This is a genomic window from Rathayibacter sp. KR2-224 (genome assembly GCF_049446075.1).
Lineage (GTDB): Bacteria > Actinomycetota > Actinomycetes > Actinomycetales > Microbacteriaceae > Humibacter.
Map to the genome: position 1 here is coordinate 2,615,699 of NZ_JBMSEB010000001.1, position 85,312 is coordinate 2,701,010.

Genomic DNA, 85,312 nt, shown 5'->3' on the forward strand with positions numbered 1-85,312 from the left:
GGGAACCACACGGCCGGGTACGTGCCGAGCAGGCCCAGATCGTTCACCGTGAGGTAGAGCGAGACCAGCGAGATCACGCCGGGGATGAAGAGCGTTGCGAGCACTGCGACGAACACGACCCTGCCGTACTTCGGCTTCAGCACGGCGAGGCCGTATCCGCCCGTCGTCGCGACGATGAGGGCCAGGATGGTCGAGCCGCCAACGGTCCACAGGGTGTTGAGGAAGTACGTTCCGAAGTTCACCTTCGCCCACGCCTGGCTGAAGTTCTCCCAGTGCAGCCCGGTCGGCCACAGCGAGAACGGATTGGCGAGGATCTCGTTCGACGTGGAGGTGGCCGCCTTGAACAGCCAGACGAGCGGCCCGACGCACGCGATCGTGACGGCGACGAGCAGCACGACGGTCAGCACCAGGATGACGATGCGCGGAGCTCGCCGCTTCTTGTCCAGCGCCGAGACGATGCTCCGTTCGCCGGTCTCGAACGCCTGACGGCGACGGATGCGGGGTTGGTCGATGACGCGGCTCATGAGTTGCTCCAGCGGCGGGTCAGGCGCAGGTAGACGAAGGAGAGGATGCCGAGACCGATCGCCAGCAGCACGCTCAGCGCGGTCGCCGTGCCGTAGTTCCCGGAGACGAATGCGTAGCGGAAGATCAGCATCAGGATCGTCAGGGTGTGGTTCTCGGGGCCGCCGCCGGTCATGACGTACGGCTCGGTGAACACCTGGAAGGTGCCGATCAGCTGGAGAAGCAGCAGCACGAGGATGACGCCGCGCAGCTGCGGGAGGGTCACGTGCCAGATCCGCTTCCAGATGCCGGAGCCATCCACTTCGGCCGCGTCGTACAGCTCCGTCTGCACGCCCATGATGGTGGCCAGGTACACGATGGTCGCGGTGCCGAACGAGGCCCACGTCGCCTGCAGCACGATCGAGGGCATCGCGAGACCCGCACTGTTCAGCCACGGCAGCGGGCCAACCCCGAACCAGCTGAGCAGGGTGTTGAACACGCCGTGCGGACCTGGGTCGTAGAACGTCTGCCACAGCAGCACCGCCGCAACGGGCGGAAGGATGACGGGCAGATAGACGAACGCGGCCGCCAGCTGCCGGGATCGCCTCAACTCCCCGATGGCCACGCCCAGCACGAGCGGAACGGGAAAGCCGATCACGAGCGCGAGCAGAGTGAACCAGGTGGTGTTCAGCACGGCGGTGGGTAGGAGCGGATCGCTCAGCACCTTTCCGAAGTTGTCGAACCAGATCCACTGCGTGGAGATGAAGTTGGTCTGCTCCATGCTCAGCGGCAGCGACCTGAGGATCGGCCACCAGCTGAACAGGGCGAACACGATGATCGTCGGCAGGAAGAAGACGAGCGTGGAGAGGCCGCCTGCGCGCACCCAGCGACGCACACGACCGCCTGATCTTCTCGCGGTCGAGGTGCGGACATCCGATGACGCGGGCCGGGAGATGCTCGTTCGGACTGCTGAGGCATCGGTTGCCTGGCGTCGTACGGTGGCGATCGTGCGAGCCGGCGGAGTTATTCGAGTCATCGGGTGAAACTCCCTGTAGATGGTGGATGGCCCGCCCCCGGAGCATCCGAGGGCGGGCCGAGTGGGATCAGCCTCCGGCGACCGCAGACTGCGCCTGGGTCTGCGTGTTCTGCAGCAGCGAGTCGATGTTGGTGTCCTTGTTGGTGAGCACCGCCTGCACGACGTTGTCGAGGATGCCGTACACCTGTTGCGCCTGAGTCATCGGCTCGGGAACGAGGGGCAGCGTCGTGGTGGACGCCAGGTAGGCCTTGTAGTTCGCGCGCGGCACATTGATCTCGTCCTTGACCCAGCCGAGGTACCTGTCGTTCGTCGCGTTGTCGAACAGCTGAAGGCCGGGTGCCCCGACGGCGCTGCCGTCGGCGACGGACGCCTTGGCGGTCGAGACGGCCGTGGACTTGTCGAAGTACTGGCGGTAGTAGATCCAGTCGACGTACTTCAGTCCGGCGGTGATCTCCGCCTTCGTCGCCTTGGGCTTGAAGATCGCGATCGAGCCACCGCCGAGCGTGCCGAGGCCGCCCTTCTCCTGCGGCAGCGGCGCAAGGCCGAAGTCGTCCTTGTTCATCCCGTCGTTGGTGACCGCGAAGTTGTAGCCGTCGGAGCCGTTGACCATCATTCCCATGTTGCCTGCGGCCATCTGCTTGAAGACGTCGTCTTGGTTCAGCAGGAAGTTCGAGCCGAACGAGTTGTCGTCCCAGCGCATCTGCTGGTACAGCTCGAGAGCCTTCTTGGTAGCCGGGTTGTCGACCGTCGCCTTCTTGCCGTCGGCCGATTCGATGGTGTGGCCGAAGGCGTAGCTCAACGCGGTGAGTGACCAGCCGCCAGTGTTCTTCGTCGTCATGGCCGCGTAGCCCTGCACGCCGGTCTTCTCGGTGATGGCCTTGGCGTCTGCGCGCACCTCATCCCAGGTTGTGGGCGGCTTGTCCGGGTCCAGCCCCGCCTTGGTGAACAGGGCGCGGTTGTAGATCAACGCCATCGTGTAAGCGCCGATCGCAGCACCGTACGTCTTGCCGCCGGCCTGCGCCACCTTCGCCACGGTCGGGTTGACCTTGGATGCCTGGGGGTCGGCCTTGATCTCGCTCGTGATGTCGGCGACCTGGCCGCGCGCGATCAGCGACTGGATGTCGGTGAACGGAACGGAGATGACGTCGGGCATCTTGCCTGAGGCGACGAGTGCCTGGAAGGTCTGCGCGTCGTACTGCGTGGTGGTTGAGTTCACCTTGATGTTCGGGTTGGCCTTCTCGAAGTCGGCCACCTGCTTCTTGTAGACCTTGAGCGCAGCAGTCTGATCGCTGGTCGGCTCGTTCCCGACCGTGATGGTGATCTTGCCGCCGTCGCCGGCGTTGTTGCTGCTGCACCCTGCCAGACCGGCTCCGGCCATGGCGATGAGGGCAAGCGGGGCGATGGTTCGCCACAGCTTCTTCTTCATGATTCCTCACTTCGTTGTGGTGATTGCTTGGGTGGTGCTGATGTCTGTGCCGTCGGTGGGTTGCCGCCGGCACGTGGGTTCAGGGGGCGATCAGGCCGCCGTCCAGACCCCGGACCTTTGCCGCCCAGGCGTCGTGCCCGGACAGTTCGGGAGGGAACAGGGATGCCTCGCGCTCGTCGAGGTCGATCCCCCACCCCGGTGCGTCGTTGGGTCGAAGCCAGCCGTCTTCGATCCGCAGCGTTCCGGGGAAGACCGAGTGCACGGCATCCGGATAGTCATGGCCCTCTTGGATGCCGAACGCCGGGCTGGTGACGTCGAGCGCCACGTTCGCTGCGGCGCCGATCGGCGACGTGTCGCCCGGGGCGTGCCACGCCGTGCGAACGCCGACGAGCTCCGCGGCCGCGGCGATCTTGCGTGCGGGGGTGAGGCCGCCGAGATCCGAGACGTGTGATCGGATGTAGTCGACCCCGCCGCCCAGCACGAGCCGGGCCGCGTCGGTGACGGACGTCGTCAACTCGCCCACTGCGATGGGAACGGGCGAGTGCTCTCGCACCTCGGGCAGGCGATCCCAATGCTCGGGCGGCAGCACGTCTTCGAGGAAGAACAGTCGGTAGGGCTCGAGCGAACGGGCCAGCACGACGGCCTGCTTGGGGCTGAGGCGCGAATGCACGTCGTGCAGCAGCTCGACGCCGTCGCCCATCCTGCTGCGTGCCGCCTCGAAAAGCCGTGGCACGGTGTACAGGTACTCGGACGCGCTCCAGCCGCCAGGGTACGGCGCCCGCGGGTCGTTGATCTCGCGCGTCGGGCGGGCACCGTAGTGGCCGCCGCCCGGCTGACCGACCTGGATGCGCACGTGCCGCAGTCCGCGTTCGCGAAGCTCTTCGGCGTGGTCGATGGCCTCGTCGATGGAGCCGCCGTCGGCGTGAAGGTAGGTGTCGGCTGCGGCACGCACCCGGCCCCCGAGCAGTTCGTATACCGGCAGACCGGCCCGCTTGCCTGCGATGTCCCACAGCGCCTGGTCGAGACCCGAGATCGCGTTGTTCCCCACCGGGCCCTCGCGCCAGTACGACGAGAACCTGGCAAGGCGCACGAGGTCTTCGATGTCGGCGGGATGCCGTCCGATCACGAGACGTGCGAGGTGATCCTCCACGTAGCTGACGACCGCGCGCCAGCGCTGGGTGAAGGTGGCGCAGCCGAGCCCGTAGAGCCCGTCGTCACTGGTCGTCACCTTGACGATGACCAGCGGGATGCCCTCCGGCGCGGTCGCGATGGCCCGCACGCCGGTGATGCGCAGGTCGTCCCGTGACGGCCACGGTGCCGCGAAGGGCGAGGCGGGGATCTCGTTCACTGTGCGACCTCGGAGACGATCGCGGAGGCATCCAGCTCGTGCTTCGGCGCCCAGCCCAGGAGCTCGCGCGCCTTGCTCGTGTCGATGAGGCTCTCGCGGCCCGTGAAGTGCTTGCGACGCTCGACCCCGGGCGCGTAGCGGTCGAGCAGCGCCTCGGTGTCGTACGGAAGCCGGGTGTTGTCGGCAGCGAGAAGCATGGTGTGCGCCCCGCGCAGCTCGGCCGTCAGGCCCAGCACGATCGCGTCGACGGCGTCGTCGAGCACGAGATAGGACCATCCCTCGCGACCCAGCCGCGCGATCTCCTTCTCGTCGTCGAGCAGCTGCCGATTCGACTCAAGGATGGTCTCGCGGTCTTTGACGAGCGGAAAACGGAAGGCCACGATGCCCATGCCCCACCGGCTGCTCGCCCAGCGCGCCGTGTGCTCGTCGACCCACTTGGCCAGGGAGTACGCGTCGTCGTGCGCGATGGGGGAGTCCTCGTCGAGCGGGAAATACGCGGGCAGAATCGGATGCCGGTTCATCGGCACCCCGAACGCGTTGATGGAGCCGGCGATCACGGCCCGCGTCACGCCCGCTGCCCCGGCCCTGTCGAGCACCGTGAACGTGGCGGAGGTGTTGCGAACGAACAGCTCGCGGGCCGGCGCGAGGCTCGGGTGCGCGATGGCGGCCAAGTGGGCGACGGCATCCACGTCGTGCATCGCGTCGGCTACGGCGGCTTCGTCTGCGGCGTCGGCCGTGATCACACGCTCAGCGGGACTCGGGGCGTCGAATTCGAGGCCGAGCGCCGTGACGCGAACGCCCTCCGCCAGCAGATGCTCGACGAGAGCCCCGCCGATCATGCCGTCGGCGCCCGTGACAAGCACATGGCGCGGCAGCGGTCGGTGGGTCGGCGTGCTCTCGAGGGCCAACTGATCTCCTGTGATCGAAATCTGCGAAACTGCTTTCACAAGCAGATGCCGCAAACATAATCACACCGAGAATCGGTCTGTCAACTCAATTCCCGCACCGGTGGAAAGTCGGCGGGCGATGGAGCTCAGTGGCGGCTGGATCCGCCGAGCACGAGCGTGGGCGTCGAGTAGTGCTCGCCGGGAACCCGCTCGGTGAGCATGCTTGCCGCGCCGAGGCGGCCGAGCTCCATGAGCTCGAGATCGACGGAGGTCAACTGACGTGAGCCCTCCTGATCCACGACGGTGCCCTCCCAGTTGTCGACGCCGACCAGCGCGACGTCGTCTGGCACGCGCATGCCGGCGGCGGCGCAGGCATCCAGCGCGGCAAGCGCGATGTGGTCGTTTCCGCAGAAGATGGCGTCGAATTCGATCCCAGACGCCAGCAGCTCGGTCATCGACTCCTCGCCTTGCGGCCGGGTCCAATCGCCGTACAGCACGGGGGCGGTGAGCTCGAGGCCGGCGTCGGCCAGCGCGTCGCGCATGCCCTGTTCGCGCCGCTGGGCGGCGATGCTCGAGCGCGGGCCTGTGATGTGCGCAATGCGTGAGCATCCGCCGCTGACCAGGTGTTCCGTCGCGATGCGGCCCGCCAGGCGGTTGTCGGGCAGATACATCACGTCGTTCTCGTCGCTCGAGGCGGTGAAGACGTAGGTGACGGGGACCTCGAAGTGGTGCGTGAGCGATGGGGACGCGTGCTCGTGGCCGTCGCCGATCACGAGCAGGCCGTCGATCCGGCGCGCCTGCAACTCGCGGATGCTGTTGGCCATGGCCCGGCTCTCGGTCACGTCGCCGTCGTAGACCAGCGCAGCCTGGTTCTGGTCACCGAGCTGGAGCACGGCGCCGATTGTGACGGGCCGGGCGAAAGTGTTCTTCGCCCTGTGGGTGAGCACCCCGATGGTTCCGCTACGGCCGGAGGCGAACGACCGCGCGAGCGCGTTCGGCCTGAAGTCCAGCCGGTCGGCGGCGGCCTGAACGCGGTCGCGAGTGGCCTGCGAGATGCGAGTGCTCCCGTTCAGCGCCTTGGATGCCGTCGCGAGCGACACCCCCGCGACCGCTGCCACATCGCTGAGGCGCACACTTCTCCCGGTCTGCACGGTCACGAGCATATCGCCGAAGGGATACAACGACGTCGACTGACATGGCGGCCCTTCGCCGAAGCTGTGAAAGCGCTTTACCGGACGAGGCCGTGCAATTCCGAGGACCGCCGGTTCCTCGCAGCGCTGGGAGCGCATCCGCGTCGCCCCGCCCACCGCCCCACACCGTCGCCCAGAAGGCGCACCACCCCGCTCCGCCCACCCCCACCATCCCGCTCCGCCCACCCCCCCACCCCCAGAAGGTGCGCCACCCCGCTCCGCTGTCACAAAACGCGGGTGGTCGGGGGCGGCACCCGCAATTTGTGACAGCGGAAGGCCCGCGTGAGCGGGGGTCGCGCCTGGAGGTCTGAGCCCGTGTTCGGCGTCCCGCGGCGCCAAATCGCTTCCGCTGTCACAAAACGCGGGTGGTCGGGGGCGGCACCCGCAATTTGTGACAGCGGAAGGCCCGCGTGAGGAAGGGTGGTGGCGGCTCGCGGGCGGAACAGGGCTCGCCCCGGCGGCGGGCAGGGGCTCAGGCGAACGGGAGGCGGCGCGCGAACGCGCCGTTGTCGTTCAGCCACTCGACCGCTTCGCGCGTCGCCTGCAGGGACGAGTACGCGGGGGTGTAGCCGAGCATCCGGCCGGCTTTCTCGATGCTCATGGCGTGGCTTCTCGCGACGTGCTCGACCGTGGTCTGCGCGTGCTCCTCGCCCACCGCCGAGGCGTATTCCGAAAGCGGTATATAGCCAAGTCGGGCCTCGCTGCCGAACCAGCCGGCCGCCGTCTCCGCGAAACCGCGAAGGGTGAGGGCCTGCGGCGAGACGGCGAAGAACGCGTTGCCTGCAGCAAGCTCGGGATGCTCGATCGCAAGCTGGAACAGCTGCGCGACATCGTCTGCGTGCACGTGGTGCAGCATGCCGAGACCCGAGTCCGGCAGGATCACCTGCTCGCCGAACGCGAGCCGCTCCCAGACCGAGAGGTCGAGGTTGCCTGCGGGATTGATCACGTGCCAGCCGGGACCCGAGATGTGTCCCGGGTCGATGACGACGGCGGGCACACCAGCGGGCGTCCTTGATTGCCCAAGGAGGTAAGCCTCCAGTTGCGCCTTGCCTGTGCCGTACGTGCCCCAGCCGTTCAAGGGCGCGTCTTCGGTCGCCGGCACTTCCGTGAGGATGCCGCGCGACCAGATGGATCCGCAGCTGACGAGGATCCGCACGCGACCGCGCAGCGCGTCGACGAGCTGTTCGGCCGAGGCTCGCGTGAAGCAGATCATGTCGACCACGACGTCTGGGCGGAGCTCGGCGATGTGCTGCCCGAACGTGCCCGCCGCATCCTCCGCCTCGCGGTCCATATCGATGCGCTGCACGGATGCCCACGCCTCGTCGGCGCGATACGGCTCGCGTTGGCCGCGGCTCACGGCCACCACCTCATGCCCCGCGCGCACGAGCCGGGGAACGAGGTATCCGCCGACGTGCCCCGTTGCGCCGATGACGACGATTCTCATGGGCGTGCCTCCAGTCGTTCGTCCAGCCAGTCGAACATGCGCTGGTCCGTCAGAGAGCGGGCGAGCGGCTGGCAATGGAAGTCAGCACCCTCGGCGGCGGTGAACGGAACGAGCGTCGACACCGACTTGGTGAGCTCCGCGAGCCGCTCGGATTGTCCCGGCCAGAACTGCTCCCGCTCGGGGGAAGTGATCAGGAGCGGCGTCGTGATCTGGCCGGCGACGTCCCCGACGTTGTACTTGCGTACCTCCTGAAGGGTCTCCGCATAGCCCAGGTGCCCGTACGGCCGTGCGCGGAATGCCCACTGGCTGGCGGCATCCTTCTGGAATTCGAGCCCGAACTTCATGTCGCGCTCGAGCTTCTGCGTCTCGCCCTTGTCCAAGAGCTCGACGAGGCTCTTCGGCAGGTGATCGGTCCACGAGGTCGACACGTCGACGACGCCTGGGTCGACGATCGCCGCGGCGAACCGGTGCTCGAACGCGAGCGCTCGCGGCACCCAATAGCCGGCCTGGCTGATGCCGTACGCGGCGACCCGCGCGGCATCCACGCCCTCGAGTCCGAGCGCGAAGTCGAGCACCGGGGTGAGCACCGCCTCCCAGTCCGGGCGGAACGCGGTGTTCTGCTCGAACAGCATCGACTGCTGGCCAGGACCGTCGTACACGAGCACGGCGTAGCCGCGCCGAAGGGCACCGAACGCGCACGTCGCCCACATCGATGAGAGCGCCCCGTCGCTTCCGTTCGTGCCGATCAGCAACGGAACGCTTGCGGATGCCCCGCGTGGCCTGAACAGGTATCCAGGCAGCGTGCGCCCCTCGTACGGTATGGCCACTCGCTGCGCATCGGCCTCAGCCGTGGTGTCGACGAACCGGTCCCAGGCGGCGCGGTGCTTGCGGAAGACGGCGAGAAGGTCGTCCGCGGCGTTCAACCCGGACGCGGCGTTCACCGCGACGGCGTAGTAGGTGGATGCCCGCAGGTACGCCGACGACGCGCTGACGGTGTGTGCGTGCTGGGCGGAGGCATCCGCCTGAGCCGCGATGCGATCTCCGAGTGCGAGCCAGGCGTCGAACCAGTCACGGGCGTTCTTAGGGCCGACGTCGTCCACGGCGGCGAGCACTTCGCCGACATCGGCCGCACCCGAGTATGCGCTGCCGAGCACGGTGCGCAGCTCGAAGTCGAAGTCGTCGTTGGCTGAGAACCCCCGACTGAATGTGTGTCTCGCGGCCGCCATTGGTCTCTCCTTCGCCGCCGGCCTCCCCTGATAGCCGATGCGCGTCATTCCAGTATTGCGAACCGGCCCCGGGCGGTTGAGCCCCCCGAGACGGGCACGGCCGTCGTCGAGTCTGCTGCTCCACGCTCGGCGCAAGCCCTCTCCCCGACGGCGCGCGGAGCGATAGCGTGCTCGAATGGACGCCGAGCAGGTCACAGAACGCATCGCGGAACACGGGGAGGGCCCGATCTGGGACTCGGATCGCGGCAGGCTCCTGATCGTCGACATCATGCGCGGCGAGGTGCTCGACCTGCGTGATCCGACCACCGGCCGCGTTGAGTCGGATGGCATCGCGCGCTATCACGTGGGCAAGGTGGCCGCCGCTCTGCGTCCGAGGTCGGCTGGAGGGTTCGTCGTCGCCACCGAGCACGGGTTCAGCCTCTTCGACCGGGACTTCGTCGCGGAGCGGGCGGTGCCCGACGTCGTGACGGATGCCGGCATCCGCATGAACGACGGCGGCTGCGATCCGCATGGCCGGTTCTACTGCGGAACCATGGCCTACGACGAACAGCCGGGGGTGGCGAGCCTGTATCGGCTGGAACCCGACGGTAGTACGAGCGTCGCCTTCGACGGGGTCACCATCTCGAACGGTCTGCAGTGGAGCGCAGACGGCGGCACGGCGTACTACATCGACACGCCTACCCAATGCGTCGACGTGTTCGACTACGACGGCGAGAGCGGCCAGTTCACCAACCGGCGCCGCTTCGCCGAGATCGACAAGTCGCAGGGCTCGCCCGACGGCATGACGATCGACGAGGAGGGCGGCCTCTGGGTGGCGCTCTGGTCGGGCGGCAAGGTGCACCACTACGACCCGGACGGCTATCTGACCGACGTGATCACCGTTCCCGGTGTGAGCAACACCTCGGCGGTCGCGTTCGGTGGACCCGATCTCGACGTGCTCTACATCACGACCTCCCGGCAGGGGATCGCCGACGGCGAGGAGCCGGCCGCAGGCTCGGTGTTCGCGGCGCGGCCCGGAGCCCGGGGACGCGTGCTGCCGACGTTCGCAGGGTGAGCGTCGGGTAGGACACGGTCTTCCAAGAATGGCGCGAGTGATTCAGCTCGTGTTGACTGCCATTCGACCGAATCGAACAAGGGAGTTCCGTGTCTGAAACGACGCCTACCTCCGTGGAGCTCAGTGCCGCGTATGTACGCGCCGGATTCGACGCGCTCGTACCCACCGACCTGCTCGCCGACGAGGTGGCGCAGCGACGCGAGTCCGGCTACGACGTGGACGACGTCGTGCTGGCGGCGAACTCGACCGACCCGGCCGATCGCGACGCCGTCCTCGCGCTCGTCGATGCGATGGAGGATGCGCCGCGGCGCGCCGACTGGGCGTACGACGAGCCCGAGGGCCTGGACGGCATCCGTGCCGCCGTCTCGCCGGCATCCGCGGCCGCTGTGGACCCGCGCGGCTACGCGGACCGCGTGCTCGCCGCCTGGCTCGGACGCATCGCCGGCTGCAACATCGGCAAGCCGGTCGAACGGGGCGACCACTGGACGGTGGAGAGGATTCGCGACTACCTCACGATCGCCGACGCCTACCCGCTCACCGACTATGTGCCCAAGCTCGATCCGGTCCCCGACGGCTTCGAACTGCGCGAGAACTGGCCGGAGACCACACGAGGCAACGTGAACGGATCCGCCCGCGACGACGACATCGACTACCCGATCCTCGCGCTGCATCTGCTTGAGACCCACGGCCGCAGCCTCCGGCCGGAGGATGTCGGCGAAGCGTGGCTCGGCCTCTTTCCGCTCAAGCAGGTCTACACGGCCGAGCGGGCGGCGTACATCAACCTTGCGAACGGGGTCCCGGTGCCTCGTACCGCCTCGTACCGCAATCCGTATCGTGAGTGGATCGGGGCGCAGATCCGCGGTGACGTGCCCGGCTACGTGAATCCCGGCTCGGTGTGGGATGCCGCGGCGCTCGCATACAACGACGCCACCCTCTCCCACACGGGCAACGGTGTGTACGGCGAGATGTGGGCGGCGGCGCTCTGCGCGGCAGCCTTCTCCGCGGCCGATGCACGGGAGACGATCGTCGCTGCCCTCACCGTCGTGCCACCGCGCTCGCGCCTGCACGAAGCGGTGACCCGCGTTCTGCAGCTGCACAGCTCCGGTGCCACCTGGGAACAGGCGGTGGAGGAGATCCACTCCGCGTACGGGCACTACTCATGGGTCCACACGATCAACAACGCCGCGGCGGTGACGGCGGCCCTGCTCTGGTCGGATGGCGATTGGATGACGGCGGTCGGCCGCGTCGTCATGAGCGGCTGGGACACGGACTCGAACGGCGCCACGGTGGGATCCGTGGCCGGCATTCTCGTCGGTACTGCCGGACTTCCCTCCCACGTGATCGAACCGCTGCACGACCGCACGCGGTCGGCGCTGTTCGGCTTCGACAACTCGGTCATCTCGGATCTCGCCGAGCGGACCATCGCGTTCGCAGGCATCCGATCGTGAACGCAGACGAACACTGCAGCGCTTCAGCAGATGCTCGCGGCAGGTGAGTGGGGAGACATGACGGATACGAGGCCGCCGGCGCGCATCATCGTGGTCGGCTCGGCGAACCAGGACTACATCGTGAGGGTGCCGGCGCCTCCAGCTCCCGGTGAAACGATCCTGGCCACGGGCCTGTTGGTGCAGCCGGGCGGCAAGGGTGCGAATCAGGCGGTTGCCGCCGCTCGACTGGGCGGCGACGTGAGCTTCGTCGCGTCGGTCGGCGACGACGAGGATGGCGCTCTTCTGCTTCGGCAACTGCGCTCCGAGGGCGTCGACACGGCGAACGTGGAGATCGTCAGCGGTGTCCGCACCGGACTCGCACTCGTGTCTGTGTACGAGGGCGGGGAGAACTCGATCACCGTCGTTCCTGGGACCAATTTCGCGCTGACTCCCGAGCGTGTCACCGACGCCGTCACCGCTCTCGCCGGCAACGCCGAGGAAGCGGTCATGGTGGTGCAGGCGGAGGTGTTGCCGGAGATCGTCGAGGCGTCGATCACGTCTGCCAGGCGGGTGGGCGCCCGTGTCATCCTCAATCTCGCGCCCTACCGCGGGGTCTCGGCCGAACTCTTACGGGAGTGCGACCCACTCATCGTCAACGAGGGGGAAGCCGGCGCCCTGGTCGGTTGGGACGTGCACGATGTGCCGACGGCAGCGAAGGCGGCGGCGGTGCTGAGAGGACGCAGCACGTCAGTCGTCGTGACGGTCGGCGCAGAAGGCGCCTATTGGGCAGACCAGGTCGCGGAGGGACACGTCCCAGCGCCGCAGGCGGCAGAAGTGGTGGACACGACAGGTGCGGGGGATGCGTTCGTGGGAGCGCTCGCATCCGAACTGGCACGAGGAGCGTCGCTGCAGGACGCAGCGCGGCTGGGCGTGCGTGCAGGAACGTTCGCCGTGCAAATGCCAGGAGCGCAGTCGTCGTACCCGACGTCGGCAGACCTGGGCATAGAGCCTGCCGCCGCATCCGAGAGCACGACGCCGGCACCTAGCCGCTGACGCGCTGTGGCGTCGGGCCTGATGCGGCCCGCACGTTGGCGACCGAATCGGGGACGGCTCAACCTCGGCTATGCGCGGTTCGCGCGTAGGTGCGCCGCCCGCGGAACCGCAGGGTGGTGCGCAGCAGCGTGGCGGCCAGAGCCAGCACCACGATCGTCGCCACGAAAATGATCGTCGCCGTGGCGTAGACGGCCGGCGTCGCGCCGTACTGCAGCGTTCCGTATAGGTAGACCGTGAGCACGTTCACCGTCGGCGTGGAGAGGAAGTTGGCGATCACGACGTTGTCGAATGCGAACGTGTAGGCGATGAGTGCGGCTGCGACGATCGCCGGTCCGAGTTGAGGCAGCACGACGAGGCGCAGGGTGGCGAAGCGGGATGCTCCCAGGTCGGATGCGGCATCCTCCACCGCCGCTTCGAGCGTCAGCACGCGCGCACGGATGACGAACGCGACCACCGAGATGCTCGGCGGCGTGAGCGCTGCGATCAGTGTGAACTCGCTGAGCGGAATGCGAGTCTCGGTGTAGAAGAGGAGCAGCGAGACGCCGAGCACCGTGTCGGGAACGATGAGCAGGATGTACGTGAGCGCGCCGAGCAGACGGCGCACGCTGCGATTCGGGTTGCGGGCCAGCTCGAAACCGAGCACGGTGCCGATCACGACGGCGATCACGGCCGCCCAGAACGCGACGACCAGGCTCGTCTGGGTCGCCTGCGCGATGGTCGGATCCGTCACCGCCTGCGCGTACCAGTCCCACGAGAAACCCGTGAAGGCCGAGGTCTGCTTGCCCGCCACACCCTCGTTGAACGAGTACACGATCGCGGTCACGATGGGCGCGAACAGGAAGACCACCGCTAGCCCGAACCAGAGCCACAGCGCGAGACCGGTTGCCGCACGGGTGCCCCGCCGAGCGTTGTCGGCCGTCGCTTTCGGCCGCAACGGCGCTCCTGAGGCGCCCGAAAGTGACGGCGGAGTCGAGGATGCCCGTTGCCCACCCTCGTAGCGCTGCTCCGCGGTCATGCCTCACCACCGTCGCCGGTCGCTTCGAAGCCGCGGGTGAGTCGCACCAGCAGGCCCACGATCACCGCGATCACCAGCACGAGCAGCACGACCATGGCGGAACCGAGAGCGTAGTTCTGCGACTGCACGTACTGCGCCGAGATGGCCTGAGCCAGGAACAGCCCCTTGTTGCCGCCAAGCAGCACAGGGATCACGAGTTCACCGAGCATGGGCACCGCCGTCAGCAGCGCAGCCGTCGCGATGCCGGGCCGGCTCAGCGGCACGATGACGGTCCAGAACGTGGCAGAAGGGGACGCGCCCAGGTCCTGACTCGCCTCGACCACCTCCGGTGGGATGCGGTCGAGCACCACCGCGAGCGCGATCACCGCGATGGGCAGGTAGACGGCGATCGTGCCGATCACGACGGCCGGGATCGAATCCAGCACGGTGAGAGGCGAGTGGAGCAGGCCGGCCGCGCGGAGCATCCGTTCGAGCGGACCCCCCTGAGCGAGCAGGATCTGCCATGACATCACCCGGATCAGCAGGCTCGCCAGGTATGGCACCAGGATGAGCCCGAAAGCGACGAGCTTGAACCTCCCGCTGCGGCGGGCGATGGCGTACGCGATCGGGTAGGCGAAGAGCAGGCAGAGGGCGCTGCACCCGATCGCGAAGGCCAGCGTGCGCAGGAACGTCTCCAGATAGAGGGGTCCGAGCGCCTGCGCATAGTTGGCGAGTGAGAAGCCGAGCGTGACCGATCCGAAGCCGCTCGTGCCGAACGAGTAGACGAGCGTGAAAGCCAGCGGAACGAGGAACAGCACTGCGAGCCAGGCGAGCGGGATGGCCGCCAGCACGTGGTCGCCCGTGTTGCGTCTCACAGTCCCTCCTCGCACCGACCCTATCCAGCCCGTCGCGTCGACACCGGGACCGTTCAACCCAGCACCGAAAACAGCAGATGTGACTGAGAACAGCAGAAGACCTGCTGTTCTCAGCGCGAGAGCGTGATCACTGCTGTTTTCGGCGGGGCTGGTCAGCGGGCCGGCCCGCTGGCCTGCTGGTGACCGTAGTGTGCTGGTGACCGTAGTGTGCTGGTGCCCGTAGTGTGCTGGCGCTCGTGGTTGGTGCCCGAGCCTGCCGGCGGCGTGGTCTGTCGCTACGCGCCGGCGGCGGCCTGCACCTTGTTCTGGATGTCTTGGAACGTGGGATAGGTGTCGGGGTTCACGATGAAGCTCGTGAGCTTGTCGAAGTCGACGTTGGGTCCGCCGAAGATGAGCTCGGATTGCTTCACATTCGACGGCACCTTGTTCTTCAGCCCGTTCAGCGACGCCGGGTAACCGAGATAGACGGTTTCGTTGACCTGCACGGTCGGCGTGAGCTGGTACTCCAGGAATTGATAGGCGCGCTCGACGTCGGGCGCGCCCTTCGCGATCGAGAAGCTGTCCACCCACAGCTCGCTCGTCGGTCCGGGAACGACCCACTTGAGCTTCGGGTTGAGCAGGATGGCGTTGCGCGCGTACGCCTGGTTGGCCTGCGCGAGCACGATTGCCCCGCTCGCCATGGCATTGGCATCGAACGCTGAGAACGTCTTGACGTGCTTGGCGAAGCCGGTGAGAAAGTCCTGCGTGCCCTGAATGTCGCTGATCTTCTTGGTGTTCCAGTCCTTGCCCTGGATCCACAGCGCCGGCCCGACGGTCTCTTCGGCCGCGCTCGTCATGCGGATGCGCCCGCTCACGCCCGGCTTCGCGCCCGCGTCGAAGAAGTCCTGCCAGGTCTTGATCTCGCCACCCGTGGCATCCGGGTCGTAGACGACACCGAGCAGACCCCAGTCCTTCGGGATCGAGTACTTGTTGCCCGGGTCGTAGTTGCGGTTGAGCAGCGACTGGTCGAGGTTCTTGAGGTTGAGACGGCCGTGGTCGAGCTCCTCGAGCAGGCCCTTGTCGGAGATCTGCTTGATCCAGCTCGACGACGGAACCACGACGTCATAGCCGGCACCGGCCGCAGAGTTCAGCTTCGTGTAAAGCGTGTTGTTGTCGGTGTAGGTCGAGATCTTGGGCGTCACGCCGTACTTCTTGGCGTACGCGGCGAGATCGGCCTTCGAGAAGTAGTCCGGCCAGCTGTAGATGTTCAACTGGCTCGTCAGCTTGGCGGATGCCGTTCCCGACGATCCCGACCCAGGCGACGAGCAGGCCGCGAGGAACGCGGCAACCGGGGTGAGGGCCGCGGCACCCAGAACCGTGCGACGGCTGACGGTTTTGGCGAGCGTGGAGTCGACGCCTGCTCCGGCTGACGTGCTCATGTCGGTTCCTTTGCTGTGGAATCCGCCGCGGCGGCCTGCATGACGGGTCAGCCGCCCCGGACGCTGGACGTGAAATAGGGATGCCTCAACCCTCAAACGTAGTGAACGCACCCGGCAGTGGAGCCGTAAGCGGTCACCCGGCGTAACGCGGTGCGGGTTCGCAGCAGGGGCGACAGCCAATAACGCACGTCGTGAACCTCGGCAACGGGGCTGGCGATGTCGCAGGCATCCGAGAGGCTTGATGGGTGGGGAACGGATATCGAGAAGGGACCACGAGGGCCGACACGCTGAGCCGGGCACGTCGGCGCTGGACGCTCCTGGCAACCGGGCTGGGCTTCGCCGTGGTGCAGCTCGACGTCAGCGTCGTGAACGTTGCGATCAAGCCGATAGGCGACGAGCTCGGCGCCGGCGTCGCGGCCCTGCAATGGATCGTCAGCGCCTACACCATCGCGTTCGCGGCATTCATTCTCAGCGCCGGCGCGCTCGGCGACCGGATCGGCGCAAAGCGCGTGCTGATCGGCGGATTCGCCCTCTTCACCATCGGATCGCTTGGCTGCGCCCTTGCGCCAGGCATCGGCCTGCTGATCGCGACCCGCTGTGTGCAGGGCATGGGTGCTGCGGCGCTCGTGCCGTCGTCGCTCTCCGTGCTCTCGCACACCTACACGGATGCCCGCAGCAGGGCCGGCGCCATAGGCATCTGGGCGCTTGGGGGCAGAGCGGCGCTCTCCGGCGGTCCGCTCGTTGGTGGAGTGCTCATTCAGACACTCGGGTGGCGGTGGATCTTCTACATCAACCTTCCGCTCGCCCTGTTCGGCATCGCCGCCGTGGCGTTCGCGGCCAGAGAGACCACACGCACCACGACGCGGAGGCTGGATGCCGCCGGCCAGGTGCTCGCGGTCGTCACCCTCGGCATCCTCACCGCGGCGATCATCGAGGGCGGTGAGTTCGGCTTCGCGAACCCGTTCGTGGTGACTGCGCTCGCCGTTGCCGTCTGTGCGGGGGCGGCGTTCGTTCTCGTTGAGCGGCGCTCGCGGCATCCGATGCTGCCGCTGGGTCTCTTCCGTTCCCGTCTGTTCCGCTGGAGCGTGACGATCGGACTGTTCGTGAACATCGCCTTCTACGGCTTCATCTTCGCGCTGAGCCTCTACTTCCAGCGCGTTCAGCACGCATCCGCCCTGCTCACCGGTCTCGGCTTCCTGCCCATCACCGTGGCAGTCATGCTGAGCAACGCGTACGCGGCCCGATTGCAGGACCGCTTCGGAAGCGTGGCCTGCGTCGTGGTGTCCGCCGCCGTGATCGCCGTGTGCGCAGGCGGGCTTTTGTTCGCCGATCCGGGCATCCCGTACGCGGCGATCGTCGCGCAGCTGGTCGGCCTCGGAGGTGGTCTCGGAGTGATCGTGCCGATCATCACCTCGACGGTGCTCGCGAGCGTCGGCGCGGAACGGTCGGGAATCGCGTCGGCGACGCTCAACACAGCCCGCCAGACGGGCAGCGCACTTGGTGTCGCCGTCTACGGATCCCAGCTCGGCCGATCCATCGTCGGCGGCCTGCGGGTCGATCTGCTGATCACCGTCGCGCTCGCGGCGCTCGTGCTGTTGTGCGGCACACGCCTCGGCGAGGCCCGGGACGGACGCCCGGCCTAGCCGGCGTCAATCGAGGACGGGCGGTTCCAGATCGCGCAGCACCGACTGAAGGTCGGTTTCGTCGAACGCGGTCATCGACGAGTCGAGCCGGATGGCGTGATAAACGTGGTCGACACGTTCCACGTAGCCGACGAGACACCGCGCGTCGTTGGAGGGGAAGCGTGGGTCGACCACGCACCAGCGGTTCGCCCCGATGCGCTGCAGTGCGACATGAACCGTGGACTCGTTCGCCTCCGGCTCTGGCAACGGCTGGGGCGCGCCGGAGTTCGGCGCGGTGTTCTGCGTCATGCCTTCAGATAACGTGCTCTCGTACATCGTTCCCAGGGGTTGCCCTTCTCACCCGCGTGTGACCCGGATGGTCTTCATGGTCGGATCTGCGGCGTCGGGGATCACCATGCCGGCCTGCACGCCGGAGGTGAGATAGTCCAGTACCGCCGACTTGATGCGCTCCCCGGGCAGCAGCATCGGGATGCCGGGCGGGTATGGCGTGATCTGCTCGGCGCAGGTGCGGCCGGCGGCTTCCGAGCACGGTACGACCTCCACCGGCGTGCCGGTTGCACCATCACCGTCTCCAAGTCCGAGGGTGACGGCAGGTCGATCGCAGGCGGAGCAGGCATGCCGGCAGCGGCATCCGCGAGGGCCTCCAGGGATTCCACGAGCCGGTCGACCGTCTCGTCGTCGTCGGCCTGCGACAGAAGAGCCTCGATGCGCCGGTGGTCGCTCGTGCCGGTGTCGATGCGCCGGTTCTCGCGCAGCCAGTCCTGCGCCTGGTAGCCCGAGATGCCCAGTTCGCTCACATCGATGAGGATGTGCATGGGGTCGAGATCATGGGACGCCTCGACGCTGAGCAATTCGTCGTGCAGCACGACCATGCCAGGGATGCCCGGAATCCGCTCACGCGTCCGCTCGGTCAGCTGCAGCGCGGCATCCAACAGTTCCCGCCCGTGCTGCACCATCTGCCTGCGCCAGCCGTCGATCGCCGCGTACAGCAGCACGTTCGAGCTCGTGCTCGCGAGCACGTCTGCGCACTGCTGGAGCCGCACCGGGTCGACGAGGCCGCCCTGCAGGTGGTACACCGACCCCTGCTCGAAGCCCATACCCATCTTGTGCACGCTGACGACGCAGATGTCGGCGCCGGCATCCATGGCCCAGGTGGGCAGGTCTGGATGGAACGGCAGGTGTGCGCCCCACGCCTCATCGACGATGACGGGTTTGCCCCTGCCATGCGCGAGATCGACGATGGCCTTGAGGTCGCCGCACGTGCCATAGGGCGTCGGGCTCGTGACGAAAACGGCCGAAGCATCAGGATGCCTGTTCAGGGCATCCTCCACTTGCTCGGGCCCGGGCGGGTGGGCCAAGTGCAGCTTCTCGTCGTAGCGGGGCGTGATCCACCGCGGTTGCAGGCCGGAGAGCACAAGTCCTGAGATGACGGACTTGTGTGCGTCGCGGCCCATGAGGATCTCACCCTCGCCGCGGGTGACGGCGAGGATGGAGGCCTTCACCGACAGGGAACTGCCGCACGTGGAGAAGAATGCGTGCTCGGCGCCGACGGCATCCGCCATCAGGTTCTGCGCCTTCTTCAGGTAGCCGTTCGACGACGAACGGTCGTCGAGGCCGGACGTGGCGAGCACGTCGTTGGCCATGGCATCCCCGAGCACCTCGACCACCCGCGGATCGGCTCCTCTGCCCTGCCGGTGTCCCGGTGGAGTGTATCCGTAGCGACCTGAGGCACGATGTTCGGCCAGCGCGTCGAGCACTGGCGCTTCGTCGTGGTTCATGGTGCTCGTTCCTAATGCGGTGCCGGGAAGACTCGATGTGCGCAGGCGATCGGCCCGCGAACCGCCATTACGTACGGATGCGGCGGCGCGACTCAAGCGCGCCGCCGCATCAAACGAACTCGGACGGTGTGGATAAGGCCCTGCGGGTCAGACGTTCCTTCTGATGAACCGCATGAGTCCGACGATGATGGCGATGATCAGCACGATGATGCCGATCCATAGCAGCCAGCTCGCCACTTTGATGAAGATCCCGAGGAAAAGCAGGATCAGTCCCACAATGAGCAGAATCACAGCCAAAGCAACCATGTGAGTCACCATGGCAGTAGCTGAACAAGTGCGATACCCCTTGCGAGAACCCCACCTTCTGTGATTTGCGGCCATCAGCCTTTCGAGACATTGCGCCAGTCGTCGCTTTCGATCACCGCACCTGCCTGACTGCCCATTTGAAGCATCCCGCCGTCGACGACCCATGACGCGCCCGTCACATACGAGGCGGAAGGCGAGGCGAGGAACGCGATGACGGCTGCGACCTCTCCGGCGGCGCCCGGCCGGCCGAGCGGGATGCCCGCGCGATGCGTTGTGCTGACATCGGCATCCGTCGCGTCGTTCATGGGTGTGGCGATCTCGCCGGGGGCGACCGAGTTCGACGTGATGCCGTAGTGCCCCAATTCGATGGCGATGGTCTTCATGAGCCCACCGAGCCCGTGCTTGGCGGCGTCGTAGGCGGCGAATCCGGCAAGGGGCTGGTGTTCGTGCACACTGGTTACCGCGATGAGGCGGCCGCCCCTCCCGCCATCGACCATGCGCCGCGCGGCGCGCTGGATGCAGACGAAAGCGCCGTCCAGGTCGGCGAGCACCGTGGTTCGCCAGGTGTCCCAGTCGGTGTCGAAGAAGGCGGGTCCGCCGTTGATGCCCGCGTTGTTCACGAAGACGTCCAGCCCGCCGAGACGCTCGGCCAGGTCGTCGATGACGTCTCCGCACTGCGGCGCCTCCGTGGTGTCGAGCCGAGTCACCTCGGCCGCGCGGCCCAGCTCGCGCACGAGTCGGGCCGTCTCCTCGGCGCCGTCGGCGTCTGAGTGGTAGGTGATGCCGACATCCATTCCGGCCCGGGCCAGCGCGACAGCCGTCGCACGGCCGATGCCGGAGTCGGAGCCCGTCACGATGGCCGTGCGCGGGCTGAATTCCGAGCCTGGGACGCCGGAACCGCTCGTTGCAGAGGTGTTCTGATTGGTATCGCTCACGTGGTCGTCCTTTCGTGTCGCGAAGCAGGCAATCGTGTTCCCGCCGCATGCGAAAGGGGTTGCGGCGGCCCTGCGCCCGCCGAAGGCACACGCCGTTGCCCGCCGACGGCAGCCGGCGGCGGGTCAGTATGCGCTGCCGCCAGTTGCCTCGCAACGGCTGGCCGGCATGCGCACGAACCGGTGATGTTGATGCCGAACGTTTGCAGTCCCGAAAGGAAGAAGCATGAGCGACACGAACGGACAGCCGGACCCCGACCTGCGCACCGAGCCGCTGGAGGGTGAGCCGTTGCCCGACCAGCACGTGCCGGCCAAGACCAGCACGGCCGAGGAGAACCAGGCGGCCGATCAGGTGGACGAGGAGGACCGTCCGCGGCCGTCGACGGATGCCGAGACGCAGGAGGACACCGTGTCGGGAGGCCCGGCCGACTGAGCATTGGTGGCCGTCGTCAGCGTCCCACGTACTTCATGTGCTGGGCGCCGTAGCGGTCTCCGTGTACGCCTATGCGCGCGGCGAGCGCGTCGAGGTCTGCCAGGTCGTCGGCCGACAGCGGAACCGAGGTGGACTCCGCGTTCTCGCGGATGCGTTCGACGCGCCGCGTGCCCGGAATCGGCACGATCCACGGGTCCTGCGCCAACAGCCAGGCAAGCGCCACCTGCCCGGGCGTGGCCCCTCTCGCGGTCGCCAGCTGCGCGACGTGATCGACCAGGGCTTGGTTCGCCGCCCGGTTCTCCTCTTCGAAGCGCGGGATGGTCGCACGGATGTCGCCGTCGCCGAAGGTCGTCTCCTGGGTGACCGCGCCCGTCAGGAATCCCTTGCCGAGGGGGCTGAACGGCACGAATCCAATGCCGAGTTCGGCGAGGGCGGGCAATATCTCGCTTTCGGGGTCACGGGTCCACAGCGAGTACTCGCTCTGCAGCGCGGTGACGGGAAAGACGGAGTGTGCCCGGCGAATGGTCTGCGCGCTCGCCTCTGAGAGCCCGAAGTGGCGCACCTTGCCGGCGGCGACCAGTTCGCCCACGGTGCCCGCGACATCCTCGATGGGCACGTCCGGGTCTACCCGGTGCTGGTAGAAGAGGTCGATCGCGTCGGTGCGGAGCCTGCGCAGGGATTCGTCGGCGACGCGCCTGATGTGATCAGGCCTGCTGTCGAGCCCGCTGAGCCCGTCGGCGCCGAACCGCCAGCCGAACTTCGTGGCGATCACGACCTCGTCGCGTACGGGCTGGAGCGCTTCGCCCACGAGCTCTTCGTTGGCGAAGGGGCCGTATGCCTCTGCGGTATCGAAGAATGTGACTCCGGAGTCGACCGCCGAGCGCAGAACGGCGATCATGTCGTCTCTGCTGCCGGGGTTCGGTCCGTAACTCTGGGACATGCCCATGCATCCGAGGCCGACCGCCGAAACCGCGAGACCCTGGCCGAGCGTGCGAGTGTGCATTGAAAGTTCCTCCGTCGCTGCCTGAAAGCCTTCGAAGTGGCCGGCCACGGGCCACGATCACGAAAGTACGCCGGGACGCCGCTCGACGGGAGGCCCTGCCAGTACACCCTTCGTCCAGGGGGTGCTACACCGGCCGTCACGAGTAGCGCCGGCGCCCGATACAACTCGCCCGGGCATCGCGCAACCACTCGACGCGGCTGAGACAGGCTGTGCAGAATGCCGCACGTGTTCAGCCCGAAGAAGTCGCTCGCCGTGTCCGCCCGGTCCCGCCTGATTCCCTTCCGTTCCCGCGCAGGACATCCAGCGGCCGAGGCGGTGTACGGCATCGATCGGTTGGTGCGTGATGTGCAGCATGGGCGCTTCGAGCGCAGCATGTCTGCACTGACCGCGGTCGGCGCGGCCGTGACCACCGCCGAGATCTATTTCGAGCACGACAAGGCGAGCTTCGGCGACAAGTGGATGTGGGCTCCCATCGTCACCGGCCCGGTCGGCGTCGTGGCGGGTGTCGCGGGCTTCGCGAGTCACAGGCTGGCCAAGACCGCGCTGCCCGTGGCGGCGGCGATCATCCTCGCGAACGGGCTGCAGGGCGTGTGGCTGCACGCGCGGGGCATCCGGCAGAAGCCGGGTGGCTGGAAGAACTTCCGCTACAACATGGAGATGGGGCCGCCGCTCCTGGCGCCCCTGCTCGTCACGCTCGTCGGCGGCATGGGTCTGCTCGCCGCGCTGCTGCGGAGGGAGCGGTGAGCAGGCATCCACGCAACCGGCCGAAGAGCACGCTCCCGCTATCGCCCGAGAACGGCGGGGGGCGCTTTCCAGGCTTCGACGTGATGGGACAGGAGCCGCATTGGGACGGCGCGACCCGTGCCGCCATTCACGCCCGCCTGCACGGCCAACCGGCGGTGCGGTTCTTCACACAGCTCGAGGTGGCGACGGCGAAGTGCCTGCTCGACCGGCTGGTCGGGCAGCGTGCGGAGCCAGGGGACGAGACCGTCGACCTCGCCCGCATGGTGGATGCCCGCCTCGCCGAGAACCAGACCGACGGCTGGCATTACGACACCATGCCGCGCGACTCGGAGGCGTGGCGAGCATCGCTTCGAGCTCTCAACGAGGATGCCCACGACCGTTTCGGAAGCGACTTCGCCGAATGCGATCTCGATCAGCAGCGCGAGCTCATGGAGGCTGTGCGCACCTGGGGCGAGGATCGCTGGCACGAGCTGCCGCCGGCCCAGGTGTGGAGCCTGTGGACGCGCTACGCAGCCACGGCGTTCTATTCGCATCCGGCCGTGTGGAACGAGATCGGCTTCGGCGGGCCCGCGTACCCCCGCGGCTACAAAGATCTGGGCATCGACAGGCGTGAGCCGTACGAGGTGAAGGATGCCCGCCCGAGCGACGACCCGCTGCGCAGGCCCGGCCCGCCGCAGCACGGCAAGGGCGGGGCACGCCGCACGACGGGCCAGGGCGGAAGCGCCGCAGCCTCGGGGCGTGACAGCGGCAACGAAGGCCGTCCAGGCGGGCACGACCGCGAGCAACACGACGAGCAGCACGGAGATCACTCGTGACGGTGCGCGAACGCAACGAGTCCGCCTGGCTGCTCACGCCGCGGGGTGCCATCGACGAGAGCCTGCGCAGCAAGATGCGGCACTTCGACGACTCGGACGAGCTCGATGCGGTGATCGTGGGCTGCGGCGCTGGCGGTGCCACCATGCTGCAGCGGCTGGCCCGCTACGGCTGGCGCGTCGCCGCGCTCGATGCCGGCCCGTTCTGGGATCCGGAAGACGACTGGGTCAGCGACGAGGCGGCGTCCCACATGCTGTATTGGACCGAGCCCCGCGAGATCGGAGGCAACGACCCGGTGCCGCTCGGATCGAACAACTCCGGCCGCGGTGTCGGCGGGTCGATGGTGCACTACGCCGGGTACACGCCCCGATTCCATCCCAGCGATTTCCACACCCAGACCGTCGACGGCGTGGGCGCGGACTGGCCGATGGACTACGCGGATCTGCAGCCGTACTACGAGCAGATGGAGGCCGAACTGCCGGTCGCGGGCGAGGACTGGCCGTGGGGCGACCCGCACGGCTACCCGTACCGGCCGCATCCGGTCGGCGGGAACGGCGAAGTGTTCCTGCGTGGAGCGGAGCGGGCGGGCATCCAGGCGAAGGTTGGCCCCGTCGCGATAGCCAACGGGAGGTTCGGCCATCGCCCGCACTGCATCTACCGCGGGTTCTGCCTGCAGGGCTGCAAGGTGAATGCGAAGGCGTCGCCCCTCATCACCCATATTCCGGATGCCCTCGAGCACGGCGCGGAGGTGCGCCCCGACAGCATGGTCACCGGTATCGAGGTGGACGCCCTCACCGGCAGGGCGACAGGTGTGCGGTACGTGCGCGACGGGCGGGAACGGTTCCAGAAGGCATCCGTCATCATCGTCGCCGGGTACTCGATCGAGACGCCGCGGCTGCTGCTGAACTCGGCGTCGGCTCGTTTTCCCGACGGGCTGTGCAACGACTTCGACCAGGTCGGCCGCTACCTCATGGTGCAGGGGGCTCCGCAGACGGCGGGGCGGTTCGACGCGGAGATCCGCATGTACAAGGCGCCGCCGCCGGAGGTGAGCACCGAGCAGTTCTACGAGACCGATCCGTCGAAGCCGTACAAGCGCGGCTTCTCGGTGCAGACCGTGTCGCCGCTGCCCATCACCTGGGCCGAGCACGTGATGGCGCAGGGCTATTGGGGCGACGACTTCCGCAACTACATGAGCGACTACGTGCACTGGGCGTGCCTTGGCGCGCTGTGCGAGTTCCTTCCGCTGCCCGACAACCGGGTCACGCTCTCGGAGGAGAAGGACAGGCACGGACTGCCGATCGCGCACTTCTCGTACAGCCAGTGCGACAACGACAGACAGCTGATGGATGCCGCGACCAAGGTGATGGAGAACATCCTCACCGCGGCAGGCGCCGACGAAGTCATCACGATCAAGCGATACGCCCACCTGGTGGGCGGCGCGCGCATGGCCGCCGATGAGGAGCACGGCGTGGTGGATGCCGACTGCCGCACCTTCGCGGTACCCAACCTGTACATCGCGGACGGCAGCGTGCTGCCGACGCAGGGCAGCGCGAATCCGGCGCTGACGATCATGGCCATCGCCGCCCGCGCAGCCGACAGGATGGCCCGCCGGTGAAGTGCCGCTGGTTGAGTAGCGCGCCGGAGGCACGCGTATCGAAACCGGGCCCCGGCGGGTTTCGATACGTGTCGCTGCGCGGCGCTACTCAGCCCGCGGTGGGGTCGCTGCGCCGGCGCTACTCAACTCGTGATGATGCGTGAAGACGAAGGAGGAGACACATGGCTGAGACGGTCAGCGACGTTCTGATCGAACGACTGAAGGACTGGGGTGTTACCCGGGTTTTCGCGTTCCCGGGCGACGGCATCGGTGCTTTCGACGGTGCCCTTGGCAAGGCCCAGCGCGAGGGCCGCGGCATCGACTACATCAGACCGACCCACGAGGAGATCTGCGCCCTCATGGCGACGGCGCACGCCAAGTTCACGGGTGAGGTGGGCGTGTGCGTCGCCACGTCGAGCCCCGGCGGCTTCCACATGCTCAACGGCCTCTACGACGCGCAGATGGACAATCAGCCCGTCGTCGCGATCGTCGGCCAGCAGGGGCTCGCCTCGCTCGGCACGTTCACCCAGCAGGAGAGCAACCTCGAGCGCACGTTCCAAGACGTCGCGTGTTACGTGCAGACCATCGTGAGCCCCGCACAGGCAGAGGCGGTGCTCGACACCGCGTTCCGCACCGCCATCGCCCGACTGCAGCCGGCCGTGGTCATCCTGCCGCACGACGTGCAGGCCATGAAGGCTGTCGCGCCGCCCGTGAAGCACTGGGTCGCACGCGCGAGCCGGGTGCCGGCATCCCCGGCGATCAGGCCACCCGAAGCGGAGCTGCTGAAGGCTGCCGACATCCTCAACGCGGGCGAGCGGGTCACGTTCCTCGTCGGAGCCGGAGCGCAGGGAGCGACCGATCTCGTGCTTCGCGCGGCGGAGCTGACCGGCGCTGGCATCATCACGGCGCTGCGGGGAAAGGATGTCATCCCTGGCGACGTCCCTCACCACACGCAGCAGGTTGGTCTGCTCGGGTCGCTGCCGAGCCTGCATCAGATGCACGAGTGCGACACCCTGCTCATGCTTGGCACGAACTATCCGTACGGGGAGTTCCTGCCTGAGACCGGCTCGGCCAGGGCCATCCAGGTGGATCTGAAGCCGGAGCAGATGGGCATCCGCTACCCCACCGAACTCAACCTCTGGGGCGACGTGAAGGCGACGCTCGAAGCGCTCATCCCGATGTTGAAGCCCAAGGAAGACCTCTCCTGGCAGCGCAAGGTGGCAGACGAGATGCGCGGCTGGGAGCGCGAGGAAGAAGCGGAGGCCATGGCCGGGTACGAAGACGGCGCCAACCCGCGCCGCTTCTACTACGAGCTGAACAAGCGGCTGCCAGACGGCGCAATCGTGACGGCGGATGCCGGCACCACGGCCGACTGGTACGCCCACCACCTGCGCTTCAGGCGGGGCATGCGCGGAGATCTCTCCGGACGACTCGCCACCATGCTCGCCGCGATGCCCTACGCCACGGCCGCGAAGTTCGCGTTCCCCGACCGCCCCGTCATCTGCACGATCGGCGATGGTGCGTTCCAGATGCTCGGCATGAACGAGCTCATCACCATGAAGAAGTACCTGAGCAGGTTCCCGAACAAGCAGTTCGTCGTGCTCATCATGCACAACGACGACCTCGGCCAGGTGTCGTGGGAGATGCGCACAGAAGACGCCAACCCGGTGTGGCGCACCTCGCAAGACGTCGAGTCCGTCGACTACGCCGGCTACGCACGCCTGCTCGGGTTCCAGGGCATCAGGGTGGAGAAGGACGAGGATGCCGCGCAGGCGATCGAGACGGCGCTCGCCCACGACGGGGTCACCGTGATCGACGCGATCGTGAGCCGCAGCATCCCGCCGCTGCCGCCGCACATCACGAAGGAGTACGCGAAGAACACCGGGCTGTCGCTCTTGAAGGGCGACCCGTTCGAGCTCGACGTGATCCGCGACTCCGCCACGGCGCTCGCCACCGAGGGCATCGAGCGCGTCAAGGGCGCCCTGCACATCGGCGGAGACAAGAACGACGCAGACCGGTGAGGACGCCGCGATGACGCTCGACAGTGCGGTGCGGGCGGTGCGCGCCCGCGTCTACGTGGTTCCGACGACACTCAACGGGCATCCCATGCCCGAGTCCGACGGCACGGCGAACTGGGACTCGACCACGGTGCTCGTCGTCGAGATCGACGCAGGACGATGCACCGGGCTGGGCTACGCCTACACCTCGGCCGTCGGGCTTGGCCTCGTGCGAGACGTGCTGGCGTCTGTGGTGACGGGAGGTGACGCGCTCGACACCCCGCAGCTGTTCTGGAGCATGGCCAGAGCCGTGCGCAATATCGGCTGGCGCGGCGTCTGCGCAAGCGCGATCTCGGCCATGGACGTGGCTCTTCACGACCTCAAGGCGAAACTGCTCGACGTATCACTGCTCGGCATGCTCGGTGCCAGCCGCGACCGCATCATGATCTACGGCAGCGGCGGATTCACGAGCTACGACCATGCCCAGCTCAGGGGCCAACTGGGCGGCTGGGCCGAGCAGGGCATCCGTGCCGTGAAGATGAAGATCGGCACGGATGCCGCCGCCGACCCGGCGAGAGTGCGTGCAGCACGTGCCGCCATCGGCGACGAGGTCGAGCTGTTCGTAGACGCGAACGGCGCGTACGACCGCAAGCAGGCGCTCGGCATGGCCGAACGGTTCTCGGCGGAGGCCAGGGTCACCTGGTTCGAGGAGCCCGTCTCGAGCGACGACCTCGAGGGGTTGCGCCTGCTGCGCGATCGCGCGCCTGGCGGCATGCAGATCGCGGCGGGCGAATATGGATATACGCCAGCTGACTTTCATCTGCTGCTGTCCGCCGGCGCCGTGGACACGCTCCAGGCGGACGCGACGCGGTGCGGCGGCGTCACCGGATTCCTCAACGCTGCCGAACAGTGCATCGCCTGGAACATGCCGCTGAGCGCGCACACCGCGCCCGCGTTGCATGCCGTGCTGACGGCATCCGTGAAGCCAGCGGTGAACGTGGAGTACTTCCACGACCACGCCATCATCGAGTCGTTGCTCTTCGACGGCGTGCCCGACCTGACCGACGGATGCCTCGTGCCCGACACGTCGCGCCCTGGACTCGGTCTGCAACTGACCGGCCGAGGCGAGGAGCATCTCACGGAATCGTGGAGCAGCGACGCTTGAGCAGCGCCTCGCATCCAGACGCTGCTCACTGCCCGCCGAACTGCGGTGGCGGCCGAACCGCGGTGTCAGGCGATCTTGCGCACCGGATGCGCGTCGCGATCAGGGCGCTGCTGCCCCGCGCGGCCGGCGTGCGCGGGCGATCCGTCTTCGTCGAGCACGACGAGTCCGCGGGGCCCGTTCGCCTCCGACTCGAGGAGCCGCAACCAGTCGCGGTTGATGGCGGGCACCCTCGACCCGAGGTACTTGAAATACACGGGCACTTCGGCGGACATCCACATCGATGACCTGCCACTGCCAACGGAGAGGTCGTCGAGCCATGACATGAGGAACGACTCCCTGCGACGGAACTTGTTCACGATCACGATCTCGAGGTGGGTCAGGAGACGATCGTCGAACTCCACATCCTGTGGTCCATAAATCAGTGTTCCCATGTCTGCCCCGTTCCTTACGAGCCGTCACCTGCGGTCTTCTACTAGGAAACGCAATCGCGGGAGCAGTTGGCAACGGTCACCCGTTTGGGGGCATCCCCTTGACAAAGCGATCGGAGCTGCGAAGGGCATTTTCCCGCGCTGGACCTGCTCGGCAGACCCGTTGGTTTCCCCGGGAAACGATCACTATTACGGACTTCTCCCCACCCGTTTGGCAACCCCTTATGAGGATGTTCGTCATGTCGTGGGCTGGTGCAGCACGCAATCGACGAAAGGAAGATCGCGCATGTTCGAACACTTCGACAATCCTCGCCAGCTTCTCGAATACCGCGTCGGATCGGCGGTCTCGATGGAGCAGGATTCGCTCACCATGCTGGGCGAACTCGAGGAGGCAGCGCGGAGCGAGGACATCAAGCAGATGTTCCGCCACCACGCCGATGAGACGCGCCATCAGATGAAGAACCTCGACCAGGTCTGCCAGGAGCTGCAGATCCCAGCGGCCGAGGAACCGTCGCCGACGACGAAGGGCCTCGCGAGGGAGGGCACGTCGCTCATCCGCAAGTCGGACGAGTCGCTGCTCGACGCCGTCGCGCTGTCGGCCGCGCTTGAGACCGAGCACACCGAGATCGCTGCCTACCAGTCGCTCATCTGCCTGGCCGATGCACTAGGGCTGCAGCAGGTGGTTCAACTGCTGACCCAGAACCTCGAGGAGGAGCAGCACACCAGTGAGGAGCTGTATGGCAAGCTGCGCACCGTCTCCGCGGCGGTGTAGCAGCTGAGGCCGGGGGATGTCGGGGTCGGGCGGCCTGACATCCTCCTTTCGGCCGCATTTCCCGGGCATGGAGGTCTCGGGTTCGGGGTGTCGAACCGGCCGTTGAGTGACGGCGGGATCGGCGTGCATACGCACAAAGCGCTTCTACTGACAACCCCTGCACTGTGCGCCGGAGGCGCCGTTTGCTTGAAAGCGTCGGCGGCGAGGCACCGCCGACGGCACCGTGCGATCCACGGTGCCAAACGACACCAAGGAGTGCAGCCATGACCGCCCGTCACCGCTTGCTCGCTGCCGCATCGATCGCATTGGTCACAGCAGGCCTGCTCGCCGGATGCAGTTCCGGATCGTCCAGTGGTTCCGACTCGTTCACGAAGAACTCATCGGGAACGCTCAAGGCGTGGGCCTTCGACAACGCCGACGATGTCGGCAAGGCCAGGTTGGCCTACGCGAAGAGCCATCTGCACGGCGTCACCATCGGCCTCGACCAGACGACCTTCGACGCGCAGAAGTTCACGACTCGAGTGGCAAGCGGCAATGTTCCCGACGTGGTTCAGATGGACGCCCAGTTCGTCGCCACCTATGCCGCACAAGGACTCATCACACCGCTGGACAAGTGCTACAGCGTGCACGACGTGTCGCCTGCGAGCACGTTCTATCCGTCGGTGAAAGACGACGTCAGCTACAACGGCCACATCTGGGCCGTTCCGCAGTTCTACCAGCCGCCCGCGATCCTCCTGAATACGCGTGTGATGGACAAGGCGGGCGTGAAGGCGGAAGCGATCGACACGTCGAAACCCGATCAGCTCGTGGCCGCCATCAAGAAGATGTACGTCGCCAATGGCGGCAAGCCGGTCACGATGGGATTCGACCCGGTGGCATCCGGTCAACCGGGGCTGTGGATTCTCGGCTACGGCGGGCAGATCATCGACAGTTCGGGAAAGCCGACCCTCGATGACCCGAAGAACGTCAAGGGCCTGCAGGTGCTCAAGCAGATCTACGACGCCCAGGGCGGCTACGCGGCAGACAAGAGTTTCAGCGACACGTTCGACACGTTCGGCAAGAAGAACCAGTTCGTGACCGACCAGGTCGGAGCCCAGGTCGACAACCAGTGGTACGTCAACGTGCTCACGCCGTACATGAAGGAGGTGCAGATCAGCGCCGTTCCGTTCTACGACTCGGACGGCAAGCCGTTCACCGTCAGCAGCGGCACCGCGTTCGTGATTCCGGCTGGTGCCAAGAACAAGGACGCCGCGTGCGCGTGGGCCCTCTCGCTCGACAGCATGGGTGCGTGGAAGGCTGCAGCAGCTGCACGCGCCGACACTCTCAAGAAGACGCCGGGAGCCGTCAACACCGGCCTCTTCACGGGATCCCCGGCCGCTGACAAGTACGTGCGGCAGACCTACGTGAAGTCCAGCGGCGACAGCGGCTTCGACAAGGCCATCTCGACCTACTACGACGTGGTCGGAAACGGCAAGTCCATCGGCACCTCACCGGCGGGCCAGCAGATCCAGACCGAGCTCCAGAACGCGCTGCAGTCGGCGCTGCTCGGGTCGAAGTCACCGGCGGCCGCCCTGAAGGATGCCCAGACCGCCGCGATGACCGCTTACCGGCAGGCGGTCAAGAACTCGTCACCGAGCAAGTGATGTCCGGCGTGCAGGCAGCGCGCCCGGTCACCGCGCACCCCCGGCGCTCCTCGACGCGCCATCCTCGCGGCGCGGATGCTCCCACCAAGCGCCGCTCGAGGCTCCGGCGCCGTGAAGCGGTGGCCGGACTCCTCTTCATCAGCCCCTGGATCGTCGGCTTCCTGGTCTTCACCGCCGGCTCGATGATCTACAGCCTGGTGATCTCGTTCACGAACTACAACCTCGCGACGGGCGCGACCACACCGGCGGGCATCGAGAATTACCAGGAACTGTTTCAGGATCCGAAGATCGCGCTGTCGCTCGGCAACACGCTCTACTACGCGGTGCTCGCCGTGCCGCTGGAGATCCTGTTCGCCCTAGGGCTCGCGTTGATCCTCAGCAAGGTGGGAAGAGGGTCGGCGTTCTTCCGCACCGTCTTCTATTTGCCGAAGATGACGCCCATCGTGGCGACGGCATCCGTGTTCCTGCTGCTGCTGAACGGCAACACGGGTGCCATCAACCAGTTGCTCGGGGCATTCGGCATCCGCGGTCCGCAGTGGCTCGTCGACCCGCACTGGGTCATCCCGTCGATCGTCATCATGACGTTGTGGGGTGTGAGCGGCACCATGGTGATCTTCCTGGCCGCGCTCAACAACGTGCCGCGCGACCTGTACGAGGTCGCCTCGCTCGATGGCGCCGGTCCTGTCCGGCAGTTCTTCACCATCACGGTTCCGATGATCTCTGGAGCCATCTTCTTCAACGTGGTGGTGCTGACGATCGCCGCGTTCCAGGTGTTCGACCAGGCCTACCTGTTGTTCTGGCGCGACCAGACGAACGCCTCGCCGAGCTCTTCGCTGTTCTACGCCGTGTACCTGTTCCAGCAGGCGTTCAGGCAGTTCGACTTCGGATTCGCGTCGGCGATGGCTTGGTTGCTGTTCCTGATCATCATGGCGATCACGCTCGTGCAGGTGAAGATCAGCAACAGATTCGTCTACTACGAGGGAGACCGCTGATGGCTGTGGAGCAGGTCGCCCAGACCGCGGTGACGGCATCCGCTCTCGAGCCTTCTCGGAAGCGACGGGCGAACACCATTTCGACGAGCCCGGTCTTCACGAAGGGGCACGTGAGCGTTGGCAGGCTCATCGGCAAGATCGTGCTGTGGATCCTCCTCATCGGCTTCACCTGCTTGTTTCTGTACCCGTTCGCGTGGCTGCTCGCCGCGAGCCTGAAGCCCCGAGACGAGGTGTTCGACAACTCCCTCATCCCCGCGACCTTCAGCCCGCAGAACTATGCGGAGGTGTGGGGGCAGCTGCCCCTTCTGTCGTGGATGGGGATCAGCATCGTGATCGCGCTGCTCGCCGCCGGGTTCGCGGCGATCTCGAGCTCAGTCGTGGCGTTCGGGTTCGCGTACTTTCGATTCCCGGGCCGCGGCGTGCTGTTCGCCATCGTGCTCGCCACCATGATGCTGCCGACCGCCGTGACGATGGTGCCGCAGTACCTCATCTGGCGAAGCCTCGGGCTCGTGGGTACCTGGATTCCGCTGTTCGGTGCCAACCTGTTCGGCTCGGCGTTCTACATCTTCCTACAGCGCCAGTTCTTCCTCGGCCTGCCGCGCGAACTCTTCGAGGCCGCCCGCATCGACGGTGCGAGCTACTGGGGGCTCTTCCGGCGCATCGCCGTGCCGTTGTCGCTCCCGTCGTTCATCATCGTGTTCCTGTTCGAGTTCCAGGCCAGCTGGAACAACCTGCAGGGCTCGCTCATCTATCTGAACGGCGGCAGCCCGTCGGGGTTCACGGTGCCGCTCGGCATCTCGTACGCCATGACCGTGTTCAGCCCGACGAACGGCGGCCACGGTGACTATCAGTACGTGATGGTCGCGAGCTTGCTCGTGACGATCCCGATGCTCATCCTGTTCGCGTTCGGCCAGCGGTTCTTCGTCGAGGGAGTAGCGACGCAGGGGCGCAAGGGGTGAAGCTCGGTCGTATACGCACTGCGTGAGGAGGCGCATGACGATCACCAACGGCGGGCACGATGTCCGCGGTCTGCTTCGTGAACTCGAGGGCGTGGATGCCGAGGTTCGTTTCGACGACGGCACCCGTGCCGCGTACTCGACGGATGCCTCGAACTACAAGCACGTGCCCATCGGCGTCGTGCTTCCGCGCACTGTGGATGCCGGTGCCGACGCCGTGCGGGCATGCTCGCGGTTCGACGTGCCCGTGCTCAGCCGCGGAGGCGGCACGAGTCTGGCCGGGCAGGCGTGCAACGAGGGCGTTGTGATCGACTGGTCGAAGCACTGCGACCGACTGATCGAGGTGGGGCGGGCATCCAGAACCGCGGTCGTCGAGACCGGAATCGTGCTCGACGAGCTCAACCGCCAGGTGGCGTCGCTCGGCCTCATGTTCGGCCCCAAGCCTGCCACGCACTCGCACTGCACTCTCGGCGGCATGATCGGCAACAACTCGTGCGGTTCGTCGGCGCAGAAGTACGGCAAGACGGCCGACAACGTGCGGGCACTGGAGATCCTCACCTACGACGGCGAGCGCATGTGGGTGCGACGCGACGACGACGTCGAGCGGGTGATCGCCGAAGGCGGCGCAAAGGGGCGACTGTACGAGGGGATGCGTGCCATAGCCGCGGAGTACGGCGAGGACGTGCGGCGACGGTTTCCGCGCATCCCGAGGCGAGTTTCGGGGTTCAACCTCGACGCGCTGCTGCCAGAGAACGGGTTCGATGTGCCGTCGCTGCTCGTGGGAAGCGAGTCCACGCTGGTCACGGTGCTGCGCGCGGAGCTCGACCTTGTCGAGGTGCCGAAGGCGCGCACGTTCGTGGTGCTCGGTTACCCCACCATCGAGGACGCGGCGGATGCCGCTCCCGCGGCCGCGCGGTTCGACCCGATCGCCGTGGAGGGTATCGACGGGACGCTTGTCGGGTTCCAGCGCACGAAGGGGAAGAACCTCGACGCGCTCGACCTGCTGCCCGATGGCGACGGCTTCCTGATCGTGGAGGTTCCTGGCGACACGAAGGACGAGGCGGATGCGACGGCCGCGGCGATGATCGAGACGCTCACCACGGGGCGCATCCGCCCGGACGTGCGCAGGTTCGATGATGAGGCGCAGCAAGACGGCATCCGCCGCGTTCGCGAGGCCGGGCTCGGAGCGGCCACCAACGTGCCCGGGCTGCCCGACATGTGGGCCGGGTGGGAGGACTCGGCCGTGCCGCCCGAGCGGTTCGGCGACTACCTGAGGGAGCTGCGCGCACTGCTCGACCGGTACGGGTACGCGCCCGTCGCGCGCTACGGGCATTTCGGACACGGATGCCTGCACATGCGCATCCCGTTCCCGTTCGACCAGGGAGAGGCGGGTGTCGACGAATTCCGCCGGTTCACGTATGACGCCGCGCAGCTCGTCGTGCGCTTCGGCGGCTCGTTCTCCGGTGAGCACGGCGACGGCCAGGCGCGGGCCGATCTGCTGCCCATGTTGTACGGCGACCGCGTGGTCGAGGCGTTCCAGCGGGTGAAGAGTCTCTTCGACCCACGCGGCCGCATGAACCCGGGAAAGATGGTCGACCCGCAGCCGCGCACCGAGGGGCTGCGGCTTGGTGATGGGTACGGGCCCAAGCAGACGGTTCAACTGCACTTCTCCTACCCGGACGACGACGGCCGGTTCTCCGCGGCCGCCCTGCGCTGCGTGGGCGTCGGCAACTGCCGCGGACACGGCGACGGCGTGATGTGCCCTTCGTACCGAGCGACGGGGGAGGAGGAACACTCCACGCGCGGCCGAGCTCGGCTGCTGTTCGAGATGATCGAGGGCACGTACCGCACCAACAGGGACACGCCCATCGACAAGGGCTGGCGCTCCCCTGAGGTGAAGGACGCGCTCGATCTCTGCCTTTCGTGCAAGGGATGCAAGAGTGACTGCCCGGTCGACGTCGACATGGCCACGTACAAGGCCGAGTTCCTCTCGCACTACTACCAGCGCAGGCTTCGGCCGCTCGGCCACTACTCGATGGGATGGCTGACCGTCTGGGCACGCGTAGCCCACCTTGCCCCGCCGCTGGTGAACGCCGTGTCGCACGCGCCGGTGATCGGAGCCGTGGTGAAACGGCTCGCCGGCCTGGAGCCGCAGCGGCCGGCGCCGCGTTTCGTACGCACGCGCTTCCTCGACCGGCAGGCCGAGCGCGAGCGCGGCCGTCCGCCGCGGCAGGATCCGGCGCCGCACGGCGACGTGGTGCTCTTCGCCGACACGTTCGGCGACAACTTCCAGCCGTCCGTGCTCGAGGCCGCGGTGGCAGTGCTCACGGATGCCGGCTATCGCGTTCGCGTGCCTGCACGGCGCTCCTGCTGCGGGCTCACCCTCATCTCGACCGGCCAGCTCTCGTCGGCGAGCACCATGCTGAAAGCCACGGCCGCGCAGTTGGCGTCGGAGCTGACGGACGGCGAGCGTCTCGTCGTGCTCGAGCCGAGTTGCCTTGCGGTGTTCCGCTCGGACGGACCCGAGCTGCTTCCCGGCGATCCGAACGTCGAACTGCTCAAGGAGCGGGCGGTCACGCTGGCCGAACTCCTCGCGGCGACCGACGGCTGGCGACCGCCGCAGGTGGGAGGGCGCGCCATCGTGCAGGAACACTGTCATCAGCACGCCGTGCTCGGCTTCGACGCGGAGCGGGGCATCCTGCGCGAAGCGGGCGTCGAGTTCGAGGAGCTGGACGGATGCTGCGGCCTGGCCGGCAACTTCGGCTTCGAGCAGGGGCACCTCGCCGTCTCGGTCGCCGTGGCCGACCATGCGATGCTGCCCGCGCTACGGCGGGCATCGGCCGGCACCCGCGTGATCGCCGACGGGTTCAGCTGCCGCACGCAGGCGGATCAGCTCGGAGCGGACGAGCGCGGGCGCGGACCGCGAGCGCTGCACCTTGCTGAGGTGCTGGCATCCGCTCTGCCTGCCGGGTACCTGCCGCGCAGGACCAAGCGCGACACCGTGCCGCGCCGGGTGCAGGACCAGGCGATGGCGACACTGACCGGAAGGAAGTCGTGATGCAGTACAAGCAGGTGGGTGAGGATCCGCGCCGGTTCGCCGTGATTTTCGAGACCGGCGACGAGCTCCTCGGCGGGCTCGGCGCCTTCGTGAACGAACAGGGCATCGAGAGCGCGAGCTTCACGGCCATCGGCGCCCTGTCGTCGGTGCGGCTCGCCTGGTTCGACTGGGAGGCCAAGCAGTACCGGGTGTCCGTCGAGCTCGAGGAGCAGGTCGAGCTGGTGTCGCTCGTCGGCGACGTGGCCGAGAACGACGGCAAGCCCGAGGTGCACGCGCATGTCGTCATCGCCAGATCGAGCGGAGACGCCCTCGGTGGCCACCTGCGTCACGCCATCATCCGGCCCACCTGCGAGGTGGTGCTCACCGAAACGGAGGAGCAGCTGCGCAAGCGCGTCGACCCGGAGTCCGGGTTGCCGCTCATCCGCGTGGACGCCGTGGGCTGAGCGCGCTCGGCCCGCTCAGGTAAGCCCGGACCGGTGCGGTGCCTTGCATGCGGTCCCCGCGATCGGCGCTACCGTGATGATCGACGCTTTCCGCGGTGCAGGACGGGATCAGCGCCACACGAGTCGGGAGTCGACCATGGTCGCAGAGGAAGGCGTGCGCCAAAGCCCATGGCGCCGCGTCGTCCAGTGGGGTGGGCTGCTGATCGGCGCAGCAGCGGTGGCAGCGCTGATCGCCACCCACACCGGGTCATTAAGCGCATTTGTTCCATGGGCGATCGGCTCGAACAACATCGTCGTAGGGACGCCAACGTTCATTGCATCACGCGGGTTCGCGTCTCAGGCAGCGCTGAACGAGCATTTCAAACGCGACGGTGCAGACTTCAACGCCGTCTCGGCCGCGGCTTACGATTCGCTCGCACGGCAGTTCTTCCAGAACCGTCGCCTCTGGCAACGCAGCGACTTTGCCGGCACCATACGGCTCTACGACCCGCACACGAACACTTTCGGTTCGTACTCCAGCGGCGGGACCACGATCAGCTATTTCAAACCAGAAGCGGGCACCGCCTACTGGGCAAGACTCACGGGCCAATCCGGATGACGTCGGAATCGTGACGCACCCTTAAAGTTGCACGCCGAAGAAGGTTCACTTCGCCGGGCGGGGGTGATCGTCACTTCGCCGGGCGGGGTGTGATCGTCACCTCGTCGAGGTTCGGGAGAGCAGCGACGAGGGCATCGGCTGCTGTGCGGGCGATGCTGTCGGCGTCCTCCAGCGTCGTTGCCCCGCTACTGATGACGGCGTTGCCATGCAGGCGGTGCCCGATCCAGCGCAGTTGCAGGCGTTCGACATCCACCACACCCTCTACGTGCTGCAGTGCGTGCTCGGCCCGGGCGAGAAGTTCCGGTTCGATGCCGTCCATCAGCCGTCGGCCGATGCTGCGCACCGTTCCCCAGAGCAGGATCAGGATCGAGATTGCGATCAGCAGACCGATGACCGGGTCGGCGATCGGCAGCCCGAACAGTACGAAGATCGCGCCGGCGACGACCGACAGCGAGGTGAATCCGTCAAGGCGCGCGTGCACCCCGTCGGCCATCAGCGCGGCGGAGCCGATGCTGCGGCCGACACGGATGCGGTAGATGGCGACGATCTCGTTGCCTGCGAAGCCGATCAGCCCGGCGATGATCAACAGCCACGCGTTCCGGATGTCGACCGGATGGAAGAACCGGGTGATCGCCTCCCACCCGGCGACCACGGCGGAGAGGGCGACGACGAAGACGATGAACATGCCGGCGAGGTCTTCCGCTCGCCCGTACCCGTACGTATAGCGGCGTGAGACGGCGCGCCGCGCCAGGACGAACGCGATCCAGAGGGGCACCGCGGTCAGGGCATCCGCGAAGTTGTGGATCGTGTCGGCCAGCAACGCTACCGACGCGGTGAAGACCACCACGAGCGCTTGCAGCACGGTCGTGCCCAGCAGCACGAACATCGAGATCTTCAGCGCACGAACTCCGGCTGCGTTGGCCTCCATCGCGTCGTCGATGGCATCTGCGGAGTCGTGCGTGTGCGGCACGAACATGTCGTAGAGGAATCCCCGGATGCCCCCGTGCGGGTGCGGGTGCGAGTGCGAGTGGTCGTGGTCGTCGTGGTCGTGTCTGTGCGGGCGGTCGTGGTGATGCGGATGGTCGTGGTCGTGCGGATGCTCGTGGTCGTGCGAGCGGTCGTGCACATCCGGATGCGTCATGCGCTCTCGCCGTTCTGGGCGTGGTGGTGCCGTGGTACGCCGCCGAGCGAGTGTTCGGCCTGGAAGATGGCGTCGGAGACCAGCTGCTTCGCGTGCTCGTTCTCGAGACGGTAGAACACGCGTTGTCCGTGCTGCCTTGTCGCGACGATGCGCGCGAGCCGTAGCTTCGCCAGGTGCTGCGAGACCGCCGACGGCGGTTTGTCGAGGATGTCGGCGAGGTGGTTCACGGACAGCTCTTCGACGTCTCGCAGGGCCAGGATGATCCGCACCCTGGTCGCGTCGGCCAGCATCGAGAACACCTCGACGGCCAGCTCGACATACTGACTGTCGGGTTCGCGACCGCATATCGGCTTATCTGCATCCATACGCAGATTAAAAGGCAAATGAACGGGCAGGGCAAAGTTCGGGGACTTCGGGAGCCGCACGTGCGCTTCTTCAATACCCCCTTGGGGTATCGGGGTAAAGCTGGTACCGTCGCTGGTCGGCGACCGAACGAACGTGACGCGGAGGGTGACCGTTGAACATCTTCGAAGCAGTGGGACACGCGCTGGCGATGGCCGGGGCGATGGGCTGGCAGATCCTGTGGCCGCTCATTCTGGGGTTCACGCTTTCGGGTGTGATCCAGGCGGTCGTGCGCAAGGAGCGCATCACCAGACTGATGAGCGACGACTCGCCGAGGTCGATCGCGATCTCCTCGTTGTTCGGGGCCGCGTCATCCTCGTGCTCCTATGCCGCCGTCGCACTGGCGAGGGCGCTGTTCCGAAAGGGTGCGAACTTCGCCGCCGCGATGGCGTTCGAGATCGCATCCACGAACCTCGTGCTCGAACTGGGGCTCGTGCTGTGGTTCCTCATGGGATGGCAGTTCACGGCTGCCGAGTTCGTGGGCGGGCCGATCATGATCGTGCTCGTCGCGCTCGGATTCCGGCTCTGGATGCGCGGCCGCATCGTTGAGGCCGCCCGCCGGCAAGCAGACCAAGGCCTGGCCGGGTCGATGGAGGGCCACGCGGCCATGGACATGTCCGTGCAGGGTGACGCCGGCTTCTGGGCGAGGCTGTTCTCGCGGCCGGGCATCGTGGCCGTGTCGCACTACTTCGTGATGGATTGGGCAGCTGTGCTGCGCGACATCGTTCTCGGACTGGTGATCGCTGGCGCGTTCGCAGCCTGGGTGCCGCAGTCCTGGTTGCAAGCGGTGTTCTTCACGCATGACCCGGTCGCGGCGTTCATCCTCGGCCCGCTCATCGGCCCGCTGCTCGCGGTGATCAGCTTCGTGTGCTCGGTGGGCAACGTGCCGTTGGCTGCGGTGCTCTGGAACGGAGGCATCAGCTTCGGCGGCGTCGTCAGCTTCTTGTTCGCCGACCTGATCATCATTCCGATCATCGTCATCTATCGGAAGTACTACGGCTGGAAGGCGGCCATCCGCATCAGCCTCATCTTCTACGGAGCGATGGCGGTAGCCGGCTATCTCGTCGAGCTGATCTTCGGCCCGCTCGGGCTCGTGCCCGACGAGCGCAACCTGTCGATCGCCGACACCGGGATCACCTGGAACTACACGACCTGGCTCAACATCGTCTTCCTCGCGCTCGCCGCTGTGCTGCTGGTCGTGTTCTTCCGCACCGGTGGCGGCGGCATGCTGCGCATGATGGGCGGATCCCCGGAGGCGGCCGACCACACCGGCGAGGAGCACGCGCACCACCACGGCTGAAGGACGATCGCCGCGGTGCCCTTGCGTGCGGACAGGCGTCGGCGTGGAATGTCGGGAGGCGGTGATCGTATGAACGGTGATCGGATGAGCGGCGATCGCATGAACACAGGCAGCCTTGACGAGCACGAACGCTACGCTGCAGACGTGCGGGCGGCGGTCCACGGCGATGGCGGCGTGAGCGACGCGGCGCTGAGGTCAGCCGCAGCGTCGCGCGCTGCTGCCGGCGAAGGCGAGCCCGTCCCCGACCCGTACGACACCGTCGTGACCCAGATCGCGACCGCGTCGTACGAGGTGACGGATGCCCAGGTCGAGGCCGTGCGCAAAGCCGCGGGCAGCGACAAGGCGGCATTCGAACTCATCATGGCCGCAAGCATCGGAGCCGGGCTGCAGCGCTGGGAGGCGGCATCCGCGGTGATCAGGCAAGCGCTGGGGGAGTCCGGCGATGCGACTGCCTGAGGTTGAGCACGGAGACACGATCCGGGCGAAAACACTGATCCGTCTCATCTCCGCGATGTCGGGCATGCGGTTGCCGGATGCCGCACGCGTCGCGTTCTACGACAAGAAGTTCGTCGGACCGGTGTTCGGCGCGTGGACGCAGCGTGCCATGCGAGGCCCGAGCGAGTGGACGGTCGGCGAGCGGGAGCTCATGGCCGCGATGGTCGCGAGGTGGAACTCCGGTGCCTTCTGCGGCGGCGCGCACACCGCGACGGCCCGGCGAGGCAGCGCCGATGCGAAGATCGTGGATGCCTGCCTCGCCGAGTACCGCACGGCACCGATCTCGGAACCCCTTCGCGCAACGCTCGCATTCCTGGAGAAGCTGAGCATGCGACCGGCGGAACTGAGCAAGGCCGACGCCGAAGCCGCGCTCTCCGCCGGGGTCACGGCATCCCAGCTCGCCGACGCCTCCGCCGTCGCCGCGCTGTTCAACGCGATCACGCGCTATGCGGATGCGCTGGGCTTCGAGGTTCCGAGCGATGCCGACTTCGACAAGGCCGCAGGCATGCTGCTGAAGCGCGGGTACAACTGATCGGGGACGAGGCCTCAGCCGGCCACAGCCTCGCTGACGGCGGTCGGGCCGTCGTACTCGCGGTCCGGGATGCCACGCAGCGCGTCGAGCACGTTGTCGTCGGCGCCTTCCTGCTCGGCCTTCGACACGATCGTGTCTTTCGAGGCCGGGTAGTCGACTCCGCCCAGGAACTTCTGCACCTGGATCGGGTTGGGACTGTCGTTCATCTTCGCTTCCTTTCCTCTCGTGGTTCGGCACTGGCGCCGTGCGTCAACGTGTCTCTGCCAACGCGGACGCGCCGACGGCCACCGATGCCTCGACCTCCCGGTCGGGCAGCGTCGTCGGCAGCTCGAGGTGCACCGCGCCGCTCGGCAGGATGCCCGCCCCGCCGAACCGCTCCATCACGCGCCATTCGGCCAGCACGTCCTCGCCGACATGCGTCTGTGGCAGGTCGCGCCAGAACTCGAAACCCCCGGCTTCGACGAGGGCGCTCGTGCGGTACAGAACACACCCGCCGATCCAGGCGACCTTGTACGGGCGCCATTCGTGGGCATCCAGTCGCTGCTCTGCTGCGAGGTGCGTGAGGTTGGCGGCGTTGTGCAACCGGTGCCGGTCGAAAGCCGCGGAACTGCGGTCGACGCGCTCCGGCAGCACTGGCCCGTCCCACGGCTCGTACACGGCCTGCTCGTGCGGGCGGCGATCGTCGAGATACGACAGGCCCTGCACGGCCATGCCCACGAAGCCGCAGCGCAGCTCGTCGAGGGCCCCACACATGCGCTGCAGGCTTCCCGGCTCCAGCCACACGTCGTCGTCGAGGTAGAGCACCTGCTCGCTGGATGCCTGGTGCAGCAGAAACTGCCTCTGCTCGGCCATGCCCCGAGGCGGGATGTGCCTGAGCAGGTCGACCTTCCGCCCTTGGGCTCGGAGCACCCGAACCATGGCCGAGACGGACGGGTCGTCGGCGACAGGCACGCGGGACTGATCGCTCACGATCACCGCGAACGCCGGGTCGTCCTGTGCGGCCAGCCCGGCGAGCGTCACGGCGAGGGCGGACGGGCGGTCGCGCGTGGGGATGAGCACATCCACGCGCGGCCCTGACGCCGCGTGGCCACTCGCCCAGGCCGCGGCCTGCCGTCGGCTGATCGAGTTCTCCGCCGTCATGCCACCCCCGCACGGATGCGCTCGACGATGCCGGAGGTCGAGTGATCGGGCACGTAGTCCGCGAAGACCACTTCACCGCCGTACGACTCGACGACCGTGGCCTCCTCCAGCATCTGGGCCGTGTAGTCGCCGCCCTTGACGTAGACGTCGGGTTGCAGGGCGCTGATCAGTTCGACCGGCGTCGGCTCCGCGAAGATCGTGACGTAGTCGACGCACTCGAGCGCCGCGATCACGTCGGCCCTGTCGTGCGCCGGGTTCACCGGGCGGTTCGGTCCCTTGAGCCGGCGCACCGTCTCGTCGTCGTTCACGGCCACGATGAGCACGTCGCCGAGCTCCTTCGCCTGCCGCAAGTAGGTGGTGTGGCCGCGGTGGAGCACGTCGAAGCATCCGTTCGTGAACACGACGCGGTCGCCACGTGCCCTGTGCGACTCCACTCGCCTGGCGAGGTCGGCGGCCGACAGCGTGACGCCGTGGCTGGCGTCTGCGCGGGAAGCGAGTTCGTCGAGCGAGCACACCGCCGTGTCGGGCTTGTGCACCACGACGTCGGCGGCGATCTGTGCCGCGTCCATCGCGTCGGCGATCTCCGCGCCACTCGCGCACCCAGCCGCGAGCACGGCCACGAACGTGTCGCCCGCGCCGCTGGCGTTCTTCTCCGACACCCGGTGCGCGTGGGTGCGATGCAGCTGGGCGCCGGGCACCTCGGGCGCGAGCAGCACAGCGCCGTCGCGATCGAGCGTGACGACGACGGCGCTCGCGCCCGAGCACGTGAGCAGCTCGTGCGAGCGCTGGGCGAAGAAGGATGCCCGGTCGCCGCGCTCCGGTGCGCTCACGCCGATCGCGGCTGCCGCCTCCGATGCGTTCGGCGTCGCGATGTCGGCACGGATGCCCCGCCACCGGCAGATGTCGTGCGCGTCGACCACGATGAGCGGCCGTACAGCAGCCGTCGGCGCCGGGCGCAACCGCTCGGCCGCTGCCGCCATGGCCGAGGATCCGTAGTCGCCTATGACGAACGCATCCGCTGCAACCGCGTTCGCCGCCTCGATGAGCCGGTCGACGGCATCCTGCGGCGCTGCCGACGGCGCCTCGTCGAGGCGCAGCAGCACCTGGTCGTCGCACACGATGCGGTGCTTGACCGGTGTGCGCGCTTCGGCATGCCTGACGATGCCGGACGTGTCGACGCCGGCCTCGGTCAGGCAGGCCAGCAGCGTGTCGGCCGCAGCGTCGCATCCGACGATGCCGAAGCACACCACGTCCGCGCCGAGCGCGGCCAGGTTCATCGCAGTGTTGCCCGCACCACCTGGCGCCTGGCGGCGCTCGCGCACCTCCACCACAGGCGCCGGCGCTTCACGGGCGAGCCGGCCTGCCGCCCCGTACGACCACATGTCGAGCATGAGGTCGCCGACCACCGCGATGCGCGGTCTGCGCTGCCCGATCGCGTGAACCGCATCGATTGTGCGCCCGTTCACAGCACACCGCCTTCCAAGTGCACGACCTTCACGTGACTCATCTCGTCGAGCAGCCCAGGACCGTAGCCGAAGCCGTCGCCGCTGGCCTTGCGGGGTTGCGCTGCACCGCCGGGAGCTCCGCCGAAGACACCGTTGACCTTCACGGTTCCCACGTCCATGCGATCGACGGCGAGCAGCGCGTGCTCGAGAGAGTGCGTCAGCACGGTGCACGCGAGGCCGTAGGCGTCGTCGGATGCCGCGGCGAGGGCATCCTCGAAGCTTGCGCACACCTGCACGGGAGCGACCGGTCCGAACGTCTCCTCACGCATGATGCGCAGGTCGTTCGCGCACCCGGTGAGCACCGTCGCCGGATAGTAGGAACCTTCTCCGGTCGGGATCTCGCCGCCGCACACGGCCGTAGCGCCGCCCTGCAATGCCTCCTCCACCTGCGCATGGACCTGCTCGCGCAGCCGCTGGTCGACCAACGGTGCGAGCGAGAACGGCGCGTTCTGCTGAGGGGCGTTCAGCGCGTTCGCCCGCTCGGTCAGTCGCCGCACGAACTCGTCGGCGATGCCCTGCGGCACGTAGATGCGCTCAACGGAGGTGCACAGCTGACCCGAGTTGGTGAACGCGCCGATCGCCGCCTGTTCCGCCGCCCAGTCCGGATCGACACCCTCGTCGACGATCAGCGCGTCGTTGCCGCCGTTCTCGCGGATGAAGTGTGCGCCGGTTCCCGCGACGATGCGGGCGATCGCCCGGCCTGTGCTGGTCGATCCGACGTGTGCGACCACGTCGACGTCCGGGTTCCCGACCAGTTCGGCGCCCAGCTGCGGTCCGCCGATCACGGTGTGGAACACGCCCGCGGGAAGGATGCCTGCGAACGCCTCGCCGAGCATCCGTCCCGTCGCAGGGCATCGCTCGCTCGGCTTGTGCACGACCGTGTTGCCCATGACGAGCGCGGCGCCGATCAGCCCGCAGGCGACCGCCACCGGATCGTTCCAAGGCGTCACGATGGCCGCTACGCCTCGCGGTTCCCGTCGTTCGAGGTCGAGCGCCGTCGAGGGGCCGTTCAAGCTGTTGCCCCTGTGCAGCGGCGCGTACTCGGCGTACTGCTCCAGACCGGAGATGCCGGCCATGACGCCTGCCAGCGCCTCGTCCGTCGGCCGCCCCGTTTCGCGGTGGTTGAGCTCCGCAACCTCCTCGGCGCGCTCGCTGAGAGCGCGAGCCACCTGGTGCAGCATGCCGCCGCGCTCGGCGATCGGGACCGCCTTCCAACTCGCGCGTGCTTCGCGGGCTGCGGCGACGGCATCCTCGACCTCGTTCTCCGCCGCCACGGGAACCGGCTCGAGCGGTGACCCGTCGTGGGGGTCGACGATGGCGATCTCTCCGCTCGCCTCGGGTTCGGTCAACCAGAGCATCGGCTCGGCCATGCGCGCCTCCTCATGTCGTTCGCTCTCGTGCTTCTCGCTCGTGCTCGCTCGCACTCATATGCGTGCTCGCCGTTTCTGACTCAGTGGGCTGGTACCCACTCGCATGGCCCGTTACACGCCCTTCGACGACTCCCGGCGGGTACCTTGCTCGAGCGCGAATCGGCTCGTGTACTACGTCGCAGACGAACACGTCGTCATCCTGCAGGCGCGCGACCACTACTGACGGCAGGTTCGGGCTCCAGAACTTGCAACCCGCGAGCCTCGGGGTTTCCGAGCGGTCGCAGCGGGGAACAGGACCGACATGTCGACGATTTCGCAGGTGACGGCATCCGATCAGCCTCAATTCACGGCTCGCGCGCGTCTGCACGAAGACCGGCCGTCGATTGCGGAGAAGTTCCCCGATGTCGCCAACATCGCAGTGCTGCGCGGCGGCGGCCTCGGCGACTTCCTGTTCGCGCTCCCGGCGCTGCATGCGTTGCGCGAGGCGTATCCCGACAGCACGATCGTGGTGCTCGGATCGCCCATGGCCGCCCAGCTGATGCGCGGCCGCCCTGGCCCGCCCGACGAGGTCGTGGTGGTGCCGCCGGCGGAGGGCATCCGGGCCGGGCAGTCCGACCCTTCCGAAGTTGATGCCTTCTTCACCAGGATGCGCACCCGCGGCTTCGACCTGGGCGTGCAGTTGCACGGTGGTGGACGTAACTCGAACCCGTTCGTGCGCCGGCTCGGCGCGCGCCACACGGTCGGCACCCGCACACCGGACGCCACGGACCTCGAGCGCACGATGCCGTACCTCTATTACCAGAACGAGTTCGTACGAGGGCTCGAGGTGGTGGCGCTCGCCGGAGCAGCGCCGAGCCGCTACGGGAGCGAGCCGATGCTCGCGCGCGTGCCAGGGGCATCCGGGGTCGAGGCGCTCGCCGCCGCGGGAGTCACGGTGGGGGACCGTCCGCTCGTGGTGCTGCACCCGGGCGCGACGGATGCCCGTCGGAGGTGGCCCGCAGAACGGTTCGGGCGCGTGGCGGCGGAGTTGTCACGCGACGGCGCGACCGTCGTCGTGGTGGGCGACGATGGGGAGCGGCAGCTGTGCGACGCCGTCGTGCAGGGAGCCGAGCGGTGGGACGAACGTGCGCGGGTGGCATCCGTCGCGGGCCGGCTCGACCTCGCGGGGCTTGCAGCGGTGCTGGGCGATGCGGACGTCGTGGTCGCGAACGACAGCGGACCTCGCCACCTCGCACACGCTCTCGGCACCGCCACCGTGGCGGTCTACTGGATCGGCAACCTGATCAACGCGGGGCCGCTCACCCGTTCGCGTCACAGGGTGCACCTCGGATGGACCACGCACTGCCCGGTCTGCGGAGCTGACTGCACCCAGGTATCCGGCGCCGAGCGCTGCGAGCACGACAAGTCGTTCGTCGCGGGCGTGCAATGGGGTGAGGTGTACGAGAGCACCCTGGAGCTGCTCGGGCGGTGAACGCGGCCGTGGGGTGGGCTCCTACGAGCCGCCGCCCGAGACCTCGCAGTTCGTGAGACACGGCCGGACTCCGGAAAGGCCGGCCGTGCTCCGAAAACGCCTCGACATCACGGCCACGAGCCCTCGTACTCCTGGCACACCACGAGTTCGCGCACCTCGCAGCCGGATGGCTGGTTGAGCGCGAACAGCACCGCCTGCGCCACATCGTCTGGCCGGTTCAGCTTGGCGTCGGCTGGCGGCTTGTACGACTCCGGCCGGTCGTCGAAGAAGTGGGTGTCCATGCCGCCGGGCACGAGAGTCGTGACGCCAACCCGTCCCCTGGTCTCGGCGGCAAGGGCACGCGAGAAGCCGAGCACGCCGAACTTCGACGCGCAGTACGCCGTAGCGCCCTCGGCGACCCGGAGCGCGAGGGTCGACGCCACCGTCACGACGCGGCCGTGGGTGCGCTCCAGCTCGGGAAGGACGGCCCGCACCACCGAGACCGTGCCGAGCAGGTTCACGGAGATGACCCGCTCCCACTCGGCTGCAGGCACCTCGTGCAGGTAGCCGCACCGGTCGATGCCGGCCGCGGTCACGACCCCGTCGACATCGCCGGATTCCCCGACCCGCGCAACGGCGGCCTCGACGGCTTCGCGGTCCGTCACGTCGACGCTCACCGCCTCGAGCCCGTCGCCACTGGCCCCCGTTTCGCCTGCGGCCAGGTCGAACACGATCGGTGTGTCCCCGTTCTCGCGCAATGCCTCGGCGACGGCCCTTCCCAGGCCCGAGGCTCCGCCCGTGACGATGATCCTTCTACCCGTCATCGGCTTTCGTTCCTCTCTCTCGATGCGAACTCGGTCGGTGCGAGTTCTGTCGGTGTCAGTTCTGCAGGTGTGAATTTGGTGGAGGTCACCTCATGCCCAGTTCTTCTGGGACCCGTCCGGTCGCCTGCCGCGGCCCGGCCGGCCCTCGGCACAGCGGAGATCTGGGCCGCAGGGCTCGCGTGCCTGCCCTCTGGCATGGCTCGCACGGCGGATGCCAGGCTCGGCACCGCGCGCAGGTTCGCCTCTCGGCGGGGCCGCGGCTCAACGACGTGCCGCTCGCCGTACGCGAGCGTCACGAGCTGGCCGCCCCACGACGCGGCGAGTCCGGGATCGAGGCGTCCGCCGTCTCGCGGATCCGCCGATTCCACCCACACGTGCGGCCGGAGCGACCGCAGCAAGGACTCGAACTCGGCCCTCGGGGCCAGCACCACCTCGTCGACGCACTCCAGAGCGAGCAGCGCCCGCTCGAGTGCCTCGATGCGCTGGTTCTCCACGGCGCTCGGCGTGCCCTCGATGCAGTCGATGACCAGCACGAGGGAGTCCCCGAGTGCCCGTGCGGCCAGGAACCGCCTGACGTCTTCTGGCGTGAGCGTGTCGCTGTCGCACGCCATCGCGACGATGACCCCGTGGCGTTCGCGCGCGGTGCTGACGGCTTCGGGCGCCGCGGATCCCGGTCCCGAGAACCGGGGCGCACGTTGAGTGCCGAGCGCGGAGACGCCGCCACGGGCAAGGAACAGTGCAGCGATGTCGGCAGCCGTCGCCACGGCGTCAGGGAGCGCCGCACCGGATGCCAGTGCCACGGCGAGCGCGGAGGAGAACCGGTCGCCTGCACCGCACGGATCCACCGCCGTCACCCGGGAGACCTGATGGATCGACGGTGGAGCATCCAGCGCGTCGGCCAGCAGCACACCCATCTCGCCGAGCGTCACGGCGACGGGGCAGGCCCATTCTCCGCGGAGCACGCGCGCGGATCCTGCCGCGGCGGCTGCATCCTTTCCCTGCATCCCTGCGGCACGGATGGCTTCTGTGAGGTTGGGCGTGGCGACGGTCACGCCTGCCACGGGGCGACCGCCTCGTGGGTGCGGGTCCCACACCACAGGGATGTCGATGCTGCGCCGCGCGATCGCCCTGCGCAAGTCCGCATCATCGGCGAGCCCCCGCCCGTAGTCCGCGACGACGATCACCTCCGCGTCTTCGATCGTCTCGATCATCTCGGGCGTCACGAGCGCGGGCGGCGCGTCGCCGCAGCCCTCGTCCATGCGTGCGAGGGGCCGTGTGCCGGCGAACAGCCTCGTCTTCACGGGCGTAGGGATGCCCGAGGGCGACGCGACGATGTTCGCGCCAGCAAGGCATCCGCGCACGTAGCCCGCGGCGTCGTCGTCGGAGAGCGTGGTCACGAGGTCGACGTCGTGCCCGTCGGCCAGCAGCATGCAGGCCACGAGGCCAGCGCCGCCTGCGCGGCGCACGATGGTCTGAACGTCGACGACGGGCGCCGGGGCGTCGGCCAGCAGCCGCTCGGCCGTTCCGCGCACGTCGACGTCGAGCAGCGTGTCGCCAACGACGGTGATTCTCATGATCTCGTCCTCTGCAATCGTTCGACCCGGCTGTCGAACACGCGGCACAGGGCATGGATGGCCACGAGCTGGCATTCCTGCACGTGTGCAGACGGGCCGTCGATGGCGAGCACCTCGTCGCTCGCCGACGCCAGCGGGTTCGGGGCCGGGCCGGTCATGGCCCACACGAGTGCTCCGCACCAGTGCGCTGCGGCGGCCGCGGCGAGCAGGTTCTCGCTCGCGCCACTCGTGGAGAGCAGCAGCACGACGTCGCCGACCCGCGCGTGGGCCCGCACCTGCCTGGCGAACACCTCCTCGAACCCGTAGTCGTTGCCGATGGCCGTGATGCTCGAGGTCTCGGCATTCAGGGCAAGGGCGGAGAACGCGGGGCGGTCGTCCTGGAATCGCCCGACCAGCTCGGCGGTGAGGTGCTGTGCCTCGGCAGCCGACCCGCCGTTGCCCGCGACGAGCAGGCGTGCGCCGCCGTGCAGTCGGTTGGCGAGCTCGCTGCCCCAGGCGTCGATGCGCGCTGCCTGGCCCTGCAGTGCCAGCAGCGACGGGGCCAGCGACTCGATGTGCTCCGCGGCGCCGCCCTGACGCAACCGGGACGCGCTACGAGTGGGCGCTTCGATGCTCGTCATCGGTAGCCACCCCCCGCAGCGCCTGCCGCGACCTTCGGTGTCGCGCCGACGGATGCCGTACCGCCGGTCGCGAAGGTCCTCGCGGGCGATGGCGCGGCCAGGTGCGCGTAGAGGTCGGCCGTGTCGGCCGCCACACGCTCCCAGGTGTACCTGGTGCGCACGCGCTCGCGCCCCGCTCGCCCGTACTCGGTCCGTGTCTCCGGGTCGGTGAGCAGGCGCTCGATCGCGGAAGCCGTGGCATCCGCGTCGAAGGGTGGCACCAGCAACCCCGTTCCCTCGTCGACCACGGTGTCGCGCAGGCCGCCGACGGCTGCAGCCACGACGGGCACACCGCACGCCATGGCCTCGAGCGGCACGATGCCGAACGGCTCGTACCAGGGCGTGCACACCACGACATCGGCCGAGCGGTACCACCGGGGGAGCTCCGTCTGGTCGACCTGACCCATGAACCGCACCCGGTCGGCGACACCGGATGCCTTCGCACTGTCGGCAAGACGCGCCACCTCCGGGTCCGCCTCGGACGCGCCACCCGAGCTGCCGAGCACCACGAGCTCGGCGTCGACGCCGTTCTTGACCAGCCGTGCGAGCGCGTCGATCACGATGTCGACGCCCTTGCGAGGTACGAGACGACCGACGCTGAGAATGCGCAGCCTGGCAGCCTTCGGCGCCTTCGGCCCCTTCGCGCTGAACGCTTTCGGGTCGACCCCGCACGGAATGACATGCACCTTTCCCGATGCGATGTCCATGCGGCCGAGCTCGAGCACCTCGTCGGTCGACGTAGCGACGATCGCCGCCGCACGGCTGCCGACGTGCGGCTCGAGCCAGCGCCGCGCGGTGGGTGACGTGTCGGCCGCGCCCTGGAACCGGCGCTTCACAGAACCGAGCGCGTGGAACGTGTGCACGACGGGGATGCGCGACGTCGGGATGCTCTCGACTGCGCCGAGGGCGGCGAGTCCGGACATCCAGAAGTGGCTGTGTACGACATCGGGCGCCCCGCGCGTCTCCCAGTCGGCCGCGATGCCCTCGGCGAGCTGCGGCATGTAGGGCAGCAGGTCGTCTTTCGGGATGCGTGTTGCCGGCCCCGCGTCCACGTGCACCACGTAGACGCCAGGGGCTAGAGCCACGCGGTGGGCCAGCTGGGAGGAGTCGCGCCTGGTGTAGACGGTGACCTCGTGACCTTGCGCCGCGAGCGCTCTGCTGAGCGCGGCGACGTGCACGTTCTGCCCACCGGCATCCACGCTTCCGACGGATGCCAGGGGGCTGGCGTGTTCGGAAACCATGGCGATTCTCACGATGGTGCTCCTTCCGTTGTGGGCCCGAAGTCCCTTGTGAAGCCGGCGCCGGGCCGGCGGTCGATCCGGCCCCCGCGTGAGCCGCGTGCGGCACCTGCCGCGCTCGGCTCCATGCGGCGCCGGTGAGGATGCCGCAGCCGCCAGGCTGCGACCGTGTCGTCGAGCACGGTGTTCCAGCGCTCGAGAAAGTTCTCCAACGCGTACGCCTGGCGCACGTGCTCCCTTCCTGCCTCGCCGAGCTCCCTGGCGCGCTCTGGCTCCGCCAGCAGCGTGGACGCCGCCGCCCGCAGCTCGTCCGGATTCGTAGACGTCACGCCTGTCCCAGGCGGCACCGCCCGCACCACTTCGGTGGTGGCAAGGGCGAGCACGGGCATCCCGAGATACATGGCCTCGAGCAGCGAGAGCCCGAGCGATGTCCACCGCACGGGATGCAGGTACGCGCGTCGCCGTGCCAGCTCGGTGTGCAGCCGGTCCGTCGGCAGGTCTCCGCTCGGCACCACCCCTGGATCGTCGATCGCCTCCGCCAGGCCGTCTGTCTTCATGCCGAACACGTGGACCGGCGCAAGGTCGGTGAACCTGGCGAGGAGGTCGGTTCCGGTGATGCGGCCTCGCCGCACTGGCTCGTTGATCACCGCGGCCAGGGCGTCGAGCTCGCCTGTGTAGCGGTGGCCTGGGTCGACGATGCCGTGCTCGATCACGGTCGTCGGCGCCATGCCGTTGTCCCAGAACAGCTCGTTGAAATGCGTCACGTGCACGATCGGGATGTCGCGCTGATCCGCCAGCGGATGCACGCTGGCCACCGCGTGCGGTCGCGGCGCATTGTGTTCGAGGTAGAGCGCCGGCAGGTCGTGACCGGGTGTCCCGCCCAGCAGCCTGGCCGCCTCGGCGAGCTCGTCGGGCCGTTGCAGCACGACGACATCCGGCCGCTCCTGCCGCAACGACTCGGGGGCCACCTCGCGCGCGTTTGCGGGCCAGGAACGGCCACCACGGCCGAGTCCCCAGCCGTCGCGTTGCGGCGTGGCCGGCAGCAGATATTCGTGGTCGCCCTGCACGAAAGAGTTCATCCATCCGCCGTGCACGTGCCAGATCAAGATCTTCACGGCGCCACCGCCTCTCGCGCCCGGCCGCTCGACGGCACGACATGAGTGCGACCGCGGCTCCGCGGCCGGCGCAGCAGCTTCGGGGCCAGCCACAGGCAGGCATCCACCACCTGTGTGGTCGTGATGCCGGAGAGACACGGATGCCCGGGCACAGGGCAGACGCGGGCTCTGCTCCCAGCGCACGCGGCCTGCTGATCGCCGAGCAGCACGTGCGGTACACCGAACGGCGCCCACTTCACGGCGGGTACGACCGGCGAGAACAGGCTCACGACGGGTGTGCCCACGGCTGCCGCGAGGTGAGCCGGTCCGGTGTTGCCGCTGACGACGACCGCCGCTCCGGCGAGCACGCCCGCCAGTTCAGGCAGGTCGAGCTTCCCCCCGCGGTCCGTGCCTCCGTGCGCTGCGACGGCGGCGGTCAGCGGCCGCTCGTCACCGGTTCCCGTGACCACGACGTGCACGCCGAGTTCGATCAGGGCGGAGGCGACCGCCGCGTATCCCTCCTTCGTCCACGTGCGGGCCGGCGCCGTAGCCCCGGGATGCAGCACGACGTAGGGCTTGGGCATCCCCGTCGCCGCGACTGCACCGTGCACGGACAGCAGGCCGGGGTCGGACTCGGGCAGGCGGAACCCGCACGCCTCGGCGATGCGCAGGGCTCGCTCCGCTTCCGGGATGCCCTCGGGCAGGTCGTCGCCCGGCTCGTCGCCCGGGCGCAGCCGCACGTCGAGCAGGGTGCCCGCGTAGTCGACCGATGCCCCGCCGATGCGCGGCACCCCGGCGAGCCTGAGCAGCAGCGCGAGGGGCAACGGCGACTGGTGGAACGAGGTGAGGATGACCGCCTCGTCGAATCCGTGTGTCGCGATGCTCTGCACGAGCTCGCGCGTGCTCTCCGCGTTGAGGTCGGGAGCATCTGCGCTGATCCAAGGGCAGTCCCACTCCATGACCTCCGCCACGCCAGGGAGCATGCCGGCGGCGGCGGATCCGCGTGGTGAGCACAGCATGGTGACCCGAGCGCCGGATGCCGCGACGGCGCGCACGGCGGGACCGGCGAGCAACACGTCGCCCATGCTGTCGAGGCGTGCGACGAGGATGTTCCGGCTGCTTCCGCCCTTCGGCGAGCTGTCCTTGATCGTGCCGGCCGTCACAGGGCGGCTCCAACCGGTGACAGCGGCCGCCCCGCTCTCGAGAACGCCAGCTCCACGGCCGTCGCGAGGTCGGGTGCCACGAGCTCGGCCGCGTCGACCTCCTCCTGCCTGGTCACCGGCGTAGGGACGAGCGCGGCCGACGCGCCCGCGGCGGCGGCGGCATCCACATCGCTGCCGATGTCGCCGATCACCAGGGTGCGGCGGGGATCGACGCCGAGGCGGGCCGTCGCGGCGAGAACGAGCCCGGGCGCCGGTTTGCGGCATCCGCAGTGGTCCTCGGGCACGTGCGGGCATACCTCCCACACGTCGAACGGCCCGATCAGGTCATCGATGGCGGCGTCGACGGCGCGCAACTGCTCGGGGGTGATGAGTCCTCTGCCGACGCCCGACTGGTTGGTGATGACGCCGACGAGAACGCCTGCCTCGCGCAGCCGGCGCACCGTCTCCACGGCCGTCGGCATGGGCTCGACGCGGCTCGGATCGGCGTTGTACGGCAGGTTCACGACGAGGGTGCCGTCTCGGTCGAACAGCACGGCGTCGAACGGAACGGCGGCCGGCTTCACACCTGTCGTCTCCGTGTTCGGCGTAGCTCTGCGACTTTCGGTCATGAAGGAGTAGTTCCCGCAGTAGCAGCGATGCAAACGCGTTTTCACTACTTCTTCTCCTTCTCGAAGGATGCAAGGGCTGGACCGCTCGCACGCCCAGCCGACAACCTGTTATCCATGCCGCCGATGCTGCGCTTCACCCCGCCCGACGACCGACCGATGCTCCTCGCGCTGCGCGCCCTCAAGCTGGGCGATCTGCTCGTCGCGGTGCCCGCGCTGAAGGCTCTCGCCCGCACGTTCGACGACCACGCGCTCGTCTTCGCGGCGCCCGCTTGGCTCGAGCCCATCGCTCGCCTGGTTCCAGGCGTCGACGCCCTGCTACCCACCAGGGGCCTCGACGCCCCGATCCACCTCGAGCCGGGTACCGCGGACATCGCGGCGAACCTGCACGGCAACGGCCAGGAGAGCCGGTCGGCCATCGCCGCACTCGAAGCACGTCTGGTCATTCAGCACGCGAACGGTCCGGGCGGCGGAGGACCCGTCCCCGGCATGCCGGAGCGCCTCGACCCTCGCGAGCCGGACTGGGTCGACGGCATCAACGAACGCGTGCGGTGGGCGAGGCTGGTGAACGCGTTCGGGGCGGATGCTCGCGACCCCGATGTAGGCATCCTCACCCCGAGCGAACCCGCGGTGGTGCCCGGTGCCGTCGTCATCCACGTCGGGGCGTTCTACGGCTCCCGGCAGTGGCCAGTCGACCGGTTCGCCGCAGTGGCGGCCGCCCTGCACGCGGAGGGCGAGCGAGTCGTCGTCACGGGCGGCGACGCCGATGTTCAGCGGGCAGAGGCCGTCGTGCGGGCCGCCGGGCTCCCGACTGATTCGATGCTGGCGGGATGCCTCACCCTCGACGGACTCGCCGCTCTGGTGGCGGCCGCGCGCCTCGTGGTCAGTGCCGACACGGGGGCCGCGCACCTGGCATCCGCGTACGGCACGCCCTCTGTGGTGATCTTCGGCCCTGCGCCGGTGGAGGAGTGGGGTCCGCCGCCTGGTCCGCATGTCGCCCTCACCGACGCATCCGTTCGCCGAGGCGAGACGTTCGCGGCAGAGCCGGACCCCGCGCTGCTCGCCGTGACCGTCGACGACGTGCTCGCAGCGGCACACGGCCTGCTGGCCTGACGAACCAAAGCGGGTACCCCAACACGTTTTCAGGCCATACGGCCGGCCGTGCGCCCCCGATCCCAACACGTTTTCAGGCCATACGGCCGGCCGGCCACACAGTGTGGACGGGGGCGCGTATGGCCTGAAAAAGGGCGGCGGATCCGGGTTACGCGGCGAGCGAGTCCGGTTCGTCGAGCAGTGTGCGCAGGCGCGCGAGCGTCGAGGTGAGCAACCGTGACACCTGCATCTGGGTCACGCCGATCTCCTGCGCGATCTCCGACTGCGTGCGGTCTTCGTAGAAGCGCCGATAGATGATGAGACGCTCACGCGGCGGGAGCTTCAGGCAGGCGAGGCGCAGCGCCTGCACCCGTTCCGCGTGCTCGAGGGTGCGGTCTCCGGCGTCGAGCGTGTCGCCGAAGGTGGCGTGTTCGCCGCCGGTCAGCACCGGAGCATCGAGTGACAGCGGCCGCATGGCGCGACCGCAATTGATGGCCTCGTCGACCCGGTCGGCAGGTTGGCCGATGCGTTCGGCGATCTCTCCTCTGCTTGGTTCGCGTCCGAGCTGCTGCGCCATACGCGGCACCTCGTGCTCGACCGTCGACCGCAGCTCCTGCAGGGAGCGCGGCGGCCGAACGAACCAGGAGTTGTCGCGGAAGTGCCGCTTGATCTCGCCGGCGATGGTCGGCACGGCGAACGAGGCGAACTCGTCGGAACGAGTGGCGTCGAAACGCTCTGCAGCCTTCACCAGGCCGAGGTACGCGACTTGACGCAGGTCGTCGGCATCCTGCCTGCGGCCCGCGTAACGGTGGGCGATTGCGTCGGCCAGCTGAAGGTGGCGCACGACGAGCTCGTCCCGGTTCTGTCGGCTGCCGTCGGCATCCTGGCGCTGAATATCGCGGAATCGCTCGCTCGAGCGCTGCCGGCGCCGGATGCGCTCGGATGCCCGTTCGGTTTCGCGGCGAGCTGCGCGGGTGACGTGTCGTGGCGGCATGGTGCTCCTCGCTCTCCATGGGGTGCTTTCGCACTCGGAATTCGCTGCCCGGACGGAACAACAGCGACCCTTCGAAGCAACCACCGCCCCGCTGGGGGTAGAAGTGGTTGCCAAGAAGGAGAAGGAGGAGTAGTCAAGCCCTCCGGCGGCGCAGGGCCATCGGAGCAGTATGGATGCCATGGCGAGACAGAACGACGCACGGTCGCCGGATGCCCGCCGCGACCCAACGATGGTTCGCAATCAGCCTGCGCTGCGCACCTCCAGCGGCCGAGTGTGGCTCGTCGTCGGGGGCGTCATGGCCGCCATCTGTGTCGCGGTGCTCCTGCTCCAGGTGCGCAACAGCGTGCCCATGGCCGTGCTCGGTGCGGTCATCGTCGCGGTGCTCTACGCCGCGCTGGTCGCGGTGCGTTTTCTGCTGCCGCAGCCTCCGCGACTCGTGCTGCTCGCCTGCGTCTTCGCCGCCATCCCGGTCTGGACCGTCGTGTGGCTCCTGGTGATCATCGCCAACGTGACGTGAGCGAGCGCACGCCCTTGTCTGGGCCTTCCACTTTGTGACAGCAGAAGTACCTGCGCGCGCCCCGACGGCCCGTCAGACGGCAGAGCGCTCGCCGCTCGTCACATGACCGAGGCGTTCGCCTCTTGCGGCATGCGCCTGAGAGTCGCTTTCACCTCGGTGACACCGTGATAGGAGCGGTTGGGGAGCCTGCGCAGCAGGCTCAGCGCTTCCGGATCGCATCCGCGTCGGGCGGCTTCGCGCAGAAGGTCGTCCGTCGTCGCCGGAAACTCCATGCCGGTCAGCACTCTGTCAAGAACATCCGACATCGCCGGCTCCTTAAGTTGTGGCGCGACCGGATGGAACGGTGCGCTGTGAATCGCCTTTCGGCCCCTTTATGACAGCCTGACTGCGCGCGGACCCGCAGACGAGCGGTTGACACCGGCCCGCTCGCCGTGGTTACGCGGTCCTACGCGGCGTCGCCGCGCATCCGAGGACCGAGCTCTGCCGCGAAGAAGTCCATGAAGCCATCCGGATCGGGGCCGGCGTTCTGCAGAACGATGTGGTCGAAGCCTGCGTCGAGGAACGGTTGCACGATCTCGAGGTGCCGTTCGACGTCGGGTCCGCACGCGAATTTCGCCCGAACATCCTCGACACGCACCGAACCGGATGCCGCCTCGAAGTTCACCGGATTCGGCAGCTCGCTCATGACCTTCCAGCCCGCCAGCGCCCAGCGGCTCATCTCGTGGGCGGCCTCAGCGCCCTCCTGCTCGCTCTTGGCCCAGGCCAGAGGAGCCTCCGCATACATCGGACCGGTTCCCCCGGACGAACGGAAGGTCTCGACGATGGATGCCTTCGGCTCCACCGCGAACAGCCCGCCGCCCAGCTCACCCGCGATCGCCGCAGACAGGTCGCCGCTCGCCGCCACGGCAATGACCGGCGGGGTCTCCGGCAGGTCGAACACCCGGGCGTCATCGATCGTGTAATAGATGCCGTCATAGCTGTGATAGCCGGGAAGCCACAGCATCGAGATGATCTCGATCGCCTCACGCAGCCGGTCGTGGCGCTCGTGCACCCCGGGGAACGCCCCGACAACGTGCTCGTTGAGGCGCTCGCCTGCACCCAGACCGAGCGTGAAGCGACCGTCGGAGAGAACGGCGAGCGTGGCAGCCGCCTGGGCGATGATCGCCGGGTGGTACCTGAACGTCGGGCAGGTCACACCGGTGGCCATCCCGATGCGTTCCGTTCGCGCGGCGATGGCGCCGAGCACCGTCCACGTGAAGGGCGAGTGCCCCTGTTCCTCGAGCCACGGATGGTAGTGGTCGCTGATCTCCACGAAATCGAAGCCGGACTCCTCAGCGCGCACCGCCTGGCGCACGATCTCCTGCGGGCCGAAGGCCTCGGTCGAGAGCTTGTATCCGATCTGCATGCCTGTGTTCCTCTCATCGATTGATCAATTGCTGCTGAAGCCCGGCCGCGCGCGGGGTCGTGCCGCGGCTCAGATGGTCGCGCCGCGGCTCAGATGGTCGCGACCGAGCCGCCGTCGACGCGGTAGTTCGACCCGACGACGAAAGACGCGGCATCCGAGCACAGGAACGCGATGACGGATGCCACCTCCTGCGGCTCGCCGCGCCGCTCGAGCTCCAGGAAGGGCCGCTCCTCCGCGAGAAACGACCGGATCGCCTCGTCGAAGCCCACGCCCAGCTGGTCGGCTCGCTTCTGCATCATGGCGTCGGTCATCGGGGTGTGGATGAACGCGGGCGAGACCGTATTCACGAGCAGGCCGTCCCTGGCGTACGACCGCGACAGACCCTTGGCGAGCGCAAGGATGCCTGCTTTCGCGGCGCAGTACGGAAGCTCGTTCGCGTACGGCTGCACGGCATCCTCTGAGGCGATGTACACCAGTCGGCCCCATCCGCGGCGCAGGTCTGGCAGGAACTCGCGGGTGGTGCGAACGGGGCCGAGCAGGTCGGTCTCGATCGTGCTCGTCCAGCCGTCGTCGTCGATCTCATCGAACGTCCCTTGGGCACCGGTGACGCCCGCGGAGTGCACGAGCATGTCGATGGCGCCGCAGGCATCCATGGTGCGTTCGTGCAGTCGGGCGAGGTCGTCGAGGCTGGTGATGTCGGCCGCGAACGCGTGCAGCGTGCCCGGTGCGGCATCCAGCCGATCGGCCGCGGCATCGAGCCTGGCCTGGTCGAGGTCGCTGATCACGACCGTCGCGCCCTCGTCGAGGAGGGCACGCGCCGTGTGCCAGCCGATGCCGGAGTCGCCGCCCGTGATGAGCGCTTTCTTGCCTGCGATGCCGAGATCCATGCTCACATCAGATGACGGCGGCAACCCCGGCCGTCAGCGCTTGCGTGCAGCGCCGAAGTCCGGACAATGCGCGCGAGACCGCTCGCAGCACGCAAGGCATCGCCGACGTAGTGCGACTCAGGCGTCCTCGCGTCCCGGGTTGTCGAACTGGAAGAAGTTGGACTGGCTGCCGTCGGACTTCTCCTCCTGGTAGATGAAGTTGAGCCCGCGCTGGTCGAACGTGTCGAACCATTCGTCCCAGCTCACTTCGCGCAGCTTGTCGGTCTGTTCCCCGAAGTCGAACCGGAGCACTCCCAGGTGGTCGCCGTGCTCGGTTCCGTCGACGGTCGCGGGTCGGCCGCCGCGCGCCTCGGCCCACTGCTTGATCACCTCGTGATTGGTGGTGACAAGGCTGCGGCCCTCGCGCTCGGGATCGTCCTCTGGCGAGGTGATCTCCTGCGAGTACTTCAGAGACTTCGACTCCTCAGGGCCGTGCCGCACGGCGCCGCCGTCCGGGCCCGCGCCGACCTCGGTGTCTTCTCCTTGGTCGCGCCCCTTCGTGGTCTGGTCCTTCGATTCAGCCATGATTCCCTCTCTCACGTCGTGACGGGTTTCATCTGTTGGCGCGGCAGCCCGGTCGAGGCTGCCCGCGACGGCGGCGAGTGTAACGCCGGCTTCGAATGCGTCACACGGGGTTGCGCTGGAGCACCGGGCTCACCAACATCGCGCAATTCCATTCAGGCGGCCGACGGCTCGTCGCCTCTGTCGCCGAGAAGCTGGCGGTAGTGGCGGTCCTGGATGCGTTCCACATCATGGCCTCGCCGCAGGAGCTTGGTCGTGTAGATCGTCCCGTACGCCAGAGAACGCGAGATGAGCGCCGAGACGGCGGTGGTGAGCATGACAGGAAGCGCCAATGCGAAGTCCCCGGTCATCTCCAGCACCGAGACGAACGAGGTGAGTGGAGCCCTGGTTCCTGCTGCGAAGACGCCGCCCATGCCGACCGCGGCATATAAGGCAGGCGAGCCCGCCGAAGGGCCGAACACGTGGTCGGCGATGAGGCCGAACGCATTGCCCCACATGAGGCCGATGAAGAGTGAGGGTGCGAAGACGCCGCCCGACCCGCCGATCCCGATCGTCACAGAGGTCGCGATCATCTTTCCGGCGGCCAGAAGCAAGAGGAACCAGACCGTGTAGTTGCCGGCAATGGCCTTGAACATCACGGGATATCCCACGCCGTACAGCTGGGGCAGCGCGAGCAGGATGAGCCCGAGCACCACGCCACCCGCCGCGGGCCTGAGCCACTCCGGCCTGCCCCGCCAGAGACGATCGCACACGTCCTCGGTGGCGTAGAGCAGCCATCGGAATACCTGCCCGATCAAACCGGTCGTCACGGCGAGCACAGCGATGAGCAGGTAGTTCACGCTGTGGTGCAGCTCGGCGTTCTGCGGGAACGCGGCCAGGAACGGGGCCGACCCGATGATGCTCCTGGCCATGGCATCGGCCACCATCGACGACAGCATGATCGCGAACAGCGAGCCGGCCGAGATCTCACGCAGGATGATCTCGGCACCGAAGAAGACTCCCGTGATCGGTGCGTTGAACGTGGCCGAGATGCCGCCGGCCGCGCCGCACGCGACCAGGATGCGCAGCCTGCCGCTGGGCATCCTCGCCAATTGCCCAAGACCGGATGCCAGTGCCGCACCTATCTGCACGATCGGGCCCTCGCGCCCCACGGAACCGCCGGTGCCGATCGTCACGGCAGACGCCAGCGCTTTCACCACCGACACCTGGGGACGGATGCGCCCATCGTTTTCGGCGACGGCAAGCATCACCTCGGGCACTCCGTGTCCGCGTGCCTCACTCGCCCACCTGTGCACGATGGGACCGTAGACGAGCCCGCCGACGATGGGGATGATCGCGTAGAACGCCAGGCCCAGCCAGGGTAGATGTCCGCTTGCGACATATCCGTTCTGCCCGAACTCGGCGTGCCCGGTGGCGAGCCAGGTCATGCCGTACACGAGCCAGCGGAACGCGACCGCGCCCAAGGCAGCGCCCAGTCCGACGACGAGAGACGCCAGGAAGAGGCCATAACGACTGTCTCGAAACCAGGCCAGGGTGCGATCTTTCCGTGTACTCACGCAACTATTGTAGTGATGCAATAAACTCGGTCCGGGCCGACGGCCGGTCACCAGTCGAGGGGAGAGGCGCCGCATGACGAAGCCTGATCACGCCATCGCGGGCGACGCGGAGGCAGTGCTCACCGCATCGCGCGCGCTGCTGGGTATCGTCGCCCAGTCCGTAGCGCCGGCGCTGGAGGCCGTGTCGCTTCCGCAGTTCCGCGTGCTGGTGCTGTTGTCATCCATGGGCCCGACGAGGGTAGGGGCCCTCGCCGACCGTCTCGGCGCGAACGTCTCCACATTCAGCCGTTCGGTGGATCGCATGGTCGCTGGTGGCTGGGTCGCCCGAGCCGAGAACCCGGAAAGCCGCCGCGAGGTCCTGCTCGAGCTGACGGATGACGGTCGCTGGCTGGTCGAATCCGTCACGGTGCGCCGCAGGAGGGGCATCCAAGCGGTACTCGACCAGATGCCCGATGCGGAGCGCGCGCAACTGACCACGGCGCTGCAGGCATTCGCCACGGCAGCGGGCGAACCGGCTGTCGACGACCTGCTTCCCCTGGGGCTCTGACATGCACGGCGGCGGATCCGGTTCCATGTCGGGGCCCATGTGGATGCCTGCGCAGCCGCTCACGCTCGCGCGCCTGTTCGCCTTCCACCCCCAGCCCATCCCGATCCTGCCGCTCATCGGGTTGGCACTTCTCCTCGCCTACCTGGCAGGCGTCGTCGTGCTCCTCCGGCGAGGCGATGCCTGGCCGATCGGCCGCGCGGCATGGTGGTTGCTCGGCATCGCCAGCTGGGAGCTGATGACGGCCACTGGCTTCGACGGCTACGGCATGATGCTCTTCAGCGTGCACATGGTGCAGCACATGGTCGTCGGCATGCTGACGCCGATCCTGCTCATGCTCGGGGCTCCCGTGACGCTGCTTCTGAGGGCGCTGCCCGCCGGGCGGCGGCGCAGCGCCAGATCGGTCGTGCTCGACGTGCTGCACTCGCGTGCCGCAGCCGTGATCGCGAACCCCGCCGTCACGGTGGCCCTCTTCTTGCTCAGCCTCTACGGCCTCTACTTCACGTCCCTGTTCGACTGGCTGATGAGCACCTGGTGGGGCCACAACCTGATGGTCCTGCACTTCTTGCTGATCGGCATGCTCTACTTCTGGGGCATCCTCGGCGTCGATCCGAGCCCGAGACGCGGTGCGGGGCTCATGGGTGCTTTCGGACGCCCGGTCTTGCGCATCGCCGAGCTGGCGGCCACTGTGCCGTTCCACGCCTTCTTCGGCGTCGTGTTCATGATGGCCACGACGGTGCTGGTGCGCTTCTTCGCTGTGCCTCCCACCTGGTCGACGGCGAGTGCACTCTCCGATCAGCAGACGGCGGGCGGCATCGCCTGGGGCTTCACCGAGTTGCCCACGCTGCTGGTGCTCGGAGTGCTCTTCCTGCAGTGGCAGCGCACGGATGCCCGTCGCGCGGCACACGCGGACCGGCGAGCGCAACGCTACGGCGACACGGAACTGGAGGAGTACAACGCCAGGTTGGCCGCCCTGGCCGGCCGGGATCGGGCGGAACCATGATGGGCGCGACCCTCGCCTACGCATTCACACTGGGCTTGGTCGGACTGCTCAATCCGTGCGGTTTCCCGCTGTTGCCTGCCTACCTCGCGATGTTCGTGGACGCGTCCTCGCGGGCATGGTACGACCGGCTGTGCGCCGCACTCCGTGCTGGCCTCTGCCTGACGGCCGGGTTCGTGGGCACGTTCGGCGTTCTCGGACTCGTGGCCGGGTCGCTGGCCGGCGTTGTGATGCAGGTAGCGCCGTGGGCGATGCTCGTGATCGGCGCCGGGCTCTGCTTCCTGGGTGTGCTCGCCGTGCTCGATCGGATGCCTCGCTTGCGCCTGCCCGGCGTGGTGTTCCCCACCGGGCGGGGTGCGCTCGCCATGGCCGGCTTCGGCGTCGCCTATGCGGTCGGCTCGCTCAGTTGTTCGCTGCCGATCTTTCTCGCCGGAGTCGGGGCATCCTTCTCGACGGGATCCGTCGTGTTCGGATTCGCGGCGTTTGTGGCGTACGCACTCGGGATGGGGCTGTTCGTCACCGCAGCCTCGGTGCTCGCCGCGTTCGCCGGAGGCGCGGTACTGAGGATCATGCGCAGGGCGTCGGTCGTGGTACCCCGCATCGCGGGCGGTCTCTGCATCGTCGTCGGGCTGTACTCCATTGGGTACGGGATGAACGCACTCGGCATGCCCGACCCGCTCGCGTGGTCGATCGCCTACGTCGATCGTGCGCAGTCTGCCGTCACGGCTGGCCTGGGTGCGACCTGGCCCGTCGTGGCGGTGGTGTCGGCCGTCGTGGTCTGCGCATCGCTGCTCGTGCTCGCGCTCAGGCGGTCGGAGAGCGAAGCCGGCCATCGACCCGAATCCGAGAAAGGTTCAGCATGACCCGGAATCCGCCGTCTCCCGTTCGCCGACCAAGACGCGCCGTCCTCGTCGCCGCCTCTGTGGCGCTCGCCGCGTTGGTCGCCGTGCTGCTCGCCGTTGCGGGCCGGGGCGGGGCAAGTCAGGCGCAGGATGCCTCGCGCGACTACCTCCGGGCGGGCATGAACAAGCCGACGGCTACGCTTCTTGCGCTCGACCCGATGCGCGGCGTCGGCACGGTGAAGCAGCCCGAGTACACACTCACCAACGAGGACGGCAGCCGTATGACCGCCGACCGGTTCCTCGGCAAGGTTGTCGTGCTCACATTCAACGACGACAGGTGCGCCGATCTGTGCGCTCTCTTCGCCCAAGACGTCATCGCGGCCGATCACGACCTCAGCGCAAGAGCACGCGCTCACGTGGCGTTCGTCTCGGTCAACGCCAATCCGTACTTCCCCGCTCCTGCCGACGTGGAAGCGTGGTCAGAGCAGCACGGGCTGACAGGGCTGCCGAACTGGTACTTCGGCACAGCCGACCCGGCCACCCTCGCCCGCACAGCGCAGGCGTTCGGCGTCCCGATCCAGCTCGATCCGGCGCAGCACTCCGTGCAGCACGGCACCGAGATCTTCGTGGTCGGCCCAGACGGCCGCGAGGTCGACCTTGCACAGTTCGGTGCCGAAGACGCAGACACCGGCCCGTTCTCGCATGGCCTCGCGCTGCTCGCGAACGATGCTCTGCCGTCCTCCCAGCGGGGCGCCGTTGCGGGATCGGACCTGCCCACGACCGTTGCAGGGGGAACGGACGTCGGTGACACGCCCTCACCGATCACGGGCTCGAACCTGAACGGCTCACAGTCGCTCTCGACGGCATCCGATCACGGTCACTACACGGTCGTCGACTTCTGGTCGAGCACGTGCACGGCCTGCGCTCAGCAGCTGCCGGCCGCCGAAGCGGAGCATCGCGCCGTCGGCGCTGCCGTGCACTTTGTCGGGGTCGACGTGGACGACCCGACGGTCCAGGCACGTGCGGCGGCCAGCAGGTATGGCCTGGACTTTCCGCTCATCGCCGACAGCAAAGGTACGGATGCCGCCCGCTTCCGCGTCGACAGCCTCCCCTTCACCGTCATCCTGTCGCCGTCGGGCAAGGTGCTCGTGAGGCATCCGGGGCTCTTCACGCAGGAAGAGCTCGACTACGTGCTGCGCGAGATCGACACGTCGCTGCCTCCCGCCTAAACGGCCGACTTGGGCGAGGCGCACACCCCGGCTGCTATTCGCCGGAGGCGTCGGCGGAGCGGGTTGACTGCTCCGGCACCCAGTTCACCGGCCCCGATCCGGCAGGCACGAGGGCATCGAGCTGCGTCACGGTCTCGGCGTCCAGCACCAGGTCGCCCACCGCGAGGTTCTCATCGAGGTGGTCCACGCTCGCCGTGCCGGGGATGAGCAGCGTGTTCGCGCTGTGCTGCAGCAGCCAGGCGAGCCCGATCTGCGAAGGCGTCGCACTCAGTCGATCCGCCGCCTGACGCACGGCCGCCTGCTCGGTCACCTTCGGATACCACGCGATGCCGCCGCCGAGCGGGAAGAACGGCACCCACGCGATGCCCTCATCGATCGTCACGCGAAGCATGTCGTCGAACTGCCTGTCGATCACGCTGTACGCGTTCTGCACGGCAGCGATGCCCGCAGGCAGCGCCTGCCGCAGCACCTCGAGCGTCACCCCGCTGAGCCCGATGGCTCGGATGTCGCCCGCGTCGCGCAGTCGGATCAGCACCTCCAGCTGGTCTTCGAGCGGAACATCCTGCTCGGCCTGCGCCCGCAGCCCCGGACCCGAGTCGAGTCGACGCATGTAGACGAGGTCGAGGCTCTCGCGCCCGAGCGTTGCGAGGTTGTTGCGGATGCTCGCCTCGAGCTCCTCCGGACGCTGCGCCGGGCGCAACGGGACCGCCCCGCCGTTCTCGTCGGCCACGGCGCCGATCTTGGTGGCGACGAGCACGTCGTCGCGATCGCCCACGACCGTCCTGATCACCTCGTTGACGAATCCGTCGCCATAGAAGTCGGCCGTGTCGACGTGGTTCACGCCGGAGTCGAGCGCACGCTGCAGAACGGATGCCGCGGCATCCGGTTCGCCGGTGAGGCGCATCAACTGCATGGCACCGTAGCCGACGCGCGCGACGGGCCGCCCGGCGATGGGGTAGGTGCCGCCCAGTGAGGGGCGGACGGAAGTGGAATCAGACATGGTTCTCCTCAGGATGGGCGCCCGCCGAGGCGCGCGAGATCGCCGGCGCCCGGTGGCCTGCCGGCGGGGATATCCGCGCGACGCACTCGGAACAACTCGTACAATGGGATTGAAGTGGAGGTTGCTCCGCTTACGATCACGAGCGTAACGGAGGTGCCTCCGGTTGTCTAGAGGCGATGCATCCCTGTCAGCGGAGGCGCTGCATCCTGCCCCCGGGAGCCTGTCTGGCGAAGGCCAGAGCGAGGGGCCGGCGGCAGCCACGCAGCCGAAGCTACGTGCTGATGCCGCACGCAATCGAGCTCTTCTGCTCGACGCGGCCCGTGACGCCTTCGAGGCCGCACCGAGCGGCGCACCGGTCTCGCTCGAGGCGATCGCCAGAGCTGCGGGAGTCGGGATCGGCACGCTGTATCGCAACTTCCCGACGCGTGAGGTGCTCGTGGAGGCTCTGCACCGGAGCGAGCTGGACGAGGTGGTGGCGTCGGCGGCGCCGCTGCTCGAGAGCCACAACGGCTTCGAGGCGCTGCGGCTGTGGATGGATCGCTACACGCGGTTCGTTGCGACCAAGCAGGGAATGGCGGATGCCCTTCGCGTCGCGCTTGCGTCAGGTGCGATCCGCAAGAGCGAGACGCGCGATCGCATCAACGAGACCGTCGGCGGGCTGCTGGCGGCTGGCGCAGCGGATGGGAGCATCCGCCCCGACATCGACGCGGAAGACCTCACGACCATGCTGGTCGGCATCTTCGTCGCGACGGGCGACGCCAAAGACGCCAAGCGCGTCCGCCGCATGCTCGACCTCCTCACGGCCGGCCTCCGCCCGGCACCGCGGGCCCAGTAGCGGCGAAGCCCCTACCGCGGGTTGAGTAGCGGCGAAGCCGCGTATCGAAACCCACCACCCAGCTCGGTTTCGATACGCCCGCTACGCGGGCTACTCAACCGCCGGTGGTGCCCGCTACGCGGGCCACTCAACCGCCGGTAGTGCCCGCTACGCGGGCCACTCAACCGGCAGCAGCCCCCGCTACACGCGCTACTCACCGGCGGCACCCGATGCCCGCAGCCCCCATCACGCGTCGCTCGTGAGAGCCTCCAGCTCGGCGCGAAGCGTGGCGAGCTCGATGTCGCGGTCAACCTCATCCAGGGGCGCAGGCGCGTTCGTGTACTGCAGCGCGTGATCGACGAGCGATGCGCTCACCTCGTCCCAGGCATCCCGCCGCGCCTGCTCGATGAGATCGAGTAGGTAGTCCTCTTCGCCGATCTTCTCGCGCAGCGCCGACGCGGCCTCCGTCGCAACCATGAGCCGGTGCCGCACGTTCGCCTCGTCGCCCCTGCGGTAGTCGTGCACGTGCTCTGCGCGTCCCGACCTCCCGGCCGTACGGGCAAGCTCCTCGGTGAGGCGGTCGGATGCTTCCTGCGACTGGTCGGCGAGCTCCTGAAAGGCAGCGGATGCCTGCGGCAGATACGTGCGCGCGTCGTACGCCCGCGGGGACACGACCGCGTCGACCGCGATGGCGTTCTTCAGGCGCAGGCGTACCGCGTACTCCGCGATCATCATTCCCTCGGAGACGGACTGCTCGACGGTGGCCTGCGGCGGCACCACCACGGCGGCGTCGTTGTACGGCTTGAGGATGCGCCGCTTGCGCCAACGCGAGAACCAGCCCACGACGCCTCCTCTGCTCCGGCGCTTAACGCTACCGGCGCGGGCTCCGCTGCGGGGCGGGCGGGATGCTCTCGAACCAATCGCGCATAGCACGCTGATGCCTTCGGTACGGTGAAACGGAGCGGAGGAACCATGGCGACCGAACGAGAACTCGAACTGCCCGACGGACGCACCGTGAGGTTCTGGGACACCGGCGTGCCCGAGACCGCCGGCGCCCATGCTGGCGGTGAGCCATCGCCTGATTCGGCCGGCGGTCGCCGGGACGACCCACGCGCCGCCCTCACCGTGATCTGGCATCACGGCACGCCGCAAACCGGGCGCGTGCTCGAGCCGGTCGTGCAGGCCGCGGCGGCGCGGGGCATCCGTGTTGTTTCTTGTGCGCGAGCGGGATATCCCGGAACCTCGGTGTTGCCGGGCCGCACCGTTGCCGATGCCGCTGCAGACGCGGTCGCGGTCGCCGCGGCACTTGGCCTCGACAGGTATGCCGCCGTCGGGGCATCGGGCGGTGGGCCGCACGCTCTGGCGTGCGCGGCGCTCGACCCCGACCACGTGATCGGCGCCGTGACGCTCGCCGGCATTGCGCCATATACGGATGCCTACGACTGGTTCGCGGGCATGGCCTCGCCTGGCGCGCTCTCCGGAGCGCTTCGGGGCGGGCGCGACGAACGGCAGCGCTACGGCGAGACGGCGGAGTTCGACGAGTCGAGCTTCATCGACCTGGACTGGGCGGCGCTGCAGGCCGAGTGGGCGCCGCTCGGGGCCGACGCCAACCGGGCATCCGTCGAGGCGACCGAAGGGGGTGAGCCGCCGTGGGGCGAGATCGACGACGATGTCGCGTTCACCACCGCCTGGGGTTTCGAGCTGTCGACGATCGGATGCCCGACCCTCCACGTGCAGGGTGGTCGCGATCGCGTCGTTCCCCTGAGCCACGGAGAGTGGCTTGCCGCCCTGCTTGGATCGGGCGAGTTCTGGCTGCGCCCCAACGACGGCCATATCTCCGTGCTGGGCGCGTTGCCGGTCGCATTCGACTGGCTGATCGATGTGGCGGAGCGCTCGGCTCGGTAGTCGCGCCCGCCAACGGCGGGGCGGCCGCGAGGCTCGGTTGAGGCGCTCTCATCATTCCTTCAGCAAATGCCAGTGTTCACCTATCTGAGTCGTTTAGCCTCGACTGAAGTCCTGATGAAACCACGGTTCAGGGTGAGACCAAGACCAGACAGCGCAGACTCAAGAGCGCGCACGAGAGGCGGTGCACATGGCCGAACGACGCATCCCCGTCGATGGCACTCGACACACGCGCGCCGCCGCCCGGTCGGCACGTTCGCCCCGCGCCATCGCACGCCATGGTCGCCTGCGCTCGAATCCGTGGGCCACGTTCGGCAAGATCGTCGCTTCAGTGGTGGCCGTTGCAGCTGTCAGTGTGCTCGGCATCGCCGGTGTCGCCGCCGTGAACCTCGTGAGCGACACCCACAAGTCGTTCCACTTGAACGGCGCGGGGTCGCAGGCGATCCCGAACATCGCAGCCCTCAAGGGCGGAGTCAACATCTTGGTCGCCGCCTCCGACACCCGCAGCGGGCAGGGGGATGCCTGGGGCACGCTGAACGATAGCTCGGGCGTCGGCAACAACGACGTGACGATGCTCCTGCATCTCTCGAAGGATCACAGCCACGCGATAGTGGTGAGCTTTCCGCGCGACCTGATGGTGCCCATCCCCGCGTGCGGCAACAACGACGCCCAGGATCTGGCGCAGTTCAACACCACGCTGTCCGAGGGCGGCATGAGCTGCGTGGCCGACACCGTCACCCAGATGACCGGCATCAAGATCCCGTTCGCCGCGCTCATAACGTTCAACGGCGTGGTGGCGATGTCGAACGCGGTCGGCGGAGTGCAGGTGTGCATCGGCGGCAACGGCATCGACGACCCGGACACGAGCCTCAACCTGCCCGCAGGCGAGGTGACGCTCCAGGGGCAGAACGCCGCCGAGTTCCTGCGCACCCGGCACGGTGTTGGTGACGGATCAGACCTGTCGCGCATCAGCAACCAGCAGGTGTTCCTCTCCTCACTCGTGCGCACCATCATGAGCAACGGCACGCTGACGAACCCGGTCAAGGTGTGGGGGCTGGCCAAGGCAACGACGAGCAACGTGACGCTCTCCGACAGTCTCAACAACGTGACGACGCTTTACCAGATCGCCACAGCGCTCAAGGGGCTCAACTGGAGCAACATCGCGTTCGTGCAGTATCCGACGGTGGCAGATCCGGATAACCCGAACCGTGTCGTCCCCGACGACAACGCAGCGCAGACGCTGAACACCGCGATCCAGAGCGACCAATACGTGCAGATCACGGGCGGCACGGGCGACGGATCCGTCACGGCATCCGACCAGCCGGCCCAGCAGCCGAGCGCGGCCGCGTCGCCGAGTAGCAGCAAGAGCTCGAGCAAGAAGAGCACGGCCACAGCAACCCCGTCGCCGTCGTCCACGCCCGTGCCGCTCAGCACGAACGTGCACGGCCAGACCGCGGCGACCCAGACCTGCTCGAACGGCGCGGGCTGACGCGGTCGCGCCGCCCACGGCGGTTCGACCCGTCCCGGCCGTCAGTTATGATGGTGGGCGTGTGTCCGCCGCGGCGGGTATGCAAGGAGACGTCGCATAGTCAGGCCTAGTGCACCACCCTGCTAAGGTGGAGTCCCCGTAAGGGGACCGAGGGTTCAAATCCCTCCGTCTCCGCCAAGCCATACGGCCCCGAATTCCGCGGAATCACGCGGAATTCGGGCCCGATTCGTATCTCCGGATCGCGCGTTTGGCCGCATTTTGGCCGCAATTCAGCTGAAACAGCCGACCCCAGCGGCGATCAGAACGTGCTCGTTGTGAATTGCACTGCTTTCGATCGATCGCGATCGAGCGCCGTCGCGACGCGATCAATGTCGTCGTTGAAAAGGTCCGCGTACGTGTCGAGCGTCATGGCTGCCGACGCATGTCCCAGCATCCGTTGCACCGCCTTGACATTGGCTCCGCTGCTGATGGCAAGGCTGGCCGCAGTGTGGCGCAGATCGTGCAAGGTCATCGGATTGAGCTCGGCGGTACGAAGCGCGGTCTTGAACCACGATTTGCTGCCAGCGCTCACGCGTGTGCGCCGCATATGGAAGCCGTTCGGACCGGCGAATACCAAGTCGGTTGGTGCCTTCCCGGAGATTTGCTGCTCCAGGTGCGGCACCAGGAAGTCCGGAATCGCCACCGCACGACGCTTATGCGTCTTTGGTGTTCCGACCTCGATGTATCCGCCGACCTCAACGGCATTCACGACAACGCTTATCCGGCGCGCCTTTAGATCAAGGTCTTTGACCCGAAGCCCGATCGCTTCACCCCAGCGCAAGCCGGTATATGCAAGAACGTAGACGAGCGCTGCATGGTCGCCGGAGTGCCTGGCAAGACGCTCAACCTCTTGATGGGTGAGGTAGACGTGTGCTTTCGGAACCTTGCGGGGCAGCTTGACGTTGCGAGCCGGATTGACCGGGATGCGCTTATCCAGCACCGCCGCATCAAGTATCGCGGCGAGAACGCCATATGCCCTAAGCACTGTCGTCGCCGAACGACCAGCCGCCAAAGCGCTTACCCACGACTGCACTTCCGAGTGGGAGATCGAGCCAATAGACCAGCTACCCCACTTTGGCTCGACGTACACGCGCCAAGAACTTTGTACTGGCTTCAGTGACGACGGCTTGAGGTTGACGCGAGTGCCCAACCACTGCGGCCCAAGCTCGGACACGAGGATGCGGGAAGCGCCCGGATCGATGAACTGACCAGTTGCCTTTCCCACCTCAACCGTAGCGAGGAAGACCTCCGCGTCGCGCTTTGTTTTGAAGCCTCGCTTTTGGCCCTCAGAATGATCGGGCTTGCGGTACCGAACCCGGTATCTCCGACCAGCGGCAGTCTCATACGCCGAAACGAACCCCACGCCTCCACCTCTCAGCTAGCTGATCGTCCAGCCTGCGCGTTGCAGATAGTCCTCCAGCTCTGCTGCCTCGGCCTCGAGTGCGACCGACCGGGATCCTTGAGCGCTGACACCTTGGTCTCGGAGGGCTTCATTCGCGGCGGCTTGGCGGACCATCTCGCGCCGGAGTCTGGAGAGCGTCCGATATGCCTCCAGCTGCAGGAGGTCGAGGCGTTCATCCGGGTCGGGGGAGCGATAGTCGCCGGCGAGGGTGCCGCTGAACCAGGCTTCGAACTCGCCAGCTGTCATTTCAGCGAAGTCATCGCTGAGGTTGGGGAGGTCGAGGCTGCTTCCCGGGGCGGTGATGTCTGCGAGCAGATAGGCGGGGGGTACTCGTAACGCGCGTGCGATGTTCAGGAGTTGGCTGACGCTGAGGTCGGCTTTGCGGCCGGATTCGATGTTCTCGAGGACGGCGGCGGTCACGTTCCCACCGAGGACTCGTTCGGCCAGTTCCGTCGTGGAGCGGTATCCGCGGCGTCGGCGGAGTTCCTTGATGCGTTGTCCGATGCCGCTGGTCTTTCCCGGTTCCGCCATTTCAACAGAATACGCCTTCGGCACTTGTCAATCCAACGAAAGCGTCCTACCGTCGAAATGACAGCAATGTCATTCAGTCACTGTCAGTACGACGGGAGTGGGTCATGTTGGGGGATTACATTCAGCCGGTCGAAGTTGAGGAGCTCACGGGGATCTCGGTGGGCGCCTTGGCTCAGTTGCGCTACCACGGTACGGGGCCGCGGTTCTATAAGCCGACGCCGCGCACGGTGCTGTACAAGCGGTCCGAGGTGCTGGCGTGGATCGAGGCCAGCGCCCAGACCAGAACCGGAGCGCTGGCATGATGCCGGCCGAGACGGACCTGGTGACTGTGGTCGATGGCTACCTCGTTCCGGTTGATCCGGCCACGGAAACCGACTGTGAGTCGTGCCAGTGAACGGCCGGAAAAGCCGCGGCGCGTCGCTTCTGTCTAGCCCCGTTCGAGGGGTTACTTTCCTAGTCGATGGTCTACGTTCAGCGCATCAGCACCACGACACACCAGCGTCGCTCCTTCGGGAGGCGGTGAGTTCCGATGGCTGAGGGTCCGACCACGCCGCGCACCAACGGTCGGATCCTCGTGTGGGTCACCGCGATGGCTGTGGCGTTGCTCGCGGGGGGCGGCTTCACTCTTTCGTTCTCGTCCCTGATCGACTTGGCGACGTTGTCGGGGATCGATCGCCAGTTGGCGTTCCTGTGGCCTCTGATCGTGGACGGGTTCATCGTCGTGGCCACCGGTGCAGCGTTCGCGTTGAAGGGACGCTCACCCCGGATGACCTGGTACCCGTGGACGGCACTCAGCTTTTTCGCTGCGATCAGCGTGATCGGGAACGCCGTGCACGCTTCCCAGGTCGCGGACCTCAGGGTCCCGATCGTTCTCGCTACCGCCGTTTCGGCGATTCCGGCGATCGCGTTGCTGGTTGCCACTCACCTACTCGTGGTGATGGTCGACGCGAATACCAGACAACCAGTCGCCCCCGCGGCGCCGGTACCGACTGTGGGGAAGTCCAACGACTCAAACCAGGAGCTGGTGGCGGCATTGCAGGCAGCCCGTGATGCGGGACAGCCGCTGACGGGGGCGCTGGTGGCCGCTCTTGCCGGCACATCGGTGCGTACCGGCCGTCGCCGGTTGGCGGCGTTGCGGGAGCAGTTCCCGAACCAGCTACAGAAACCGTCTGACTCCGTGGAAGGAGCCTGAACACGATGTCATGGGGGACCGTCGAAGAATCCACCACAACGCGCGCCGACATGCACGTGCTGCTGCATGCGGTGGATGACATGCGCGGCTACGTGGTGCATCAGCTGCCCGCTCGTCCGAACGACGTGGAGGCTGTCTTACAGGAAGCACGCGAGACGGTGTGGCGGAAAGCCGACACGTTCGATCCAAGCCGAGGAAATCCGAGCAGGTTCGTGTTCGGCATCACCCGCAACATCGTGCACCGCTACCACTTCCAGCATTCCGACACCGAGGAGCTTCGCGAAGACCCACCGGTCCCGCGGGACACCGATGTGCTGGCCGGGTTGGTGCACCGGTTCGACCTGCACCGGTGGATCAGCCTGGTTGCCGACTTCGTCGGCATTGAGGAGTGGGAGGTGATCACGGATCTCGCGTTCGAAAGCGGGAACACGGAGACCGTCGCAGCTCGTCACCAGATCACCGAGCGCCGGCTGCGCTCGATCCGGGACCATGTCTGTCACGTCACCTACACGGTCCGGGCAGCGTTGGCCGCGATCGATCTCGACCTGCCCCGCACCGGCAGTCTTCTGATCAACTGCCTGCCGCCCACCGGCGGGTACCGGGAAGCGGCCGAGTACCTCGACGAATCCGGTGCTGTGCTGGCGCAACGCCTGGGCATCCATCCCGGCTCCGCGCGGGCACGGCTGGCCATCACGAAACGCCTCTTGACGATCGCGCAGATCGTGCTCGACCGGGAATCCCAACCATGACCGCCACCGCCCTCACCCTGACGACCCGGACAAAGACCGGCCGCAAGCTCCTGCTCGTGATCGCGGGCATCCTGGTCGTCGTGCCGCTGGCGGTGGCGTTGCTGCCGGTCGGCATCGTTCTGGCCATGGGCTCGGCAACAGCCACCGGGTACACGGGGGCATGTCTTGGCGGGTCGCCGACCGTGCAGGCCGGTCAGGTAGTGGACGGGTACGGTCACGACCAGCTGGTGATCGCAGCGACCATCATCCAGGTCGGGCGCCAACTGGGCATCGACGAGCACGGGCAGCAGATCGCCGTGATGACCGGGATGGGCGAATCCTCCCTACAGAACCTGGACCACGGCGACGCCGTCGACAACACCACCATCGGTGTGTTCGGGCAAGGCGCCGGCTACGGCACCCGGGCGCAACGCCTCGACCCCGGCACCGCAGCTGCAGCGTTCTACACCCGCATGACCGCCGTTCCCGGCTGGGAACAGATGGACCCCTCCGCGTTGGCGCACCGGGTCCAGGTCAACCGTGACCCAAACCACTACACCCCCTACTACCAACCCGCCGGCGACGTCATCGCCGCTCTCACCGGCACAGCGCCGGCCGCGTGCCAGGTTCCCGCCGACGCGGCCGCGGCAGCGAACCTGCTGGTGGCTGCGATCAACACGGGGAAGCTGACCTTCCTGGAGAACCGGTACCAGCAACAGGTCATCAATATGGCCAACGGGACTGCCAGCCCGGACTGCGTGCTGGATGTGCACGTGCTGCAAATCATGGTCATCGCGGTGAACAACTTCCAGCAGGTCGGGGTGTCCGACCTGAACCGGCGGTGCACTGGCGAAACACCTGGCGCAGGTACAGCCTCCGCGCACTGGCAAGGCAAAGCCGTCGACTTCTACGCCCTCAATCACCAGTCCCTCACCGGGGCCGACAGCCTCTCCCTGCAACTGATCCGGCTCCTGGATCCATACGTTCCGCACGGATCTGGGCTCGGCCAGTCCAACATCCGTGCCGCCGCAGGCGACCCGATCACCGGACTGCAGAACTTCACGACTCAGTTCGCCGATACCGGCGACCACCAACACATCCAGGTCCCCTGAACGAACTGCGCGCCGAAAACGCGCCAGATCGCGAAGAAGTAGTGAAAGCAGTCAGAGAAGGACAAGAGACAGATGCACCGAAGCACGAAGCTCCTCACCACAGCCGCACTGGCCGCGGTCCTCACCCTCACAGGCTGCGCAGCCGCGCCCGGCGTGAACGCTCACACGCAGCAGTACACGGTCGTACCCCAGCCCACGCAGGCGGTATCAGGGAAGCCGATCGCTGAAGGCATGGTGAAGTCCGTACTCGTCTCGGTCTACCCGGCCGGAACGGTCAAGGCGACTCACGGTTGCGGGTGCAGCCTCAAGGGCGACCCCCGGGAAGAGCTTTTCCCGGCCGGGACGCCGGTCGTCGTGCTCAAAATCACTCTGACCGGGATATGGGGACCAGCCCAAGGAACGTCCACCACGCAAGATGTCTCGGGAACCAGCCTCAGCAGAACCAGATTCGAAGGCCGCCCGGAACTCGCACAGCTCGCCACCAAGGACGGTCCACGCGCCGCCGCCCACCTGCGGCTGCCATGGATGCCAGCGGCGGCCTTCGCCGGCCACGTATGGACGATCAGAAACAACCAGCCCGTTGCCTTTGCTGCCGCCTGGTTTCTGCCGACCGGTGTCGACACCCTCGACCTTGTTGTCAACGTGCCATCTGAACGAGAACCGACCACCCTCACAGTCAAACTTCCGGACGCGGTCCTCCGAAAAGCCAACGCCGAGAAGGAATGACCATGTCTGTCGTGTCCCCAAAGGCCGGGCTCCCGAGCTTCACCCTGCAAGGCGTAGCAAGCGTTCTGCGTATCGGAACGGTTCGTGCGAATAACCACAACGACGACAGCAACGAAACAAGGGAACCGAACGAGAGGAAGCAATCATGATCAGCTCCATCACCACGGCCGCCAACGAGGTCCTTATCCGCATCGACTCCAGGTTCGGTGGTCTTCTCACTGTTGCGAACCCGTCACCGGACTTCTCGGGCCCGGGCGTGTCCGCACTGCAGTCGATCGCGAACGTGGTGTTCGCGATCGTCCTCACCCTCGCTGTGATTGGCGGGCTGATCGCAGCCGGGTTCATCGTGGTTGGCCACGTCTCCAGTAACAACCGGGTGCAGAAGATGGGCATCGTCGGCGTGATCAGCTGCATCGCCGGTGTCGCCGTTGCTGCCGGGATCGCCGGGCTCATCAACTGGGGTGCCTCCCTGAAGGTCGCCTGAGGGACGAAGGATCATGTTGCTTTCTGCTTCTACTGACCCGTGGAGCCCCAACTACGGCTGTTTCGTCACGGACTGGGGATGCCAAGCCTCGCAAACTGTTGCGGGGTTCATGGCATCGGTGATCCGTAACCTGGCAGACTTCGTCGGCACCATGATCGCCGGCTCGTTCAACACCAACATCGACCCGAACAGTTGGAACATTGCGCACTCCCAGTTCCTGTTCTGGGTCGCGGTCACCTCTCCGGTGATCCTCCTGATCGCGCTCGTGCAGATCGGGATCGGAATGGTCCTGCAGGACTGGCACCGCATCGGCCGCACGGCGATAGGCGCGGGTGTCGCGATCCCGTTTAGCGCCGCCTGCGTGTGGGCCATGCAACAGTTCTCCACCATTACCGACGACGTGACCAAGAACATCACCACAGCAGTGCAAGGCGGAAGCATTGAAGAGGCACTTCTACGAGTAGTGGGACTCTTCGACCTGCCTTCGAAGGCACTAAACGCAGGCATGCAAAGCACCGACTTCCTGCGCGGCAGCCCGATATATCAACTCGTCGCATCCGGATCAGCGAACAAGGACGCGATCGGCAATTACTTCCTGGCGTTGTTCATGGTTGCGCTGATGATGATCGCGTCGCTGTTCTTGTTTATTGCGATGTCGATCCGCGAGTTCGGGCTGTTGGCTCTGGCGGCCATGGCGCCCGTAGCCCTGATGATGATCGGCCAACCGAAGCTGAGCGCGTGGGCGCAACGCTGGGCCAGCCTGACCACCGGCCTGTTGTTGGCGAAACCACTCGCCGCCGGTGTGGTGCTGCTGGCAATTCAACTGACCAAGTCCGCGGACAGCATCGGCGTCCTCCTGGTCGCAGCCGGTGCAGTGGTCGCCGCCTCGTTCTCCCCGTTATGGGCCACCCGGTTGGTGTCCTTTGCTGGCGCTGAGGCCGGCACAGCTCTGCATCGGCGGATGTCCGTCCGCGACCAGGTCTCTCGGATTAACACGGCAGGCGCGCCGATGCGCGCCCTGGTGAAGGTGGGAGGCCACTGATGAGCACCCTCATCGCAGATACCGTCCTGACCGAAGAGGGGGCGCCCCGAGTCCGGTTCGCGGCGCGGGAACGCCGCGGCGTGTTCCTTGGCCTCAGCGTCAGCCAGCTGGCTGTCATCGCTGCGGTGGTAGGCATGCTGCTTGTCACGCTGTTCGTGAACGTGAACGCGATCTGGGTGATGCTTCCGGTCGCTGCGGTCTTGTTCTTCTTCGGCGTTGCCACCTACCGGCGAGAACCCGTTCTGCAGATCATCTGGCAAGCCGCCCGCTACACCTACCGCGCGTTCACAAGGCAGACCCAGTTCCGTAGGGATGTGTGGTGGCGGGTCAGCACCGCCAGCCTGGACGTGGGTCGTGCACATCAGGACGCGATCCGACCCCAGCTGGTATCCCGGTTCCTGCTGCCCGGCGCGTTGGGGGATGTGCACATCATCCAGATCCCAGGGGCGGGCGCATTCGTGTACAACGCGCGCGGCAGCCTCGCCTCGATCACTCTCCGCGTCAGCTCGACGGCGTGGGCACTACGGGATCGGGGTGTGCAACGGGGAGCGTACGACGGGTTCGTGGAATGGGTGGCCTCACTGGAGAACATGCCCGGACTGGTGGAAGCCACCTGCCGCATCCGCGTGGACCGCGCATCCACCAACCAGCTCGAGGAGTACCTCACCACACGGATCGACCAGCAGCACCCGGCCGTGTCCGAAGAGTTGGCCGAGGACTACGCTGCCCTGATCGCTGCAGCAGCGAAACGGTCCATGGGATTCACCAACTACGTCACCCTCACCTTCTCCACCACAGCGTTGAACTCCGCCATCCGCGACGGCGGTGGAGGCATGACCGGGCTTGCTGCTGTGTTGAAGGAACGGGTCGCAGGGTTGGAGCCGACGATCGAACGATCCCGACTGACCCTGGACAGCTGGCTGGATGCAACAGATCTGGACGACCTGATGGCCGCCACCTCCGATCCCGTCACTGCCACCCACCGGCGGGAACGAGAATCCCTCAAGCACCGGGCTCCGGAGTCGAACCAGCCGGTGATGGGGATCGACGAGGGCTGGAACAGTCTGCGAGTGGACCAGTCCTGGCATCAAACCTTCTGGGTCGCCGAGTGGCCACGCACCGATGTGCGCACCGGATTCCTGGAGCCCCTGCTGTATGCGGGGGACGCGACCCGGTGCATCACGTTGCAGGTGCGACCGGTACCGATCCACAAAGCCCTTAGTGAGGTGAACCGGGCCCAGTCCGACATGGAAACCGCGGCCGACATCCGGCTGCGGTTGCACTCCCGGGTCACCCTGTCGCATCAGCGGGAGATGGAGGCCCTCAACGCGCGCGAGGAGGACTTGGTTGACGGGTTCGGGGACGTGAAGATCCGCGGTTTCATCACCATTTCCGCCGAAACCGAAGACGCCCTCAGCAGAGCTCGCACCGAGATCGAACAAGCCTCCCACCCCTGCCGCCTGGTGCTGGCGTCCATGGCCGGGCAGCAAGCTGCTGGGTTCGTCACCAGCACCCTCCCGGTGCCGGTGGAAGGGAACTGACATGCCCGCACAGATCATGGGACCGATTGCCGTCGGCGACACGCGAGCGTTGAAAGCCGCCAAGAACGCCGGGGGAGGTGCCGAGGCGCAGGGTCGTCGCCTGGTGCCGCGGGGCGAGTTGCCGCAGTCGAGCATGCCGGCATGGGGATGGCGGCACCGGCAGAACCTGCGCGGACCCCTCCGTGCTGCACCACCGCCGCATCGGGTGTCCTCGAAAACGTTGGGCGGCGCATACCCGTTCCTGGCCGAGACCGGCGACATCCTCACCGGCCCCTACATCGGGGAGAACCAGCTCTCCCGCACCCCGTTCTGCTTCGACCCGTGGGACGCCTACTCCGCCGAAGTTGTCCGCTCCCACTCGGTGGCGATCATCGGGGTGAAAGGCACCGGGAAGTCGATGCTCGCCAAATCCTGGTCCGCCCGGCTTGCCCGCCTGGGCAGGAAGATCGCCGTGCCGCACGATCCGAACGGGGAATGGGTTCGTGTGGCTGAGTACGTCGGCGGTAAGTCAATCAGCGTCGGCCCTGGCCGGTCCACCCGGATCAACCTCCTCGACGAAGGACCACGCGATTCTGCGTTTACGGATGAGCAGTGGAACCAGAACGTGCTGCAATACCGGCGCGCCACCATCAAAACCATCGTCCGCCGCCTCCGCGACGGCGCCAGTTTGGAACCGGTGGAACACACTGCCCTCGACATCGCGTTGGACGGCCTCCGCGACCACACCACGGTCACCGTTGCGCACGTCTACCAGCGCCTCCTCGACCGGACAACTGCGGGCGTTGAAGTAGACGATGCCGGCCGCCGGTTGGCGCACGCCCTCCGCCGCCTCGTATCGGGGGATCTGACCGGGTTCTTCGACGGACCCTCCACCGTCGCATTCGACGCGGACACCCCGATGATGGTGGTCGACACGTCCGCCCTGAAAGGTGCCTCCCCGGAAGCGCAGGCGTTGGCCCGGTTGGCGACAGCGAACTGGATCCGCCGCGCCACTCTGGGCAGCAACCGGCAAGCCCGCGTCATCGTGCATGAGGAAGCTGCCGTCGAACTCCTCAACGACGTCTCCGGCGGCGACCAGCTCGCCGACCGGGTCGAAGACGAAAAAGTCGCAAGGCACCTGGGCACCTCGAACTGGTACCTGCTGCACCGCATCGCCGACCTGGACTCCCTCGGCGACCGCAACTCGGCCCTGCACGCCCGCGCCTTGGGCCTCCTCGCTGATTGCGAAACCCGTGTCTCCTACGCCCAACACATCGGGGAGATCGCAAGGTCCCGGGAGATCCTGGGCTGGAACGACACCCAAGCCGACGTGGTCCGGAAACTCCGCAAGGGGGAAGGGCTGTGGCAGATCGGCCCGGACCGGTTGGCGAAAGTGAAGAACATCTGCACCGACCACGAACTCACCGTCTTCCGCACCGACGCCCTCGGAGGCGAACGAGCATGAACAGCAACCGGGGCACCCTCACCACCCTCTACCTGATCTGCGGTCTCGCTCTCGCCGCGGTCCTCGCCAGTGACATCGGCGCCGCCACAATCCGGCTTCAGTGCGGGGCCGGAGGACGCCCGACAAGCATCGCCGCCGGCCTTCAATGGGCCATCGGCGGCGACCCCTCCGGCTACACATACCCGCTCGGCTGCACTCCCTCCGTTACCGGTGTCCGGATCGCAGGCATCGGCCTCGTTCTCCTGGTGATCACGATCGGCGCGGTAGTGCTGGCCTGGTGGTTGCGGTATCGGCAGTCCGACCAGCACTTCATCCACGACCTGAAAACCCGGGACGGGTTCGCCAAAACAGGGGAGATCCGACGGTACGTGTCCGCCCACGCTGTGACCGCGAAGACCCGCACCCTGCGCCCTTCGGCCACGAAGGGGGCGCCGGAGTTGGTGGGGTGGAAGGTCGGCCGCTCGCACGGGCGGGAGGTGTACGTGTCGATCGAGGACTCCGTCGTCGTGGAAGGCGCACCTCGCAGCGGGAAGGGATACCGGTTCATCATCAACGCCATCCTCGACTGGACCGGCCCGCTGATCACCACCTCCACCAGGAATGACAACCTCTCTGCCACCATGGCCGCCCGGGCCAGGCGCGGGCAGGTGACCGTGTTCGACCCGCAACAACTCTCCGGTGTCCGCTCGAGCCTGCGGATCTCACCGATCACCGGCTGCGAAGACCCCCTCGTCGCGGACCAGCGCGGGCAGGCCATCGTCGCCGGCACCGCCCTGGGTGCGTCGGCGAAGAATCAGGAATGGGCACAAGTGGCCTCCTCCGTTCTCTCCCGACTCTTGCATGCTGCCGCCGTCTCCGGCCGAGACGTGGACGCCCTGGCACGGTGGGGTTCAAACCCCCGCCTGGCTTTGGAAGCGGTCAACGTACTCACGGAGGCTGGCACAGCCGGGTGGGCAGAGGACCTCGACGCGATCATCAACGGCGACGAACGGCTCCTGGCCTCCAGCTGGTTCGGTGTCTCCGGCGCCGTCCGTCCTCTAGCCATCCCCGCCATCAGAGATGCCATGACGCCCCGCCCCGGTGACACCTTCGACCCCGACACATTCCTGACCGGGGAGAACACGCTGTACCTGATCGGCACCGGCGCGGGAGCAGGCTCCGTCGGTGGATTCCTCGGCGCTGTCCTGGACGACATTGTCGAAACCGCTCGTCGGAAAGCCCTCGCTTCCGCGGGCTCGCGTCTCGACCCGCCGCTCGCCCTGATCCTGGACGAGATTGCGAACATGTTCTCCTGGCCCGCTCTGCCCAGGATTATGGCCGATGGCGGCGGCATCGGCGTCTCCACCGTCGTCGTCCTGCAAGCGTTATCGCAGGCGGAGACGGCATGGTCGAAAGCGGAAGCCGACACCATCTGGTCCGCTGCCACCGCCAAACTCCTCCTCGGGGGTGCCAGCGACGTCGGCCACCTCCGCGACGTAGAGTCCCTGCTCGGCACCCGCCGGATCCGCTCTCGAGCCCACACCTACAGCGACACCAACACCACCACGAACATCAGCCGGGAGAAAGTGCCCGTCCTGACCGTGGACGAGATCCGACGGATGCCCCACACGATCGGATTGCTCGCATACCGGAACCGTCGCGGCGTCCTCCTCGACCTCCAAGGCTGGACCGACCGTTCCGACGCCCGCACCATCAGCGCGGGAAAGACCGCGACCGAGCAGGACCAGGAGCAGGTGTTCGCCAAGCAATACGAAGCCGCCCGGTCACGCCGGGCCGCTGCGGGGGAGCGGCGCTGATGTCCAACCACCGCAAACCCCCCTGGAACGGCGCCGCATACCGCACCCGTTACCTGCACTCACCCGCCTGGTACCGGCGGCGCGCGAAGTGGTTCATGGCCGAGCGCCACGAACACGGAGCACTGCGTTGCGCCCTCTGTCTCGGCACTGGGACGGAGAAGACGCTCGAGCTGCACCACCTTGACTACCACGGCGTCAGCCAAGGACCACACGGCTGGGTCGCCGCCGAACCGCACGAAGACCTCACTGCGTTGCACCCGCGCTGCCACGAATGGGTGCACAAACTCATCGACCGCGACCGGGCCCTCTCCGGCCTCATCTCGAGGCGAGCCGCTTCCACGCAAGCCATCGCGAGGTTGCGGGGCAAGATTGCGCAACTCCTTGAGGAAGGGGCCGAGCCGTGACCGGTCAGGACATCAGCGAGCTTCTCGATTCGCTCCCGGAGGGGTGGGAGAAGGAATCGCGGGACCGGCTCGGGGGCATGCTCGGCGTCACGATCGTCAACTGGCGCACCCTCAACTCAGACACCGCTCCGGAAACCTGGGAGCGGCTCGCCGACTGGGTCGACTGGTTCACCGACCGGTATCAGATCCCGCAACGCAAGATCCCCGCCTGCTGGTACCGGCACCCCGCCCTCGTCGAAGAACTCTCCGCCCTGCACACCGCCTGGACCGTCTCCTTCGACACCGTCGACGCCGGATACGGACCCATCGGCTGGCACGAACGCCTCGCCGCCGCCCTACCCCGACTCTCCACCTGGTACAACGGCGAATGCCACGGCGGCCACGCCCCACCGCACTCCACCCCGCAACCAGGACACCAGAACGATCCCGGCTGGGCGGAATGGGCAAGTTCTCCACACGGCGGAACGGGTGCGCGCCCAGAACGGGACGAGAACTAGGCGTTTCGCGAAGAACAGGTGAGAGCTCCACACCGGAGCAGTACAACGAAAGGAACGACCATGTCGACCAAGGTCCCCATCACCATCGAAGGCAACCTCACCTCCGCGCCAGAGTTCGCCGAGACCGAGAACGGGGTCAAGTACGCCAAGTTCACCGTCGCCGTCACCGACCGCAAACTCCAAGACGGACAATGGGTCGACGCCGGCGTGCAATACCACCGCGCTACCGTCTTCGGCCGCACCGCCGAAAACGTCCGCGACAGCCTGGGCAAAGGCGACGCCATCCTCGTCACCGGAAACCTCGAATTCCGGCACTGGATCGACCAGGAAAGCCAGGAATCCCGCACCGGGACCGAGATCGTCGCCGACGCCGTCGGCCCCTCCCTCCGCTACAACACCGCACGAGTGGACCGGCACGCCCCAAAAGCTGACGGCCCGGCCATCCAACCCACCGGGCCGACCCCCATCCCTACCGCGACGGCCGCCGAAAGCGCAGGCATCGCACGGTAGACCCCGCCTAGTGCTGCACTAACAGTGGTGGGCGACCGAGTCTCGGTCGCCCACCACTGTCGAATAGGAGGAGCAGATGGCCACACACGACCCCGACGCCGCGGCTCATCCAAGGAACCAAACCGTGAGGACCCGAGTACCGACTCGAGGCGATCGAGCATCCCGCCGACATGCACCTAACAGATGCGCTCTACAACCTCCCGACCCCTGTTACCCGACTGTTCGAGATGCTCCATCGCGGCGATCTCGCGGGCGGCGAGCCACGCGAAACGACGCCGGCATCCCGTCGTCGGCTGAAGCGCTTATCGTCTGCTGACGTGGACCAGCTCGTCCATGAGTATTGCGATGGACAGGGCTCGATCTACGAGCTCGCAGATCGCTGGGGTGTTCACCGCAACACGATCGCGAAGCATCTCAGGTCACGCGGGCTCGAGCTTGGTCGGCTGCCGCTCGCGAACGTTGAGATCGAGCGAGCGCGGAAGCTGCGGCGGCATGGCCTGTCCTTCAACGCTATTGGGCGCGAGCTTGGTCGCGACCCGAAGACAGTGAAAGCGGCACTGTCCTAGTAAGCACTCGCTCAGCACGAAGGACAATCCGCCGATCGAGTAGTGCGCTCGTGGCCCTAGAACTCAGGGAGCAACTAGGTTCCACACGGCCTGGGCGATCGTCGCGTCGAGCTTGATGTCAACGATCTGTCGGCCAATCAGATCGGCACCCGATCAAGCGCGACCCGAAGGCCCTCGCGAAGGAGATGCGGCTGCAAACCAGCTGGTAGCGGAGCAGGTCGTACCCCCTCGATAGCCTCATTTCAGAGTCATCGAAGGAGCGTCATGGGGTTCGAGTCAGCGAAGCACGTCGAGCAGGTGCTGCGGGAGATTCACGCGCGCGAGTATCTGCTGCCCGCCATCCAGCGAGAGTTTGTCTGGGACACGGACGACATCGTGAAGCTGTTCGACAGCCTGCTGCGGGGCTACCCGGTGGGCTCGTTCCTGTTCTGGAAGGTGGACGCGGAAACGGCGACGGATTACGTCTTCTACAACTTCCTCACCAACTACCACGAGCGCGACGAGCCCTATGCCGTTCGCGCCACGGTTCCGGCGGATTCTGGCACCACGGCGATCCTCGACGGGCAGCAGCGTCTTACTGCGCTGAACATCGGGCTGTACGGAAGTCACGCCACGAGGCGGCGCTACGGCCGCTCGTCGAGTTCACAGGCGTACCCAAAGAAGAGGCTCTACCTCAATCTGGTTGATATCCCTCCGGATGAAGAACTCGGTCTCAAATACGACCTCCGCTTCCTGACGGAGGACGAAGCCCGCCCCGCACCAGCGGCAGAAGGCGCCAAGGCGATCGACCGATGGTTTCTGGTCGGTGACGTGTTCAGACTCACGGACGATCCCGTGGGCTACATCGACGTCGTCACCGAGCGCGCAATTCCCGACATCCGCGAGGGAACCCGGCGCCTCGGCGCCCTTTATACAGCCGTGCGAAAAACACCATCGATGAACTATTACCTCATCGACGAGAAGGAGCGAACCCCGACGAGGTCCTCGAGATCTTCATCCGCGTCAATCAGGGCGGTGAGAAGCTCACTAACTCGGACCTCCTACTGTCGATGGCAACGAACCAGTGGTCGACCGAACCCGGGGCCCGTGAAGAGGTCAGGAACCTCACCGCCGAACTGAACACGCGCGGGTTCAACTTCGATAAGGACTTTGTCCTGAAAACGGCGCTCACCCTCGTAGGCGCGGATGTCCGATTCAAGGTGGAGACGATCACTCACCAGAACATCGCAAAGGTCGAGAACGACTGGCCGAAGATTTCGGCTACCCTGCTACGCACCGCCGACCTCCTGAAGTCGTCCGGATTCTCCCGCGAGTCCCTGACCGCCAACAACGCGGCGATCCCAATCGCTTACTACCTGCACCAGCGGAACATCGCGGACTCGTTCCTCGAGTCCACTGCCAGCGCGCCGGAACGCGCTGAGATCATCCGCTGGCTGACTAGAACCCTCCTGAAGCAGGGCGTGTGGGGTTCGGGACCAGACACGCTTCTCACGCGCCTCCGATCGGCGATCGATCGCGAACTGTCGATGCCCGGTTTCCCGAGGGCCGCGCTCGATGCCGAGTTCGCGGCGCTCGGCAAGGCTCTGATCTTCGACGACACTGAGATCGATGGTCTGCTTGAGCTTTCCTACGGCGCTCGGGGTACGTTCGCCGCCCTCGCGATTCTCTACTGACGGCGCTCAGCGAATTTCCCCAGAGTTGCTCAGCGAATTTCCCCAGGTCGCGGGGTAACGCTAGCGCAGGTTTGTGCCGGTGGTGACGCGGCGGAGTTCGTCTGCTGCGGCGTGGTGGTTGCGG

86 protein-coding genes, 1 tRNA gene and 1 pseudogene (1 of these 88 only partly in view) are annotated in these 85,312 nt (G+C 67.4%); 47 read left to right on the forward strand and 41 right to left on the reverse strand.

Annotated features, from left to right (window positions below; translation table 11 throughout):
• The 8 genes from ACO2Q7_RS12025 to ACO2Q7_RS12060 form a co-directional block, all read right to left on the reverse strand.
• Positions 1 to 524: the 5' portion of a carbohydrate ABC transporter permease gene (locus ACO2Q7_RS12025; RefSeq protein ID WP_423355832.1), read on the reverse strand. 391 nt of this gene lie to the left of the window's left edge; the window shows 524 of its 915 coding nt (coding positions 1–524); the start codon lies at positions 522 to 524; its stop codon lies beyond the left edge, outside the window.
• Positions 521 to 1,537, reverse strand: coding sequence for a carbohydrate ABC transporter permease (locus ACO2Q7_RS12030; protein ID WP_423355833.1), 1,017 nt, complete (start codon positions 1,535 to 1,537; stop codon positions 521 to 523). The genes ACO2Q7_RS12025 and ACO2Q7_RS12030 overlap by 4 nt, the downstream gene beginning before the upstream one ends.
• Before the next feature lie 67 nt (positions 1,538 to 1,604).
• Positions 1,605 to 2,963 (reverse strand): ABC transporter substrate-binding protein, encoded by a 1,359-nt coding sequence (locus tag ACO2Q7_RS12035; RefSeq protein WP_423355834.1) that lies wholly within the window; start codon positions 2,961 to 2,963, stop codon positions 1,605 to 1,607.
• 79 nt (positions 2,964 to 3,042) lie between these two features.
• Positions 3,043 to 4,311 carry an enolase C-terminal domain-like protein gene (locus tag ACO2Q7_RS12040; protein ID WP_423355835.1) on the reverse strand — a complete coding sequence of 423 codons (1,269 nt, stop codon included), beginning with the start codon at positions 4,309 to 4,311 and terminating at the stop codon, positions 3,043 to 3,045.
• Positions 4,308 to 5,219: an NAD-dependent epimerase/dehydratase family protein gene (locus ACO2Q7_RS12045; protein WP_423355836.1), complete on the reverse strand. Its 912-nt coding sequence runs from the start codon at positions 5,217 to 5,219 to the stop codon at positions 4,308 to 4,310. Before ACO2Q7_RS12045 ends, ACO2Q7_RS12040 begins: the two co-directional genes overlap by 4 nt.
• Positions 5,220 to 5,344: 125 nt before the next feature.
• The gene (locus ACO2Q7_RS12050; protein WP_423355837.1) at positions 5,345 to 6,355 is read right to left on the reverse strand and encodes a LacI family DNA-binding transcriptional regulator; all 1,011 of its coding nucleotides are present in this window, start codon (positions 6,353 to 6,355) and stop codon (positions 5,345 to 5,347) included.
• Between the two features lie 505 nt (positions 6,356 to 6,860).
• The gene (locus tag ACO2Q7_RS12055; protein ID WP_423355838.1) at positions 6,861 to 7,832 is read right to left on the reverse strand and encodes an NAD-dependent epimerase/dehydratase family protein; all 972 of its coding nucleotides are present in this window, start codon (positions 7,830 to 7,832) and stop codon (positions 6,861 to 6,863) included.
• Positions 7,829 to 9,058 (reverse strand): alpha/beta hydrolase family protein, encoded by a 1,230-nt coding sequence (locus ACO2Q7_RS12060; RefSeq protein WP_423355839.1) that lies wholly within the window; start codon positions 9,056 to 9,058, stop codon positions 7,829 to 7,831. The genes ACO2Q7_RS12055 and ACO2Q7_RS12060 overlap by 4 nt, the downstream gene beginning before the upstream one ends.
• A gap of 175 nt (positions 9,059 to 9,233) precedes the next feature.
• Here ACO2Q7_RS12060 and ACO2Q7_RS12065 point away from each other — a divergent pair, with 175 nt between their 5' ends.
• The 3 genes from ACO2Q7_RS12065 to ACO2Q7_RS12075 all read left to right on the forward strand — a co-directional run bounded on the left by ACO2Q7_RS12065 (position 9,234) and on the right by ACO2Q7_RS12075 (position 12,592).
• Positions 9,234 to 10,112 (forward strand): SMP-30/gluconolactonase/LRE family protein, encoded by an 879-nt coding sequence (locus ACO2Q7_RS12065; protein WP_423355840.1) that lies wholly within the window; start codon positions 9,234 to 9,236, stop codon positions 10,110 to 10,112.
• Positions 10,113 to 10,201: 89 nt separating this feature from the next.
• Complete coding sequence (locus tag ACO2Q7_RS12070) at positions 10,202 to 11,560, forward strand: ADP-ribosylglycohydrolase family protein (RefSeq protein WP_423355841.1); 1,359 nt, start codon at positions 10,202 to 10,204, stop codon at positions 11,558 to 11,560.
• 57 nt (positions 11,561 to 11,617) lie between these two features.
• Positions 11,618 to 12,592, forward strand: coding sequence for a ribokinase (locus ACO2Q7_RS12075; protein ID WP_423355842.1), 975 nt, complete (start codon positions 11,618 to 11,620; stop codon positions 12,590 to 12,592).
• Positions 12,593 to 12,650: 58 nt separating this feature from the next.
• Here ACO2Q7_RS12075 and ACO2Q7_RS12080 read toward each other — a convergent pair whose 3' ends face one another.
• The 3 genes from ACO2Q7_RS12080 to ACO2Q7_RS12090 form a co-directional block, all read right to left on the reverse strand.
• Positions 12,651 to 13,607 carry an ABC transporter permease gene (locus ACO2Q7_RS12080; RefSeq protein WP_423355843.1) on the reverse strand — a complete coding sequence of 319 codons (957 nt, stop codon included), beginning with the start codon at positions 13,605 to 13,607 and terminating at the stop codon, positions 12,651 to 12,653.
• Entirely contained in the window at positions 13,604 to 14,461 is an 858-nt protein-coding gene (locus tag ACO2Q7_RS12085) for an ABC transporter permease (RefSeq protein ID WP_423355844.1), read from the reverse strand. The genes ACO2Q7_RS12080 and ACO2Q7_RS12085 overlap by 4 nt, the downstream gene beginning before the upstream one ends.
• Before the next feature lie 275 nt (positions 14,462 to 14,736).
• Entirely contained in the window at positions 14,737 to 15,879 is a 1,143-nt protein-coding gene (locus tag ACO2Q7_RS12090; protein ID WP_423355845.1) for a polyamine ABC transporter substrate-binding protein, read from the reverse strand.
• Positions 15,880 to 16,124: 245 nt separating this feature from the next.
• Here ACO2Q7_RS12090 and ACO2Q7_RS12095 point away from each other — a divergent pair, with 245 nt between their 5' ends.
• Positions 16,125 to 17,522: an MFS transporter gene (locus ACO2Q7_RS12095; protein WP_423355846.1), complete on the forward strand. Its 1,398-nt coding sequence runs from the start codon at positions 16,125 to 16,127 to the stop codon at positions 17,520 to 17,522.
• A gap of 6 nt (positions 17,523 to 17,528) precedes the next feature.
• Here ACO2Q7_RS12095 and ACO2Q7_RS12100 read toward each other — a convergent pair whose 3' ends face one another.
• The 5 genes and pseudogenes from ACO2Q7_RS12100 to ACO2Q7_RS12120 form a co-directional block, all read right to left on the reverse strand.
• The gene (locus tag ACO2Q7_RS12100; RefSeq protein ID WP_423355847.1) at positions 17,529 to 17,810 is read right to left on the reverse strand and encodes a hypothetical protein; all 282 of its coding nucleotides are present in this window, start codon (positions 17,808 to 17,810) and stop codon (positions 17,529 to 17,531) included.
• Between the two features lie 48 nt (positions 17,811 to 17,858).
• On the reverse strand, positions 17,859 to 18,065 hold the full coding sequence (locus ACO2Q7_RS12105; protein WP_423355848.1) for a hypothetical protein: 207 nt from the start codon (positions 18,063 to 18,065) through the stop codon (positions 17,859 to 17,861).
• 194 nt (positions 18,066 to 18,259) lie between these two features.
• Positions 18,260 to 19,300, reverse strand: a pseudogene (locus ACO2Q7_RS12110) (aminotransferase class I/II-fold pyridoxal phosphate-dependent enzyme); the annotation flags it as partial.
• A 147-nt stretch (positions 19,301 to 19,447) separates the two neighbouring features.
• On the reverse strand, positions 19,448 to 19,606 hold the full coding sequence (locus tag ACO2Q7_RS12115; protein WP_423355849.1) for a hypothetical protein: 159 nt from the start codon (positions 19,604 to 19,606) through the stop codon (positions 19,448 to 19,450).
• 74 nt (positions 19,607 to 19,680) lie between these two features.
• Positions 19,681 to 20,541, reverse strand: coding sequence for an SDR family oxidoreductase (locus ACO2Q7_RS12120; protein ID WP_423355850.1), 861 nt, complete (start codon positions 20,539 to 20,541; stop codon positions 19,681 to 19,683).
• 223 nt (positions 20,542 to 20,764) lie between these two features.
• Between ACO2Q7_RS12120 and ACO2Q7_RS12125 the strand changes: the two genes are divergently transcribed.
• The gene (locus ACO2Q7_RS12125) at positions 20,765 to 20,971 is read left to right on the forward strand and encodes a hypothetical protein (protein ID WP_423355851.1); all 207 of its coding nucleotides are present in this window, start codon (positions 20,765 to 20,767) and stop codon (positions 20,969 to 20,971) included.
• 16 nt (positions 20,972 to 20,987) lie between these two features.
• On the opposite strand, the gene ACO2Q7_RS12130 is transcribed toward ACO2Q7_RS12125, so the two are convergent.
• On the reverse strand, positions 20,988 to 21,974 hold the full coding sequence (locus ACO2Q7_RS12130; protein ID WP_423355852.1) for an aldo/keto reductase: 987 nt from the start codon (positions 21,972 to 21,974) through the stop codon (positions 20,988 to 20,990).
• A gap of 225 nt (positions 21,975 to 22,199) precedes the next feature.
• Here ACO2Q7_RS12130 and ACO2Q7_RS12135 point away from each other — a divergent pair, with 225 nt between their 5' ends.
• From ACO2Q7_RS12135 to ACO2Q7_RS12155, 5 genes are all read left to right on the forward strand, one after another.
• The gene (locus ACO2Q7_RS12135) at positions 22,200 to 22,718 is read left to right on the forward strand and encodes a hypothetical protein (protein WP_423355853.1); all 519 of its coding nucleotides are present in this window, start codon (positions 22,200 to 22,202) and stop codon (positions 22,716 to 22,718) included.
• Positions 22,715 to 23,533: a gluconate 2-dehydrogenase subunit 3 family protein gene (locus ACO2Q7_RS12140; protein ID WP_423355854.1), complete on the forward strand. Its 819-nt coding sequence runs from the start codon at positions 22,715 to 22,717 to the stop codon at positions 23,531 to 23,533. Before ACO2Q7_RS12135 ends, ACO2Q7_RS12140 begins: the two co-directional genes overlap by 4 nt.
• Positions 23,530 to 25,146, forward strand: a complete 1,617-nt coding sequence (locus ACO2Q7_RS12145; protein WP_423355855.1) for a GMC family oxidoreductase — start codon at positions 23,530 to 23,532, stop codon at positions 25,144 to 25,146. Before ACO2Q7_RS12140 ends, ACO2Q7_RS12145 begins: the two co-directional genes overlap by 4 nt.
• Positions 25,147 to 25,307: 161 nt before the next feature.
• On the forward strand, positions 25,308 to 27,146 hold the full coding sequence (locus tag ACO2Q7_RS12150) for a thiamine pyrophosphate-requiring protein (protein WP_423355856.1): 1,839 nt from the start codon (positions 25,308 to 25,310) through the stop codon (positions 27,144 to 27,146).
• A gap of 10 nt (positions 27,147 to 27,156) precedes the next feature.
• The gene (locus ACO2Q7_RS12155) at positions 27,157 to 28,287 is read left to right on the forward strand and encodes an enolase C-terminal domain-like protein (RefSeq protein WP_423355857.1); all 1,131 of its coding nucleotides are present in this window, start codon (positions 27,157 to 27,159) and stop codon (positions 28,285 to 28,287) included.
• Between the two features lie 65 nt (positions 28,288 to 28,352).
• Here the strand turns inward: ACO2Q7_RS12155 and ACO2Q7_RS12160 are convergent, their stop codons facing one another.
• Positions 28,353 to 28,718, reverse strand: coding sequence for an ATP-dependent DNA ligase (locus ACO2Q7_RS12160; RefSeq protein ID WP_423355858.1), 366 nt, complete (start codon positions 28,716 to 28,718; stop codon positions 28,353 to 28,355).
• A gap of 283 nt (positions 28,719 to 29,001) precedes the next feature.
• Between ACO2Q7_RS12160 and ACO2Q7_RS12165 the strand changes: the two genes are divergently transcribed.
• The 7 genes from ACO2Q7_RS12165 to ACO2Q7_RS12195 all read left to right on the forward strand — a co-directional run bounded on the left by ACO2Q7_RS12165 (position 29,002) and on the right by ACO2Q7_RS12195 (position 37,177).
• Complete coding sequence (locus tag ACO2Q7_RS12165) at positions 29,002 to 29,487, forward strand: ferritin-like domain-containing protein (protein WP_423355859.1); 486 nt, start codon at positions 29,002 to 29,004, stop codon at positions 29,485 to 29,487.
• A gap of 263 nt (positions 29,488 to 29,750) precedes the next feature.
• On the forward strand, positions 29,751 to 31,130 hold the full coding sequence (locus ACO2Q7_RS12170) for an ABC transporter substrate-binding protein (RefSeq protein ID WP_423355860.1): 1,380 nt from the start codon (positions 29,751 to 29,753) through the stop codon (positions 31,128 to 31,130).
• A complete protein-coding gene (locus ACO2Q7_RS12175) occupies positions 31,130 to 32,122 on the forward strand; it encodes a carbohydrate ABC transporter permease (protein WP_423355861.1) in 993 nt (330 codons plus the stop codon). The genes ACO2Q7_RS12170 and ACO2Q7_RS12175 overlap by 1 nt, the downstream gene beginning before the upstream one ends.
• The gene (locus ACO2Q7_RS12180) at positions 32,122 to 33,081 is read left to right on the forward strand and encodes a carbohydrate ABC transporter permease (RefSeq protein ID WP_423355862.1); all 960 of its coding nucleotides are present in this window, start codon (positions 32,122 to 32,124) and stop codon (positions 33,079 to 33,081) included. The genes ACO2Q7_RS12175 and ACO2Q7_RS12180 overlap by 1 nt, the downstream gene beginning before the upstream one ends.
• 34 nt (positions 33,082 to 33,115) lie before the next feature.
• On the forward strand, positions 33,116 to 36,136 hold the full coding sequence (locus ACO2Q7_RS12185; protein WP_423355863.1) for an FAD-binding and (Fe-S)-binding domain-containing protein: 3,021 nt from the start codon (positions 33,116 to 33,118) through the stop codon (positions 36,134 to 36,136).
• The gene (locus ACO2Q7_RS12190) at positions 36,136 to 36,579 is read left to right on the forward strand and encodes a PPC domain-containing DNA-binding protein (protein ID WP_423355864.1); all 444 of its coding nucleotides are present in this window, start codon (positions 36,136 to 36,138) and stop codon (positions 36,577 to 36,579) included. The genes ACO2Q7_RS12185 and ACO2Q7_RS12190 overlap by 1 nt, the downstream gene beginning before the upstream one ends.
• A 136-nt stretch (positions 36,580 to 36,715) precedes the next feature.
• Positions 36,716 to 37,177: a hypothetical protein gene (locus ACO2Q7_RS12195; protein ID WP_423355865.1), complete on the forward strand. Its 462-nt coding sequence runs from the start codon at positions 36,716 to 36,718 to the stop codon at positions 37,175 to 37,177.
• A gap of 70 nt (positions 37,178 to 37,247) precedes the next feature.
• Here the strand turns inward: ACO2Q7_RS12195 and ACO2Q7_RS12200 are convergent, their stop codons facing one another.
• Positions 37,248 to 38,318, reverse strand: a complete 1,071-nt coding sequence (locus ACO2Q7_RS12200) for a cation diffusion facilitator family transporter (protein WP_423355866.1) — start codon at positions 38,316 to 38,318, stop codon at positions 37,248 to 37,250.
• Entirely contained in the window at positions 38,315 to 38,683 is a 369-nt protein-coding gene (locus ACO2Q7_RS12205; protein WP_423355867.1) for an ArsR/SmtB family transcription factor, read from the reverse strand. The genes ACO2Q7_RS12200 and ACO2Q7_RS12205 overlap by 4 nt, the downstream gene beginning before the upstream one ends.
• Positions 38,684 to 38,835: 152 nt before the next feature.
• Here ACO2Q7_RS12205 and ACO2Q7_RS12210 point away from each other — a divergent pair, with 152 nt between their 5' ends.
• The 3 genes from ACO2Q7_RS12210 to ACO2Q7_RS12220 all read left to right on the forward strand — a co-directional run bounded on the left by ACO2Q7_RS12210 (position 38,836) and on the right by ACO2Q7_RS12220 (position 41,047).
• Positions 38,836 to 40,020: a permease gene (locus ACO2Q7_RS12210; protein ID WP_423355868.1), complete on the forward strand. Its 1,185-nt coding sequence runs from the start codon at positions 38,836 to 38,838 to the stop codon at positions 40,018 to 40,020.
• 84 nt (positions 40,021 to 40,104) lie between these two features.
• Positions 40,105 to 40,476 carry a hypothetical protein gene (locus ACO2Q7_RS12215; RefSeq protein ID WP_423355869.1) on the forward strand — a complete coding sequence of 124 codons (372 nt, stop codon included), beginning with the start codon at positions 40,105 to 40,107 and terminating at the stop codon, positions 40,474 to 40,476.
• Positions 40,463 to 41,047: a carboxymuconolactone decarboxylase family protein gene (locus ACO2Q7_RS12220; protein WP_423355870.1), complete on the forward strand. Its 585-nt coding sequence runs from the start codon at positions 40,463 to 40,465 to the stop codon at positions 41,045 to 41,047. The genes ACO2Q7_RS12215 and ACO2Q7_RS12220 overlap by 14 nt, the downstream gene beginning before the upstream one ends.
• Before the next feature lie 14 nt (positions 41,048 to 41,061).
• On the opposite strand, the gene ACO2Q7_RS12225 is transcribed toward ACO2Q7_RS12220, so the two are convergent.
• The 4 genes from ACO2Q7_RS12225 to ACO2Q7_RS12240 are packed head-to-tail and all read right to left on the reverse strand — an operon-like array spanning position 41,062 to position 45,062.
• A complete protein-coding gene (locus tag ACO2Q7_RS12225; RefSeq protein WP_423355871.1) occupies positions 41,062 to 41,253 on the reverse strand; it encodes a DUF2795 domain-containing protein in 192 nt (63 codons plus the stop codon).
• Positions 41,254 to 41,296: 43 nt separating this feature from the next.
• On the reverse strand, positions 41,297 to 42,187 hold the full coding sequence (locus ACO2Q7_RS12230; protein WP_423355872.1) for a glycosyltransferase family 2 protein: 891 nt from the start codon (positions 42,185 to 42,187) through the stop codon (positions 41,297 to 41,299).
• Positions 42,184 to 43,653, reverse strand: a complete 1,470-nt coding sequence (rfaE2, locus tag ACO2Q7_RS12235; RefSeq protein WP_423355873.1) for a D-glycero-beta-D-manno-heptose 1-phosphate adenylyltransferase — start codon at positions 43,651 to 43,653, stop codon at positions 42,184 to 42,186. Before rfaE2 ends, ACO2Q7_RS12230 begins: the two co-directional genes overlap by 4 nt.
• Positions 43,650 to 45,062 (reverse strand): aldehyde dehydrogenase family protein, encoded by a 1,413-nt coding sequence (locus tag ACO2Q7_RS12240; protein ID WP_423355874.1) that lies wholly within the window; start codon positions 45,060 to 45,062, stop codon positions 43,650 to 43,652. The genes rfaE2 and ACO2Q7_RS12240 overlap by 4 nt, the downstream gene beginning before the upstream one ends.
• A 301-nt stretch (positions 45,063 to 45,363) precedes the next feature.
• Between ACO2Q7_RS12240 and ACO2Q7_RS12245 the strand changes: the two genes are divergently transcribed.
• Positions 45,364 to 46,533: a glycosyltransferase family 9 protein gene (locus ACO2Q7_RS12245; protein ID WP_423355875.1), complete on the forward strand. Its 1,170-nt coding sequence runs from the start codon at positions 45,364 to 45,366 to the stop codon at positions 46,531 to 46,533.
• Between the two features lie 107 nt (positions 46,534 to 46,640).
• On the opposite strand, the gene ACO2Q7_RS12250 is transcribed toward ACO2Q7_RS12245, so the two are convergent.
• From ACO2Q7_RS12250 to ACO2Q7_RS12280, 7 genes are all read right to left on the reverse strand, one after another.
• Positions 46,641 to 47,336, reverse strand: a complete 696-nt coding sequence (locus ACO2Q7_RS12250) for an SDR family oxidoreductase (RefSeq protein WP_423355876.1) — start codon at positions 47,334 to 47,336, stop codon at positions 46,641 to 46,643.
• The gene (locus ACO2Q7_RS12255; protein WP_423355877.1) at positions 47,333 to 48,910 is read right to left on the reverse strand and encodes a PfkB family carbohydrate kinase; all 1,578 of its coding nucleotides are present in this window, start codon (positions 48,908 to 48,910) and stop codon (positions 47,333 to 47,335) included. The genes ACO2Q7_RS12250 and ACO2Q7_RS12255 overlap by 4 nt, the downstream gene beginning before the upstream one ends.
• Positions 48,907 to 49,530, reverse strand: coding sequence for a D-sedoheptulose-7-phosphate isomerase (locus ACO2Q7_RS12260; RefSeq protein ID WP_423355878.1), 624 nt, complete (start codon positions 49,528 to 49,530; stop codon positions 48,907 to 48,909). The genes ACO2Q7_RS12255 and ACO2Q7_RS12260 overlap by 4 nt, the downstream gene beginning before the upstream one ends.
• A complete protein-coding gene (locus ACO2Q7_RS12265; protein ID WP_423355879.1) occupies positions 49,527 to 50,822 on the reverse strand; it encodes a glycosyltransferase in 1,296 nt (431 codons plus the stop codon). The genes ACO2Q7_RS12260 and ACO2Q7_RS12265 overlap by 4 nt, the downstream gene beginning before the upstream one ends.
• Complete coding sequence (locus ACO2Q7_RS12270; protein ID WP_423355880.1) at positions 50,819 to 51,922, reverse strand: glycosyltransferase; 1,104 nt, start codon at positions 51,920 to 51,922, stop codon at positions 50,819 to 50,821. Before ACO2Q7_RS12270 ends, ACO2Q7_RS12265 begins: the two co-directional genes overlap by 4 nt.
• Complete coding sequence (locus tag ACO2Q7_RS12275) at positions 51,919 to 52,986, reverse strand: glycosyltransferase family 9 protein (protein ID WP_423356023.1); 1,068 nt, start codon at positions 52,984 to 52,986, stop codon at positions 51,919 to 51,921. The genes ACO2Q7_RS12270 and ACO2Q7_RS12275 overlap by 4 nt, the downstream gene beginning before the upstream one ends.
• Before the next feature lie 74 nt (positions 52,987 to 53,060).
• Positions 53,061 to 53,672 carry a D-glycero-alpha-D-manno-heptose-1,7-bisphosphate 7-phosphatase gene (locus tag ACO2Q7_RS12280; protein ID WP_423355881.1) on the reverse strand — a complete coding sequence of 204 codons (612 nt, stop codon included), beginning with the start codon at positions 53,670 to 53,672 and terminating at the stop codon, positions 53,061 to 53,063.
• Between the two features lie 114 nt (positions 53,673 to 53,786).
• Between ACO2Q7_RS12280 and ACO2Q7_RS12285 the strand changes: the two genes are divergently transcribed.
• A complete protein-coding gene (locus tag ACO2Q7_RS12285; RefSeq protein ID WP_423355882.1) occupies positions 53,787 to 54,782 on the forward strand; it encodes a glycosyltransferase family 9 protein in 996 nt (331 codons plus the stop codon).
• A gap of 148 nt (positions 54,783 to 54,930) precedes the next feature.
• Here ACO2Q7_RS12285 and ACO2Q7_RS12290 read toward each other — a convergent pair whose 3' ends face one another.
• Positions 54,931 to 55,755: a SigB/SigF/SigG family RNA polymerase sigma factor gene (locus tag ACO2Q7_RS12290; RefSeq protein WP_423355883.1), complete on the reverse strand. Its 825-nt coding sequence runs from the start codon at positions 55,753 to 55,755 to the stop codon at positions 54,931 to 54,933.
• 178 nt (positions 55,756 to 55,933) lie between these two features.
• Between ACO2Q7_RS12290 and ACO2Q7_RS12295 the strand changes: the two genes are divergently transcribed.
• Positions 55,934 to 56,272 carry a hypothetical protein gene (locus ACO2Q7_RS12295; RefSeq protein WP_423355884.1) on the forward strand — a complete coding sequence of 113 codons (339 nt, stop codon included), beginning with the start codon at positions 55,934 to 55,936 and terminating at the stop codon, positions 56,270 to 56,272.
• Positions 56,273 to 56,370: 98 nt separating this feature from the next.
• Here the strand turns inward: ACO2Q7_RS12295 and ACO2Q7_RS12300 are convergent, their stop codons facing one another.
• The 5 genes from ACO2Q7_RS12300 to ACO2Q7_RS12320 form a co-directional block, all read right to left on the reverse strand.
• On the reverse strand, positions 56,371 to 56,577 hold the full coding sequence (locus tag ACO2Q7_RS12300; RefSeq protein ID WP_423355885.1) for a DUF2795 domain-containing protein: 207 nt from the start codon (positions 56,575 to 56,577) through the stop codon (positions 56,371 to 56,373).
• Between the two features lie 140 nt (positions 56,578 to 56,717).
• A complete protein-coding gene (locus ACO2Q7_RS12305) occupies positions 56,718 to 57,677 on the reverse strand; it encodes a TIGR03557 family F420-dependent LLM class oxidoreductase (protein WP_423355886.1) in 960 nt (319 codons plus the stop codon).
• Between the two features lie 89 nt (positions 57,678 to 57,766).
• Complete coding sequence (locus ACO2Q7_RS12310; protein WP_423355887.1) at positions 57,767 to 58,564, reverse strand: SDR family NAD(P)-dependent oxidoreductase; 798 nt, start codon at positions 58,562 to 58,564, stop codon at positions 57,767 to 57,769.
• Between the two features lie 117 nt (positions 58,565 to 58,681).
• The gene (locus tag ACO2Q7_RS12315; RefSeq protein WP_423355888.1) at positions 58,682 to 59,128 is read right to left on the reverse strand and encodes a hypothetical protein; all 447 of its coding nucleotides are present in this window, start codon (positions 59,126 to 59,128) and stop codon (positions 58,682 to 58,684) included.
• Between the two features lie 152 nt (positions 59,129 to 59,280).
• Positions 59,281 to 60,681, reverse strand: coding sequence for a chloride channel protein (locus tag ACO2Q7_RS12320; RefSeq protein WP_423355889.1), 1,401 nt, complete (start codon positions 60,679 to 60,681; stop codon positions 59,281 to 59,283).
• A gap of 73 nt (positions 60,682 to 60,754) precedes the next feature.
• Here ACO2Q7_RS12320 and ACO2Q7_RS12325 point away from each other — a divergent pair, with 73 nt between their 5' ends.
• The 4 genes from ACO2Q7_RS12325 to ACO2Q7_RS12340 are packed head-to-tail and all read left to right on the forward strand — an operon-like array spanning position 60,755 to position 64,296.
• Entirely contained in the window at positions 60,755 to 61,228 is a 474-nt protein-coding gene (locus tag ACO2Q7_RS12325) for a MarR family winged helix-turn-helix transcriptional regulator (protein WP_423355890.1), read from the forward strand.
• Positions 61,229 to 61,253: 25 nt separating this feature from the next.
• Positions 61,254 to 62,228, forward strand: a complete 975-nt coding sequence (locus tag ACO2Q7_RS12330; RefSeq protein WP_423355891.1) for a cytochrome c oxidase assembly protein — start codon at positions 61,254 to 61,256, stop codon at positions 62,226 to 62,228.
• Complete coding sequence (locus ACO2Q7_RS12335) at positions 62,228 to 63,088, forward strand: cytochrome c biogenesis CcdA family protein (protein WP_423355892.1); 861 nt, start codon at positions 62,228 to 62,230, stop codon at positions 63,086 to 63,088. Before ACO2Q7_RS12330 ends, ACO2Q7_RS12335 begins: the two co-directional genes overlap by 1 nt.
• Positions 63,085 to 64,296 carry a redoxin domain-containing protein gene (locus ACO2Q7_RS12340; RefSeq protein ID WP_423355893.1) on the forward strand — a complete coding sequence of 404 codons (1,212 nt, stop codon included), beginning with the start codon at positions 63,085 to 63,087 and terminating at the stop codon, positions 64,294 to 64,296. The genes ACO2Q7_RS12335 and ACO2Q7_RS12340 overlap by 4 nt, the downstream gene beginning before the upstream one ends.
• A 34-nt stretch (positions 64,297 to 64,330) precedes the next feature.
• Here ACO2Q7_RS12340 and ACO2Q7_RS12345 read toward each other — a convergent pair whose 3' ends face one another.
• Positions 64,331 to 65,296, reverse strand: a complete 966-nt coding sequence (locus tag ACO2Q7_RS12345; RefSeq protein ID WP_423355894.1) for an aldo/keto reductase — start codon at positions 65,294 to 65,296, stop codon at positions 64,331 to 64,333.
• Between the two features lie 163 nt (positions 65,297 to 65,459).
• Here ACO2Q7_RS12345 and ACO2Q7_RS12350 point away from each other — a divergent pair, with 163 nt between their 5' ends.
• Complete coding sequence (locus ACO2Q7_RS12350; RefSeq protein WP_423355895.1) at positions 65,460 to 66,131, forward strand: TetR/AcrR family transcriptional regulator; 672 nt, start codon at positions 65,460 to 65,462, stop codon at positions 66,129 to 66,131.
• Positions 66,132 to 66,356: 225 nt separating this feature from the next.
• Here the strand turns inward: ACO2Q7_RS12350 and ACO2Q7_RS12355 are convergent, their stop codons facing one another.
• Entirely contained in the window at positions 66,357 to 66,953 is a 597-nt protein-coding gene (locus ACO2Q7_RS12355; protein WP_423355896.1) for a hypothetical protein, read from the reverse strand.
• Between the two features lie 129 nt (positions 66,954 to 67,082).
• Here ACO2Q7_RS12355 and ACO2Q7_RS12360 point away from each other — a divergent pair, with 129 nt between their 5' ends.
• From ACO2Q7_RS12360 to ACO2Q7_RS12370, 3 genes are all read left to right on the forward strand, one after another.
• A complete protein-coding gene (locus ACO2Q7_RS12360; protein WP_423355897.1) occupies positions 67,083 to 68,015 on the forward strand; it encodes an alpha/beta fold hydrolase in 933 nt (310 codons plus the stop codon).
• A 187-nt stretch (positions 68,016 to 68,202) separates the two neighbouring features.
• On the forward strand, positions 68,203 to 69,501 hold the full coding sequence (locus ACO2Q7_RS12365) for an LCP family protein (RefSeq protein WP_423355898.1): 1,299 nt from the start codon (positions 68,203 to 68,205) through the stop codon (positions 69,499 to 69,501).
• 85 nt (positions 69,502 to 69,586) lie between these two features.
• Positions 69,587 to 69,678: transfer RNA gene (locus ACO2Q7_RS12370), tRNA-Ser, on the forward strand.
• Positions 69,679 to 69,799: 121 nt separating this feature from the next.
• On the opposite strand, the gene ACO2Q7_RS12375 is transcribed toward ACO2Q7_RS12370, so the two are convergent.
• Both ACO2Q7_RS12375 and ACO2Q7_RS12380 read right to left on the reverse strand, forming a co-directional pair.
• Entirely contained in the window at positions 69,800 to 70,903 is a 1,104-nt protein-coding gene (locus ACO2Q7_RS12375) for a tyrosine-type recombinase/integrase (protein ID WP_423355899.1), read from the reverse strand.
• Positions 70,904 to 70,918: 15 nt separating this feature from the next.
• Positions 70,919 to 71,473, reverse strand: a complete 555-nt coding sequence (locus tag ACO2Q7_RS12380; RefSeq protein ID WP_423355900.1) for a helix-turn-helix domain-containing protein — start codon at positions 71,471 to 71,473, stop codon at positions 70,919 to 70,921.
• Positions 71,474 to 71,577: 104 nt separating this feature from the next.
• On the opposite strand from ACO2Q7_RS12380, the gene ACO2Q7_RS12385 reads away from it, so the two are divergent.
• The 16 genes from ACO2Q7_RS12385 to ACO2Q7_RS12460 all read left to right on the forward strand — a co-directional run bounded on the left by ACO2Q7_RS12385 (position 71,578) and on the right by ACO2Q7_RS12460 (position 85,188).
• Entirely contained in the window at positions 71,578 to 71,775 is a 198-nt protein-coding gene (locus ACO2Q7_RS12385) for a helix-turn-helix transcriptional regulator (RefSeq protein WP_423355901.1), read from the forward strand.
• A gap of 227 nt (positions 71,776 to 72,002) precedes the next feature.
• Positions 72,003 to 72,665, forward strand: a complete 663-nt coding sequence (locus tag ACO2Q7_RS12390) for a DUF2637 domain-containing protein (RefSeq protein WP_423355902.1) — start codon at positions 72,003 to 72,005, stop codon at positions 72,663 to 72,665.
• A 5-nt stretch (positions 72,666 to 72,670) separates the two neighbouring features.
• On the forward strand, positions 72,671 to 73,414 hold the full coding sequence (locus ACO2Q7_RS12395; RefSeq protein WP_423355903.1) for a sigma factor: 744 nt from the start codon (positions 72,671 to 72,673) through the stop codon (positions 73,412 to 73,414).
• On the forward strand, positions 73,411 to 74,505 hold the full coding sequence (locus ACO2Q7_RS12400; RefSeq protein ID WP_423355904.1) for a hypothetical protein: 1,095 nt from the start codon (positions 73,411 to 73,413) through the stop codon (positions 74,503 to 74,505). The genes ACO2Q7_RS12395 and ACO2Q7_RS12400 overlap by 4 nt, the downstream gene beginning before the upstream one ends.
• Before the next feature lie 231 nt (positions 74,506 to 74,736).
• The gene (locus tag ACO2Q7_RS12405; RefSeq protein WP_423355905.1) at positions 74,737 to 75,231 is read left to right on the forward strand and encodes a hypothetical protein; all 495 of its coding nucleotides are present in this window, start codon (positions 74,737 to 74,739) and stop codon (positions 75,229 to 75,231) included.
• A 145-nt stretch (positions 75,232 to 75,376) separates the two neighbouring features.
• Complete coding sequence (locus ACO2Q7_RS12410; protein ID WP_423355906.1) at positions 75,377 to 75,715, forward strand: hypothetical protein; 339 nt, start codon at positions 75,377 to 75,379, stop codon at positions 75,713 to 75,715.
• 13 nt (positions 75,716 to 75,728) lie between these two features.
• Positions 75,729 to 76,757: a hypothetical protein gene (locus tag ACO2Q7_RS12415; RefSeq protein ID WP_423355907.1), complete on the forward strand. Its 1,029-nt coding sequence runs from the start codon at positions 75,729 to 75,731 to the stop codon at positions 76,755 to 76,757.
• Complete coding sequence (locus ACO2Q7_RS12420; protein WP_423355908.1) at positions 76,757 to 78,298, forward strand: PrgI family protein; 1,542 nt, start codon at positions 76,757 to 76,759, stop codon at positions 78,296 to 78,298. Before ACO2Q7_RS12415 ends, ACO2Q7_RS12420 begins: the two co-directional genes overlap by 1 nt.
• Before the next feature lies 1 nt (position 78,299).
• Entirely contained in the window at positions 78,300 to 79,742 is a 1,443-nt protein-coding gene (locus tag ACO2Q7_RS12425; RefSeq protein ID WP_423355909.1) for a hypothetical protein, read from the forward strand.
• Positions 79,739 to 81,538 (forward strand): type IV secretory system conjugative DNA transfer family protein, encoded by a 1,800-nt coding sequence (locus ACO2Q7_RS12430; protein ID WP_423355910.1) that lies wholly within the window; start codon positions 79,739 to 79,741, stop codon positions 81,536 to 81,538. Before ACO2Q7_RS12425 ends, ACO2Q7_RS12430 begins: the two co-directional genes overlap by 4 nt.
• Positions 81,538 to 81,942 carry a hypothetical protein gene (locus tag ACO2Q7_RS12435; protein WP_423355911.1) on the forward strand — a complete coding sequence of 135 codons (405 nt, stop codon included), beginning with the start codon at positions 81,538 to 81,540 and terminating at the stop codon, positions 81,940 to 81,942. The genes ACO2Q7_RS12430 and ACO2Q7_RS12435 overlap by 1 nt, the downstream gene beginning before the upstream one ends.
• Positions 81,939 to 82,439: a hypothetical protein gene (locus ACO2Q7_RS12440; protein ID WP_423355912.1), complete on the forward strand. Its 501-nt coding sequence runs from the start codon at positions 81,939 to 81,941 to the stop codon at positions 82,437 to 82,439. The genes ACO2Q7_RS12435 and ACO2Q7_RS12440 overlap by 4 nt, the downstream gene beginning before the upstream one ends.
• Positions 82,440 to 82,499: 60 nt before the next feature.
• Complete coding sequence (locus tag ACO2Q7_RS12445; protein ID WP_423355913.1) at positions 82,500 to 82,949, forward strand: single-stranded DNA-binding protein; 450 nt, start codon at positions 82,500 to 82,502, stop codon at positions 82,947 to 82,949.
• 317 nt (positions 82,950 to 83,266) lie between these two features.
• Entirely contained in the window at positions 83,267 to 83,515 is a 249-nt protein-coding gene (locus ACO2Q7_RS12450) for a helix-turn-helix domain-containing protein (protein ID WP_423355914.1), read from the forward strand.
• Between the two features lie 264 nt (positions 83,516 to 83,779).
• Positions 83,780 to 84,634 (forward strand): DUF262 domain-containing protein, encoded by an 855-nt coding sequence (locus tag ACO2Q7_RS12455; RefSeq protein ID WP_423355915.1) that lies wholly within the window; start codon positions 83,780 to 83,782, stop codon positions 84,632 to 84,634.
• Complete coding sequence (locus ACO2Q7_RS12460; RefSeq protein ID WP_423355916.1) at positions 84,565 to 85,188, forward strand: hypothetical protein; 624 nt, start codon at positions 84,565 to 84,567, stop codon at positions 85,186 to 85,188. Before ACO2Q7_RS12455 ends, ACO2Q7_RS12460 begins: the two co-directional genes overlap by 70 nt.
• Positions 85,189 to 85,312 lie beyond the last annotated feature (124 nt).

Coding starts and splice junctions, on each gene's coding strand:
- ACO2Q7_RS12030 (WP_423355833.1), bottom strand. CDS start 1,537: ATGACTCGAATAACTCCGCCGGCTCGCACGATCGCCACCGTACGACGC.
- ACO2Q7_RS12035 (WP_423355834.1), bottom strand. CDS start 2,963: ATGAAGAAGAAGCTGTGGCGAACCATCGCCCCGCTTGCCCTCATCGCC.
- ACO2Q7_RS12055 (WP_423355838.1), bottom strand. CDS start 7,832: ATGAGAATCGTCGTCATCGGCGCAACGGGGCACGTCGGCGGATACCTC.
- ACO2Q7_RS12060 (WP_423355839.1), bottom strand. CDS start 9,058: ATGGCGGCCGCGAGACACACATTCAGTCGGGGGTTCTCAGCCAACGAC.
- ACO2Q7_RS12065 (WP_423355840.1), top strand. CDS start 9,234: ATGGACGCCGAGCAGGTCACAGAACGCATCGCGGAACACGGGGAGGGC.
- ACO2Q7_RS12075 (WP_423355842.1), top strand. CDS start 11,618: ATGACGGATACGAGGCCGCCGGCGCGCATCATCGTGGTCGGCTCGGCG.
- ACO2Q7_RS12080 (WP_423355843.1), bottom strand. CDS start 13,607: ATGACCGCGGAGCAGCGCTACGAGGGTGGGCAACGGGCATCCTCGACT.
- ACO2Q7_RS12090 (WP_423355845.1), bottom strand. CDS start 15,879: ATGAGCACGTCAGCCGGAGCAGGCGTCGACTCCACGCTCGCCAAAACC.
- ACO2Q7_RS12100 (WP_423355847.1), bottom strand. CDS start 17,810: ATGACGCAGAACACCGCGCCGAACTCCGGCGCGCCCCAGCCGTTGCCA.
- ACO2Q7_RS12115 (WP_423355849.1), bottom strand. CDS start 19,606: ATGGTTGCTTTGGCTGTGATTCTGCTCATTGTGGGACTGATCCTGCTT.
- ACO2Q7_RS12125 (WP_423355851.1), top strand. CDS start 20,765: ATGAGCGACACGAACGGACAGCCGGACCCCGACCTGCGCACCGAGCCG.
- ACO2Q7_RS12130 (WP_423355852.1), bottom strand. CDS start 21,974: ATGCACACTCGCACGCTCGGCCAGGGTCTCGCGGTTTCGGCGGTCGGC.
- ACO2Q7_RS12150 (WP_423355856.1), top strand. CDS start 25,308: ATGGCTGAGACGGTCAGCGACGTTCTGATCGAACGACTGAAGGACTGG.
- ACO2Q7_RS12155 (WP_423355857.1), top strand. CDS start 27,157: ATGACGCTCGACAGTGCGGTGCGGGCGGTGCGCGCCCGCGTCTACGTG.
- ACO2Q7_RS12160 (WP_423355858.1), bottom strand. CDS start 28,718: ATGGGAACACTGATTTATGGACCACAGGATGTGGAGTTCGACGATCGT.
- ACO2Q7_RS12165 (WP_423355859.1), top strand. CDS start 29,002: ATGTTCGAACACTTCGACAATCCTCGCCAGCTTCTCGAATACCGCGTC.
- ACO2Q7_RS12170 (WP_423355860.1), top strand. CDS start 29,751: ATGACCGCCCGTCACCGCTTGCTCGCTGCCGCATCGATCGCATTGGTC.
- ACO2Q7_RS12175 (WP_423355861.1), top strand. CDS start 31,130: ATGTCCGGCGTGCAGGCAGCGCGCCCGGTCACCGCGCACCCCCGGCGC.
- ACO2Q7_RS12180 (WP_423355862.1), top strand. CDS start 32,122: ATGGCTGTGGAGCAGGTCGCCCAGACCGCGGTGACGGCATCCGCTCTC.
- ACO2Q7_RS12185 (WP_423355863.1), top strand. CDS start 33,116: ATGACGATCACCAACGGCGGGCACGATGTCCGCGGTCTGCTTCGTGAA.
- ACO2Q7_RS12190 (WP_423355864.1), top strand. CDS start 36,136: ATGCAGTACAAGCAGGTGGGTGAGGATCCGCGCCGGTTCGCCGTGATT.
- ACO2Q7_RS12195 (WP_423355865.1), top strand. CDS start 36,716: ATGGTCGCAGAGGAAGGCGTGCGCCAAAGCCCATGGCGCCGCGTCGTC.
- ACO2Q7_RS12200 (WP_423355866.1), bottom strand. CDS start 38,318: ATGACGCATCCGGATGTGCACGACCGCTCGCACGACCACGAGCATCCG.
- ACO2Q7_RS12205 (WP_423355867.1), bottom strand. CDS start 38,683: ATGGATGCAGATAAGCCGATATGCGGTCGCGAACCCGACAGTCAGTAT.
- ACO2Q7_RS12215 (WP_423355869.1), top strand. CDS start 40,105: ATGAGCGGCGATCGCATGAACACAGGCAGCCTTGACGAGCACGAACGC.
- ACO2Q7_RS12220 (WP_423355870.1), top strand. CDS start 40,463: ATGCGACTGCCTGAGGTTGAGCACGGAGACACGATCCGGGCGAAAACA.
- ACO2Q7_RS12225 (WP_423355871.1), bottom strand. CDS start 41,253: ATGAACGACAGTCCCAACCCGATCCAGGTGCAGAAGTTCCTGGGCGGA.
- ACO2Q7_RS12230 (WP_423355872.1), bottom strand. CDS start 42,187: ATGACGGCGGAGAACTCGATCAGCCGACGGCAGGCCGCGGCCTGGGCG.
- ACO2Q7_RS12240 (WP_423355874.1), bottom strand. CDS start 45,062: ATGGCCGAGCCGATGCTCTGGTTGACCGAACCCGAGGCGAGCGGAGAG.
- ACO2Q7_RS12245 (WP_423355875.1), top strand. CDS start 45,364: ATGTCGACGATTTCGCAGGTGACGGCATCCGATCAGCCTCAATTCACG.
- ACO2Q7_RS12250 (WP_423355876.1), bottom strand. CDS start 47,336: ATGACGGGTAGAAGGATCATCGTCACGGGCGGAGCCTCGGGCCTGGGA.
- ACO2Q7_RS12255 (WP_423355877.1), bottom strand. CDS start 48,910: ATGAGAATCACCGTCGTTGGCGACACGCTGCTCGACGTCGACGTGCGC.
- ACO2Q7_RS12260 (WP_423355878.1), bottom strand. CDS start 49,530: ATGACGAGCATCGAAGCGCCCACTCGTAGCGCGTCCCGGTTGCGTCAG.
- ACO2Q7_RS12275 (WP_423356023.1), bottom strand. CDS start 52,986: ATGGGCGACGTGTTGCTCGCCGGTCCCGCCGTGCGCGCCGTCGCGGCA.
- ACO2Q7_RS12280 (WP_423355881.1), bottom strand. CDS start 53,672: ATGACCGAAAGTCGCAGAGCTACGCCGAACACGGAGACGACAGGTGTG.
- ACO2Q7_RS12285 (WP_423355882.1), top strand. CDS start 53,787: ATGCCGCCGATGCTGCGCTTCACCCCGCCCGACGACCGACCGATGCTC.
- ACO2Q7_RS12290 (WP_423355883.1), bottom strand. CDS start 55,755: ATGCCGCCACGACACGTCACCCGCGCAGCTCGCCGCGAAACCGAACGG.
- ACO2Q7_RS12295 (WP_423355884.1), top strand. CDS start 55,934: ATGGCGAGACAGAACGACGCACGGTCGCCGGATGCCCGCCGCGACCCA.
- ACO2Q7_RS12300 (WP_423355885.1), bottom strand. CDS start 56,577: ATGTCGGATGTTCTTGACAGAGTGCTGACCGGCATGGAGTTTCCGGCG.
- ACO2Q7_RS12305 (WP_423355886.1), bottom strand. CDS start 57,677: ATGCAGATCGGATACAAGCTCTCGACCGAGGCCTTCGGCCCGCAGGAG.
- ACO2Q7_RS12310 (WP_423355887.1), bottom strand. CDS start 58,564: ATGGATCTCGGCATCGCAGGCAAGAAAGCGCTCATCACGGGCGGCGAC.
- ACO2Q7_RS12315 (WP_423355888.1), bottom strand. CDS start 59,128: ATGGCTGAATCGAAGGACCAGACCACGAAGGGGCGCGACCAAGGAGAA.
- ACO2Q7_RS12325 (WP_423355890.1), top strand. CDS start 60,755: ATGACGAAGCCTGATCACGCCATCGCGGGCGACGCGGAGGCAGTGCTC.
- ACO2Q7_RS12330 (WP_423355891.1), top strand. CDS start 61,254: ATGTCGGGGCCCATGTGGATGCCTGCGCAGCCGCTCACGCTCGCGCGC.
- ACO2Q7_RS12335 (WP_423355892.1), top strand. CDS start 62,228: ATGGGCGCGACCCTCGCCTACGCATTCACACTGGGCTTGGTCGGACTG.
- ACO2Q7_RS12340 (WP_423355893.1), top strand. CDS start 63,085: ATGACCCGGAATCCGCCGTCTCCCGTTCGCCGACCAAGACGCGCCGTC.
- ACO2Q7_RS12345 (WP_423355894.1), bottom strand. CDS start 65,296: ATGTCTGATTCCACTTCCGTCCGCCCCTCACTGGGCGGCACCTACCCC.
- ACO2Q7_RS12360 (WP_423355897.1), top strand. CDS start 67,083: ATGGCGACCGAACGAGAACTCGAACTGCCCGACGGACGCACCGTGAGG.
- ACO2Q7_RS12365 (WP_423355898.1), top strand. CDS start 68,203: ATGGCCGAACGACGCATCCCCGTCGATGGCACTCGACACACGCGCGCC.
- ACO2Q7_RS12380 (WP_423355900.1), bottom strand. CDS start 71,473: ATGGCGGAACCGGGAAAGACCAGCGGCATCGGACAACGCATCAAGGAA.
- ACO2Q7_RS12385 (WP_423355901.1), top strand. CDS start 71,578: ATGTTGGGGGATTACATTCAGCCGGTCGAAGTTGAGGAGCTCACGGGG.
- ACO2Q7_RS12390 (WP_423355902.1), top strand. CDS start 72,003: ATGGCTGAGGGTCCGACCACGCCGCGCACCAACGGTCGGATCCTCGTG.
- ACO2Q7_RS12395 (WP_423355903.1), top strand. CDS start 72,671: ATGTCATGGGGGACCGTCGAAGAATCCACCACAACGCGCGCCGACATG.
- ACO2Q7_RS12400 (WP_423355904.1), top strand. CDS start 73,411: ATGACCGCCACCGCCCTCACCCTGACGACCCGGACAAAGACCGGCCGC.
- ACO2Q7_RS12405 (WP_423355905.1), top strand. CDS start 74,737: ATGGTGAAGTCCGTACTCGTCTCGGTCTACCCGGCCGGAACGGTCAAG.
- ACO2Q7_RS12410 (WP_423355906.1), top strand. CDS start 75,377: ATGATCAGCTCCATCACCACGGCCGCCAACGAGGTCCTTATCCGCATC.
- ACO2Q7_RS12415 (WP_423355907.1), top strand. CDS start 75,729: ATGTTGCTTTCTGCTTCTACTGACCCGTGGAGCCCCAACTACGGCTGT.
- ACO2Q7_RS12420 (WP_423355908.1), top strand. CDS start 76,757: ATGAGCACCCTCATCGCAGATACCGTCCTGACCGAAGAGGGGGCGCCC.
- ACO2Q7_RS12425 (WP_423355909.1), top strand. CDS start 78,300: ATGCCCGCACAGATCATGGGACCGATTGCCGTCGGCGACACGCGAGCG.
- ACO2Q7_RS12430 (WP_423355910.1), top strand. CDS start 79,739: ATGAACAGCAACCGGGGCACCCTCACCACCCTCTACCTGATCTGCGGT.
- ACO2Q7_RS12435 (WP_423355911.1), top strand. CDS start 81,538: ATGTCCAACCACCGCAAACCCCCCTGGAACGGCGCCGCATACCGCACC.
- ACO2Q7_RS12445 (WP_423355913.1), top strand. CDS start 82,500: ATGTCGACCAAGGTCCCCATCACCATCGAAGGCAACCTCACCTCCGCG.
- ACO2Q7_RS12455 (WP_423355915.1), top strand. CDS start 83,780: ATGGGGTTCGAGTCAGCGAAGCACGTCGAGCAGGTGCTGCGGGAGATT.
- ACO2Q7_RS12460 (WP_423355916.1), top strand. CDS start 84,565: ATGGCAACGAACCAGTGGTCGACCGAACCCGGGGCCCGTGAAGAGGTC.